General features: G+C 39.1%; 107 protein-coding genes (2 of these 107 cut by a window edge). 54 read left to right on the plus strand and 53 right to left on the minus strand.

The features are described 5' to 3' along the window. The 4 genes from U0R11_RS11190 to U0R11_RS11205 form a co-directional block, all read left to right on the plus strand. A protein-coding gene (locus U0R11_RS11190; protein ID WP_406751767.1) for a response regulator crosses the window boundary here: on the plus strand, positions 1-145 show its final stretch. It extends 215 nt beyond the left edge of the window; the window shows 145 of its 360 coding nt (coding positions 216-360); its start codon lies beyond the left edge, outside the window; its stop codon occupies positions 143-145. Between the two features lie 17 nt (positions 146-162). After that, on the plus strand, positions 163-1,005 hold the full coding sequence (locus tag U0R11_RS11195) for a hypothetical protein (RefSeq protein ID WP_406751768.1): 843 nt from the start codon (positions 163-165) through the stop codon (positions 1,003-1,005). Position 1,006: 1 nt separating this feature from the next. After that, a complete protein-coding gene (locus U0R11_RS11200; protein ID WP_406751769.1) occupies positions 1,007-2,431 on the plus strand; it encodes a glycosyltransferase family 2 protein in 1,425 nt (474 codons plus the stop codon). 189 nt (positions 2,432-2,620) lie between these two features. Next, complete coding sequence (locus U0R11_RS11205; protein ID WP_406751770.1) at positions 2,621-5,005, plus strand: zinc-dependent metalloprotease; 2,385 nt, start codon at positions 2,621-2,623, stop codon at positions 5,003-5,005. A 120-nt stretch (positions 5,006-5,125) separates the two neighbouring features. Here the strand turns inward: U0R11_RS11205 and U0R11_RS11210 are convergent, their stop codons facing one another. From U0R11_RS11210 to U0R11_RS11290, 17 genes are all read right to left on the minus strand, one after another. Continuing rightward, the gene (locus tag U0R11_RS11210; protein WP_406751771.1) at positions 5,126-5,647 is read right to left on the minus strand and encodes a hypothetical protein; all 522 of its coding nucleotides are present in this window, start codon (positions 5,645-5,647) and stop codon (positions 5,126-5,128) included. Positions 5,648-5,660: 13 nt separating this feature from the next. After that, complete coding sequence (locus U0R11_RS11215) at positions 5,661-7,088, minus strand: amidohydrolase (protein ID WP_406751772.1); 1,428 nt, start codon at positions 7,086-7,088, stop codon at positions 5,661-5,663. 19 nt (positions 7,089-7,107) lie between these two features. Further along, positions 7,108-7,995: a hypothetical protein gene (locus tag U0R11_RS11220; RefSeq protein ID WP_406751773.1), complete on the minus strand. Its 888-nt coding sequence runs from the start codon at positions 7,993-7,995 to the stop codon at positions 7,108-7,110. 104 nt (positions 7,996-8,099) lie between these two features. Beyond that, entirely contained in the window at positions 8,100-8,399 is a 300-nt protein-coding gene (locus tag U0R11_RS11225; RefSeq protein WP_406751774.1) for a hypothetical protein, read from the minus strand. Between the two features lie 180 nt (positions 8,400-8,579). Then, positions 8,580-9,824 carry a glucuronyl esterase domain-containing protein gene (locus U0R11_RS11230; RefSeq protein ID WP_406751775.1) on the minus strand — a complete coding sequence of 415 codons (1,245 nt, stop codon included), beginning with the start codon at positions 9,822-9,824 and terminating at the stop codon, positions 8,580-8,582. Between the two features lie 27 nt (positions 9,825-9,851). Next, positions 9,852-10,760, minus strand: coding sequence for a substrate-binding domain-containing protein (locus tag U0R11_RS11235; RefSeq protein ID WP_406751776.1), 909 nt, complete (start codon positions 10,758-10,760; stop codon positions 9,852-9,854). A 1-nt stretch (position 10,761) separates the two neighbouring features. Further along, positions 10,762-11,709, minus strand: a complete 948-nt coding sequence (locus U0R11_RS11240; protein WP_406751777.1) for an ABC transporter permease — start codon at positions 11,707-11,709, stop codon at positions 10,762-10,764. 7 nt (positions 11,710-11,716) lie between these two features. After that, entirely contained in the window at positions 11,717-13,210 is a 1,494-nt protein-coding gene (locus U0R11_RS11245; protein ID WP_406751778.1) for a sugar ABC transporter ATP-binding protein, read from the minus strand. Positions 13,211-13,230: 20 nt separating this feature from the next. Continuing rightward, complete coding sequence (locus tag U0R11_RS11250) at positions 13,231-14,388, minus strand: Gfo/Idh/MocA family protein (protein ID WP_166375654.1); 1,158 nt, start codon at positions 14,386-14,388, stop codon at positions 13,231-13,233. 21 nt (positions 14,389-14,409) lie between these two features. Further along, positions 14,410-15,441, minus strand: a complete 1,032-nt coding sequence (locus tag U0R11_RS11255) for a sugar phosphate isomerase/epimerase family protein (protein ID WP_166375655.1) — start codon at positions 15,439-15,441, stop codon at positions 14,410-14,412. Positions 15,442-15,463: 22 nt separating this feature from the next. Beyond that, on the minus strand, positions 15,464-16,672 hold the full coding sequence (locus U0R11_RS11260; protein ID WP_269003445.1) for a class I mannose-6-phosphate isomerase: 1,209 nt from the start codon (positions 16,670-16,672) through the stop codon (positions 15,464-15,466). Positions 16,673-16,688: 16 nt separating this feature from the next. Beyond that, positions 16,689-17,750, minus strand: a complete 1,062-nt coding sequence (locus U0R11_RS11265) for an aldose 1-epimerase family protein (protein ID WP_406751779.1) — start codon at positions 17,748-17,750, stop codon at positions 16,689-16,691. Positions 17,751-17,764: 14 nt separating this feature from the next. Beyond that, complete coding sequence (locus U0R11_RS11270) at positions 17,765-20,503, minus strand: c-type cytochrome (RefSeq protein ID WP_406751780.1); 2,739 nt, start codon at positions 20,501-20,503, stop codon at positions 17,765-17,767. A gap of 14 nt (positions 20,504-20,517) precedes the next feature. Further along, a complete protein-coding gene (locus U0R11_RS11275; protein ID WP_235927515.1) occupies positions 20,518-21,261 on the minus strand; it encodes a 3-keto-disaccharide hydrolase in 744 nt (247 codons plus the stop codon). Positions 21,262-21,366: 105 nt separating this feature from the next. Then, complete coding sequence (locus U0R11_RS11280) at positions 21,367-22,572, minus strand: FG-GAP repeat domain-containing protein (RefSeq protein WP_406751781.1); 1,206 nt, start codon at positions 22,570-22,572, stop codon at positions 21,367-21,369. Positions 22,573-22,635: 63 nt separating this feature from the next. Then, positions 22,636-24,147: a RagB/SusD family nutrient uptake outer membrane protein gene (locus tag U0R11_RS11285; RefSeq protein WP_406751782.1), complete on the minus strand. Its 1,512-nt coding sequence runs from the start codon at positions 24,145-24,147 to the stop codon at positions 22,636-22,638. Positions 24,148-24,180: 33 nt separating this feature from the next. After that, on the minus strand, positions 24,181-27,288 hold the full coding sequence (locus tag U0R11_RS11290) for a SusC/RagA family TonB-linked outer membrane protein (RefSeq protein ID WP_406751783.1): 3,108 nt from the start codon (positions 27,286-27,288) through the stop codon (positions 24,181-24,183). A 350-nt stretch (positions 27,289-27,638) separates the two neighbouring features. Here U0R11_RS11290 and U0R11_RS11295 point away from each other — a divergent pair, with 350 nt between their 5' ends. After that, entirely contained in the window at positions 27,639-28,868 is a 1,230-nt protein-coding gene (locus U0R11_RS11295; protein WP_406751784.1) for a M24 family metallopeptidase, read from the plus strand. Positions 28,869-29,220: 352 nt separating this feature from the next. Here the strand turns inward: U0R11_RS11295 and U0R11_RS11300 are convergent, their stop codons facing one another. From U0R11_RS11300 to U0R11_RS11315, 4 genes are read right to left on the minus strand one after another with little or no spacing between them, the layout of a single operon-like run. Continuing rightward, the gene (locus tag U0R11_RS11300; RefSeq protein ID WP_406751785.1) at positions 29,221-30,648 is read right to left on the minus strand and encodes an ATP-binding cassette domain-containing protein; all 1,428 of its coding nucleotides are present in this window, start codon (positions 30,646-30,648) and stop codon (positions 29,221-29,223) included. A 1-nt stretch (position 30,649) separates the two neighbouring features. Beyond that, complete coding sequence (gene acs / locus U0R11_RS11305) at positions 30,650-32,557, minus strand: acetate--CoA ligase (protein ID WP_406751786.1); 1,908 nt, start codon at positions 32,555-32,557, stop codon at positions 30,650-30,652. 18 nt (positions 32,558-32,575) lie between these two features. Further along, positions 32,576-32,794, minus strand: coding sequence for a DUF6814 family protein (locus U0R11_RS11310; protein ID WP_109322643.1), 219 nt, complete (start codon positions 32,792-32,794; stop codon positions 32,576-32,578). 1 nt (position 32,795) lies between these two features. Continuing rightward, positions 32,796-34,376 (minus strand): MFS transporter, encoded by a 1,581-nt coding sequence (locus U0R11_RS11315; protein ID WP_406751787.1) that lies wholly within the window; start codon positions 34,374-34,376, stop codon positions 32,796-32,798. 144 nt (positions 34,377-34,520) lie between these two features. Here U0R11_RS11315 and U0R11_RS11320 point away from each other — a divergent pair, with 144 nt between their 5' ends. Together U0R11_RS11320 and U0R11_RS11325 are read left to right on the plus strand one after the other, a co-directional pair. Beyond that, positions 34,521-36,065: a serine hydrolase domain-containing protein gene (locus tag U0R11_RS11320; RefSeq protein WP_406751788.1), complete on the plus strand. Its 1,545-nt coding sequence runs from the start codon at positions 34,521-34,523 to the stop codon at positions 36,063-36,065. A gap of 122 nt (positions 36,066-36,187) precedes the next feature. Further along, positions 36,188-37,216, plus strand: a complete 1,029-nt coding sequence (locus tag U0R11_RS11325) for a sugar phosphate isomerase/epimerase family protein (protein WP_406751789.1) — start codon at positions 36,188-36,190, stop codon at positions 37,214-37,216. Positions 37,217-38,088: 872 nt separating this feature from the next. Here the strand turns inward: U0R11_RS11325 and U0R11_RS11330 are convergent. Beyond that, positions 38,089-38,922, minus strand: coding sequence for an NAD(P)H-hydrate dehydratase (locus U0R11_RS11330; protein ID WP_406751791.1), 834 nt, complete (start codon positions 38,920-38,922; stop codon positions 38,089-38,091). 108 nt (positions 38,923-39,030) lie between these two features. Between U0R11_RS11330 and U0R11_RS11335 the strand changes: the two genes are divergently transcribed. The 17 genes from U0R11_RS11335 (at position 39,031) to U0R11_RS11415 (ending at position 53,991) form a co-directional block, all read left to right on the plus strand. Beyond that, the gene (locus U0R11_RS11335; RefSeq protein ID WP_406751792.1) at positions 39,031-40,677 is read left to right on the plus strand and encodes a carboxylesterase/lipase family protein; all 1,647 of its coding nucleotides are present in this window, start codon (positions 39,031-39,033) and stop codon (positions 40,675-40,677) included. A gap of 38 nt (positions 40,678-40,715) precedes the next feature. Beyond that, positions 40,716-41,762, plus strand: coding sequence for a Gfo/Idh/MocA family oxidoreductase (locus U0R11_RS11340; RefSeq protein ID WP_406751793.1), 1,047 nt, complete (start codon positions 40,716-40,718; stop codon positions 41,760-41,762). Positions 41,763-41,766: 4 nt separating this feature from the next. Continuing rightward, positions 41,767-42,408 (plus strand): Crp/Fnr family transcriptional regulator, encoded by a 642-nt coding sequence (locus U0R11_RS11345; RefSeq protein ID WP_406751794.1) that lies wholly within the window; start codon positions 41,767-41,769, stop codon positions 42,406-42,408. 197 nt (positions 42,409-42,605) lie between these two features. Continuing rightward, a complete protein-coding gene (locus tag U0R11_RS11350) occupies positions 42,606-44,000 on the plus strand; it encodes an OprD family outer membrane porin (RefSeq protein WP_406751795.1) in 1,395 nt (464 codons plus the stop codon). A 744-nt stretch (positions 44,001-44,744) separates the two neighbouring features. Further along, positions 44,745-45,566 (plus strand): sulfite exporter TauE/SafE family protein, encoded by an 822-nt coding sequence (locus tag U0R11_RS11355; protein WP_406751796.1) that lies wholly within the window; start codon positions 44,745-44,747, stop codon positions 45,564-45,566. A 48-nt stretch (positions 45,567-45,614) separates the two neighbouring features. Continuing rightward, positions 45,615-47,033, plus strand: coding sequence for an MBL fold metallo-hydrolase (locus tag U0R11_RS11360; RefSeq protein WP_406751797.1), 1,419 nt, complete (start codon positions 45,615-45,617; stop codon positions 47,031-47,033). Between the two features lie 2 nt (positions 47,034-47,035). Continuing rightward, positions 47,036-47,317 carry a rhodanese-like domain-containing protein gene (locus tag U0R11_RS11365; RefSeq protein ID WP_406751798.1) on the plus strand — a complete coding sequence of 94 codons (282 nt, stop codon included), beginning with the start codon at positions 47,036-47,038 and terminating at the stop codon, positions 47,315-47,317. Between the two features lie 4 nt (positions 47,318-47,321). Then, positions 47,322-47,573 carry a hypothetical protein gene (locus U0R11_RS11370; RefSeq protein WP_406751799.1) on the plus strand — a complete coding sequence of 84 codons (252 nt, stop codon included), beginning with the start codon at positions 47,322-47,324 and terminating at the stop codon, positions 47,571-47,573. Further along, positions 47,548-47,757 carry a DUF6132 family protein gene (locus tag U0R11_RS11375; protein WP_166375677.1) on the plus strand — a complete coding sequence of 70 codons (210 nt, stop codon included), beginning with the start codon at positions 47,548-47,550 and terminating at the stop codon, positions 47,755-47,757. The genes U0R11_RS11370 and U0R11_RS11375 overlap by 26 nt, the downstream gene beginning before the upstream one ends. 125 nt (positions 47,758-47,882) lie before the next feature. Further along, positions 47,883-48,446, plus strand: a complete 564-nt coding sequence (locus U0R11_RS11380) for a YeeE/YedE family protein (RefSeq protein WP_406751800.1) — start codon at positions 47,883-47,885, stop codon at positions 48,444-48,446. Between the two features lie 68 nt (positions 48,447-48,514). After that, positions 48,515-48,961: a DUF6691 family protein gene (locus U0R11_RS11385; RefSeq protein WP_406751869.1), complete on the plus strand. Its 447-nt coding sequence runs from the start codon at positions 48,515-48,517 to the stop codon at positions 48,959-48,961. A gap of 285 nt (positions 48,962-49,246) precedes the next feature. Beyond that, positions 49,247-49,978 (plus strand): hypothetical protein, encoded by a 732-nt coding sequence (locus U0R11_RS11390; protein WP_406751801.1) that lies wholly within the window; start codon positions 49,247-49,249, stop codon positions 49,976-49,978. An 18-nt stretch (positions 49,979-49,996) separates the two neighbouring features. After that, the gene (locus U0R11_RS11395; RefSeq protein ID WP_406751802.1) at positions 49,997-50,584 is read left to right on the plus strand and encodes a hypothetical protein; all 588 of its coding nucleotides are present in this window, start codon (positions 49,997-49,999) and stop codon (positions 50,582-50,584) included. A 1,146-nt stretch (positions 50,585-51,730) separates the two neighbouring features. Continuing rightward, a complete protein-coding gene (locus U0R11_RS11400; protein ID WP_406751803.1) occupies positions 51,731-52,339 on the plus strand; it encodes a transcriptional regulator in 609 nt (202 codons plus the stop codon). Positions 52,340-52,344: 5 nt separating this feature from the next. Beyond that, the gene (locus U0R11_RS11405) at positions 52,345-53,034 is read left to right on the plus strand and encodes a DUF3307 domain-containing protein (protein WP_406751804.1); all 690 of its coding nucleotides are present in this window, start codon (positions 52,345-52,347) and stop codon (positions 53,032-53,034) included. Positions 53,035-53,135: 101 nt separating this feature from the next. Beyond that, positions 53,136-53,378, plus strand: a complete 243-nt coding sequence (locus U0R11_RS11410) for a type I restriction enzyme endonuclease domain-containing protein (RefSeq protein WP_406751805.1) — start codon at positions 53,136-53,138, stop codon at positions 53,376-53,378. 25 nt (positions 53,379-53,403) lie between these two features. Then, positions 53,404-53,991, plus strand: a complete 588-nt coding sequence (locus tag U0R11_RS11415) for a hypothetical protein (protein WP_406751806.1) — start codon at positions 53,404-53,406, stop codon at positions 53,989-53,991. A 117-nt stretch (positions 53,992-54,108) separates the two neighbouring features. Here the strand turns inward: U0R11_RS11415 and U0R11_RS11420 are convergent, their stop codons facing one another. After that, the gene (locus tag U0R11_RS11420; RefSeq protein WP_406751807.1) at positions 54,109-55,122 is read right to left on the minus strand and encodes a c-type cytochrome; all 1,014 of its coding nucleotides are present in this window, start codon (positions 55,120-55,122) and stop codon (positions 54,109-54,111) included. Positions 55,123-55,243: 121 nt separating this feature from the next. On the opposite strand from U0R11_RS11420, the gene U0R11_RS11425 reads away from it, so the two are divergent. Next, entirely contained in the window at positions 55,244-56,437 is a 1,194-nt protein-coding gene (locus U0R11_RS11425) for an NAD(P)/FAD-dependent oxidoreductase (protein WP_406751808.1), read from the plus strand. A 49-nt stretch (positions 56,438-56,486) separates the two neighbouring features. Here U0R11_RS11425 and U0R11_RS11430 read toward each other — a convergent pair whose 3' ends face one another. Next, positions 56,487-56,897 (minus strand): DsrE family protein, encoded by a 411-nt coding sequence (locus tag U0R11_RS11430; protein WP_406751809.1) that lies wholly within the window; start codon positions 56,895-56,897, stop codon positions 56,487-56,489. Between the two features lie 34 nt (positions 56,898-56,931). On the opposite strand from U0R11_RS11430, the gene U0R11_RS11435 reads away from it, so the two are divergent. The 4 genes from U0R11_RS11435 (at position 56,932) to U0R11_RS11450 (ending at position 59,074) form a co-directional block, all read left to right on the plus strand. Further along, positions 56,932-57,534: a class I SAM-dependent methyltransferase gene (locus U0R11_RS11435; protein WP_406751810.1), complete on the plus strand. Its 603-nt coding sequence runs from the start codon at positions 56,932-56,934 to the stop codon at positions 57,532-57,534. A 74-nt stretch (positions 57,535-57,608) separates the two neighbouring features. Beyond that, positions 57,609-57,911, plus strand: coding sequence for a rhodanese-like domain-containing protein (locus tag U0R11_RS11440; RefSeq protein WP_406751812.1), 303 nt, complete (start codon positions 57,609-57,611; stop codon positions 57,909-57,911). A gap of 26 nt (positions 57,912-57,937) precedes the next feature. Next, positions 57,938-58,249, plus strand: coding sequence for a thioredoxin (gene trxA / locus U0R11_RS11445; RefSeq protein WP_406751813.1), 312 nt, complete (start codon positions 57,938-57,940; stop codon positions 58,247-58,249). Positions 58,250-58,369: 120 nt separating this feature from the next. After that, entirely contained in the window at positions 58,370-59,074 is a 705-nt protein-coding gene (locus U0R11_RS11450; protein ID WP_406751814.1) for a thioredoxin domain-containing protein, read from the plus strand. Between the two features lie 112 nt (positions 59,075-59,186). Here the strand turns inward: U0R11_RS11450 and msrB are convergent, their stop codons facing one another. Continuing rightward, positions 59,187-59,672, minus strand: a complete 486-nt coding sequence (gene msrB / locus U0R11_RS11455; RefSeq protein WP_406751815.1) for a peptide-methionine (R)-S-oxide reductase MsrB — start codon at positions 59,670-59,672, stop codon at positions 59,187-59,189. Between the two features lie 201 nt (positions 59,673-59,873). On the opposite strand from msrB, the gene U0R11_RS11460 reads away from it, so the two are divergent. The 4 genes from U0R11_RS11460 (at position 59,874) to U0R11_RS11475 (ending at position 62,748) form a co-directional block, all read left to right on the plus strand. Beyond that, the gene (locus U0R11_RS11460; protein WP_406751816.1) at positions 59,874-60,539 is read left to right on the plus strand and encodes an SOS response-associated peptidase; all 666 of its coding nucleotides are present in this window, start codon (positions 59,874-59,876) and stop codon (positions 60,537-60,539) included. A gap of 87 nt (positions 60,540-60,626) precedes the next feature. Continuing rightward, entirely contained in the window at positions 60,627-60,992 is a 366-nt protein-coding gene (locus U0R11_RS11465; RefSeq protein ID WP_406751817.1) for a bleomycin resistance protein, read from the plus strand. Between the two features lie 115 nt (positions 60,993-61,107). Beyond that, a complete protein-coding gene (locus U0R11_RS11470; RefSeq protein ID WP_406751818.1) occupies positions 61,108-61,809 on the plus strand; it encodes an SIMPL domain-containing protein in 702 nt (233 codons plus the stop codon). A 126-nt stretch (positions 61,810-61,935) separates the two neighbouring features. Continuing rightward, positions 61,936-62,748: an SMP-30/gluconolactonase/LRE family protein gene (locus U0R11_RS11475; protein WP_406751819.1), complete on the plus strand. Its 813-nt coding sequence runs from the start codon at positions 61,936-61,938 to the stop codon at positions 62,746-62,748. Between the two features lie 86 nt (positions 62,749-62,834). Here the strand turns inward: U0R11_RS11475 and U0R11_RS11480 are convergent, their stop codons facing one another. Further along, positions 62,835-65,753, minus strand: coding sequence for a DNA polymerase III subunit alpha (locus U0R11_RS11480; RefSeq protein ID WP_406751820.1), 2,919 nt, complete (start codon positions 65,751-65,753; stop codon positions 62,835-62,837). Then, a complete protein-coding gene (gene dinB / locus U0R11_RS11485; protein ID WP_406751821.1) occupies positions 65,753-66,940 on the minus strand; it encodes a DNA polymerase IV in 1,188 nt (395 codons plus the stop codon). Before dinB ends, U0R11_RS11480 begins: the two co-directional genes overlap by 1 nt. Before the next feature lie 108 nt (positions 66,941-67,048). Between dinB and U0R11_RS11490 the strand changes: the two genes are divergently transcribed. Both U0R11_RS11490 and U0R11_RS11495 read left to right on the plus strand, forming a co-directional pair. Next, complete coding sequence (locus U0R11_RS11490; RefSeq protein ID WP_166375770.1) at positions 67,049-67,753, plus strand: XRE family transcriptional regulator; 705 nt, start codon at positions 67,049-67,051, stop codon at positions 67,751-67,753. Positions 67,754-67,779: 26 nt separating this feature from the next. Next, complete coding sequence (locus U0R11_RS11495) at positions 67,780-69,906, plus strand: Tex family protein (protein ID WP_406751822.1); 2,127 nt, start codon at positions 67,780-67,782, stop codon at positions 69,904-69,906. 126 nt (positions 69,907-70,032) lie between these two features. On the opposite strand, the gene U0R11_RS11500 is transcribed toward U0R11_RS11495, so the two are convergent. From U0R11_RS11500 to U0R11_RS11515, 4 genes are read right to left on the minus strand one after another with little or no spacing between them, the layout of a single operon-like run. Further along, positions 70,033-70,371, minus strand: coding sequence for a heavy-metal-associated domain-containing protein (locus tag U0R11_RS11500; RefSeq protein ID WP_166375772.1), 339 nt, complete (start codon positions 70,369-70,371; stop codon positions 70,033-70,035). Beyond that, positions 70,371-70,589 carry a heavy metal-binding domain-containing protein gene (locus tag U0R11_RS11505; RefSeq protein WP_166232825.1) on the minus strand — a complete coding sequence of 73 codons (219 nt, stop codon included), beginning with the start codon at positions 70,587-70,589 and terminating at the stop codon, positions 70,371-70,373. The genes U0R11_RS11500 and U0R11_RS11505 overlap by 1 nt, the downstream gene beginning before the upstream one ends. Positions 70,590-70,600: 11 nt before the next feature. Further along, positions 70,601-72,835: a TonB-dependent receptor plug domain-containing protein gene (locus U0R11_RS11510; RefSeq protein ID WP_406751823.1), complete on the minus strand. Its 2,235-nt coding sequence runs from the start codon at positions 72,833-72,835 to the stop codon at positions 70,601-70,603. Positions 72,836-72,883: 48 nt separating this feature from the next. Further along, positions 72,884-73,294 (minus strand): hypothetical protein, encoded by a 411-nt coding sequence (locus U0R11_RS11515; protein WP_406751824.1) that lies wholly within the window; start codon positions 73,292-73,294, stop codon positions 72,884-72,886. A 53-nt stretch (positions 73,295-73,347) separates the two neighbouring features. Between U0R11_RS11515 and U0R11_RS11520 the strand changes: the two genes are divergently transcribed. From U0R11_RS11520 to U0R11_RS11535, 4 genes are all read left to right on the plus strand, one after another. Next, positions 73,348-75,009, plus strand: a complete 1,662-nt coding sequence (locus tag U0R11_RS11520) for a S8 family serine peptidase (protein ID WP_406751825.1) — start codon at positions 73,348-73,350, stop codon at positions 75,007-75,009. Positions 75,010-75,015: 6 nt separating this feature from the next. Next, positions 75,016-76,122: an acyltransferase family protein gene (locus U0R11_RS11525; protein ID WP_406751826.1), complete on the plus strand. Its 1,107-nt coding sequence runs from the start codon at positions 75,016-75,018 to the stop codon at positions 76,120-76,122. A 260-nt stretch (positions 76,123-76,382) separates the two neighbouring features. Then, positions 76,383-76,709, plus strand: a complete 327-nt coding sequence (locus U0R11_RS11530; RefSeq protein WP_406751827.1) for a type II toxin-antitoxin system HigB family toxin — start codon at positions 76,383-76,385, stop codon at positions 76,707-76,709. 8 nt (positions 76,710-76,717) lie between these two features. Then, positions 76,718-77,074 (plus strand): helix-turn-helix domain-containing protein, encoded by a 357-nt coding sequence (locus tag U0R11_RS11535; protein ID WP_269003507.1) that lies wholly within the window; start codon positions 76,718-76,720, stop codon positions 77,072-77,074. 162 nt (positions 77,075-77,236) lie between these two features. Here U0R11_RS11535 and U0R11_RS11540 read toward each other — a convergent pair whose 3' ends face one another. The 6 genes from U0R11_RS11540 to U0R11_RS11565 all read right to left on the minus strand — a co-directional run bounded on the left by U0R11_RS11540 (position 77,237) and on the right by U0R11_RS11565 (position 83,790). Continuing rightward, on the minus strand, positions 77,237-79,120 hold the full coding sequence (locus U0R11_RS11540; RefSeq protein WP_406751828.1) for a DUF4365 domain-containing protein: 1,884 nt from the start codon (positions 79,118-79,120) through the stop codon (positions 77,237-77,239). Positions 79,121-79,266: 146 nt separating this feature from the next. Further along, positions 79,267-79,722: a hypothetical protein gene (locus U0R11_RS11545; RefSeq protein ID WP_406751829.1), complete on the minus strand. Its 456-nt coding sequence runs from the start codon at positions 79,720-79,722 to the stop codon at positions 79,267-79,269. A 37-nt stretch (positions 79,723-79,759) separates the two neighbouring features. Then, positions 79,760-80,494, minus strand: coding sequence for a hypothetical protein (locus U0R11_RS11550; RefSeq protein ID WP_406751830.1), 735 nt, complete (start codon positions 80,492-80,494; stop codon positions 79,760-79,762). Between the two features lie 241 nt (positions 80,495-80,735). After that, positions 80,736-81,653, minus strand: coding sequence for an ROK family protein (locus tag U0R11_RS11555; RefSeq protein ID WP_406751831.1), 918 nt, complete (start codon positions 81,651-81,653; stop codon positions 80,736-80,738). Between the two features lie 12 nt (positions 81,654-81,665). Then, complete coding sequence (rsgA, locus tag U0R11_RS11560; protein ID WP_166232844.1) at positions 81,666-82,604, minus strand: ribosome small subunit-dependent GTPase A; 939 nt, start codon at positions 82,602-82,604, stop codon at positions 81,666-81,668. Then, positions 82,597-83,790: a 3-deoxy-D-manno-octulosonic acid transferase gene (locus U0R11_RS11565; RefSeq protein ID WP_166232846.1), complete on the minus strand. Its 1,194-nt coding sequence runs from the start codon at positions 83,788-83,790 to the stop codon at positions 82,597-82,599. The genes rsgA and U0R11_RS11565 overlap by 8 nt, the downstream gene beginning before the upstream one ends. A gap of 124 nt (positions 83,791-83,914) precedes the next feature. On the opposite strand from U0R11_RS11565, the gene ytxJ reads away from it, so the two are divergent. The 5 genes from ytxJ to metK all read left to right on the plus strand — a co-directional run bounded on the left by ytxJ (position 83,915) and on the right by metK (position 88,498). Beyond that, on the plus strand, positions 83,915-84,247 hold the full coding sequence (ytxJ, locus tag U0R11_RS11570; RefSeq protein ID WP_166232848.1) for a bacillithiol system redox-active protein YtxJ: 333 nt from the start codon (positions 83,915-83,917) through the stop codon (positions 84,245-84,247). 1 nt (position 84,248) lies between these two features. Further along, positions 84,249-85,085, plus strand: coding sequence for a hypothetical protein (locus U0R11_RS11575; RefSeq protein ID WP_406751832.1), 837 nt, complete (start codon positions 84,249-84,251; stop codon positions 85,083-85,085). A gap of 6 nt (positions 85,086-85,091) precedes the next feature. After that, positions 85,092-85,961, plus strand: coding sequence for a lipoyl synthase (gene lipA / locus U0R11_RS11580; RefSeq protein ID WP_406751833.1), 870 nt, complete (start codon positions 85,092-85,094; stop codon positions 85,959-85,961). A gap of 6 nt (positions 85,962-85,967) precedes the next feature. After that, positions 85,968-87,149, plus strand: a complete 1,182-nt coding sequence (locus tag U0R11_RS11585) for a lycopene cyclase family protein (protein ID WP_406751834.1) — start codon at positions 85,968-85,970, stop codon at positions 87,147-87,149. A 92-nt stretch (positions 87,150-87,241) separates the two neighbouring features. Continuing rightward, positions 87,242-88,498: a methionine adenosyltransferase gene (metK, locus tag U0R11_RS11590; RefSeq protein ID WP_406751835.1), complete on the plus strand. Its 1,257-nt coding sequence runs from the start codon at positions 87,242-87,244 to the stop codon at positions 88,496-88,498. A gap of 66 nt (positions 88,499-88,564) precedes the next feature. Here the strand turns inward: metK and U0R11_RS11595 are convergent, their stop codons facing one another. Together U0R11_RS11595 and U0R11_RS11600 are read right to left on the minus strand one after the other, a co-directional pair. Next, a complete protein-coding gene (locus U0R11_RS11595) occupies positions 88,565-88,900 on the minus strand; it encodes an HPF/RaiA family ribosome-associated protein (RefSeq protein ID WP_166232858.1) in 336 nt (111 codons plus the stop codon). Between the two features lie 198 nt (positions 88,901-89,098). Then, a complete protein-coding gene (locus tag U0R11_RS11600; protein WP_406751836.1) occupies positions 89,099-90,775 on the minus strand; it encodes a VRR-NUC domain-containing protein in 1,677 nt (558 codons plus the stop codon). 162 nt (positions 90,776-90,937) lie between these two features. On the opposite strand from U0R11_RS11600, the gene U0R11_RS11605 reads away from it, so the two are divergent. From U0R11_RS11605 to U0R11_RS11620, 4 genes are all read left to right on the plus strand, one after another. Next, positions 90,938-92,128 carry a phosphoglycerate kinase gene (locus tag U0R11_RS11605; RefSeq protein WP_406751837.1) on the plus strand — a complete coding sequence of 397 codons (1,191 nt, stop codon included), beginning with the start codon at positions 90,938-90,940 and terminating at the stop codon, positions 92,126-92,128. Positions 92,129-92,220: 92 nt separating this feature from the next. Beyond that, a complete protein-coding gene (locus U0R11_RS11610; protein WP_406751838.1) occupies positions 92,221-94,677 on the plus strand; it encodes a bifunctional UDP-N-acetylmuramoyl-tripeptide:D-alanyl-D-alanine ligase/alanine racemase in 2,457 nt (818 codons plus the stop codon). Between the two features lie 383 nt (positions 94,678-95,060). Further along, entirely contained in the window at positions 95,061-95,420 is a 360-nt protein-coding gene (locus U0R11_RS11615; protein ID WP_406751839.1) for an ArsR/SmtB family transcription factor, read from the plus strand. Positions 95,421-95,441: 21 nt separating this feature from the next. Further along, positions 95,442-95,777, plus strand: coding sequence for a hypothetical protein (locus U0R11_RS11620; RefSeq protein WP_406751840.1), 336 nt, complete (start codon positions 95,442-95,444; stop codon positions 95,775-95,777). Between the two features lie 79 nt (positions 95,778-95,856). On the opposite strand, the gene fumC is transcribed toward U0R11_RS11620, so the two are convergent. Continuing rightward, positions 95,857-97,260: a class II fumarate hydratase gene (gene fumC / locus U0R11_RS11625; protein WP_406751841.1), complete on the minus strand. Its 1,404-nt coding sequence runs from the start codon at positions 97,258-97,260 to the stop codon at positions 95,857-95,859. Positions 97,261-97,349: 89 nt separating this feature from the next. Between fumC and U0R11_RS11630 the strand changes: the two genes are divergently transcribed. Continuing rightward, positions 97,350-97,700, plus strand: coding sequence for a Spx/MgsR family RNA polymerase-binding regulatory protein (locus U0R11_RS11630; RefSeq protein ID WP_406751842.1), 351 nt, complete (start codon positions 97,350-97,352; stop codon positions 97,698-97,700). Positions 97,701-97,748: 48 nt separating this feature from the next. Here the strand turns inward: U0R11_RS11630 and U0R11_RS11635 are convergent, their stop codons facing one another. The 11 genes from U0R11_RS11635 to rsfS form a co-directional block, all read right to left on the minus strand. Continuing rightward, a complete protein-coding gene (locus U0R11_RS11635) occupies positions 97,749-98,369 on the minus strand; it encodes a trimeric intracellular cation channel family protein (RefSeq protein ID WP_406751843.1) in 621 nt (206 codons plus the stop codon). Between the two features lie 138 nt (positions 98,370-98,507). Continuing rightward, positions 98,508-98,780 (minus strand): DUF4242 domain-containing protein, encoded by a 273-nt coding sequence (locus U0R11_RS11640; RefSeq protein WP_406751844.1) that lies wholly within the window; start codon positions 98,778-98,780, stop codon positions 98,508-98,510. Between the two features lie 396 nt (positions 98,781-99,176). Continuing rightward, positions 99,177-100,499 carry an ABC transporter permease gene (locus U0R11_RS11645; protein ID WP_406751846.1) on the minus strand — a complete coding sequence of 441 codons (1,323 nt, stop codon included), beginning with the start codon at positions 100,497-100,499 and terminating at the stop codon, positions 99,177-99,179. Positions 100,500-100,509: 10 nt separating this feature from the next. Continuing rightward, complete coding sequence (locus tag U0R11_RS11650) at positions 100,510-101,418, minus strand: ABC transporter ATP-binding protein (protein WP_406751847.1); 909 nt, start codon at positions 101,416-101,418, stop codon at positions 100,510-100,512. 98 nt (positions 101,419-101,516) lie between these two features. Further along, entirely contained in the window at positions 101,517-101,909 is a 393-nt protein-coding gene (locus U0R11_RS11655; RefSeq protein WP_406751848.1) for a hypothetical protein, read from the minus strand. Between the two features lie 123 nt (positions 101,910-102,032). Beyond that, complete coding sequence (locus U0R11_RS11660) at positions 102,033-102,569, minus strand: TrmH family RNA methyltransferase (protein WP_406751849.1); 537 nt, start codon at positions 102,567-102,569, stop codon at positions 102,033-102,035. Positions 102,570-102,586: 17 nt separating this feature from the next. Continuing rightward, positions 102,587-103,567, minus strand: a complete 981-nt coding sequence (locus tag U0R11_RS11665) for an acyl-ACP desaturase (protein WP_406751850.1) — start codon at positions 103,565-103,567, stop codon at positions 102,587-102,589. Between the two features lie 65 nt (positions 103,568-103,632). Continuing rightward, positions 103,633-105,036, minus strand: coding sequence for a glycoside hydrolase family 32 protein (locus U0R11_RS11670; protein ID WP_406751851.1), 1,404 nt, complete (start codon positions 105,034-105,036; stop codon positions 103,633-103,635). Positions 105,037-105,112: 76 nt separating this feature from the next. Then, entirely contained in the window at positions 105,113-105,925 is an 813-nt protein-coding gene (locus U0R11_RS11675) for a UDP-2,3-diacylglucosamine diphosphatase (protein WP_406751852.1), read from the minus strand. Positions 105,926-105,959: 34 nt separating this feature from the next. Then, positions 105,960-108,095, minus strand: coding sequence for an ATP-dependent zinc metalloprotease FtsH (gene ftsH / locus U0R11_RS11680; RefSeq protein ID WP_406751854.1), 2,136 nt, complete (start codon positions 108,093-108,095; stop codon positions 105,960-105,962). Between the two features lie 81 nt (positions 108,096-108,176). After that, on the minus strand, positions 108,177-108,560 hold the full coding sequence (gene rsfS / locus U0R11_RS11685) for a ribosome silencing factor (protein WP_406751856.1): 384 nt from the start codon (positions 108,558-108,560) through the stop codon (positions 108,177-108,179). A 129-nt stretch (positions 108,561-108,689) separates the two neighbouring features. Here rsfS and U0R11_RS11690 point away from each other — a divergent pair, with 129 nt between their 5' ends. The 4 genes from U0R11_RS11690 to U0R11_RS11705 all read left to right on the plus strand — a co-directional run bounded on the left by U0R11_RS11690 (position 108,690) and on the right by U0R11_RS11705 (position 113,356). Continuing rightward, positions 108,690-109,439, plus strand: a complete 750-nt coding sequence (locus U0R11_RS11690; RefSeq protein ID WP_406751857.1) for a biotin--[acetyl-CoA-carboxylase] ligase — start codon at positions 108,690-108,692, stop codon at positions 109,437-109,439. Positions 109,440-109,460: 21 nt separating this feature from the next. Then, positions 109,461-111,122: an AMP-binding protein gene (locus U0R11_RS11695; protein WP_406751859.1), complete on the plus strand. Its 1,662-nt coding sequence runs from the start codon at positions 109,461-109,463 to the stop codon at positions 111,120-111,122. A 49-nt stretch (positions 111,123-111,171) separates the two neighbouring features. Next, positions 111,172-112,578: a BamA/TamA family outer membrane protein gene (locus U0R11_RS11700; protein ID WP_406751860.1), complete on the plus strand. Its 1,407-nt coding sequence runs from the start codon at positions 111,172-111,174 to the stop codon at positions 112,576-112,578. A 196-nt stretch (positions 112,579-112,774) separates the two neighbouring features. Next, on the plus strand, positions 112,775-113,356 hold the full coding sequence (locus U0R11_RS11705) for a hypothetical protein (protein ID WP_406751861.1): 582 nt from the start codon (positions 112,775-112,777) through the stop codon (positions 113,354-113,356). Here U0R11_RS11705 and U0R11_RS11710 read toward each other — a convergent pair. Together U0R11_RS11710 and U0R11_RS11715 are read right to left on the minus strand one after the other, a co-directional pair. After that, the gene (locus tag U0R11_RS11710) at positions 113,353-114,408 is read right to left on the minus strand and encodes a branched-chain amino acid aminotransferase (RefSeq protein ID WP_406751862.1); all 1,056 of its coding nucleotides are present in this window, start codon (positions 114,406-114,408) and stop codon (positions 113,353-113,355) included. The genes U0R11_RS11705 and U0R11_RS11710 overlap by 4 nt on opposite strands. A gap of 15 nt (positions 114,409-114,423) precedes the next feature. Beyond that, positions 114,424-114,978: a cob(I)yrinic acid a,c-diamide adenosyltransferase gene (locus tag U0R11_RS11715; protein WP_406751863.1), complete on the minus strand. Its 555-nt coding sequence runs from the start codon at positions 114,976-114,978 to the stop codon at positions 114,424-114,426. A 146-nt stretch (positions 114,979-115,124) separates the two neighbouring features. Here U0R11_RS11715 and U0R11_RS11720 point away from each other — a divergent pair, with 146 nt between their 5' ends. After that, positions 115,125-115,343, plus strand: the start of a protein-coding gene (locus U0R11_RS11720) for an SdpI family protein (protein ID WP_406751864.1). Its footprint extends 288 nt past the window's final position; the window shows 219 of its 507 coding nt (coding positions 1-219); the start codon lies at positions 115,125-115,127; its stop codon lies beyond the right edge, outside the window.

Raw genomic sequence — 115,343 nt, forward strand, 5'->3', positions numbered from 1 at the left:
AGAAACTCCAATCATCATATTTACTTCATCTACGGTAGAACAAACAGAATTAGATTCTTTTAGAATTGGCGCTAATGAATTCATTGCCAAACCTGTTAGTCCGGCTATTTTATTAATTAGAATGAATAAATTATTGAATAAATAAGTCAAAGCTACTTACGGATGTTAGAATACGGTAAACAGATTATTTCAGGATTAGACCCTACCGACTTTTTCATTGTAGGCGCTATTACTTTGTTTTCTTTGGTTTCCATCATCTTATTCATCGCCATTGTATTAAGTCGCTTGTACCACATACAACAAGCCATACATTTTGAAAAGAATACGGAAACGATCAATAATCTGTTGTTAGAAATTCTATTTAACGACAAGAGCTATTTTGATTTAATGGAAGACAAAAAGCTACAACGATTATTATCTATTCCTCAATTTAGGGCTCAATTGATGGAATCAGTCATCAATTTACACCAAAATTACGATGGAGAATACGCAGAAAGTCTGAAGAAATTTTATGTGGAATCTCAATTAATGGCAGATTCATTTGCTAAGTTGAAGCACAAGAATTGGGAAATTAAATGCAAGGGAATCAAGGAATTAACGGAGATGAATATCAAAAGAGCCTATGGTCAATTGGTCGAAATATCCAAATCCAATCATCCTATTTTGAAAATCAATGCCTTAAATGGCTGCATTAAAATCAATGGGCCTCAAGGCATCATTCACTTGGCTAACCATAAATATACGATTGATTTATGGACACAATTAAACATCATTGATGCTTTGAAAAAAACGTCTTTATTAGATACTCAAAACATTGAACTATTACTTCAGGCTAAAAATAATTCAGTGATAAGTTTAGGTTTAAAAATCATTCGAACATTTAGAATATTTGAAAAACAAAGTCATGTCGAAGCCTTATTGCAACAAAAACATGATAAACATATTATTAAGGAAGCTGAAAATCTATTAGCTACGTTTGGCACTTATGGTAAAGAGATAAACTGACATGGGACCTTCTAATTTACCCTTTCTGGTTGAATGGTATTTAAACATAGCATTGGGCTATGCCGTCACCATCATGACTTCTTACATCTATTTGGCCTATTTGTCGGTTAAAGAATTAAAAGCTTATCTCAAGAGAAACAGTTTTGAAAATTACGAAGTTTTACTTTCGAGTGAATACGCCCCTTACTTATCGATCATTGCACCAGCCTATAATGAAGGATTTACCATTGAAGAGAATGTCAAATCACTCTTATCATTGAATTACAATCACTATGAGGTCATTATCGTCAATGATGGTAGTAAGGATAATTCCATGGAAATACTACAATCAACTTATGATTTGGTTCCTTTGGAAATAGAAAAAATGGGCTCAATACCTACGAAAACCATTAAGGCCGTATATCAATCTAAAAATCCAGCTTTCAATAAATTGATTGTGGTGGATAAAGCAAATGGGGGGAAAGCGGATGCCTTAAATGTAGGGATCAATATATCCAAACATCCTTATGTAGTTTGCATCGATGTCGACTGTATTTTGGATAAAGATGCTTTATTAAAATTGGTAAAACCCTTTATGGAAACCAACCACAAAAGGGTCATCGCTACGGGAGGTGTTGTACGAATTGCAAATCAATGCATCATTCAAGACGGTAGATTGATTGAAGTGAATATTCCCGACAAATTAATGCCTCGAGTTCAAGTATTGGAATATTTACGTGCCTTTTTATTGGGACGTATGGCCTGGGAAAGGCTAGATGGGCTTTTGCTTATCAGTGGGGCATTTGGAGCATTTGACAAGGAAATTGTGATTGCGGCAGGTGGATACAATACTCAAACAGTAGGTGAAGATATGGAGTTGGTGGTAAGAATGCGCCGTTATATGCATGAAAGAAAATTAGCCTATACAGTAAGCTACATCCCCGATCCACTGTGCTGGACCGAAGCACCAGAATCAATGGATATATTCATGAAACAGAGGAGTCGATGGATGCGTGGTACGATAGAAACCTTATGGTCGCATCGAATTATGTTTTTGAATCCCAAATACAAATTATTGGGCTTAGTTAGTGTCCCATATTGGACATTTTTTGAGTTTTTTGCACCACTAGCAGAAGTGATAGGTATTGTAGCCACCTTATATTTTATTTTGGTCGGTATGATGAATTGGCACTATTTCTTCTTGCTCATGATTTTTGTGTATGCATTTGCGATTCTATTTTCCATCCTTACTTTATTTACGGAGGAACGCACTTACCATAAATACGATAAAATAAGTGATTTTTTAAAGTTGGTTGGCGCCGCCTTCATTGAGCCTTTTTATTTTCATCCTTTGAGTGTCATTTCGGCATTTAAGGGCTATATCGATAAGATCAAAGGCACACATTCCTGGGGAGAAATGACGAGGAAAGGCTTTAATAAGAAATGATAAATTATAAATTATAAGTTATAAATGGTGAATGGCAAATTATGAATGCCTGAAATAAATTTTATGTTTAAACTTTCCCTTTTAAAACGGTCAACATCATTCAGGCATTCACATCTAAACACTTATAACTAAACACTAATAACTAATCCCTACTAATTAATTCTTCATTCTACATTCTACATTTTTACCATGAAAGCATATAAACTACTCTTACTCGTTATTTTACTAAGTTATCAGGCATCAGGTCAGGTGATAGAAAAATTGAAATCCATGAAAGCCTACACTGGATTTGTTAATTTCTATTACGATGAAAGCACGGACAAAATCTATTTGTCGGTAGATAAGCTAAATCAAGAATTTCTATATGTGTATTCATTAAGTCAGGGAGTAGGAAATAATGATTTAGGTTTGGATAGAGGCCAGTTAGGAAATGAGCAAGTCGTCTATTTTGAGAAGCAAGGAAATAAACTATTTCTTATTCAACCAAACTATCAATATAGGGCCAATACTACGAATCCTTTGGAAAAGATTTCGGTGCAACAAGCATTTGCTAAATCCATTCTATTTGGATTTAAAATTGAAGGCCAAGAAAATGGAAAATACCTCATTGATGCTACTGAATTTTTATTGCAGGACGCGCATGGTGTGTTAAAAACATTAACTAGAGCAAAGCAGGGATCTTATCAATTGGATAAATCAAGAAGTTCATTATTACTTGAAAGGACCAAATCTTTCCCCAAAAATGCTGAATTTGAGGCTCGACTTACCTTTTCTGGAAATGCGACTGGTTCAGAGATTCGCTCAGTAACTCCAAATCCAGATTATGTGACGGTGGTGGAACACCATTCGTTCATAGAACTACCTGATAATCAATATAAACCCAGGGTATATGACCCAAGATCAGGTTCTAATGCCATCTCCTTCATGGATTATGCCACGCCCGTAACAGAAGCTATTGAAAAGAAATGGATAACACGCCATCGATTAGAAAAGAAAGATCCTAGTGCAGCCATCAGTGAAGCCATTAAACCCATTGTTTATTACCTAGACAATGGTACGCCTGAGCCTATCCGATCCGCCTTATTAGAAGGGGGCAAGTGGTGGAACCAAGCGTTTGAAGCTATTGGATACAAAGATGCGTTTCAAGTAAAAATTTTACCTGATGATGCTGATCCTATGGATGTCAGGTATCATGTGATCCAGTGGGTTCATCGCTCTACTAGAGGATGGAGCTATGGCGCTAGTATTGCTGATCCAAGGACAGGTGAAATTATCAAAGGGCATGTGAGTTTGGGAAGTTTACGGATCCGACAAGATTTCATGATTGCCCAATCACTGATGAATGCACCTTATGCTAGCAATAATCAAAATAACCAGCCCATGCTGGAAATGGCCTTAGCTCGTATTCGTCAATTGGCGGCCCATGAAATAGGCCATACCCTTGGTTTTGCGCATAATTATGCTGCAAGTGCCAAAGGGAATTCGAGTGTGATGGATTATCCTCATCCACGTGTAGGGTTTCAAGGAAATGAAATTGATTTATCGAAAGCCTATGATCGAAATATAGGGGAATGGGACAAAGTCTCGGTAGATTATGCTTATGGACAACATCAGGAGGAGGAACTTCCAGCTATTTTAAATAATGCCTATGAAAAAGGCATGAGATTCATTACGGATTTTGATGCCCGCAATCCAGGAGGTGCGCATATTTATGCGCATTTATGGGACAATGGAAATACTGTTGTGGATGAATTACATCGTTTGCTAGGAGTTAGAAAACAAGCCATCAAACAGTTCTCGGTTGACAACATGCGCCAAGGGGAAAGCTACTCAAAATTAGAAGACATGTTTGTCCCATTATATTTTATGCACCGCTACCAAACAGAAGCCGTTAGTAAAATAATAGGTGGTTATGAGTATAATTATGCGGTCAAAGGTGGAAAAGAATTGGTACTCAAGCCAGCCTCCAAAAATCTTCAGTTAGCAGCTTTACAGCAATTAATGAAAACTTTACAAGCCGATGAACTGGCCATTCCAAAAGAAAAACTGAGTTTATTTCCTCCCCGTGCCTTTGGCTTTCCTAGAACAAGAGAATCCTTTAAAAGCAAAACAGGTTTAACTTTTGATGCCTTGGGAGCAGTAGAAACCGCGGCTGAATTCACGTTAGATTTTTTACTACATCCTGATAGAATTTCTAGAATTCAACAAAACCATGCGATAGATGTCTCCAATTTGGGACTAAATGAACTGTTACAAAAAATAAGCCAACAAACCCTCGAAAAAAGCTGGTCGGACTCGTATTTAAATGCAGCTCAAGAAACCATCAACTTTAAAGTATGTGAAGCAGTAATTAATACCTTACATGCGCCCACGTTGGCACCTTTGGCAAAGGTAGAACTATACGCTAGTATCAAAAAGTGGCAGCAATTCTTTGCCCAAAAAGGAAAAACAAGTTCATTTGCTCTTTACATGCATCAATTCATTCAAGAATCACTTGACCATCCCAATGAATGGAAAGCTTTGGCTAGTCCCAGTATTCCTGATGGCGCTCCGATTGGAATGGATTGCTATTAATCAATAAAACTCGATTTCCTGAAGATTAAGAAAAAAAGAATAGGAAATAAATCATTTAATTATAGAACACAGGAATGCAATTAGCTCTTATTTTTCAAATAGGAGCTTTTTTGTTTTCTATCAATTCAGGGAAAAAATGACCGCAGTGGACCAAATAGTCCAAGTTCTTCCTAGTCGATCTTCTGAATCTGATTCCAATTTGATCCCTACACGAAGGTCATTTGAGGATTTCAAATTTTGAGAAGGTATTTTATACCAAGTCATACCCACTTGATCTTTTGATATGATTGCTTTTCTAGCAATTAGTGCTTGTTCCAACTGTTGGATCAAATGGAGTTTAGTCGGTGAAAATAAAAATTGAACTTGGTTATTTTCTTTTCTAATCAACCGCATTTGATTAACACGACTGCTTGGCGCTAAATATTCTAGTTCATAGCCGCGATGAAATTCTTGATACTGGAATTGTTTCATCAATTCTTGAAACCTCTCTTTATTGGCCTCCAATAAAATTAATCCAGTTTCTAAATTGGGAGTTAAATAGGTGGAATAATCATCTGATTCGCGCTGCAAAGGCGGAACTGTCTGTGCCCAAATGGATTGATAATAACAAAAAATCAATAAGAAACCTGCCCAATATTTCATATACCTTCAAGCATTAATCACGGTAGTTCAATGCAGGGGGCCTATTTCCTAAAAGTGATTTATATACAAAATTAGGCCCTCTTCTTTGATCAAATTCGGTTTTTGCCTCTTTTATCCACTCGGGGTGCTTGAATAAATCGATGGCGGTAGAAGCTAAGGTTTTTGCAGCTACCATCATGCCTTTCCGACCAATGGAAGTACCTCCTGCAGCTACTGCTTGCCAGCTATGAGCACTGGTTCCTGGAACCCAAGCGGCTGTTCCTAAACCAATGGTGGGAACAGTCCAGCTGACATCAGCCACATCCGTAGAGCCTGTAGCTAAATTATCACCTTCATTCAATCCCTTAATTTGATTGGTCGTAGCCAAATCCACTATTTCCATACCCTCCGACTGCTGGATTTGCTTGGCAAAAGCCAATTCGCTGGGATTCAATGTATAACCTCCCACTGCTTGCAAGTTGCCATGCATGATTTTAGCTAATCGATCATTCGGTAGCATTTCATATACCCCACCAATGACTTCTGCTTCATATTTAGTACCTGTTCCCAATGCTGCTCCCTTCGCAGCATTTTCTAAACGATCCCAAACGTCCAACACTATATCTCGTTTAGGAGAACGAACATAGTAATAGACTTCCGCAAAATCGGGTACAATATTGGGGGCTTTTCCACCATGGGTAATAACATAATGCAAACGGGTAGTCGAAGGAATATGTTCACGCATCATATTAGCCATGTAATTCATGGCTTCAACAGCATCTAAGGCTGATCTGCCTCTTTCTGGTGAGGCGGCAGCATGTGAGGATAAACCGTAAAACCGAAATTTCCCAGCTTTATTAGCCAAGGAATTACTCATAGAAATTACATGCTGATTGTTGGGATGCCAGTGTAACATCACATCTGCTTGAGAAAACAAACCTTCCCGTACCATATACACTTTACCAGAGCCCCCTTCTTCGGCCGGACAACCATAGAACTTAATTGTTCCTTTTTGACCTGTTTCTTGCATCCATTCTTTCACGGCAATGGCAGCTGCAACGGAACCCGTTCCAAATAAATGGTGACCACAGGCATGCCCTGCCAAATTACCCAAACTTCTTTTAGTAGGAATGGAATCTTGTGACATCCCAGGTAATGCATCGTATTCGCCCATGATGCCAATGACCGGTTTTCCTTGTCCAAAAGTGGCCACAAAAGCCGTCGGAATATCGGCCACGCCAGATTCAATGGTAAATCCCGCTTTTCTTAATGTTTCTTGCAAAAGCGTGGAACTTTGTTTTTCCTTATAGCCTACTTCTGCAAATCGCCAAATTTGATTGGCCAATTGTCCGTATTGATGCTCTTTTTGTTGTATCCTTTGAATAACTTTTTTCTTATCCGCCTCTTGGGCTACCAAAGTAAAACAGAAACAAAACAAGACACATGTAAAAATAGGTTTCATAGGATTGTTATTGATGTTGTTAATTTCTCCATTTTGCTAACTCAAATTTCGCCATTTCCTCTTCCCTATCATACATATTTTTATCAAATAAGGAAGCATGGCCACAATCTGTATCATTGGTCCAAGCATGTTTGGCAAATGGCAAATATGATTCATTCACCATTTTATAACCCCTCAAAGACATGCCTTGAAACCACAAAATCCCATTGTCCATACTATTTTTCAGTCCAAAGGGTGCCACAGGTCCAAAAGGACTTGTTAATGGGCGGGCCTTGACTAAATTTATTAACGCAGCATGTTCATTGAGGCGACATTCTGGTAGAGGCCAACTCAGTTGACCATCTTCTACCAATCCATGCTTAACAGCCCTACCTTCAGGTCTAGATTGGTATAGGGTATTTAATTCATCCATAGATGGACGGTAATCCCAATATCGATTCCCATCACAAAGCTCACCCAATGCCGGGCAATTCCAGCACTGGCCCACTTGACCTATTCCAATTGAATCACCAATTTTAGATAAATAATGACCTATCAAATCATCCGTAAAAAGCATGTCATTGTGCATTAAAAATAACCACTTAGCCTGGCTTTTTTCCCAAGTATACTGACTCCGAATGGAATAGCGGTAATCTTTTAAATTCAACAATATCCGATTGAATAAACCTTTTCTTCTACCTTCCCACCAGCCAAAGAAAAACTTAGGCTTAAAATATATGATAGGCAAGCCTTCCAAAAGTGACCTTAATAAAGCTTCATCAAAACCCTCAGGTTGGCTTTTTTCTAATGTGACATATATTTGTTGGATATGCTGCCCAGAATTTTTCACTAATGACCATATGCTTACCGCAGTTTGATAAGGCTTTCCATACACATTAATGGCAACATCTACTTTTTGAACTATCATAGGCTTTTAATTACTCTAAAATTAATGGTAAATGGCGAATGGTGAATGGTGAATTAAATATGAAATGAGTTGAGTGATTCAATTTATAATTCATCATTTAAAATTTAAAAAGGTTCATATTTAGCCTGAATGATATAATAATTTCCATTTTTACCCTGAATAATGGAATTCCCTAAATCATCTATATCATTGATTTCCAGTGTCTCTTGAAGGAATTTAGAGCCTTTGGGAAAACGAATACCTATTACAAAACAGCCTTCTATTTCCACGGCAATTCGTTCAAATACAGTAGAATCTTTCGTGATTGAATTCCTTTGAATTACTGTTGCCGGATATGCTCCATCCTCAAAAATACAGGCATAAGGCAAATGAGCATTTTTTTTCTCCTGCGCCTTTTTTTTCAATTGGGATTTCTGTGAAAAAGCCCAATTAGGAATCAAAAAGAACAATATGAATAATAGACGAATCAAGGGCGCTTGAGAGAAATGAAGAATGAAGAATGTAGAATGTAGAATTAGATATTAAAGGGGAAGCCAAAACGATTAAAATTCACCATTTATAATTCATCATTTATAATTAATAATTTATTTAACTTCTTCTTTCCCAAACTTAATATACTGTTCCCAATCATATTCATTGATATCATGTTTTCCATCACGAATGTGGTATCTAATGAGCTTACCAACAGGTTGATTTAAACCAGGCATGTCGATATTCCCTAATCCTTTTTTACCGTATAAAGCATACACTTTTCCCATTTCTTGGGTACTTAAAAATTCCCCTTTAGGATCAGACCATTGATCTCCGAAAGCGGAAGCTACATAGACCGGTCGAGGAGCTAGTAAGCTTAATAAAATATGTTGGTCAAAAGGTAATTCATTTTCACGGTCAGCATAAGTGGCATATTTGGGCAGAAACCAATGTGGGAAGCTATTAGTAATGCGCCAAATGGTTTCCCCATAGATTCTTCTACTTAAAGCAGCTCCGCCTTCTCCTGATTCATTGGAAATAATGGCGGCAAATCGACGGTCATTAGCACCTGCCCATAAAGCAGCTTTCCCTAATCGAGAATGTCCGTGCAATATCACTTTCTCTCCATCAATTTCTTGGACACTTTGTGCCAAATCTAACATACGACTCAAACCCCAAGCCCAGGCTCCATTGGCAGTCCATTCTTCTGGCTTAAGGCCTAATTCGCTTGCCAACTTTGTTCTAAGGCTATTTTTATAACCCGTAGCAAAATCTTCTTCAAAATCACCACAGGCAGCCGTAATGGTTCCAAAACCAGCATCAATGACTTTTTCGATCTGCCAGCGACTAGCCCATTCTCCTCTGGAAGCTGTTTGAGAGATATTATTAATAAAATCAGGTGCATTATTACAAACTACATATTTATCAAAGATTGGAATACCCTCATCAGTACTGATGGTTTGATTTCCACAAAAATTCAAGCCCATAAATACGGGCACTTTCTTGCTCGATTTAGGCAATATGACCACCACCGTAACTTGAACTTTTCCAGCAAAATCCATTTTCCAGATCGACTGCACTGCTTTTCCTCCCAAAATTTCTTTCTGAGAAATTAAGGTATTAGTCTGCTTAACGGATTTTTTAGGCATTTGACCATACATATGGTCTGCAAACAGAGTTAACCAGGTAGTCCTATTCTTTTCCCAATCAGCTTGACTATTAATTTTCTTAGAACCAATAAGTAAAGGATCCGGTAAGGTATATTGACCGACTTTACTTTCATCATAATTCGCTACAAAAGGTTTTTGTTGAGCCATCATCGTAGTACTTATCAAACAAAAAAAGAGAAACTTTTTCATCGTGTAGATTTATTAAAAAGCTGTAAACTATTTTGATTTAACCTGAAAAGGAATCAAGACCTGTGTTTCTTTGATCGGCTTTTTGTGAATTAAATCCAAAGCCAGAGCAATCGCTTGGGCTCCTTGTTGTTCCGCATTTTGTAAAATTGTCGCATCTAGTGTCCCAGCATCTACGGCTTTTAAGGCATCTCCTATTCCGTCCACACTGACCACCACCACTTGACCTTTTTTCTTGGCATCCAACAATGCCTGCATGGCTCCAAGCCCCATTTCATCATTGTGCGCAAATACTCCTTGAATTTGATCACCATAAGATTGAATCCAATTCTCCATCAAAGACATCGATTTGGCACGATCCCATTCTCCCGTTTGCGTAGCTAATAATTTCAAGTTAGGATAAGCTTTCAAAGCCTCAACTGCTCCGCGCTCGCGATCTATCTGAGCGGCTTGGCCCATATAGCCTTGAATGATCAATATATTGCCTTTGCCATTCAATTTCTTCGCCAAAAAGTCGATAGCCATTTTAGCTGATTCAGCATCATCTGATCCAACCCAAGCATCCGGCTTTTCTTTGGTGGAAGAATTGACATTGACAATTGGAATACCAGCTTTTTTGGCGCGCAATATCGCTGGAGAGCTAGCCTCAAATTCGGCTGGATTTAAGATAATTGCATCCACTTGTTGACTAATAAAATTCTCAACTTGTTCTACTTGCTTCAATGCTGAGCGTTCCGCATCCACCACAATTAATTCCACATCGGCATCCTTGGCATGTTTTTCTAAAGATGCACTTACTTGCTGAATAAACTCATTTTGTAAACTCAACATAGATACCCCTATGACAATTTTCTTCTTTCCCCCAGATTCTTTGCTTCCACAAGCCCAGACCATCGCTACCACCAAAACTGCCCATAAAATGCGTAAACTAATTTTCATATCAACGTTTCATTTTTTGATAAACACTATCCAATACTACTGCTAATATAATGATTCCACCCATGACAACTTGTTGCCAATAGGCAGAAACATTTAATAAATCCAGTCCATTATTAATTACTCCAATGAATAACACACCCAAAAGCGTTCCAGTCATACTTCCTTTTCCTCCTCGAGTACTAGTTCCTCCAATGATTACCGCAGCTATGGCGTCTAATTCAAAGCCTAATCCGGCATTGGGCTGACCTGTGTTAATCCTGGCTGATAGTAATATGCCACCTAGCGCAGCGAATATTCCACTAAGGGTATAAACCCACCATTTAACTTTCGCTACAGGAATACCAGCCACCCAGGCGGCTGTTTCATTACCACCAATGGCTGTGACATAACGTCCAAATACCGTTTGTGTCAATACGAAATGACAAACGACATAGGTACCTAGCAAGAACAAAATAGGGATAGGTACACCAAACAAATCACCGTTCCCCAAATAATTAAAGGAATCGGATAAATCAGACACGGGTCTACCTGAAGATATGATCAATGCTGCACCCCGAGCGATGGTCATGGTACCTAAGGTCACGATAAAAGGCGGAACCTTGGATAATATGACCGTAAAGCCATTCATGGCACCCATGAAAGCCCCAACTCCTAAAGCCATCAATAAGGCTACATACACATTTCCTCCATCTGATTTGGCAAATAGTGCTGCCACCACACCCGCTACTGCTAACATGGAACCCAAAGACAAATCGATCCCACCTGAAATAATCACAAAAGTGACACCAAAAGCTAGAATGGCATTAACAGAAACTTGATTCAAGATGACCAAAAGATTGGTATCCGTTAAAAATCGAGGTGTCAAACTAGTGATTAACACGCACATTAAAATCAAGGCGAGGAAGATTCCTCCCGACTGACTCCCAATAAGTATTTTTTTCAAATTCATGTGCTTACTATTTCATAGCATAAGACATAATCTCTGCTGGATTGGTCTCTTCCTTATTCAAAATCGCAGTTTGTTTTCCCTTAGAAACAACTAAAATACGGTCACTCATGTGCATCAACTCAGGTAGATCAGATGATATTAAAATGATGGATTTCCCCTGTCGACTTAATTCCGCCATCAAGGAATATATTTCAAACTTGGCCTGTACATCAATTCCTCGTGTAGGTTCATCTAATATTAATACTTCCGGAAGATGTTGTAATACACGTCCAAAAACCACTTTTTGTTGGTTCCCGCCACTCAAATTCATCACCTGATGATCTGCTCCTTTGGACTTAATCTTAAGTCGGGATATATGACCAACAGCTATTTCTTTTTCTTTAGATTTGTCCAAAATCCCCCAGCGTTGAAATTCCAATAAGGAGGACAAAGTCAAATTATTCTGAATAGAAAATTCGGGAATAAACCCCATTTCTTTCCTATCTTCACTCACATAGCCTATTCCATGTGCGATCGCATCTTGTGGGCTTTTAAACTTGACCGATTGATTCTTCCAAAAGATCTCTCCTACTTGAGGAATTAATAAGCCTGATAAAGCCTTACCTATATCTGTCCTTCCTGCACCTACTAGTCCGCCAAAACCTAAAATCTCTCCTTGATGTAAATCAAACTCAATATCTTGAAATAAGCCAGGAATCCCTAATCCTTTAACTTGTAGGCAAACGTCACCCTTCATCACTTCGCGGTGAGGAAAAAACTGATTCATTTCGCGACCAACCATTTGTTGGACTACCTCCTGTTCTGTACATTCATCCCGAGATTTGGATGAAATCAAATAACCATCTCGTAAAACAGAGATTCGATCGGAGAAGCCAAATATCTCCTCCATTTTATGAGAAGTAAATAAAATACTAACTCCTTCATTTTTTAATTTATTAATCAGACGCCTAAACAGGGTTATTTCCCTTTCTGATAAAGATGATGTGGGTTCATCCATCAAAATCAAATGCGCACGTTGGGAAATGGCACGTAAAATTTCTACTAATTGTTGTTCGGCAATCGACAAATTCTTGATCAAAGTGTTTGGATCTAGGGGGATTTCGCAATCCGCCAATAATTCCAAGGTTTGTAATTGGGCATTTTTCTTCCTTTCCCAAGGCCAGAATCCCAATTCGTTCTCTCTACCTAAAAATATATTTTCTGCTACGCTTAATTCGGGAATCAGCATCAATTCTTGATGGATCATGGAGATTCCCGCATCCATGATTTGTTTCAAACTTGGCTGTTCGCGTTTTTGACCAAAAAAAATCACCTCCCCCTGGTCGGGAGAGATGATTCCTAACATAGTCTTCATTAAGGTCGATTTACCCGCTCCATTTTCCCCCACTAAAGCGTGGATTTCACCCGGAAACAAGGTTAAATCAATGGAATGCAAAATGGGAGTTCCCGAATAAGCAATAGATACTTGTTTGAGTTCTAAAACTGGTTTCTCTCCTTCCACCCTACATTCCTTTTAAAATATTAACAAGGCCACTCAACGTTGGTGTCCTTCCACTGCTTTTGCTTCGCTGAATCAATCACGGCCTCACATACTTTTTGTGTTTGCAATGCTTCACGGAAAGTAGGTGAACAAGGCTCTCCTGTCTCCAATGATTTCAAGAAATCAGCAGCTTGATGGACAAAGCTATGCTCATAACCGATGGATAATCCTGGAACCCACCATTTGTCCATGTAAGGTTGATCACCATCTGTTACTAAAATAGATTTCCAACCACGTACAATCGACTCATCAGCATGATCATACATTTCTAAGCGGTTCAGATCATGTAAATCCCAACGAAGTGAAGCATGCTCACCATTGATTTCAAAAGTATAAAGGGCCTTGTGTCCACGTGCATAGCGAGTCGACTCAAATAAACCTAATGAACCGTTTTCAAAGTGGCAGTGAAACAAACATGCATCATCGATACCTACTTTTTGTACTTGTCCAGATTCAGTATGTACACGCTCTTTAATGAAAGTCTCCGTCATAGCAGAAACATCCGTGATTCCTCCATTGATCCATAAGGCTGTATCAATGCAGTGTGCAAGCAAGTCGCCCGTAACACCAGAACCAGCAGCTTCCACATCTAAGCGCCATGTACCTGCTCCACCTTGAGGTAAATCAGGACTAATAGTCCAGTCTTGTAAGAAGTTAGCTCGGTAATGGAAAATACGTCCTAATTTACCTGAATCAACAATTTGCTTCGCTAAAGTAACGGCAGGTAAGCGACGGTAGTTATACCAAGTCGTGTTTTTCACACCAGCGGCTTCAATTTCCTTCACCATTTCTTCCCCTTCAGCCAATGTTCTAGATAAAGGTTTTTCACAAAGAATCATTTTTCCAGCTTTAGCAGCTGCAATGGAGATTTCCGCGTGTGTATCGTTAGGCGTACAAATATCTACCGCATCGATATCGTCACGGGCGATTAATTTACGCCAATCTGTTTCGTAAGAAGCATAGCCCCATTGTTCAGCAAATGCTTTCACTTTTTCCTCATTACGAGAGCAAACGGCCTGCATCACAGGCTCATAAGCTAGGTTAGGGAAAAAGTTTGTAATTCGGTTAAAACCGTTGGAGTGGGTTCTTCCCATGAAGCCAGTTCCGATCAATCCTATTCTTAATTTCTTCTTTTCCATTGTCAAATTTATTTCAAAATTTTAAGACCAACCATGGGCATTACGCACCTTAATCATGGTAGCTAAAATATCGTTCCAGGTTTTTTGTTGTAACATCACTTCATTGCTGAACATGCAGCCATCCCAACAAATGTGTTTGAATGCTTTGGTCAATTCACCTTTTTCATCACGTAGCCAGAATCCAGCGTCTTCAGCCACCACTAATTTCCCATTAGGATCAGTAGCTTGGCAGTGTCTACCTGTTTTATCGTGGCTACCTGTTCCGTGAACAGTACCATCATTTTGTGCTACGTGGAAGTCGATCGTCCAAGGGCGAAGCGCTGCGGTAATTTGACGTAATGCATCTTTCAATACTTCACGATCAGACCAATCATAGCCTTCTGGTAAAATACGATCTTCAGGAGCATTGTAACCCATGGTGTACAATAGAGTATGTGACATATCCGCTTGGAAACCGATGTTTTTACGATCTACCGCTTCTAATGTGGCAACCATGTGACGCCAAGAGTGCATGCCACCCCAGCAAATTTCACCTTCGGCAGCTAGGCTTTCGCCATAATCAGCCGCAACATCACAAGCACGTTGGAAAGTCTCAACGATTTTTTTTGAATTAGCCACTGGATCTTTGGCCCAATCAGACACGCCGCTAGCCGAGTCAATACGAACGATACCGTTCGGACGAATGCCCATTTCCCGTAATGTTTGACCAATTTCACATGATTTTTTAACCATGTCAACGAAAGTATCTTGATCAGCTTTAGAACCTATAGCTGGTCCACCCCAGATAGGAGCCACCAAACTACCAATTTCTAAACCATGAGCAGCTACTTTTTCAGCCAATCTTTTCGCTCCTTCTTTACCTGAATTAATGTCAAAATGTGGATCAAACAAACCCACGTCAACTCCATCAAATTTCACACCATCCACTTCTGCCGCAGCAGTCATTTCAAGCATTTGATCTAAAGAAATAACGGGCTCGGAATCTGGACCCTTACCCACGATGCCAGGCCAAGTGGCATTGTGCAATTTTGGATAATGATGTATTTGTGTCATTTGTTCAAATGGTTTATATCAATTATAATTTTAAATCTGGGTTGTTAGGACCAAAGTGCTTCAACATCACGATTGGGTCAGTAGAAGAGTGGTTTGTAATTACTACACCTTCCTGCGCTGCTTTTTCAGTCACGAAGAATTCATCATTGGTCAATTGTCCGTAACGAATCATGGCAGGAGTTTCTACATTCCAAACACCCATTTTACCATGACCTTGCATCATGATTAGGCCATAAGCTGCTGCATCTTTGATGGTTACAGTTTGACCTGGGAATACGGTTAATTCTTTGGCAGAGAATGCTTCTGAACGGTAGCAAACCCACTTCTCTGAATATCCTTCTTGAGCCATTTCAGCCTCATCTTTCACAGGAATTGGCGCCATAAAACGTGTTTCCAATAAATTTGGATTAGTGTTCAAATCCCAGTCAATCACTTCCATCAATTGGTCATAATTTCCAATCTCCTCTTTAGGAGTACCATTCCACAATAATTCTTCTGGAATGATTGCCTCGTTCACTAAAGATTGATACATCGCAAAAACGTCAGAAGCTTTCTGAGGCTCATAAGTACAAAGACTACCTGGTGCATGCAACATCCCCGGAGGCACATCCCAACCTGTTCCTGGAATTAATGGGAACGCTTGAGAGAACATAGTGATTTTATTATCTCCCTTGGTGAAATTCTGCAAACATTCTTTGATTTGCTCTTTGGTAGTACCAGGAGCTATTCCAAAGAAAGTATAAGGGAAATCTCCACCATGGTTATTCAATTGAGGAGGAAAATAATAGGCTTCAGGCTTACCCAATTGACCTATTTTAGCTGCATGCTCATCATTGTGGTGAATGTGATGAGGTAAAGGACCCATGTTATCAAAAAACTTGGAATACATAGGCCACGACTTATATTCATTCCAAAGACGATCTCCAATAATTTGGCCACCTAATTCTTCAATGACATCCTTTAATAGGATTTGTTCTTCCTTTCCTCCTTCAGAATAAACGACAGCACTAAGACCTTCATTTTCGCCTGTTAATGGGCCATTTTTAGCAGGGGTTGTAGATGATAACCAACGCTCATCAATTCCACCTCGTACTCCACCGAGTACATAATAATCATCTGGATGCAATTTAATACGACGACCTGGAACACAAAATGATCTTGGTACCCAAGTTGGCGCTAAACGCAATATGCCCTTTCCTTGCTCCAGGGCTTTTTCTGCTTTGTTTTTCATAAGAATAGGCAATCTTTTATTGTATAAAATTAGTTAATTTCTCTCTTTGTTTTTGTTGATCTAAGACTTCTAAAGTCACAGAAAAACGCTTCTTGGCTCTAGGGGCTAAAAATAATAATGAGCCTTCTTCCCGAGCTGCTTTTTGACCAATGGGTGGATTTGTTCCAGGTTCAATTCCTGTTACATATTCATCTTTCCCCCAATGTTGCCAATTGGTTAAGCTAGGCAATTCTCTTTTGTCGTAAGTCATCCTCACGCCTAATCCCAACTGTTCATTATAAAGTCCGCAAGCTACTTGATGCTGGGCATCGGTGGCAGCATCGATAAAGGCAACTTCTTCTCCCCCTCCCAAATGGATATCCAATGGGGCTGGGCAAGTCTTATACTCATTTCCTTCCTTGAAAATCAAGGCATCTTGAGTTCCCTCAAAACGGTATTTCCAAGTTCCATTCGCTACAATCTTGGTTCCTTCGTCAACAAAGGGCCAGCCAAAATTAAAGTGATATAATAACATCAAAGGGGCATCTGTATTGCCTTCATTGATAATTTCATCTTCAATTTTCAAAAAAGCCTCCCCTAATCTACCAGAAATCGTTCTTTTTAATGTCAAACATGGTCCAAAAATAACATGCTGACGAATAATACCTGAAATACTCATGTCTAATTGACCCGAATGAATATCAGGTTGTACAATGGAAGTAATTTCAGCGATTTGATTACTGATTTTTCCATGAATACCGCGACTACCGAACTCATCTTGTTCCGGGCCACCTACGTGGTCTAAACCACAAGTGGTCAGCAGTCCTCCTCCAAAGGTGCGTAACCAGTGCAGCCCCTGATCTGACAGGGGCTGTGGACTGGTAATGCCTGCATGGGAAATCCATGCTAAACTTTTCTCTTGGTAGAAGGCCTCGGCAATATCCATGCCGCGATCTAGTACAATTTTGTAGCGAAATCCCGCTCCCGTATCCATCCAAGCAATTCGAACGCCTCTACCAGCTCCGTTATCTAAAGTGGAGGTTTCAATGCCTCCGAGTTGCTTGTGATTGGATATTTTGTCTTTCCAAGGATACGTCATCTTTTTCTATTCAATTATTTCGCAGCTGGTTTAGCAAACATCGCATTGCTTTCACTACCACCTGACATTAAATATGCCATTAAATCTTTCAATTCTTCAGCATTCATGCTATTAATTAAGCCTGGCAACATGCTTGAAAGCGCTGAATATTTCATTGAAATTACATTTTTCTTCAAGATCTTTTCAACTTGATCTGGATCATACGGATTTTGAGAAATATAATAAGCTGTTTTATCCTGATTTACTAAACGGCCAACAATGGAAGTTCTGTTACGTAACATCAATTGAGTAGCTGCATATTGGTCAGAAATAGTTTTACTTGGATCAATGATAGACTCCAACATATCCTTTTTAGAGAATCTAGTTCCCAAATTAGTCAAGTCTGGTCCGACGCTTCCGCCACCTTCACTACCTAATGCATGGCAACGAACACAAGTAGCAGCTGCGAACATTGACTTCCCATTTTGGAAATCACGATTAACTAATGGAGCATCTAAAATAGCAACCGCATCTTCCAATTTCCAGTTTTTACCCGGTCCTTTTGGATAATTGAATTTAGCAATATCATTACCATTAGAGGTAAGCAAATCTGCACCTCCCAATTTATCATAATATGCACGTTTTGCATCAGGTACATTTTTCAATGCCAATTTACGTGCACGGTCAATAAATCCTACATAACTACGCCCCCCTGAGAATTCCAACGCATTTTTGATCCACTTGAAATAACGCTCATGTTGTTCTGGAGTCCAGTTAGTCTTAGCAGCAGTTAACATGATCGCCATGTACGTTTGTTGTGCTGGCGGAATTTTCTCCAACATTTTCGCAATATCCGTACCGTATTGTGGATTACGCATAATTAAGTCCGCAGAGGCTGTAGCTGTTTCCTGACGGTAGACATTAACCGCTGCTGTATCCTTCGTATCCATGATTTTCAAGGTACGTTCAATCACATTAGGTGCTTCTAAAGGAATCAATAAACGGCTCAAGGCACGGTCTAAATTTCTTTTATTTGATGGATATAGAGGATTGTAATTAGCCACCAATTTAGCCGAAACTGCCGCATCTGGCATACCTAAACGTAACATCGCTAATTCAATGGTACGCAAAATATCCAATTGTTGAGATTCATTGAATTTTTTATTATCAATAGCTAATAAAGCAGCATAAATTGGCGCTTTCAACTCTGGCTTACTTTGACGAATTAGAGCTAACAATGCATGAGTAGCAGCGATAGGATCTTTTTCAGTCAATGCTTTGTCTTTCCACTCATTGATTGGCTGATGCTCTAAAGCCATACGCGCCGCATAACGAATGAAACGATCTGGGTGTTTCAAATAAGGCCATACAAAAGCTACTGCAGCAGGATTTGGTCCTTGATGGAAAGTCTCAATTTTACGACGAGTTTCATTCAAGGCATTAATTGGAGTTACAATAGGTTTGACAGAAGCTTCTTCTGGACCTGCATAGTACACACGGTACACATCTGACTCTAAGCGACGACCACCTATCATGAAATATAAAGCACCATCGGGGCCAACAGTCCCATCCGTTAAAGGCAATGGAATACCTGATAAAAACTCCTCATGATCAGCTACATAAGATGATCCCTGTGGTTTCAATTTAATCAGATGAGCAATACCAAAAGTCCAATCAAACCCAATCAGAGATTTCTTGTATTTTGCTGGAAACTTAGCATCTTTCAACGACAGTAAACTGGTAGGAGAGCCTTGACCAATATTCAATACTGGAGGTAAATTATCCGGATGTGTAACTGGCCATTTACTATCTGCTTGTCGCCATCCAAACTCACTACCACTAGTTACGTGACAAATACGTGTAGGACGGTACCAAGGTAAACCAAATTCCCACTCCATGTCCGAATCATAAGCGAACAAATCACCATTTTCATTAAATGTGATATCATATGTATTACGGTATCCTGCACTTACTAATTCCCATTTTTTACCTTCTGGATCAATGTTAGCAATCCAACCACCTGGAGCATAACGGTCATTAGCATGCCCGCGTGGATCTTTAATCAATGGATAGATACTGTCTTCAAACCAGTTTTTAGGCAAACGATACGCATCCATTGGAGGAACATCTGTATGGTTACCAGCAACTAAGTATAGCGATTTCTTATCTGGTGATAATACAATTGAATGTGGACCATGCTCTCCTTCTCCTTTGAATTCTTTCAATAAAGTAATTTTATCGAAATGATCATCTCCATCCAAATCCTGCACACGGTACAAACCACTTCCACGTGGCGCATAGCTTGGTGCAAAGTTAGCATTACGTCCTGCTTGCTGTGCTGGAGGATTCACTGGAGCAACACGTGCATTCACCATGACGTACAAACTGTTGAACGCGTAAAGCAAACCATGTGCATTACCAATACCTAAGGTATCTACGCCTTTTCCAAACTTCAATTTCTCGATTTTGGGAGTAGTATCTTTAGAACCAATAGCTGGGATAGTCAATCTGAACAATCCACCATATTGATCAGAACAGATCATACGACCCTTATCATCAAATGTCATAGCTACCCAAGATCCCATTTTGGCATCAGAAGGACTAAATAAATGTTCAATTTTAAATCCTGGTTGTAAGCGAATCTTGTCCGTTTTAGGATTAGCCCCTTCTGCCAGGGCGGGTTGTACTTTGTGGAGTGAATTGTAGCCAAAACTGCCCAAAGCAATTACGGCTGCAAACACCATTCCAAGTTTAACTAGAGGTCTCATTTTCATATAATTAACAGTGTTTATTTAAGAGTTTTCAATCGAATGTTTTTGTATTCTACTTTCATAGGAGGCCCTACGTGTACTTGCATACCTAACCAACCAGCAGCTTTTCCATTAATTTTATCTAAATCGGTTACATCACTCATCAAAACACCATTGATGTAATGCAACAAATGATTGCCTTTGGCTACAATATGTAGCTCATTCCAATCTTCCGATTTAATCGAAGTTTTCAAAGAATCAGAATGCCCTAATGAACCTTTTACCTGACGAGCTGTCCAGTTATTTCTTTGAGCCAACGTGCGCAAATTATTCTTCAATTCTGGGTCAGTTTGCTCGTTTATCACCGAAACTTCTCCACGGTATGCCAAAGTAGTACGCGCACGTTCTTCGTAATTTTGACCTGTATAGCGGTTGTTACCATCGATATCTGCTTGATAGCCCTTTAAAGCAAAGGGTAAATCAGGCAATAATTCTTCTGAACGGTAGTTTACACCTGTGTTTCCTGCTTTTGTAATTTTAACATCAGCTTTAAACTCAAAATCAGCAGGTTGCCCGCCTCTCCAAATTAAGAAATGGTTTCTTTTCAATACGGTTGCTGGAGTAATTTCTCCGACAATCGATCCATTTTCAACACGCCAATAGGCTGGATCTCCCTCCCATCCTTTTAAGCTCTTTCCATCAAAGATTTTCTTGAATCCTTTTTCCTTAGGCTTGTCCTGTAGGCCTACCGAGGGATTGCGAAATGCAAAGAAAGGAAGCATCAGCCCGACGAGGCCTAGGTACAATAATTGTTTTTTCATAGGTAATAATAGATTTATGTAAAAATTAGTGAAAAAATCTGCATTTATATAATGTTTTATAGGGTTTTAAGCCTTTTTCTTCGTTTGATGGAAAAAGACAAAAACACCTTTTTTATTCGAAATGACAATATCTTTTAGCCCATCTTGATTCATATCTTCGATCACGATATGGATACCCGCTCCTGAATCTTCATCAATATCATGGCTAATCCAAGTAGGGTTTTTACTAGGTTTAAATTCATACCAACGCAATAGTGATTTTTCAAATTCTCCCGGGTCTTTGCCATTATGCGCCATAAAGCGCTTACCAACGACAAAATCAGGATGTTTATCTCCATTTAAATCGGCCATCGCCATAGCATGTGTTTGAGATAGATCTTTTTGAATAACTTGTGTTTCCACACCGGTAGCTGTTCTGCGGTGCCACCAAATGCCATAATCATGTGCGGAGGAATTGAGCAAATCCACTAATCCATCACCATCCAAATCCAATACCATAATGTGCGCACTATCAAAACTTAAAGAGAGTGGATGATAAGTCCATTCGTTAGCCAACACATCTTGTGGACATTCCCACCAACCTTCTTTGAAAATGATGTCTTTTCGACCATCACCGTTCATGTCGCCATGACCTAAACCATGCGTGTATTTATGTGTCCCTAAGCTTGGAATGGAGGAAATCACATGTGCTTTCCAAACTGTATCTTTTTTAGCGGTAGGTGCTTGTAGCCAAACCATTTGTTTTGATTTGGAATCATTGCCAATGATATCTTTTAAACCATCACCATTGACATCTTCAAATAGTGGTGATTCATTCCCGATAGAGGCATATAAAAAATGTCTTTTCCAAAGCACAGCTTTGTTTTTGGGATTCTCAAACCAAAAAACAGCTTCACCCGGCAATCCCACTTTTATCAAATCAACCCAGCCGTCGTGGTTTACATCCTGAGCAAAATTTAAAAATGAATTACTATAACCCTCATCCACTTTAAATACGTGGTCTTTCGGGAATACTTTTAATGATTTATCGTAACGAATGTCATCGTCACTGATCACATGTTTCGTCCATTTCGGTGCTTCAAACCAAAAAGCTCCTGTTAAAACGTCCTTTTTCCCATCATGATTTACATCTCCTACACATACGCCCTCAGAAAGAAAGGTAGAACTCAAAGTAACTTTCTTAAAATCTGGAGTATGAGAAGCAGCCATGCTTTGCCCGATAATCATCAAGCTCAACAATATTGCCTTAGAATAAAATGTAAACGTTTTCATGACATTTAGAGAAAAAAATAGCTGTCCTGATAACCTAGGACAGCTATTTTACTAATTAAAAAATTACTTAATATTAGGATTCAATGCTGCTTCATCAGCTGGCATTGGGTAATATTTCTCAATCACAGAGAAAGAGTTACTACGAAGTGTATATCCTCTTTGGTAATAATAAGAGAATGGATCCTTTTTGATAGCTTCTCCACGAGCCGTGATAACAGCTTTGTACGTATCTGTACGCACTAAGTCATGCCAACGCTTGTTTTCAAACGCCAATTCTACACGACGCTCTTGCATTAAAGCCGTACGGAAGTCAGCTTGAGAAGTAGCAGTAGAATTCGCTAAACCTGCACGCTTACGTACCATGTTTAAGTACGTTGCAGCTTCAGCCGTTTTTCCTTGCTCATTCAAAGCTTCAGCTAAGAACAATAAAACTTCAGAATAACGATATACAGGCCAGTTCATACCATGGTTACCATTCAATGAGTGTGTTTTCATGTACTTCTTGATGATTGGATAAGTTTTTCCTTCCCATAAAGTGGATGAACATAAAATGTAACCAATGGAAGCATCCTTACGTAAATCACCTGCTTCATATGCAGCAATCACATCTGGAGTTGGAATGTTATTACCTTCACCTGTTTGTGGCTGTGGATTTGAAGTTCCAGACAATGTTTTCAACTCAGTCTCTAACATTGGACGAGGTAAGAAGTTATACATAAACGTACCATTGAAACCATTCGAACCTTCTTGGAACTGAACTTCAAACACGCTTTCTGCATTGTTTTTGTTCGCAGTTGAAGTAGAGAATACATTGTTGTAATCAGGAATCAAGGTATAATTTCCTTCTGCAACAACCTCCTTCATTAACTTCTCTGCCTCAGCCCATTTCTTCTGGATGATGTACAAGTTAGCCAATACAGTTTTGGCTGCACCAGAAGTAGCACGTCCAGCTTCTTGAGTAGACTTTGGCTTTAAATTCGCCGCAGCTCCAATTAAATCATCCATGATAATTTTCTCTAAATCAGCTGCAGTACCCATTTTGGCAGCAGCTGCCTCACGCGTAGTTACTGGAGTTAATTGTAAAGGCGCTTTGTTGAAATAACGGTACAACTCAAAGTAAGCAAATCCACGCATGAATTGAGCCTGACCTTTCAAGTTTGCTTTAGCTGTGGCATCAAAATCCGCTTTATCAATTAATGCCAAAACTTGATTAGCACGAGCAATGATCAAATAATCTTGACGATATTGGTTCAATACGTGCGTATTGGTTGTTAAACCATTCGAAACTGGAATGGAGAAATCCGCCAAATCCTCTTGCTGCTCTGTAGCACCAAATGCTGTATTACGCGCATAATAGGTGTTATCTGAGTGCTGCTCTGACAATAACCAAGAACGGTCATTGTAGATAGTTCTCAATGGAACGTAACATGCGTTTACCGCTTGTTCAAAATCGGCCTGCGTCTTAAAAAACGTTACCGAACTTAAACTTGTTTCCGGAGTAATATCCAAGAAACTCTCTGTGCAACCTGTCAATCCGACAGCCAGCAAACAGCTTAATATTATTTTATTTTTCATTGTTTCTAAAAATAAACGTGATTATCTGGCTAATTAAAAGTTAAAGTTGGCTCCCAATGTGAAAGTACGTGGAACGGGATAACTAGAGAAGTCGATACCCTGACTTAAGTTACCACCATCACCTTGGCCGTTTCCTTGTGAACTAACCTCTGGATTTGGTCCACCCCAATAATTAGTGAATACAAATGCTTGCTGACAAGAAGCATACACACGAAGAGATTTGTACACCTTAGAAGGTTTAGCAAAAGTATAACCCAATGTGATGTTACGAATCGTGAAGTAAGAAGCATCAGCGATAAAACGAGAGTTAATCCAGTCACGCTCAATACCCGTTACGTTACCACCACCAACGGTTGTACCATATTTACCTAAACCAGGGTTAGACTCTGATCTCCAACGATTAGCTACTTCTTCCAATAAGTTGAAAGGACCATCTAAGTTAGCTGTAGAATAAATGTGACGAACCATCACTTGGTTTCCATAAGAACCTGATCCAATGATATTGAAATCCCAGTTCTTGTAAGCTACGTTGTTGGTAATACCATAAACGAAATCAGGGAATGGATTACCCATAATCACACGGTCGTCATTGTTACCACCATAGGTAATGACACCATCACCATTAGCATCCCAAATTTTGATGGTACCAGGGAATGAACGACCTGGAACTTTAGGGCTATTATCTACATCAGCTTGGTTTTTGTACATTCCTTGAGAAATTAAACCATAAAACTGACCGAAAGGTTGACCTACTTTAGTGATGTGGAAAGTTCCATACACACGGTCAATGCCTGGAGCTAAAGCTACCACTACGTTACGGTTAAACGAGATGTTGGCATTAGTAGTCCATTTAACTGCACCTGTTGTGTTTTTAGTATTTACACCAAATTCATGTCCCCAGAATTTAATCTCACCAATGTTATCATTGAAGTTTCCAAATCCTGATTCCTGAGCAATTTGAACTGAATACAACAAGTTTGATGTATTCTTCAAGTAATAATCATAGGTAAAGCTTACACGATCATTCCAAAGATTCAAGTCCAAACCTAAGTCTAGTTGACGAGTTTTTTCCCATCCTAAGTTAGGGTTAGCCAAAGAACTTACAGAAGCTCCAGGAGATACGGTATTACCAAATACACCATTGACCGTATTATTGATCAAAGCATATTGCGTATAGTTACCAATGTTGTTGTTACCAATTTCACCGAAACTACCTCTGATCTTCATGAAAGATACAGCTGGGATGTCTTGCATAAATGCTTCATCAGACACAACCCATCCTAAACCTACAGATGGGAATGTACCCCAACGGTTATTCAAACCGAAACGAGATGAACCATCACGACGAATCGCTGCATTTAATAAGTACTTACCTTTGTAGTTATAAGTAGCACGCGCTAAGAATGAAGTCAATGCCCACTCTTGTACTCCAGAAACTGTTGCACCACGGTTGATGTTGATAGCTCCTTGGATTGTTGGAAGACGGTCATCAGAATAGGTATCTGCTTGAATCTGAGTTGACTCTTGACGGAAATATTGGTTGGTATAACCTCCTAATAATTCAACTTTATGATCTTCGTTGATCGTTTTATTGAAAGTAACTGTATTTTCATTCAACCAAGACAAGTTTTCAAAGTTTTGACGAATAGAAACAGCAGTTGTTGGTATTGGCGTGTTAATCGCACTTGTAGCTGTTGATGGGTTAAAGAAGAAGAATTTCGTTCTTAAAATTTCACCATTGATACTCGACTTCAATTTCAAACCTTTGATTGGCTCATACTCCATGAAAGCATTTGTCAATAAGTTAGTAGTAGTAGTCTCATTGATCAATTCTTGAGCTGAACGTACCCAGTTCGCATAAGCAAAGATATTACCAGTACTAGCAGGGAAACGGTTGAACTTTGTCAATGTTTTGCCATCTGCTTCATAAATTGGCATGATTGGCCAAGTGTGCAAAGCATTGAATAAAATACCAGTACCACGGTCACCGTCAGTTCTTGGTGTATTATCATATGTCAACTGTGGTGCTACGTTAAAACCGATAGTTACTTTATCCGAAATATCATAAGCTGAGTTCAAACGTAATGAATAACGCTTATAATCCGTATTGATAACCACACCTTTTTGATCCAAAACTCCAGCTACTAATGACGTTCTGGATTTCTCCTTGTTAGAAGTGATGGATAAGTTATAACTTGTGATTGGTGCATTTTTATTAATTAATGCATCAAACCAATCGTTATTTTTACCTGCATATTGTGAAGGATTTTGGAATTCAGCTGGAACGGGTTGCTTTGCATCTTCGTAGAATTCTTTCTTAAATTGAGCAAACTGAACTGCATCCATCATTTTAACACGTCCCTTCATTGGAACTTGCTGAACACCTGTGTAAACGTTAAAGCTTACGTTTGTTCCACTTCCCTTACCTTTTTTTGTTGTAATCAAAACCACACCATTAGCAGCACGAGAACCGTATAATGAAGTAGAAGCCGCATCTTTCAATACAGAAATATCTTCAATCTCATCTGGGTTCATCGCTCCAATTGTACCTGTGATAGGGAAACCATCTACCACGTATAATGGATCGGAACCAGCTGAAACTGATAATTGACCACGAATACGTATGGCCATACCTTTTCCTGGTTGACCCGTAGTTTGGTTAATTTGAACACCTGCTAATTGACCTTGTAATTTTTGACCAATTTGAGTAACAGGTAAATCCTTCAATTCTTTGTAACCAATGGTTTGAACAGCACCTGTGATTTCTTTTTTCACTTGGCTACCGTAACCCACAACTACGATTTCGTTCAAGGTCTTATTATCCGCAGCAAGAGATATATTCAAGGTCTTTTGACCTGAATAAACAACATCTTTGGATATAAAACCGACTGAACTAAAACGCAAAGTTTCATTGTTTTTAACATCGATGGCATAGTTACCTGAACCATCAGTGGAAGCTCCACGAGTGGTACCTACTATAGTAACGGCAGCACCAATCAAAGGCTCCCCGTCGGAACCACTAACTTTACCTCGTAGATTCTGGGCTTGTGCCATTGCTACCGAGGACAAAAAGAAAATCAGCGCTAGAAGCAAGCCTCCAGTCCGATTTCCCATTCGTAGGTCGTAAAATTTGTTTTTCATAGAGAAAAAATTAAAGGTTAAAAATGTGTGATTTTGATTAATTCAGAAGCTGAGTTTTAAAGCAACATGATTAATAACTGTCGAAATTTAGAATATACCCTTACCCTAACCGTCCTTATCTATCCTTATGAAAAAAATAAAAAATTTCTAGATTTCATTAAAAAAGTACCATTTCGTGTATTTAATGGTAATTAAAAATACCTCAAATAGTACTTTAACTGCATTATTTTGAAAATTTTCGACTTTGTCTTTTTTAATGGGCATTACCCTGATAAGCTGATCAAAATCATATCTTCAATTTCTATTTTTAAGAAAAAAGGAAGATATTAGATGTATATCCATTAAATAACATGATTCATCGACGACAATTCCTTCAATCTACTTCATTAGCAATCTTGGCTCCCCATATTTTTACGCAGACCCAACAGACAACAATTCCTCCAACCTTCAATCCCATTAGTTTGGAAGAAAGAAAACAAAGGATCGCAAAGGCTCAAACTTTATTAGTTAAAAATAAAATGAGGGCTTTGATATTGGATGCAGGTACGAGCATGGAATATTTCACTGGAGTTAAATGGTATCCTAGTGAGAGATCCTTGTTGGCCATTATTCCTGACAAAGGAGAGTTGAGTTTTATTTGTCCATCCTTTGAAGAAGACCGCTTTAAGGAAATAAATGTGTTAAGCCAACAAATTCGTACTTGGGAGGAGCATGAAAATCCTTTTGCGATGACGATTCAGTTGTTGAAAGATCAAGGAATTCGCTCTGGAAAACTAGCTATCGAAGAAAGGACACGATTTTTCATCTTTGATGGATTAAGAAAAGCGGGGACAACTTTTCAACTAGTTAGTGGTGATCCTATTAGTATTCCTTGCCGCATCATAAAGTCACCTGCGGAAATTGCTTTAATGCAAAGAGCAAATGACATCACGGTAGAAGCAATCAAAGCTGGAATGGCTAGTTTACATGAAGGAATGACGCCGGCGGAGGTTTCTGCCAAAATTGCACAAGTTCATCGAAATCAAGGGGCGGTTCATGATTTTGCTTTGGTGAATATGGGAGTTGCTACTTCCTATCCACATGGAAGTAATAAACCCCAAATTTTAAAGCAAGGTGATGTCGTATTAATGGATGTGGGTTGTGTGGTGGGAGGTTACAGTGCTGATATCACGCGTACCATGGTTTTCGGGAAACCTACAGATAAACAAAGGAAAATTTGGGATTTAGAGAAAAAATCTCAAGCTGCAGGATTTGCTGCGGCACAATTAGGTCGCCCCTGTGAAGAAGTAGACCAAGCTTCCCGAAAAGTTTTGGAAGATGCAGGGTTTGGTCCGGGATATCGACTACCGGGTTTGCCACATCGAACGGGACATGGAATTGGCATGAATGGACATGAATGGGGAAATATGGTAAAAGGAAATAAAGATCCATTGCAAGTAGGGATGTGTTTCAGTATTGAACCCACGATTGTTATTCCGGGAGAATTTGGGATCCGACTAGAAGACTGTGTGTATATGACTCAAGATGGTCCTCGCTGGTTTTCTCAACCTAGTCCGTCCATTGATGAGCTATTTAAATAATTAAACAACTTTCTATATAATTGTTTTGATAATAATGAGTTTGCTCTTTATTATAACCTGTTAAGTAAAAAAAAGGAGTAGCATGATGGGATTAATGAATTGAGAGATAGGTAGTTTGGGTTGGGTAGGAATTAGGGGTGAGGTGAGGTGAGGTGAGGTGAGGTGAGGTGGGTGAGGTGAGGTGAGGTGAGGTGAGGTGAGGTGAGGCTAGATTTGACAACTTTTAAAAAGTTGTCAAATCTAAGTGTCAAATCTAAGTGTCAAACCTAATTGTCAATGTCAAATCTAATCCTCAACCACCAAAATCCCCATGAATATCTTGATAATCCAAATCAATTTACTGATAAATAGACTAAACCATTCTCTTTCTTTGGGTGACACAGCTAGGTACATCATGCTCATAATGAGAAACATATAGTAAGGTGAATTCGTCTTGTTCTGACATAAAGTCCAACAATTCTTTGACATGCTGTATTTGATTTTGATCCAAGCCCTGACACGGTTCATCCAATATCAATAAGGGAGGATTCTTCACTAAGGCCCGGGTCAATAATACCAATCGCTGTTCTCCAGTCGAGATCTGTTGGAAATTCCTTTCACACAAATGCGCCAATCCCATCACTTCCATCCATGCCTCCACCCTTCCGCTTTGGTCCACACTCATTCTCTTACCCAAACCCATGATGTCAAATAATCCAGATGATATGACCTCCCTCACAGTACCCGGTGCTCGAAAATACAAATGCAATTCCGGACTTACATAACCTATGCGTTTCTTGATATCCCAAATACTTTCGCCACTGCCTCGTTTCTTATCAAATAAGACCAAGTTTTGAGCATAAGCCTGTGGATTATCCGCCGAAATCAAACTTAACATAGTGGATTTTCCTGCTCCATTTGGTCCAGAAATCAACCATTTATCACCTTGCTTTACTTCCCAATTAAATCCTGTCAAAACTACCTTTTCTCCGTACTTAACCTGTACATCCTTCATTTGAATGACCCATTGGAATGGAGGGAATTCTTCTTTGCTGCGAATTAATACCTTCAATTTATCTTTCCAATCATCTATGCTAGTTTTGAAAAACTGCATTTTCTGATGCTCATAAGCTTGCTTGTCTCCTTGCCAAATAGATTGCCCAGCCTCTAATACCATGACATGAGTCACCGTTTCAGGTAATTCCATGGCTGAACTAATCAAAATAAAATGAATGCCTAATGGGGCTAATTTGGTCAAGCAATGACTTAAAATAGCACGACCTTCCACATCCAAACCCAAAAATGGATTGTCTAATATCAGCCAATCGGGTTGTTTTAATAAGGCCTTCACCAATTGCAATCGCTTATTTTCACCATTAGACAGTTGAATCAAGGGCTTGTTGGCCAATTCTGTTAAATGAAAGACATCTAACCACACATTAATTGCATCAGAATCTTCTTCTGCCAGCTCTTCCAAAATGGTATAAGCATCATCTGAATCTTGTGAATTAAAGCGCTGCTGTAGATAAAAATCAGAAACATTGCTACGGTTCTTAAAGCGATGCTGCTGCTCAATCCAGTACACTTTTGAGCTAGGTGCTCCATCTTGGAAAAAGCTAACTGTTCCTTTACGAAACAATCTCCCAGTCAAGGCTTTCGCTAAAGTCGTTTTTCCTGCACCCATCGAACCAACAATAGCCCAATGTTGCCCCTCCAATACTTGAAAGCTAATATCACTCAACACTTGAGCACTCCCGTAAGAAGCACTCAAATATTGAATATCGGCTAAAATCTTTGACATACTAAAGCCTCTCCTCCTTGATTTTGTCCACAACTGAAGGATCTAATAAAGTGGACGTATCACCCAAATTATTGATATCTCCTTCCGCTATTTTTCGCAAAATCCGGCGCATGATTTTTCCTGAACGTGTCTTAGGTAAACCCGTCACAAATTGAATTTTATCGGGTCTGGCAATGGCTCCAATAATCTGACTAACAGTAGCCGCGATGTCTTTACGTGCCATCACAGGATCTTTGGGCGTTGAAGCCATTATGACATAAGCATAAATTCCTTGCCCTTTGATATCGTGAGGGTATCCCACCACGGCTGATTCAATGACATCCGTAAACATATTGATGGCATTTTCTACTTCAGCCGTCCCAATGCGATGGCCAGAAATATTCATGACATCATCTACTCGACCGGTAATGCGGTAATACCCACCCTCGTCGCGCATACAACCATCACCCGTAAAATACAGGTTCTCATAAGTAGCAAAATAGTTGGTCCGACAACGCTCGTGATCTCCATAAGTCGTGCGTAAAATTCCAGGCCAAGGGAACTTGATACAAAGATTTCCTGAAACACCATTACCTATTATTTCCTCCCCTTTTTCATCGACCAAAATGGGCTGCACTCCCGGTAATGGTAATGTCGCATAACATGGTTTAGTCGGAGTAATATTCGCTAATGGAGAAATCAAAATACCTCCCGTTTCGGTTTGCCACCAAGTATCCACGATCGGACAATTGCCTTTTCCAATATGTTCATTATACCAATTCCAAGCCTCCTCATTAATCGGTTCTCCTACCGATCCCAATACGCGTAAACTACTTAAATCTTTGTCTTTGACATAATCCAAGCCAAATTGCATTAAGGAACGAATTGCTGTAGGAGCTGTATATAAAATATTGACATCATGTTTATCTACAATATCCCAAAAACGACCCGCATCTGGGTAAGTCGGAATACCTTCAAAAATCAAACTAGTTGCTCCCTGAATCAATGGTCCATAAACGATGTAAGAATGACCTGTAATCCAACCAATATCTGCGGTACAGAAATACATTTCCCCTGGCTGATATTGAAAAATATTTTGAAAAGTATATGCCGTAAAGACCATATAGCCTCCACATGTATGCACCACACCCTTGGGCTTACCTGTTGAACCTGAAGTATATAGGATAAACAAAGGATCTTCAGCATCCATTTCTTCGGCTGTACAATCCGTCAATCCTAAGCTACGCATACGATCCATTTCTGAGTTCCAAAAAAGATCGCGGCCTTTGATCATGCTTACGGGTGACATAGACCTCTCCAATACAATCACCTTTTTCACACATGGACAAGAGATAATGGCCTCGTCCATGATATGTTTTAGGAAAATCTCTTTATTGCCCCGATGTGAACCATCGGCAGTAATGACCATGGAACATTGTGCATCTTGAATACGGTCGGCAATAGACTGTGCCGAAAATCCTCCAAAAACCACCGAATGAATCGCACCAATACGCGCACAAGCTAAAACCGCTATGGCCAATTCAGGCACCATAGGCATGTACAAACAAATCCTATCCCCTTTCTTAGCTCCATTTTGTTTCAGTACTTGGGCAAAGGTGCAAACTTCTCGATGCAATTCTCGATAAGTATAAGTTCTATTCGCTTCATTGGGTTCATTGGACTCCCACACGATGGCAGGCTGATCAGCTTTATCGGCTAAATGTCGATCTAAGCAGTTTTCAGTAATGTTCAAAGTAGCACCTTGATACCACGCTATTTTAGGCTCTTTGAAATTCCAATCTAATACTTTATTCCATTTTTTCTTCCAAACAAAATTTTCAGCTATTTCACCCCAAAAACCCTCTGGGTTTTCGACACTATATTGGTACGCTTTTTCGTATTCTTCAAAATTTTCTACTTGTAATTTCATGCGGATTTTGTTTTTAATCTATAATTCATATTCGTTTTGTAAGGCATAGAGACCAAATACACACATCCCACCGGTGATGATGGGTGATAATATAAAGGTGTAGATGATGGCAGGAACTAAACTCTCCATGTCACCTTTCGCAAACAAGGGAATCGCTTGCTCAACAATCAAAAAATAGGCTGCGGCAATTCCCAATAGGATCCAAATGGCTCCAGCTATACGTCTAATGTTATTCATCTCAATCATTGATCTCTCGATCTTTTCCGTTAATGTATAATAATCCAATCACAAAACAGACCCCACCTATGATGATAGGATACCATAAACCTTCTAAATAAGGCTTTGCATAAGGCAGGCTTTGTCCTGCTGCTGCGGCAACTTCATTCGCTGTATTCGCTTTGGCAGCCAAATAAGTAGCTACCGCAGGAAGTAATCCACCAAAGATACCATTCCCTATGTGGTATGGTAAAGACATAGATGTATATCGAATGGCCGTAGGAAACATTTCAACCAAGAAAGCGGCGATAGGTCCATACACCATGGTAACATACAATACTTGTATAAAAACAAGCAATATCAACATCCAAAATGCATGCTGACCCACGTGTACTGTTTTTTTCAATACTGCTTTTTCTCTTTGAATGGATGGCAAATGAGACACTTTTTCTGTCTTTTCCTCCAATAATTGGGTTCCATCCGTATAACTATAAATGGTGCGCGTCACCTTAGATAAGGTTACGGTTCCATCAATCATGTGATAATCCGTATGAACTTGACGTGAATTCACTTTCTCGGTCTTTAAATTGACATCGGCTAGCTCATACATGGCCTGATATATAGGGCGATAGGTACAAATAGCAATGAGCATACCTGCCAACATGATACCTTTACGACCAATCTTATCGGATAACCATCCAAAAAATATAAAGAATCCCGTACCTGCTGCTAAAGAAATAGCAATAATGTAATTGCTTTGTTCAAACTCAATATTCGCTACTTTTTGAAGAAATGAAAGGGCATAAAATTGGCCCGTATACCAAACAACTCCTTGCCCCATGGTAGCCCCAAAGAGAGCTAAAAGCACAAACTTGAAATTCAATTTCTTTCCAAAAGATTCTTTCAAGGGATTCGCTACAATCTTGCCCTCTTGTTTAGCTTGGGCAAACAAGGGAGATTCATCCATGTTTTTACGGATGAAATACGAAATCCCAACCATCACAATAGAAATCAAAAAAGGAATTCGCCAGCCCCAATCATTGAATGATTCTAGACTCATCGACTTCTTGGTGGCTAAAATCACTAACAAAGAAATGAATAAACCCAAGGAAGCGGTCGTTTGAATCCAGGCTGTCCTTAGACCTCGTTTATTAGGTTCTGCATGCTCTGCTACATAGGTAGCTGCCCCTCCATATTCTCCTCCCAAGGCTAATCCTTGTAATAAACGTAAGGTTAACACCAAGATGGGAGCTAAAAAGCCAATACTAGAATAAGAAGGGATTAAACCAATGGCAAACGTGGAAAAACCCATGATTAAAAGGGTTACCAAGAAGGTGTATTTTCGTCCTAATAAATCCCCTAAACGACCAAAGAATAAGGCGCCAAAAGGCCGTACGACAAAACCAGCAGCAAAGGTGGCTAAGGTGGACAAAAAGGCGGCTGTAGGATTATCCGAAGGAAAAAACTTAGTGGCTATGATGACGGACAAACTCCCAAAAATATAGAAATCGTACCATTCAATCAATGTACCTACGGAAGAGGCGGCAATTACTTTACGCAATTTATTTCCATCAAAGCTCTCGCTTTTTTCATGCTGTAACATAGTTGTATTCATAGGTTGATATCCATGTCTTAGCCCCACACCACCTCTCCATAAAACATGAAAGTCTAAATTACTGATAATTTCATTATTTTTAGAAATCTTTAGACAATAGAATTGTAAAAAATCACTCCATACCAATTAACCATGAAAAAATTAACGCTGTTTATTTACATTATCGGGATTTGGTGTCTCAGTATTGGTCAAAACCTAGCACAAAGCTTAGGTAGAAGTACACCCGAGGCTGAGGGCGTTTCTTCTGTGGCCATCGAACAATTCATTGATTCTTTTGATGCCAAAAAACACGAATTACATTCGGTCATGATCCTTCGGCACGGAAAAGTCATTGCAGAAGCTTGGTGGAGTCCTTATGCAGCCAATTTGAAACACAGCATGTATTCCGTATCAAAAAGCTGGACTTCCACAGCTATCGGTTTTGCTGTTTCTGAGAAAAAAATTCAAGTGAGTGATAAAGTCATGAAATATTTCCCTGAATATAGCGAGCTAGCCAATAAGCCCTATATCGCAGATTTGACCATTCAAAACCTATTAACCATGTCAGTTGGGCATGAAGTAGAACCCTTGCGCGGAGTGGTAGCCACACAGAATGATTGGGTAAAAGGATTCCTCTCAGCCAATATTGCACATCAACCCGGCACTAAATTCTTGTACAATACCTTAGCTACTTACATGCTTTCTGCCATCATTCAAAAAGTAAGTGGACAAAAAGTAGTGGATTACTTAGGCCCTCGCCTATTCAAACCCTTGGGTATACAAGGAGTGGATTGGGAAGTGGATCCCAAAGGCATCAATACAGGCGGCTGGGGAATTCGAGTGAAAACAGAAGATATGGCTAAGCTGGGGCAATTATACCTCCAACAAGGTAAATGGAAAGGAAAGCAAATACTTCCTGCTGCTTGGATCACTGAGGCTACTTCCAAACATATCGACCAAGATCCTAGTGCAAGTACTGAGAAAAGAGCCAATTCCGACTGGCTACAAGGATATGGATATCAGTTTTGGCGCTGTAGAAATGGGGCATTTAGAGCTGATGGAGCCTATGGACAATACATCGTGATGATGCCGGAACAGGATGCTGTAGTTATCATCACCTCAGAATCGCATGAATTACAAGATGATCTAAACATGGTTTGGAAGCATTTACTTCCTGCCTTTGAGAAAAAACCTTTAGCTCCAAACATGGCAGCGCAAAGCCATTTAAAAAACAAACTAACTCATTTAGAATTAACTGCTCCCACTCAAGACAAAGCCATTTCATCTTCAACCTGGAGTAATCCGTCGGTTCAGTTAGAAAAGAATGCACTGAATATAGAGCAAATTGGATTTCAGTTTGAGGGAGAAAAATTAAACCTTCAATTAACGGACAACAAGCAACAAAAGCACCTAATCCCAGCTGGACATGGAACTTGGGCAATGACAAGTACAGAAATGCCCGGGCCTTATTTATTAAGAGCTGCTAAGGCGAATTTAGAAGGTCAATCACCTTTTAAAGTAGCATCATCTTACCGCTGGATAAATCAAAACACGCTGGAAATCACCTTGCGTTTTTATGAGAGTCCTCACCATTGGGTTTGGACTTGTCAATTAGACCAGGGTCAATTCAAGATGGACATTAAAAACTCATTCGATCGACTAAATACGATCAAAGTAAGCGGTAATCTGAAACTTTAACCTACGTAATCCCCTACTCGTCGCAAAATAGGGAATGCCGTATAAGAATATTGAAAACTTTTTATAACATTGTACAATAGCAAAATTATTGCAAACAAAGATTCCATTTAAATCGTATATCTATGTCAACTCATTTACCAAAAAACTCATCTCGTCGTCAATTTTTACTTTCGGGATCCTTGGCCACGATGGGCCTATTTTTGGCAGGAAAAGCCAATGCTTCTTCCTTACTCTTAGCCGCTAAACCAGATTCAAAATTTGCTGGTGTACAAATTGGAGCTATTACATATTCCTACCGCAGTTTACCAGGTAGTATCGAGCAAGTATTGCAATATTGCATCGACAGTAACATTTCTGCCATTGAATTAATGGGTGATGCGGCTGAGGATTTTGCAGGAAAGCCTAAAAACCCAAATCCAAGACCCATGATGGGTCCTCCAACTCCTGGCCAAGCACGTCCACAAATGACGGATGAGCAAAGAGCTAAAATGGCAGCTTATCAAAAAGAAGTAGCAGAATGGAGAGCATCTGTTTCTATGGATAAGTTCAAAGAAGTGAAAAAAATGTTTGATAAAGCAGGTATTGATATTTATGCCTTCAAACCGAATGCTTTAGGACCAAACAATACTGACGCAGAAGTAGAATATGCATTAAAAGCGGCAAAGGCTTTAGGAGCAAAATCGGTAACGATTGAATTACCAACAGATCCTGCACAATCGCAGCGTTTAGGTGATTTAGGAGCTAAGCATAAAATGTACATTGGCTATCACTTACACACTACAGCTACTGATACAGCTTGGGATGTTGCCTTAGGCCAGTCGCCATACAACTCCATGAACTTGGATTGCGGTCACTACATCGCAGCAGGAGGAAATAACACAACGGCTAGTTTATTGAAATTAATCGAATCCAAAGCTGATCGTATTACTTCCATGCACATTAAGGATAGAAAGAACAAAGACAATGGTGGTCAAAATCAAGTTTGGGGACAAGGAAATACGCCTTTGAAAGAGATTCTTACCTTGATGAAAGAGAAAAAATACAAATTCCCAGCTACCATCGAATTAGAATATGATATCCCTGCTGGTTCTGATCCAGTTTCAGAAGTTAAAAAATGTGTTGCTTACGCAAAAAACATTTTAGTAGGATAGAATCAACATCTGGAATGATAAATTATAAGTTATAATTTATGAATTAAGGTCGAAGATTTCTATTAGGTTAATCTAAGATTTTGATCATTGTTATTTGAATTTAAAAGGTGAATAAAATGTACGTTTTATTCACCTTTTTTTATTTAAATGATACAGACTATTCGTTTGAAAGATAACTTTGATGCTTTTGTTCCAATCTTTCGTTGGGATTAACCGTTCAATGTAGATTTTAAAATGAAGAATTTTATGAGAACGAAACTAACGTCGTTCAGCACGAGCGAAAGTTGATGAGCGAAGCGGTAGACGAGGTTTTGACCTCAGCATTGGCGATGCGCGTCGGCGTCAAAAATATAGGCGATAGCGTAGTGAATCACGGTTTCGCGAAGCGAAATTCGCCTTTGCTGAACGACATAAAAGAAGTTTTTTTGTTTCTTTTTTTTCAAAAAAAGAAATGCATCGATATAAGCTGAAACGTAGTGTCATTTTGAAAAAGCAAGAGCTCCTCTTGCAGAATAGCTTATCTTAATATCAAATTCTTATGGTCTTTCTTTTTTTTCATAAAAAAAGAAACAAAAAAAAAAAGACGGTTAATCCTAAGTCGAATTCCGCTTTGCGGAACCGATTGTCACTTCAAATACGGATGTTAAAATGTAGAATACTACATCCATTTATAATTTATAATTCATCATTTACAATTTCCTTGCCGCTTCGCTCCAGCTCCGATCCAAACTTTCGTTGGGATTAACCGTTCAATGTAGAATGAAGAATTTTATGAGAACTAGAATAACCAGCTGTTCAACATATTCACCTCACTACTTTTCGGTATAAACCTCAGGGTAATGTCGGACCCCAAAATAAGAAGTGATTTATAATTATAAATTAATTTCCTTCAGCATCTCAATCAAATCACCCGCAATCAAACTGGATTTGGAATGGGTACTAGCGTACAAGTCACCCGCCAATCCATGGTAATAGACTCCTAAGCAAGTCGCCAAACCTGGAGCATAAGATTGCGCTGCCAAAGAAGCAATGATGCCAGCCAGTACATCTCCACTCCCAGCGGTAGCCATTCCATCATTTCCAGTACTATTCATCCATACCTTAGCATCCGAGGTAAAAACATGAGAATTTTTGCCCTTGACCACCAACTGAACTGGATAGTGATGGACAAATTTTTGTGCTTCCTCTAATGCAGATTCAGCATCAACTGTTTTTCCTACAAGTCTACTCAATTCTCCCAAATGAGGGGTTAAAATATGATTCTCACGTAGCAATGCATACCATTCAGGATGTTGTGCTAGTAAGGTTAAGCCATCTGCATCAATCACCGTGGGAGATTTAACATGTTCCAATAAATAATGTAGTTCTTCCGCAGAAGACTCGCTCAAACCTAGCCCTGGTCCAAAAACAATGGCAGAATTCTCTTCCTGCCAAGGCAAATTTGCTAGCACAGATTTACCCCCATTAATTTCGTACATAATTTCCGGACTATTGGCTAACAAGGGTATCACTCCTTCCTGAGGAATAATGGCCGTTACTAAACCACAACCTGCCCTTAAGGCTGCTCGAGAGCATAATATGGAGGCCCCCAAGGTCCCTTCACTCCCGGCAATTACCCAGACATGACCAAAGCTTCGCTTATGGCCATCCAATGCTCTTTCTTTCCGGTGGCTTTGCACCCAATCTTCTTGCAGGATCTTTACCATTTTTATTCTATTTTATCGTCAAATAATAAAATTTATAGCCAAATTTGCAATTCTAACAATCGAGAACTACTATTGTAACAAACCGATACAATAAAGAATTTTATACACATGAAAAGAATCTTACAACTAGCTGCGGGCTGCCTTTTCAGCCTTTCCCTATTAAGTATGCATGCACAAGGACCCAAAAACTCCTATGGTATCGATGTACAAGTAAAAACCAAAAACGGAACTGTAGAAGGTGAACTTGACACTCGTTCAAAAATCGTTAGTTTCAAAGGCATTCCATTTGCTCAAGCTCCAGTAGGAGAATTGCGCTGGAAAGCTCCCCAAGAACCTAAATCTTGGAACGGAGTATTGCAAGCTAAACAATTTGGTCCAAAAGCGGTACAAACTCCCATCTTTGGTGATATGGGATTCCGCAGCAATGGCATGAGCGAAGATTGCTTATACTTAAACGTTTGGACTCCTAAAGTGGAATCAGGAGCTAAATTACCTGTATTGGTATATTTTTATGGTGGCGGTTTTATGGCTGGAGATGGATCTGAGCCTCGCTACGATGGAGAATCCATGGCAAAAAAAGGCGTAGTTTCTGTAACCATCAACTACCGTTTGAACCTTTTTGGTTTCTTTTCTCATCCAGAATTAACGCAAGAGTCTCCCAATAAAGCCTCAGGAAATTATGGGTACGTGGACATGGTGGCTGCATTAAAATGGGTGAAAGCGAACATTGCATATTTCGGAGGTGATCCCAATCACGTAACCATTGCTGGTGAATCAGCTGGCTCCATAGCCGTTTCCGCACAAATGGCCTCTCCTTTAGCGAAAGGCTTATTCCAAGGTGCTATCGGTGAAAGTGGCGCTTGGTTAAGCAATACCTTAGCACCCATGAGCCTAAAAGATTCAGAAAAATATGGAGCAGATTGGGTTAAGAAAATTGGAGCTACTTCCTTGAAAGAATTGAGAGCTTTGTCGACATACGAATTATACCAAAAAATGGTAGATTCTAAGACCTTAAGCTTCCCAGGTAATATTGATGGTTATTTCATGCCAAAGAACGTTCGTGAGATTTTTGAAGCTGGAGAGCAATCCCAAGTGCCTTTATTATTGGGTTGGAATTCCGAAGAAATGAACTACCGTGCCATTACCAAAGGAAAAGCCCCTAGCCCCGAAGTATTCACTGACGTGGTTAAAGAATTGTACAAAGACAAAGCAGAACAAATTTTGCAACTATACCCAGCCAAAACAGCCGAAGAAGCAGAGCAATCTGCTACAGACTTAGCCGGAGATCGTTTCTTAGGTTTCTCAACTTGGAAATGGTTTGATTTACATCGCAGACATAGCCAACAAGCTGTATATCGCTATTATTTCGCTCGTCCTAGACCTGATATGGCTCAAAAAGACGTAGAAGCAGCACTTGCTGGTGGTGTAGTAAAAAGAGATCCCAATGCACCCAAAGCCCCTAAACCAAAAGGTGCCGTTCACTCAGCTGAAATCGAATATGCATTAGGCAATTTATCGACTAATGTAACCTATGCTTGGACTCCAGAAGATTATAAAGTATCCCAAGTTATGCAGGAATACTTTGCCAATTTCATCAAAAATTGGAACCCGAATGGAGGAAATTTAGCGAATTGGCCAGCTGCAAAAATTGAGGCTAAACCAGAATTGATGCTATTTGATGTAGAATCTAAAGTTATTCGTGGCGAAAAAGATGCCCGATATGAATTTTTGGATCAAGATTCAGGTAAAAAATAAATTGCTTATTTTTACTTAATCTAACGTAAACCTATCACATGCAATCGAACATATTTCACACGGCCATACTTTCTTACGGAATGTCTGGTCGTGTTTTTCATGCCCCTTTCTTAGCAACTCATCCTGGATTTCATTTAGTAGGATGCTGGGAAAGATCTCAAAAAAACATTCAATTGAGGTATCCAGCATTGGTTAGTTATGATTCTCTCGAAGAAGTCTTAGCCAATGTTCAAATCCAATTAGTGGTAGTCAATACCCCCATTGCTACGCACTTTGACTATACATTAAAGTGTTTGGAAGCTGGAAAACATGTTTTAGTAGAAAAGTGCTTTACCCGCACCGCAGAAGAAGCCATTCTATTAAAAACGGCTATGGAAAAAGCTGGCAAGCAATTATTTGTCTTTCAAAACCGTCGCTGGGATTCTGATTTTCTGACCGTAAAAAAAGTAAAAGAATCTGGTGTTTTGGGCGAATTAGTCGAAGCAGAATTCCATTATGATCGTTTCGACGGAAATCTTTCTTACAAGGCACACAAAGAAATTGCAGGTGTAGGTGTTGGCGTCGTTACCGATTTAGGTCCACACATCATAGACCAAGCCATTTCCTTATTTGGTATGCCAGAGCGTGTATTTGCGGATTTACGTAAAACGAGAAAAAACACGCAAGTAGATGATTACTTTGAAATTCTACTGTATTACCCAGATTTACGTGTTCGTTTGAAGGCAGGATATTTTGTCAAAATGCCTATTCCTTCTTTTCAATTGCACGGTAAACAAGGTAGTTTTTTAAAGAATCGTTCAGATCGACAAGAAGCTGATTTACAGTTAGCTATACTTCCAAATTCTCCCAATTGGGGACAAGATTCCGAACAGGATTTTGGTCAAATTTGGATAGACGGAGAAGATAAACCACGTGCTATTCCATCAGAAACGGGCAATTACATGGCTTTCTTTGAAAATGTATATCAAACCCTTTTAGGGAACGAAAAACCTGCCGTATCTGTTGAAGATGGAATTCGTAGTATGCGCATCGTAGATGCAGCCTATGAAAGTAATCGTCAACAAGCTATCATCTCGCTTTCTTAATATTATGGCAACAGCTAGCAATACTCAGAGATTATTCCAACAATTTGAGCCTGAATTATTAAAAAAAGTACAGCAGGTAGGATTAGTTCGCAAATTTAAAGCGGAGGATTATTTGATGCAAACGGGTCAACAAATTCGATCAGCTGTTTTGGTATTGGATGGCGTTGTCAAAGTATTTCGAGAAGACGAAGATGGCAATGAAGTTTTCATGTACAATCTTCACCCTGGAGAAGCTTGTGCTATTTCTATGACTTGTGCTGCTCGTCAACTTTCCAGTCAAATCATGGCCAAAGCCTTGGTGGACACGGAGGTTTTGGCTATTCCTATTGAATTAATGGACGAATGGGCCCTCAAATACCGTTCATGGTACCAATTTGTTTTAGAAACCTATCGTGCTCGTTTTGAAGAACTGTTAGATACCCTAGATCACATTGCCTTCCGAAATTTGGATGAACGCTTACTTTGGTATTTGAAACAGCACCAGAAGAGTCTAAAAAGCAATTTCATCAAAACTTCATTTACGGATATCGCATTAGAACTCAATTCTTCCCGGGAAGTCATTTCCCGCTTAATGAAAAAACTTGCCGAAAAAGGCCATGTCAAATTGCATAAGAACGAAGTGGAGATTTTACATTTGAAAATATAATTAATTATTAGGTTTTAGTTATTAGGGATTAGAATTTGGCAAGAGGTATTCAATGCTTAACAACAATACTTATAACTAAACCCTAATAACTATAATACATAAACCCTAAACCCTAATAACTACCCCCCCCCTCCTGTGATGCTTATCACGCCCAAAGCCACGGAAATGCAGGAAATTTGTGTTTTAAATAAACAAAAATGTCTGCAAAAACCATCCATTACTTGATTCTAGTCTGTTCATTATTTGTTTTACGTATTGCTCAAGCAAATTCTACGCCCGCCAGTACTTCAGATTCTAGTTCGATTTGGAATACCTTGACAAATGGGAAAATACGTCCTAACCTTCGTTATTTTTACATGAATACCGATAATGTGGGTGAGGCTTACGATGCCTACGCACATGGAATAGGATTAGGTCTTTCCTATGAAAGTGCTCCTTGGAAACATATTAGCCTAGGTATCAGTGGTCAGTGGATGTACAATATCAATGCTAGCTCTTTTGTCCCTGACGCCAAATTTCCGATACTCAACCGGTATGAAATGGGGTTATTTGATTTAATTCAACCTCAATCCATGAGTATATTAAGTCGATTAGAAAAATTATATATAGCCTATTCCATTCAAAAATCAAGCATCAAAATGGGGCGTCAAGTCATTAATACTCCATTCATCAATCCACAAGATGGAAGATTGAGGCCAACAGCAATCGCTGGAATTTGGGTTGATTGGAACAACATCCCCCAAACTAAAATAGAAGGAGGCTATATTAAGGCCATTTCACCCCGAAGTACGACACAATGGTTTGACATTGGTGAATCCATGGGAATTTATCCACAGGGTCTGAATCCAGACGGGTCTAAATCAAATTATTTGGGTAACATTAAATCACTAGGCATCGGAATGATAGGAATCACCCTAAAGCAATGGAAACCATGGAGTATTCAAGTTTGGAATATGTATGTTGACCAGGTCATGTACACTGGCATGCTACAAGCGGATGCACAATGGCCCACAAATCAAAAAAGTCAGTGGATTGCAGGAGTTCAATACATCGAACAACATGCCCTCCAACATGGAGGCAATTCCGAACCTTCTAAAACTTACATGAGCACAGGGGCCATGTCCAGAACTTTTGGCGCTAAATTAGGCTGGGAAAATAAACAGTGGAAGAGCTCCATCAATTTCAATCGAATAACGGGAGAAGGCCGCTATTTAATGCCCAGAGAATGGGGAAAAGATCCTTTCTATACGTTTATGCCTAGAGAAAGAAATGAAGGATTTGGTGATGTACAAGCTTATGTGGCCAAAATCGCCTATCAATGGAAAAAAATCCCAGTAAAAACCCAAGTAGCTCATGGTTATTTTCTCCTACCTCAAGTAAATGAATTTGCCTTAAATAAATATGCCATGCCATCTTATTCACAAAGTAATATAGAAGTAACTTTTGAGCCTAAAGGAAAATGGAAAGGATCGAGCTTTTCTCTTATCTATGTATACAAAAACGGAATGGAAAACGGAATTCTGGCCGATAAGTTCATCATCAATAAAGTGAATATGAGCCAGGTAAACTTCATTGTAAATTATAATTTATAAATGATGAATTATAAATTGTGAATGCCTGAATGACGTTGACCGTTTTATCAATTTTTGAATTCTATATTCTTCATTTTACATTCTACATTGAGAGGTTAGCTGAAGGGTCATGTTTCATAATAAGAAATGATTAAGCATAGAACTCTAAGGCATTTCTTTTTTTTCATAAAAAAAGAAACAAAAAAAACAGAAGAAAGGCGGTTAATCCTAAGACGAATTCTGCTACGCAGAACCGATTTTCTCTCCGCTTACGGCTTTAATATTTGACGCTTTAGCACATGGCCTATGCGCTGGGTCAAATATCCGCCTGCCGCTTCGCTCAAGCTACGTTCCAATCTTTCGTTGGGATTAACCGTTCAATGTAGAATGTGAAATGTAGAATTTTTGATAAAACATACCGTCGTACAGCCCTGCGAAATGTGATGAACGCAGCGGTAGACGAGGTTTTGACCTCAGCATAGGTGATGTGCGTCGGCGTCAAAAATATAGGCGATAGCGAAGTGAATCACGGTTCCGCAAAGCGGAATTCGCCTTGGCTGAACGACAAAAAAAGGAGGTTTTGGTGCAGATTTTATAATATTTAAAATGAGTTTTTAATAAGCTCAATTGTCAACCTAGTTAAGGACAAGACATTACCCCACTAATAAAAAACCCTACAAACTATTTTTCCCTCTTGTGATAAAAATCACGAATTAGGCCAAAATATTGCTTGACATTTGTATCAACAAAAAAGAAAAACACGTCATGGAAATTATTGGATACTTTGCCTCATTACTGATAGGAATCTCTCTGGGACTCATAGGTGGTGGTGGATCCATTTTGACCGTACCAGTATTGGTTTATTTATTTGGCATCAATCCTATTTTAGCCACAGCTTATTCCCTATTCATTGTGGGAGCAAGTAGTTTAGTGGGTGCGTTTCCCAAATACCAGCAAGGTTTAGTCAATTTAAAAACGGCCATCATTTTTGGTATTCCATCCATCATTTCTGTATATGCCACACGTAAGTTTATCGTTCCTTTAATTCCCACAGAAATATTCCAAATAGGGGATTTAGTAATCACCAAGTCCATATTAATGATGGTATTATTTGCCATCCTAATGGTAGCCGCCTCCATCTCCATGATTCGGGGAACCTGCGAAAATTGTGGAAAAGAAGGAACAGAGGAACTAGAAGTGAGTAAACAATCGTTTAATTACCCAATCATCTTACTAGAGGGTTCCGTGGTAGGTTTATTAACTGGATTAGTAGGTGCAGGAGGAGGATTTTTGATTATCCCGGCCTTGGTTATTTTATCCAAACTTCCGATGAAACAAGCTGTAGGAACTTCCCTACTCATCATCGCCATGAAATCTTTGATTGGTTTCACCGGTGATCTGGGTCATCAAACCATTGATTGGACATTATTATTAACCATTACAGCATTGGCCATCGGTGGAATTTTTATTGGAGATAAATTCAGTAAAAAGGTCGATAGCGATAAATTAAAAAAAGGTTTTGGTTGGTTTGTACTCATCATGGGCCTTTATATCTTAATTCAACAACTAGCATTCCCTTTAAAATAAGCAATAACTACCTTAAAACAACACATTAACAACATACTATCTAAGAAAATGAAAGTAGAACAAATTTATACCGGATGTTTAGCACAAGGTGCCTATTACATTGAAAACAATGGCGAAGCAGCCATCATCGACCCATTGCGTGAGGTAGAACCTTATATCCAAAAGGCAGAGCGTAATGGTGCCAAAATCAAGTACGTGTTTGAAACACACTTTCATGCCGACTTCGTTTCAGGACACATTGATTTATCCGCTAAAACAGGTGCACCGATCGTTTATGGACCCAATGCTGCTTGTGCCTTTGATTGTATATCTGCAACAGACGGACAAGAATTCCCTTTAGGCAATGCCACGATTCGTGTGATTCATACACCGGGTCATACCATGGAAAGTACTTGTTTTTTGTTGATCGATGAGCATGGAAAAGAAACCAGTTTATTCTCAGGAGACACTTTATTCATCGGAGATGTTGGTCGTCCGGATTTGGCTCAAAAAGTAAAGGCAGATTTAACGGAGGATATATTGGCGGGTCATTTGTTTGATTCCCTACGTAATAAAATCATGCCATTAGCAGATGATATCATCGTTTATCCAGCACATGGAGCAGGTTCAGCATGTGGAAAGAACATGAGTAAGGAAACCACGGATACTTTGGGCAATCAGAAGAAAACCAATTATGCTTTGAATCTGAATTTGACCAAAGAAGAATTCAAAAAAGAAGTATTAACCGGTTTGGTCGCTCCTCCTTCCTACTTCCCTTTAAACGTTTTGATGAACATTCAAGGATACGATAGCATTGATAAAGTATTGGAAAGAGGCCAGCATGCCCTATCACCAGAAGCCTTTGAAGTGGCTGCCAATGAAACAGGTGCCTTGGTTTTAGATACCCGTGACCCTCAGACATTCACGAAAGGATTTGTACCTAATTCCATCAACATTGGCATTGACGGATCCTTTGCTCCTTGGGTGGGTGCCATGATTCCAGACATCAAACAAGAAATCTTGTTACTCACCGATGAAGGACGTGAAGAAGAAGTGATTACACGTTTAGCCCGTGTGGGTTACGATTTTACTATCGGATTTTTAAAAGGAGGATTTGACGCGTGGAAAGCTGCTGGAAAAGAAGTGGACAGCATTGAATCCATCTCAGCCGAAGAAGTAGCGCAGCGAATTGAAGCAGGAGAAGGTGAAATTTTGGACGTGCGTAAGCATTCCGAATATTTGAGTGAGCACGTAAAAGAAGCAGAAAATGCACCATTGGACTTCATCAACGACAGCATGTTGAAGATCGACAAGAACAAAACCTATTTTGTACACTGTGCAGGAGGTTACCGTTCCATGATTTTCAACTCAACATTGAGAGCCCGTGGATACCATAACTTAATTGATGTCAATGGAGGTTTCAAAGCCATCAAAGAATCAGAGAAATTTCACATCACGGACTATGTTTGTCCATCAACTTTATTGTAATCATGAATCTACAAGAATTAATTAATAATAAGAAAACCAGTATTGTGGATGTGCGAGAAGTCGGAGAATTCATGCAAGGCCACTACGATGGAGCCATCAACATCCCCTTGGGAACCATTCCCAACCAATTGGATAAATTCAAAACGATGGACGGCCCCATCATTGTGTATTGTCGCAGTGGTAATCGCTCTGGCCTAGCCCAAACCATGTTAAAGCAAATGGGCTATCAAGAGGTTTACAATGGTGGTGCTTTGCAGGATATGTTGGTCTATGCAAACAACTAATCTAATGTGGAACACACTCAGACAACCATGGGATCTAATGCGCTTAGCTCGCCTATTAATGGGCGGCTATGCGCTATATGAGGCCATTAAAACGCAGGAAGTTTTTTTAGGACTTTTAGCTGGAATTTTATTGATCCAAGCTTTGTTTAATATTGGCTGTGGAGCACAGGGATGCGGCATCCCAACGAGTACGAAGAAATCATCCTCCAAAAACATAGAAGAACCGGAATATGAAGAAGTTCATTCAAAACCATAAATTAGCACTGATTGGCACCTTTTTGGGTGGAATTGCGGGCTATTTTTATTGGCAACAAATTGGATGTAGTACGGGCACTTGCCCACTCACTTCCAAGCCACTGAATAGTACCTTGTATTTTGCTTTTCTGGGTTATATTTTTAGTGGATTTTTCAATAATAAAAAAACAGTAAATAGTGATTAGGGTTTAGTTATTAGGGATTAGGGTTTAGGGTTTAGATATTAATTAAAGTCAAAGCTTTACTGTTCCAATATTTCAAGAACGTTCCTAATCACTAATAACTAAAAAAAGCTTACCATACTAAAACAATGATAGAAACAATTTCACAACCTTGGCCATGGTACGTGGCGGGGGCCTTAATCGGTTTTATAGTACCTGCTTTATTGCTATTGGGCAATAAGCATTTTGGCATATCGTCTAATTTAAGACATATTTGCGCGGCTTGTTTTCCAAGTAACATCCCCTTTTTCAAGTATGACTGGAAGAAAGAATCCTGGAATTTATTCTTTGTAGGAGGAATTTTATTGGGTGGATTTTTATCCGCCCAGTACCTAGGTTCCAATGAACCTATCCAAATTCATCCCGATTTAGCTCAGGAATTAGCGGCCTATGGCATCACTGATTTTTCTGGCTTAGTTCCCGTTCAGCTTTTCTCTTTTGAAGCCTTGTTTTCAGCCAAAGGATTGATCATGATGATCGGCGGAGGATTCTTAGTAGGTTTCGGTACGCGATATGCAGGTGGATGTACTTCTGGACATGCCATCATGGGTTTGAGCAATTTGCAATGGCCTTCTTTGGTAGCTACTATCTGTTTTATGGTCGGAGGATTTATCATGGCCAATTTCATTTTACCTTACATCCTTAGCCTTTAAACAACATGGAAAATAAGACAATCGTACATAGCAATCCGGCCGATTATGAAGCAAGATCATTGGATACTATGTGTATCAATGAATCGGAATTAAAGCACCCATGGTGGTATAACTTCAAGTACTTGGCTGTAGGTTTGGTTTTTGGCGTGGTATTCGTCAAAGCAGAGATCATTTCTTGGTTCAGAATACAGGAAATGTTCCGTTTACAAAGTTTTCACATGTATGGCGTGATAGGTACAGCAGTAGTCGTGGGAGCTATTTCGGTATTTTTGATCAAAAAATGGAAAGTCAAAACCATTCACGGGGAAGAGATCACTTTTGCGGATAAGAAATTCAACAAAGGTCAGATTTACGGAGGCTTGATGTTCGGCTTTGGCTGGGCGATTACTGGAGCCTGCCCAGGACCACTCTTTGCTCAATTGGGCACGGGAGTATTGTCCATCGCTGTCGTGATCTTAAGCGCCATAGCAGGTACCTGGACCTACGGATATTTCCGTGATAAACTACCGCATTAATACCCAATATATGTAAGATGATACGAAGACCATCACCGAGAGGTGGTGGTTTTTTTGTGGTATTTCACTAAAATAGTATCTAATCAATATCTTATAAAACATTTTTTCTTAGAAATAAGTAAATAGCTGATTGTATCTGTTAATGCTTACTTGATATAAATACGAAATCAAATTTTCAATGTTAAATACTGTTTGTACTCATTCTAATTATTAATTTACAAATCACCTTTATTCAGTTTTATTTTGAAAAGTGATATTTGTCTACCTTCATATTAAAAACAAGTAATGAAAAAAGTATCAATTATTACTCAGTGTGAACAACTCATTAGAGATGTCATTAATGGATTCGCCCTTAAGGACATTAAAAGACCTTTCCATGAGTATATTGTAAAGGCTTTGAAATTTAAAAAATCAAATGACTGGAATCAAATATGCAGTTTATTAGACCTATTAGGTGATACAGAAGATGCAAAAGAAAATTTCGAAAAATACGGTATAACTGGACCGACCAAATTTAAAGATAATGGAGAAATGTACTTAAGACTTTATGGAATTTTAAATTCAATTTATCTTCAAAAATCAGCTGTTATTGAATTTTTAGAATTAGTAAATATTAAAGAAAAAAAAGAATTTAAAATCATATTAAACCAAACTAAAATACTCCAAATTAGACATATTGCTGGAGCTCACACTTTAGATTTCATCTCCAATGGCATAATAACCTCTCATCAAATCGCTCAACATAGTTTAGAAAGTGGAATTATTAAGACGTTAGATTCTCTAGGGAATTTTCAAGAATTTGATTTAATTTCTCTTATTAGCGATTTTAACAAAATTGCCAATGAAATACTTATAAAGGCTACCGAAAAATTCATTTCTACAGTTTTCAAATCATCAAAAGAGAAAAAATCTTCCTTTTCAAATAAATTGAATTTGATAAAATTGCAATTTGAAGGACATTGGGTTATTGAAACAGAAGATATTATGAATCCTATTGTAGTTAAATTCTCAAAATGAAATTAATACTTATCTCATATGCTAAAAAAACACAGCTTTTTAGTAGGCATTATTGCTGCCACCGTCTTGTTAATCATGGCAACCCAATTTTATCCGGGGGGGTCTATGGCCGACAAAAATTCGGTTGGTTTTGATTGGACCCAGAATTTCATTTCCAATCTCTTTGGGGAAAAAGCCATCAATGGCCAAGATAATCCTGCTCGTTATTGGGCTTATTTAGGTATGATCTTTCTATCACTTAGTTTGACAGTATTCTTTGTTCAATTCTCCGTCAAAATACCCCATAAAGGATCAGGATTGGTAGTCCGATACCTAGGCGCTTTAGGAATGTTATTCACCTTCTTAATTGTAACATCTTACCATGATCTCATGGTGGTTTTATCCAGCACACTATTTCTAGTTTGTCTCTTCTACATCACCGTATTTATCTTTAAAACAAAGCAGCACTTTTTAAAACTCCTGTGCGTCATTTGTTTACTCATTTTCTATACTACCTTATTCCTCTACGGCGCAGGGGCATTTGACATACTACCCATCATGCAGAAATTAACTTTTGTAAGCGTCATTAGCTTAGTATTAACGCTGCAATATCGATGTACGCTTTAATCCCCTTAATACTTAATTACATTAATTCAAGCCTACATTTTTCCATTCTACATTCTTCATTTTACATTCTAAATTCCCTCTAAACCCTAATCACTAAAATTACCGTTTCGTTCATCACCTTTCGCTCGTGCTGTACGAAGGTATTTTCTATCTAAAATTCTAAATTCGAATACCTAAAACCTAATAACTAAAAGGTTAATCCCAACGAAAGATTGGAACGCAGCTTGAGCGAAGCGACAGGCGGATATTTGACCTTGCGCATAGGGCATGAGCGAAAGCGTCAAATATTAAAGCCATAAGCGGAGAGACAATCGGTTCTGCGCAGCAGAATTCGTCTTAGGATTAACCGTCTTTCTTCTGTTTTTTTGTTTCTTTTTTTATGAAAAAAAAGAAATGCCACAGAAAGTTAAGCTCCAGAAAAAGTGATGAATTCAAAAAATATATCATACTTGTCATTTAAAATCAAGCACTTTTTCGTTTCATAAATTCACATGGATTTTCTTTTTTTGAAAAAAAAGAAACAAAAAAACTTCTTTTTTTGTCGTTCAGCCAAGGCGAATTCCGCTTTGCGGAACCGTGATTCACTTCGCTATCGCCTATATTTTTGACGCCGACGCACATCGCCTATGCTGAGGTCAAAACCTCGTCTATCGCTGCGTTCATCACCTTTCGCAGGGCTGCACGACGTAATTCTCGTCCCCATAAATTCTACATTTTTCATTCTACATTCTCCCCATCTAATCCCTAAACCCTAATAACTCTTTTTGCGGGAATGCTCAACGAACTGTGTCAATGTTTAATAATCTATCTGCGAAGTTTTCTGCACCAAAGAATTTAACAATTTTCAAAATTGTCCAGTTTTTTACTAATAAACTGGACATTTGGAAAACAACATATACTTGTAATCACCTCAATTATAGTATTTTACATCGATGAAATAAAAATTACCTGTTAAGATTTTGCAATCTTGGTGATAAAATTTTAGAGTATGAGTGAATCTCAGAACATCGAATACAAACAATCTTGGCACTCAGACCATAGCCATGTTACTTATATGTCAAAAAGCATATAATCTATTTTATATGATAAAAAGCATATATTTTCTTTTATATGATAAAAAGCATATATTTCCATAAAAAATGAAAAATGGAAGCAGTAATAACAGCTGATATAATCAATTCAAGGGGTGTATCTCCAGATATATGGTTGCCCACCCTGAAAAATGTATTAAACACGCTTGGGGAGGAATACACAACCTGGGAATTGTATAGAGGAGACAGTATTCAGTTGATTAGTACTCCCATACAAGCATTAGATTGGGCTATCTTATTAAAATCAACGCTTAAGCAGGTTCCAAACTTAGACATTAGAATAGCGATAGGTATTGGAACCATCACTTACCGTTCGGAGAAGGTTTCTGAATCAAATGGTTTGGCTTTTATTCATTCCGGGGAAGTATTCGATGCACTGGGGAAAAACACCTTAGCCATAAAAACACCTTGGGAAGAATTGAATAAAGTCATTACCATAATGCTTGATTTAGCCACGCTAACGATGAATGATTGGAAGCCTGCCATGGCAGAAATTTTTAAACAGCAATGGGAAAATCCTGAAACAAAGCAAATTGACATCGCTAAAGCACTAAATAAAAAACAAAGTAATATTAGCTATAGTCTTAAAAAAGCTGGCTATGAAGAAATTTTACATACGGTTACCTATTATAAAAATGAAATTGAGAAATTATGCTATTCATAAAATTGATGTTAGCACATTTTATCGGTGATTTTGTTCTTCAATCCAATCAATGGGTGAAACACAAAGAAGAACACCTATTTAAATCTCCATACTTGTATTTACATGTATGTTTACATACCATGTTGATGTTTATGGTAGTAGGATTTGAATATGTATATATCCCAGCCATCGTTTTCTTAAGTATAACGCATTTGATCGTTGATGGTATCAAACTAATGAAACCCATAAAGAACCATCGGCTATTATTTTTTTTAGATCAAAGCGTACATATTATACTCTTGTATTGGGTCTCTCAAGATTGGAGTACTCATTTTGAAATTCAAACTTATGTAACAGAACGAAATTTACTTTTGGTACTTGCTATCATTCTTTTAACCTCGGTTACTTCTATCGTGTTAAAAGTTGTTTTTAGTATTTGGGATAAAGATTTAGAAAAAATAAGTGAAAAAGATAGTTCTTTGAAAGATGCTGGACGCTATATAGGAATGTTAGAGCGCTTGTTTGTTTTTGCATTTATTTTGTTAGACCAATGGGATGCAATTGGCTTTCTTTTGGCTGCAAAATCAGTCTTTAGATTTGGAGATTTAACAAAGGCTGGTGATCGAAAATTGACTGAATATATATTAATTGGAACCTTGCTAAGTTTTGGAATTGCAATGATCATTGGTGTTGCTTTTTTAACTCTCACAAAATAAATTTTAAATTTCAAAATGGACAACATTAATCATTTGTCATTATAAATGAAATTCACTGAAGGAAAATTAGAAAAAGTATTTTACGATATTTTAAAAGAACTTTGTATAAAGATTTCAAATATCCTGAAGACAAATTGATTCTATTATCAAAAGCAGTGAAAGATTTAGTTGACGGTCAAGCTAAATTCCCAGATTGGAATAAGCGCGACGACATTAAATCAGCTTTAAAAGTTGGACTTATTCTCTTATTAGATGAATTGGGTTATCCACTTGTAGAAAGAGATGAAGTATATGTAGAGATATTTGAACAAGCAGAAAACTTCAAAAAATACAGTAATTTGTAAGGGTTTCAATCATTACTACTACTACATGCTAAATAAACACGTCGTTCTAATAGGCCTCATCGTTGCGAGCATCTTGTTAATCATGGCAACCCTATTTTATCCGGGGGGGGCTATGGCCGACAAAAATTCGGTTGGTTTTGATTGGACCCAGAATTTCATTTCCAATCTCTTTGGAGAAAAAGCCATCAATGGCCAAGATAATCCTGCTCGTTATTGGGCTTATTTAGGTATGATCTTTCTATCACTTAGTTTGACAGTATTCTTTGTTCAATTCTCCGTCAAAATACCCCATAAAGGATCAGGATTGGTAGTCCGATACCTAGGCGCTTTAGGAATGTTATTCACCTTCTTAATTGTAACATCTTACCATGATCTCATGGTGGTTTTATCCAGCACACTATTTCTAGTTTGTCTCTTCTACATCACCGTATTTATCTTTAAAACAAAGCAGCACTTTTTAAAACTCCTGTGCGTCATTTGTTTACTCATTTTCTATACTACCTTATTCCTCTACGGCGCAGGGGCATTTGACATACTACCCATTATGCAAAAATTAACTTTTGTAAGCGTCATTAGCTTGGTATTAACGCTGCAATATCGGTGTACGCTATAATCCCCTTAATACCCAATAACATTAATTCAAGGCTACATTTTTCCATTCTACATTCTTCATTTTACATTCTAATTCCCACTAAACCCTAATCACTAACATCTAAAACCAGATAACTAATCACTTTTTATAAGGTCCATACTTATGTCTAGCTTCCGAAAAATTATCGGCATAAGGCCCAAAAGGATGATCAAAAGGCTTTTTGGCAATCTTAGGCCAATCCTTACTTAAATCCATACTCGGTCTAGGCATAGAATTAATATAGGCGGCTACATCCCAGGCTTCCTCATCTGTCAATTGTGCGTTTTCATAAGTAGCTCCCAAAGGCATATTGTATTTCACAAAACCCGCCAAATTGGAAATGCGGAATAAACCAGCTCCTTGGTTATAACTATGTATTCCCCAAAGCGGAGGATAGGTATAAGACTTCCCTCCTTCCGCCAAGACCCCTTCCCCAGTAGGCTGATGACAAGACTGACATTGGGTATCATAGACCAATTTTCCTTTGCCTGGATCACTGGCACATTTCAAGTATTTCAATTTAAATATCCCAGAACCCTTGGGCTTCACATCCTTGGCCACATCCTTTCCTAGCCATGCGATATAGGCCAATATGGCCCGCATTTCCTTGCTCGTAGAGTCCAGCTTCTCTCCATTCAAACTCCTTTCAAAACAATCATTGACCCTTTTAACTTGATTTTCTACGGTTCCCGAACGTGCTCTAAACTTAGGATAGGTGGATTCTACCGCAAAATAATTATTGCCCCAAGGCTGAGAACCCGCCTTTACATGACAATTTTGGCAATTCATGCCATTTGACATAGCCTTAACTGAGCCATTGGGCCCCAAATAATCCGATGTATGCGCGATCAATTCTCGCCCATACAAGACTAATTCCTTTTGATCAGAACTCAAATACATCATGCGCCAGTCGGACGGTGCCGTCCAAACATGCGTAAAATTGGAATCTGGCTGTATATAAACGGCTGACGAATCAACTTGGGCTTCGGCATTTTTGGGCGAATAAATCTGTCCAAAAAACAAATATGCCATCAGTCCAAGCAACAGGACGACTAGGCCATACAATAATCGAATAAAACTATCAAAGGTACGCTTAGGGGATTGAGGTTTCATATCTAATAATGCTGGTAAATCATTCAAAATTAGTCGCTCTATTTACCTATTGTAGTGACAAATATCACGATATACTAAACTTGAATGCTATAATATTACATATAATTAAAACAAAAACCACATGAGAATTCATCATCAAATCATCATCATCGGTGGAGGAAATGCCGGAATTTCTGTTGCGAATCAGCTATTACGCAAAAATCCCTCTTTGGATATTGCCATAGTAGATGCTGCCGACAAACATTACTATCAACCTGCGTGGACTCTGGTAGGTGGAGGTGTTTTTGATATACAAAAAACCGTTCGAGATGAAGCTTCGGTTATGCCCGATAAAGTTCGATGGATAAAAGCCATGGTGGCAGAAGTGCAAGCCGACAAAAATAAATTAGAACTGAGCATTGGGGAATCCATCTATTATGATTACCTCGTGGTAAGTCCAGGTATCCAATTGAATTGGTCTGCTATCAAAGGTCTCCAAGAAAGCTTAGGGAAAAATGGGGTTTGTTCCAATTACAGTTTTGAAACAGCACCCTATACTTGGGAATGTGTACAAGCGCTACCTCAAGGAGGAAAAGCTATTTTTACCAATCCTCCTACGCCTGTTAAATGTGGAGGTGCTCCTCAAAAGGCCATGTACCTCTCCGCTGATTATTTCAAAAAACATCACAAAGCTGCCGATGTTCAATTTTGGAGTGGAGGAACTCGGGTATTTGGTGTGGAGAAATATGAAAAAACATTAAAACAAGTTATACATCGCTATGGCATCCAAACCCAGTTTTTTGTCCAATTGGTGGAAATTGATGGTCCTGCCAAAAAAGCTAAATTCATGGGAATAGGAGAAGCCAATAAAGGCCAAGAATATTGGGTAGAATATGACATGATCCATGTTACTCCTCCCCAAACAGCCCCTGATTTTATTCAAAAAAGTAGTTTAGCCAATGCAACAGGCTGGGTAGAAGTGGATAAACATAGCTTACAACATGTGCGTTTCCCCAATGTATTTTCATGTGGCGACGTGGCTGGCTTACCCGTCTCTAGAACGGGAGCGGCTATACGTAAGCAAGCGCCTGTCTTGGTGGCCAACTTATTATCGCTGTTGAAAGGTGAAACAATGCAGGCATCATACAACGGCTATTCATCCTGCCCCATTGTGACAGGATATGGTAAATTAATTTTAGCGGAGTTTGATTATGATAACGTACCGACGGAAACTTTTCCTTTTGACCAATCCCAAGAACGGTGGTCTATGTACCAATTAAAAACCAAAATATTGCCTTGGTTGTATTGGAATGAGATTTTACCTGGTAAAATGTAAAAAAGCTGGAAGCATGTTGTTGCCCCCAGCTCTACCAAAAATGTTAGGACTATGGCTTTAAATAAGACCAACCCGCTTCTTGCTTTAAAACAACTTCTGCAACTCCAGAAGGTACAAAGCCCGATTGCGGTAATAAAGTAGCTTTATCAATTTTATTCATACGAATGGTATTTTCACAAGCCACAAAAGAAACCCCTTTAGCCGCTAATTCAGCGATTTTAGCCTTTTGAGTTGTTTTTGAATCAATTAATAAACCTATACCTGATCCATGCGCTACCACTTCAATGGAAGTATTTGGCCCTAGGGCAGATTGAAGATTACCGATATTACGAACCACACCATGCCATGCCGTGGTATCAGAAGTATTCACCTGAATCACAATTTTATGTGCAGGCGACTGCGCTAAGGCATGAAAGCTCAATAGTAGCGCAAAGACAGAAGTAAAAAGTATTTTTTTCATTTTCAAAATTTTTCCCAAAGTACGCAATCTATACATGAAAGCAAATTGGAATACTCGATATGATTCAAAAGAATATCAATACGGTACAGAGCCCAATGATTTCTTTAAAAAGACATTAAGCAAATTGGCAGTTGGTAGACTCCTGGTTCCAGCAGCTGGTGAAGGTAGGGACGCTATTTTTGCAGCACAAGCTGCTTGGGAAGTCTATGCTTTTGATAGCAGTGACACAGCTCAAGGAAAAGCCAATAAACTAGCAGGAGAAAGATCCGTCAATTTGCACTATGAATGCATCGAAGCAGGCAGTGTGCGCTTTCCATTTGAATCCTTTGATGCCATCGCTTTGATCTTTTTCCACCAAATGCCCGAAGAAAGACGTAAATTTCATCAACAATGCATCAAATGGTTAAAACCAGGAGGTAAAATTATCCTGGAAGGATTTCATAAAGACCAGTTGGGACGAGATTCAGGCGGACCTAAGGAACTTGACATGCTGTTTAACAAAGATGAACTAACCCAGGATTTCAAAGGATTACAGATCGACTATGTAAAGGAAAAAGAATACGTTTTAAATGAAGGACCATTACATCAAGGAAAGGCTTTTTTGATTGATTTAGTGGCAACAAAATCCATCATTTAATCTGAAATTGGGAGACAATTGTCACGCCTTCAGAGATAAATCAATACTACCTTTGTACTATAAAAATCAAAAATATGTTTGAATTTATTAAAAATTTATTGGGCATTGGTCCTAGCGTAGACGTGAAAGCGCTTATACAAGCTGGAGCAAAAGTTATTGATGTTCGTACACCCTCAGAATACAAACAAGGGCATGTCAAAGGTTCCATAAATCTACCTTTACAAACCTTGGCTAGCAACGTGAGTAAATTGAAAAAAGAGGATGTAATCATCACCTGTTGTGCCTCCGGTATGCGTAGTGGCGCTGCTAAAAGATTGTTAAAATCGCATGGATTTCAACAAGTTCACAACGGTGGAACTTGGATGTCTTTAGTATAGTTTATTCTTTATAAAAATCCAATATTATGAGCAATTTTTCAGAATTATTGAAATCAGAACAGCCCGTTCTCGTCGACTTTTCGGCAGAGTGGTGCGGCCCTTGTAAGCAATTGAAGCCCATTTTGGAACAGGTAAAAGCCAAAATTGGAGATACCGCGAAAATCATCAAAGTCGATGTGGACAAAAACCGTAAAACGGCTGAAAAATTTCAGATTCGCTCTGTACCTACCATGATTTTATTCAAAAATGGTAAATCCGTCTGGCGACAATCGGGTGTTATTCCTGCTCATACCTTGGTGGGAATTATTCAGCAGTATAGCAAAGTCAATGTAGAATGAAGAATGTAGAATGAAAAATAGCTCGTTATTTTTATATTTCAAGTGACCAAATAGAAAGACAAAAATTCTTCATTCTACATTTTCCATTCTACATTCTTCATTCTTCATTCTACATTAAATATGAAAGCTTTTCTCTTCTCTTTACTGATCGCACTGACAATCTCTTCTTGCTCCAAGCCTGCTGAGAATGGATTACAAGATTTGAGTGCTACTGAATTCCAGCAGTCGATACAAACGAATGCAAGCAGTCAAGTTTTGGATGTCAGAACTCCTGATGAATTTACGGGAGGACATCTAGCTGGGGCTATTTCAGCGGATATCAGTTCAGAAGCATTCCAACAAGCAGCTGAGGCATTGGATAAAAACAAAGCGGTATTTGTCTATTGTTTGTCGGGAGGGAGATCCTCTCAAGCAGCCCAGCAACTCGTTGCCATGGGCTTCAAAGAAGTCTATAATTTAGGCGGAGGAATCTTAGCTTGGAATGCAGCCAACTTACTATTATCAACGGAAGAGGGAGCTACTAGCCAACATGCTGGCATGACCTTGGCTACATTTGAAACCCAAATAAAGGGCAAGAAAAAGGTCATTATTGATTATAATGCCACTTGGTGTGGTCCTTGCAAAACATTAAGCCCGATCTTAGAAGCTTATGTAAAAGATCAAAAAGGTGCCGTTGAATTGATTAAAATTGACGTTGATGCGAATCCTGAATTGGCTAAGGCTAAAAATATTGAAGCTATTCCCTATTTGGAACTTTACCATGACGGCAAACTAAGCTGGAAAAATGTAGGTTTGATTGGAAGAGCAGAGCTAAACAAATTATAGATTATAAATTATGAATTATAAATCATGGATCATAAATGAGTAGTCGGTTATGTCCAATTCTAAACAAATAACATCAATAATCTATAATTTATAATCCATAATTTATAATTCTTTATTTGCTTGCTTCAAAGCTCAAAGAAACGGAATTGACGCAATAACGCAGACCTGTTTCTGTGGGACCATCGTCGAAAACGTGGCCTAAATGACCTCCACATTTTCCACAGGTAATTTCAATGCGGCGCATACCTAAGGTATTATCGACGGTTTCTTTGATCACACCTGCCTTAATTTCTTTATCAAAACTAGGCCATCCACAATGCGCATCGAATTTTGAATTGGATGAAAACAAATGAGCGCCACAGCCTCTACAAGTATATACTCCTTTTTCGCTGTGCATCACAAATTTTCCCGTAAAAGGTCTTTCTGTCCCTTTTTGACGCAAAATATAATACTCATCTGGAGTTAATTTGGCCTTCCATTCAGCCTCTGACTTAGGTAAATCTTTCATAGGTATATTTGCTTGAGCAGCATCCTTGGGTCTTTGACCACAAGCTTGAAAACATAAAAAAACGATACAAGAAATAAATAGAGATTTCATAAATATTCTTTTTACAAATAACGAGAAAAAAAAGAGAATGTTTTAAAAAAGGAATTGTCCTTTTTTAAATTATGAATGATAAATTATAGATGATAAATTTAGGAGGACAAATTAAATTGCAATCAGCAACGAGTTCTTAATCATCTCGATCGTACTGATTACGAAATCAAAATAATTTATAAATTATAATCTATAATTTCCATGTGTTACTACACCGACCAAACCAGCTCCAATAAAGCCTTGGAAAACAGGTTTAAAGCACAAGCGAAATACGATGAATCCATGGCTAAAAAGGGTAAAATATCTGGTTTTACACGAGCTGCATTACCGATCATCACGCAAGCTAAACCAGAACTCATCCAATTAATTCCATGGGGCCTGATTCCCGCCTGGGCCAGTGAAGAACAAGCCCAAGATTTACCCAAAAATACCCTAAACGCTAAATCAGAAAGCATTTTTGAAAAAGCCTCGTTTGAGCCTTCCATCGTAAAACAACGCTGCCTTGTATTGGTAGATGGCTTTTATGAATGGCAACATGTGGGTAAAGAAAAAATCGAATACCACATACATCTTCAACAAAATGGTCCTTTCGCCTTGGCCGGCATTTATGCCATTTGGCAGAATCCTAAAACAAGAATTCTTGAACCCTCCTTTTCCATCATTACTACTCCAGCCAATGAGCTCATGGAGACCATACATAATACCAAAAAGCGAATGCCACTCATTCTTTCTGCTGATCAAGAAAGGAATTGGTTAGCTCCCATGTCGAGTGAAGAGATTAAATCCTTTTTTAAGCCTTTTGACAGTGCAAACATGCAGGCGCAAAAGGTCAAAAATGTGGGAGAACAAACCCAACTTTTTGCATAAAATCCTCTCATCATACATCCCCATTTTGATGAATGGTTCATGGTTTTCTAGCAAAAAAAACTACCTTTTGAAATAAATACATTTCTTATGCTCATCGACATCCATCCAAAATTACCCATGCGAAATAAAACAGCTACAAGGGACTATTACATTCTCCAACTAGGATTTCAAGAAGTGGGTCAAACAGATTATGAGGGCTATTTGATGATACAAAAAGATCGCATTCAAATCCATTTTTTTGAGTTCAAGGACTTGAAGCCACATGAAAATGATGGACAGGTATACATTAGAACCCAAGGTATAGCTGATTTTTATCAATCCCTTCTAGACAAACAAGTGAAGATTCATCCCAATGGCCCTTTAGAAACAAAACCTTGGGGGCAAAGAGAATTTTCATTGCTTGACCCAGATCATAATTTATTAACATTCGGAGAAGCAATATTTTCCAAATAAAGGAGTTAAAGTTTTCCCTTCCTGGCTCTATGACATAGGATATAAATACATATCACTCGGTCAAAAACAGGAATCTTTCAATCATTTATCCAGCGCCTAATTACATCTTATACACATGGAAAAACTTCCCTTATTTTTGCTTCCTTTCATCCCTTTTTTGGGCATGTCGCAAACGAAAAACTTCATTGATCAAGCCCATATAGAGACTACTGCCAAAGTAGATACGCTTGTTAGTCCAGACAGAATTTACCTGAACATCACCATTTCAGAAAAAGATACGAAGGGTAAAGTATCACTGGAGGAATTGGAAAATAATATGAATAATAAATTAAAATCCTTGGGCATATCCACCGATAAGCAACTGGTTTTAAAAGACTTATCAAGCAATTTTGAAAAATATTTTTTAAAACAACAAGAGATCCAAAAAAGTAAAAATTATACCCTATTAGTATATAGCGCGCCCATGGCTGGTAAAGTGATGGTGGGTTTGGAACAAATAAACATTTCCAATATCAGCGTAGAAAAAACCGAATATGCTAACATGGAATCATTACTTTTAACATTGAAAAGTAGAGCCATCAAAAAGGCCAGCATGCAAGCGCAGGCTATGACAAAACCGCTGAATCAATCATTTGGTAAGGCCCTATATATTTCCGACAATTCCAATGTCATGAGTCCATACAATAACCGTATGCTAGGCATACAAATGAAAGCTTCCAAAAACCCCTTAGAAAGTGATAGTCTGGCACCTATTGACATTGAATTTGAGAAGATTACTGTTGAAACAGAAGTACGGGTCGTATTTAAATTAGATTAAGCATTTGAATTAATCACCTAGTGAATTTTGAGGATTTTGCCAATTAGCTGATCATTTCATGTAGCAAAATTTTGTATATTGAAAATCTAATTAGCATCAATATCTATTCTACTTATCCATTTTATTATGAAAAACCTACTTCTTTTACTCCTCACGTTACTCTCTTGGACAAGTCTAGCCCAACATACCTTAGAAAAAGTTTGGGAAAGTGATACAACACTCGCGGTACCTGAGTCGGTTTTATACCATCAAGGTGGTCTGTATGCTGCACTCATTGATGGTCAACCTTGGGACGTAGATGGCAAAGGTGAAATTGCCAAACTAGATCAAAATGGTAAAATTCTAAACGCCTCTTGGGTCACTGGCTTAAATGCTCCCAAAGGAATGGGGATTTGGAAACAGCAAATGTATGTGGCTGATGTCTCAGAAGTGGTCCTTATCCAATTAGCTACTGGAAAAATTACGTCTAAAATACCTGTAGAAGGAGCTACTGGCTTAAACGACATCACGGTTGACAAGCAGGGGATTATATATGTCTCTGATTCCAAATTGGGGAAAGTTCACCGCATTGAAAATGGTAAAGCAGCCCTCTATTTAAGTGATCTCAAAGGAGTTAATGGACTTAAAGCGGTAGGAGATGATTTGTATATGCTGACAGCCAATGTTGTCTTCAAAGCTGGTGCCGACAAAAAACTAGTACCTGTCGCTACGACGGAGATTGGTGGAGATGGCATTGAGCCAGTTGGCAATGGAGATTTCGTGGTTTCTTGTTGGCCAGGCTTAATTTACTACATGGACCAAGCGGGTAAATTAACCTCGATGCTGGATACGCGTGAAAAAAAATATAATACTGCCGACATTGGTTATAACCCCGAGCAGCGCATGGTCTATGTCCCTACTTTTTTCAAAAAATCGATTGTGGCGTATAAGCTGAGGTAATGAAGAATGAAGAATGTAGAATGAAGAATGTAGAATTATCAATAATTAGACTTGAATATCAATTCTACATTCTTCATTCTACATTCCTAATACCTCGGATCCGCTTTCCAGCCTAGTTTGCGCATTTGTAAGACCCGCAAGGAGCGTTGACCAAACTCCTCCATGACTTGCCCCTGCATCCAGTAAACGCCTCCGCCCTTAAAAGCATATTTCTTTAAATCTGAAGGAAAATGCACCGTATCAAAAAAGGCACCTTGCGCATCCAAAAAATAACCAAAATACATCCGATCCCCCTTTTTCGTCCAAGTGGGTTTTAAGGTCACCAAATAACCCAAGATATCGCCTCGGTCAGCCAACAAGCGAGCATCCAAACTCGTGACAGGCCATTCTTCTAATAAATCGAAAGGCGAACAGAGGGGAAAACCCAAGATTTCCCACTCGTCAAAAGCATCTTCCAACGGCTCATGTAGCAGCGTGGGCAAAACCCCAATCTCCGTACTATCTTCAAACATTTCCATGGCCACCACCTCGGACACTTTCCCTTGAAAACGAGCATGAGCCTCCCACATCAGATTTTTTTTCCCGGTTCCAAATCGCCGAAAAGCCCCTATCCGAATCAGAATGAGGGCTTGTTCCAAACCCAAGCTCACCCTCCGACAAAAATCTTCCCAAGATAGAAAAGGGCCTAGCTTCCTCGCCTCAAGCATATCGTATACCAAACCTTTCTCCAAGCCTTTGACATGCACCCAACCCAAATACAGCACTTGACCATCCAAACGTGTCAAATAGTTACTTTCATTAATCTCAGGTGCCTCCACCCATCCTCCCGCCCTGCGTGCCTCATGCACGTAAAACTCCGTCCGATAAAAACCCCCAAAATTATTAATCACTGCCACCATAAACTCCAAAGGAAAATAGGCCTTCAAATACAAACTTTGGTAGCTCTCCACCGCAAAACTGGCCGAATGCGCCTTACTGAACGAATAACCACTGAAACTCTCCATTTGTCGCCATACCTCCTTCGCCACCGCCTCCTCATAACCTTTTTCAGCACAGTTCAGAAAAAACTGCTCCCTAATACGTTCAAATTCTCCTCTGGAACGGTATTTGCCCGACATCCCTCGGCGTAAAACATCCGCCTCCGCCAAGCTTAAACCCGCAAAATAATGCGCCACTTTAATGACATCTTCTTGATAGACCATCACCCCATAAGTTTCCTGCATCAAGTCCCCCATCAACGGGTGCACGGGCTGATACGAATGAGGTGCATGATGCCTTTCAATATAAGCCTTCATCATACCCGAGCTAGCCACCCCTGGACGAATGATGGAGCTAGCTGCCACTAAAGTCAGGTAATCCGAACAATGCAACTTCTTGATTAACTGCTGCATGGCTGGAGATTCGACATAAAAACAGCCCATCGTTTCATGACTTTCCAACTGCATTTTGATCTGCTCATCCTGCTTAAAATCCGCCACCCGATGGATATCGATGTCGATCCCACGGTTTTGACGAATAATCTCCACCGCCTCTTTGATATGCCCTAAACCTCGTTGAGATAAAATATCAAACTTCGCAAAACCAATTTCCTCGGCTACATACATATCAAATTGACAAATAGGAAAACCCTTGGGCATAGGCTCCAAGGCGGTATATTCCGACAATGGTCGATCCGAAATCAATATGCCACCGGCATGAATGCTCAGGTAATTGGGGAAATCAATCAATAAATTACCGTATTTGATAATCCATTGATGAATCTGGGAATTCGACTGCCGTAACTCGGCCGTTGGGGCTATCCAAGCATCGATCTCCGCTTTGGGCAAACCAAAGACCTTGGCCAATTCCCGGTAAATGGAACGATCGCGAAAGGTCACATAGGTAGCCAACAGGCAAACATATTGCGACCCATATCGCTTGAAAATGTAATCAATAATCTCATCGCGCTCATCCCAGGAAAAATCAATGTCAAAATCAGGGGGACTCGTTCGCTGAGGATTAATGAAGCGCTCAAAATACAAATCCAGCTCAATGGGATCCACATCCGTAATTCCCAAACAATAGGCCACAATGGAATTTGCACCGCTACCCCGTCCCACATGAAAATAACCCCTCGAGCGAGCATAGCGAATGATGTCCCAAGTAATCAGAAAATATGACTCAAAAGAGAGGTCATGAATCACCTGAAGCTCTTTTTTGATCCGATCTTTTGCCTCTTTGGGGGAATGAGGATAACGGTATAGCATCCCCTCATAGGCTAGTTTAGCCAGTAAAGCCTGATCGTCATCCTGACTAGCACTAAATAATTTCCGGTTTTTGCTAACCTTAAACTCAAAAGAAAACTCACAACTCTCCAAGATACGCTCAGCTTCTTCCAACAAGCTCGGGAAGTCGGCACAAAAACCCGCCAATTCCGCTGGGCTATACAAACGTTCATCGTCTTGGGCTTGTGCCTCCAGCGGTAGCTTGCTCAATAACACATTGTGGTCGATCGCCCGCAACAAACGGTGCATAGAAAATGCTCGTTTATCCAAAAAGGTAAAAGGATGACACCAAACCAAAGAAGCCCAATCTTGCTCTTTCCACAATTTGTTTCGATCACTGGCTCTGACTCCCCAACGCTCCTGAGGACCTAAGCTTTTTATTTGTTCTCGACGTGCCAAAGGAAAGATGGTCCACACATCCGGTGAACTAGGCGGCCTGTCTGGCCAAGGCTTAGAAGACAAAAGATGTCGACTCGCAAAAGCGTTAATTTGAGCCAATCCAGAAGCATTTTTGGCTAAACAAATATAATAACAAGCATCTCCCTGCCGAAACTCCATACCCACCACGGGCTTGATATTGGCCACTCGGCAAGCCTGAAGAAAATCATAGATTCCTGATACTCGGTGTATGTCGGTCAATGCCAAAGCCTTAATACCCTGCGCCGCAGCCGCCTCCACCAAAGCCTCGGGAGACAGCGTTCCATAACGCAAGCTATAATAGGAATGGCAGTTGAGATACATTAATTCTCCGATTTAGGTAAGATATTACGGCGTTCATGACGCCCCATCAAACCACTGGCTCGTACGATAGAAGATTCTCCAAATCGATTTTTCAAACCATCCATGGCATGGTAGAGAGGTGCCAAACGAGCACCATCATCAAATAGATTTAACTGCTCTTGCCCTTGCAATAATTTCGAGAAACGCACCCCAATCAAACGTATCAGCAAGCGGCGATCATAGAGTTTCTCAAACAGCTCCACTACCGCCGGAATCAAGCGATGATCACTGGCCGCAGCAGGCAAGGTGATTTGTCGGGTATGTGTATCAAAATTGGAATAGCGCAACTTTACCGTCACACAAGAAGTACATTGTCCCAAACCCCGTAAATCATAGGCTAACTGTTCCGTCAATGAACCTAATATCCGTCTCAACAAAACCACGTCAGTACTGTCTTGATCAAAGGTCATTTCCTTCGACAAAGACTTTTGTTCTGAATAAGGTACCACAGGTCGCAGATCGATCCCATTGGCACGCTCCCAAAGCATCACGCCCGACTTACCAAAACTACGCTCCAGCACTTTCAAGGGCATTTGACTCAAAGTTCCTACATGTACGATTCCCATATTCCGCAATGTTTGAGCCGTCACCGACCCGATCATTGGGATTTTTCCCACGGGCATAGGTGCCAAGAAAGCCTTTTCTTCTCCCGCCAACACCTGGTATTGACCCGCAGGTTTCACATAGTTGGTGGCCACTTTAGATACGGTTTTATTGACCGACAAACCAAAAGAAATCTGTAAACCTGTTTGTTTCTGAATACGTTCTCGTAAATCGGTCGCAAAACGATAGGCGCCAAAAAAGCGCTCCATACCTGTCATATCCAAATAAAACTCATCGATGGAAGCCTTTTCTACCAAAGGCGCGCGATCCATAATCAAGGAGGTCACCGCTTCGGAGTATTGGGAATAAGCTTCTAGGTCGCCTCGTAACACGATAGCATCAGGACAAAGTCGCATGGCCATCCGCATCGGCATAGCAGAGCGTACGCCAAAAGCACGAGTTTCATAACTACAAGCCGCCACGACACCTCGATCAGATAAGCCCCCGACAATCACGGGCTTACCCACCAAGGCACTGTCTCGTAGTCTTTCGACAGAGACAAAGAAACTGTCCAAATCCATATGAACAATGGCGCGCTCTTGCATAAAATTGATAGATATTTGGGTATTCTGAATACCTTTTGTAATTTCGATACAAATGATCTCCAAAATTGGATACGAATTTTATTCATTTTACATTAATAAGCAACATACATGAGCACTTTTTTTAGCCAGAATTTACGATTCTTACGCAGCAAAATGTCGGAGAAAACTTCCCAAGAAAAACTGGCTGAAATCTTACAAATAAAAAAACCTACTTTGGGCTCTTATGAGTCAGGAAGAGCAGAGCCCAAATATGCAGATTTGATCTTATTGGCGAACTTTTTCGAGGTTGAAGTGGACGAATTACTCAAGGAAGATTTAGCCAAAAGAATCCCAGGCTTATCCAATAAACCTAAGCTACGTATTTTAGCCACCACGGTTAACGGCGATAATGAGGAAAATATTGAGATGGTACCTGTGAAAGCTTTGGCAGGATATACTACCTCCTATGACGACCTAGAGTTTATCAAAGAATTACCGACTTTTCAAGTTCCTTTTTTAACCAAAGACCGTAAATACCGTGTATTTCCGATCAAAGGGGATTCCATGCTACCTTTACAATCTGGTTCTTTGGTATTTGCCGAATACGTAGAAGATTGGAAAGACATCAAAGATGGCACCATCTGTATCGTAGTGACTCGCGAAGACGGGGTAGTGTTGAAAAAAGTCATCAACCACTTACAAGAGAAAAATGTGTTGATCTTAAAGTCGACCAACAAACTCTACGACCCCTATCCTATCCTAGGCACTGAAATCCAGGAAATCTGGAAGTTCGCTGGGTATTTCTACAATGAATTCCCTGAAACTAACGAATAAATCAAGGCCTGTTTCTTATTTCTCTTATGTCCATTCCTTTTCAAAAAATAGCCGCTAGCTTGCAGCTAAGCGAAAATGCCGTTCGTAAAACCATTGCCCTGTTAGAAGAAGGTGCTACCATCCCCTTTATTGCCCGTTATCGAAAAGAGATGACGGGGAGTTTGGATGAGGTTCAAATCCGTGATATTCGGGACGCCATGGAACTTTCTGTCGAATTAGAAAAGCGCGGAGAAGCAATTTTAAAGTCTTTAAAAGAGCTGGATAAACTTAGCCCTGAACTAGAAAGAGCTGTTCGTGCCGCCGAAACCTTGGCTAAACTAGAAGACTTGTACCTACCGTATAAACCTAAACGCAAGACCCGTGCGATGGCCGCTCGAGAAAAAGGTCTACAGGAATTAGCCAATGCTTTATTTCAACAAAGGAATCTTTCGCCTGAGAATCTAGCAGAGAAATTTTTAGATGAAGAAAAAGGCGTAATTGCTTTGGATATCGCCCTAGCGGGTGCGCGGGATATTTTGGCAGAAGAAATGATGGAAAAAGCAGAAGCCCGAGAAGATGCGCGTCAGCTTTTTGCTCGAAAAACTCAGGTAAAATCCAAAGTCAGCAAAGGCAAACAAGAAGCCGGCATTAAATACAAAGATTATTTTGATTGGTCAGAGTCCTTAGCCCTAGCACCTTCCCACCGAGTATTAGCCTTATTTCGCGGAGAAAATGAGGGTATTTTGGCGCTATCTTTGGAAGGACCTGACAAAGATGTTTTAGACCGATTGGGTCGCCGATTCCTAACGGGTCGTAATGCTTGTGCTGATCAGGTGGAATTAGCCATACAAGATGGCTACAAAAGGCTCTTACAACCAGCCATGGAAACAGAAATGCGAGCAGAGGCCAAAAAACGAGCCGATGAAGAAGCGATTCGGGTATTTGCCGAAAATGTTCGCCAATTACTGTTGGCCGCTCCATTGGGACAAAAGCGCATCCTTTCCTTAGATCCAGGATTTAGAACAGGTTGCAAATTGGTCTATTTAGACGAACAAGGCAATCTGATTGAGAATACCACCATTTACCCACATACAGGCCCAGGTCAGGCACAAGAAGCCGAGCAAACGCTACGTTCTTGGGTAAAGAAATACCACATAGAAGCCATCGCCATTGGTAATGGTACAGCAGGTAGAGAGAGTGAAAGTTTTGTGAAAAATCTCCGACTAGAAGGCATCAGCATCATCATGGTGAATGAAAGTGGAGCCTCCATCTATTCTGCTTCGGATGTGGCTCGAGAAGAGTTTCCAGATAAAGACATTACCGTTCGTGGAGCGGTGTCCATTGGTCGCCGACTCATGGATCCTTTAGCTGAATTAGTGAAGATTGACCCTAAGTCGATCGGGGTGGGACAATACCAGCATGATGTAGACCAGAAGAAATTACAAGCATCCTTGGACGATACCGTCATTTCATGTGTTAACTCGGTAGGCGTTGAATTGAATACTGCTTCCAAACAAATCCTATCTTATATTTCTGGCTTAGGACCGCAGTTAGCCCAAAATATCATGGATTACCGACAAAAAAATGGCCCTTTCTTACGTCGATCTGATCTAAAGAAAGTTCCTCGTTTAGGGGAAAAAGCCTTTGAACAAGCCGCCGCATTTTTACGTATTCGCAAAGCGAGTAATCCTTTGGATGCCAGTGCTGTGCATCCAGAACGTTATGCCATTGTAGAGCAAATGGCCAAGGATTTACAATGTAAAGTGGCTGATCTTCTTCAAAATGAAGCCTTACGAAAGCAAATACAAATAAGTAAATACGTAAGTGCTGAAGTAGGAATCCCTACCCTGACCGATATCGTTCAGGAATTGGCTAAACCCGGTCGTGATCCTAGAGAGCAGTTTGAGGCTTTTGAATTTACGGAGGGGGTAAACTCCATTAAGGATTTACGTGTAGGAATGAAGCTAGCAGGTATTGTGACCAACATCACCAATTTTGGTGCTTTTGTGGATATTGGAGTACATCAAGATGGCTTAGTGCATGTAAGCCAACTGGCCGACAAATTCGTTAAAGACCCGAATGAAGTGGTGAAAGTCCAGCAAAAAGTACTAGTCACTGTCACTGAAGTAGATGAAGCTCGCAAGCGAATAGCCCTAAGCATGAAAGCTCACTAATCCAACGTTATCAAGTTATTGGACAACAAAATTGTGTTGAAAAACGTTACAACGCTCAACGCTGTCAAGGTTTGGAACCTTGCCAGCGTTAGAAAAAGAGCGTTGATGTTGAGTTTTTCTCTACTATTAATGAGCCATAGTAGCTGCACCTTTCTTGCAGCAAGAAGGTAGTTTCTCGTAACTCTTGCTATCAGCCACAACTTCATCGGCATCATATCCCACTTCAGCAATGGCGCGCTTGATGGCTGCAACATCTGTCTTTTTAGGATTGTATTCTACCGAAATAGTCTTGTCTTTCAAGTCCAAGTCTGATTTTGAAATTCCCTTGCTCAAAGCTAAATTCTTCTCGATGCGCTCTTTGCACATTTCACATATGGCCGAGGTTTTGATTTTAACCGTTTGTTTTGGCCCCGCCAAGGTAGCAAAAGGCAAAGCCAATAAGGCCGCTAAAACTAGTTTTTTCATTAGGCTGCTTTTTTAACTGCTTTTAATTCCATGGTGCAAGCTGGACATTTCCCTTTTTTAGCGTAGGTCTTGTTTCCTTCACATTTCATCGGACATTGATATACTTCTTTCTTATCCGCACCCGCTTTGCTGGTGTCGTGCTTATGCTCTTGCTTTTCTTGTGCCATCAAGCCATATGTTCCCAACATAAGACCTGCCATCATGATTACATTTTTCATTGTTTTTCTATTTATTGAATTTTATAACGCATTCCTGTATAAATCATCCGACCTACAATAGGCCCCCACACCATGGTGGCATCAAATCCCCGACTAAAAGGATCTTTGGCCGACATAATCGGATTAGCTTGAGTAAAATTAAACAGATTTTCAGCACCTACATACATTTCCCACTTTTTGAATTGGCGAGTGACTTGTGCATATACCGTGGAAAAAGCTGTCGCCGTTAATATTGGACTACCCACATCATGTATATGAGCTAAACTTCCATTCGGAATTCTTCGGCTACCATTCCATTGCCAAGTCAAATCGTACTTCCACTTCTCATAAGGCGTGGAATAGGCTATATTGACCAATACCCGATCCTTATTCAAATAGGCCTTAGATAAGCGATTTAAGGTCCCTTTCAAAGTCAAATAATCTGCCTGAACATCTTGGTAGCGGTAAGCTGCCTTCAACTCCAAACGTTTCGCAGGACTATAATTTAATTCTGCCTGCCAACTGTTTGCAAATGATACTCCTGGATTACTATACATGCGAATCTCACCCCCATTCTCCATATCCACCATCCATTGCTTTTCAAAATCCGTACGGAAAGCATCCAATACTAGACTTCCTTTTCTTGTCCCAATTTGAAAATTCTTCGTCAAAGTAGCCCCAAAATTCCATGCTTTTTCCATAGGATTCTGGTCTCCTAAAACGAGCAATCGCCTACCATTAGCTAGAAAACCCATATTTTCTGCCAATGGATTCACCCGTCGCCAGCCCTTTCCTGCTGATAATCGCACGATCCAATCTTCTGCCGCATCCCACTTCAAATGCCATCTTGGAACCCATTGCGCACCAAATTGATTGTGCCAATCAATCCGATTACCCAACACCATCGTTAGGTGATTAGGTACCGTCCACGTGTATTCGAAAAATGCACCCGGTACTATCTCCGTTCGAGCAAATGATGAGTCAATGTAACGCTCTTGGTAGGAATCATATAAAAAACTAGCTCCTGCTTTCCAGCTATGATTGGTATTATCAAAAATGGATTGATAAATCAAATTGGCATACATGCTTTGCTCTCTGCCCACATAATTTTTGAAGGCAAAATATGAGTCATTTTGATGCTGAGCCGTATTCAAAATCAAACCTAAACCTTGATAAGGTTTATCCGGGAATAAACGGGCAATCTTGGCAAAGGTTTCAAAACGTGAAGTCTTACTGCCAAATCCATATACTAAAAAGCGATTAGACGTATTTTCATCAAAGTTATTTTGACCTGCCAAACGGTTTTCATGTAAATACGAAGCACCCCATTGAACCATCCAACGATCCGTAGAATACTTCCAGCGATTCAGTACATTCCATAAGTCGAAAAGCGGCAAATCCATAAACCCATCTTTATTCCCATCCAAACGAGCTGCTTGCTTCGAATAATGTGTAAAAAGTCCAGTGGACAATCTCGAGTTGAATTTATGTGCCCCCTGTTGATTGATCTCAAATCGACCTTGTGAATTTGTATATACATTCAAAAAATACTTTTCTGATGTATCTGGCTTGGCTAATTCCACATTAATTCCTCCGGTAATCGACTCATAGCCATTAACTACGGAGCTTTGACCTTTCGCCAAATCGATGGATTTAATCCAAGTACCCGGTAAATAATTCAAGCCATAGGTGGTTTTTAATCCGCGAATGGAGGGAATATTTTCCACATTCGTTTGCACGTAAGTACCAGATAATCCTAGCAATTGAATCTGCTTGGCACCAGTTACAGCATCCGCAAAGCTGACGGATACAGACGCATTGGTTTCAAAGCTTTCCGATAAATTACAACAGGCAGCTTTGGCCAATGTCTTCATCGTTAAGATTTCTGTATGAAGCGTCGCTACATCATCATGATTTCCTGGTGCGGCAACAACGCGTACTTCACTCAACTCTTTGTTGGCCGCTTTTAAATGAACATGTAAAAATTGATTGCTCTCCACAAAAATGGAATCACTAATAAAACCTGTTGAGCTAAAAAGCATCCAACCTGTTTTTCCTTGCACATCCAAGGAAAAGGCCCCTTTAACATCGGTTAAAGTTCCTTTTTTAATAGGTCTAAAATACACGGAAGCGCCCACAAGGTCCTCCATATTTCCTTGAGCATCTAAGCTCATAACTCGGCCTTGAACCACTTGTCCAAAGCTATAGGGCAATGCTACCGTGAAGGTAAAAAGCAATCCCAACAATATAATTCGGTGAATTGACATAAGATTACAATAAGAATGAGAAAAAAATTCAATCTGAATTTTTTCCCATCAAATATTGTAACGCTGTATAAAAGCCAGTCGCTCCTGCAATGGCTTCAGATATATAGATGCCTGAATGGGTTTTTCCGAATCAATGGCTATTAAAATAGCTTGACTAGGTAATTTAGGGACGAACACCTCCGAACAAAGCTGCGTTTGATCTAGGGTATTTTGAACCTTTTTGATTTGCTGATCAAAACTAAATTTGACCTGAATATGGGCATATTCATAACAAGCTGCCCGAGAAATACTTGTTTCTTTGGATGAGGAAGAAGATTGGGGAGACGACGGTGCGGACCAAGTCAGCTTCTTTTTTCCTGTAATCAAACAATCTGAGATACGGTAAGCAAAGCCCACATGACCTATCAAAAGCCATGCCGACAAGAGCACCAAGAAAAAACGTTGACTAGCGCTTTTCATCAAATTCTGTTTGAAACAACCAAATTTACACATTAATTAAATATATTAGCTTAATGTCTTGCATTAAACCGCTGTATCTCCTTGTTTTTATCAGTTTACTGTTAACCTGCACCCAGACTTTGGCTCAGAATGACAGCTACCGATACCTCATTTTATTTAAAGACAAAGCTAACTCTCCATATTCTTTATCTCAAGCAGATAAATTCCTTAGCACTCGATCGATAGAACGTAGAAAGAAATTTAAGATTGCCTTACAAGAACAAGACCTACCTGTAAACCCCGAATATCTCATAAACGTTCAAAAAAGCGGAGCCAAAATAGTATTTCCATTAAAATGGATCAATGGTGCTCTTATTCAACAAAAGCCCAAAGATTTGGCCAAAACCCTAAGCCAGGCTGGCGTCAAAGGTTTATATTATGCTTACCCCATTGATTCCAGTTCGAGTTTTCAGATTTTAAAGAAAAAACCTAAACTCCCCGAATTAGCCCAAGCATCCATGACCTTAGCTGATAGTTTAGATTATGGGAATTCAAGCACACAGATTAGTCAATTGGGGGTTAATAACATGCATCTGAAGGGTTTTCATGGTGAGGGCGTCCTAATTACCTTGTTGGACGAAGGCTTCTTAAATGCCAATAATACCCCTTATCTTCAAAAAGCTTTTACCGAAAAAAGAATCATCGCCACCCTAACGACAACGCCTGGTTTGACCGACGTATATAGTCGAGGTTCACATGGAACGCATGTCTTGAGTACTATTGCTGCATATACTCCCGGCAAACTGATTGGCACTGCTTATCAAGCCCAGTTGGCACTAGCCCAAACCGAAGAAGGAGGTACAGAAAAAATAGTGGAAGAGGTCAACTGGCTTCGAGGAGCTGAATGGGCGGATAGTTTAGGAACCGACATCCTTAGTTCCTCTTTAGGCTATACGGTATTTGACCTTAAATTAAGCAATCATACCTACGCTGAAATGAATGGCAAAACGGCTTTAAGTAGTAAAGCAGCGGCTTGGGCTGCGCAAAGAGGTATTATTTGTACTATTTCAGCAGGAAATGAGGGGGCGGCAGCTTGGAAATACATCGCCTCTCCCGCCGATGCCGACTCCATTTTAGCCGTGGCTGCGGTAGACAAATCCATGCTTCGAGCCAATTTTAGCTCTTGGGGACCGAGTTCCGATGGACGAATCAAACCCGATGTGGCCGCCATGGGTCAATCTACCGTAATTGGTACATACCTAGGAACGTTTAGCACCTCCAATGGAACATCTTTTGCGGCTCCCCTCATCGCAGGATTAGTTGCAGGAACCTTACAAGCAAACCCCACCAAATCTCCGTGGCAAGTGATGAATGCCATAAGGCAGTCGGGCCATCAAAGTAACAATCCCGACAATTCTTTGGGATACGGAGTTCCCAATTTTAACCGAATCGATAAACTATTAAATCCCATTCTAAGTACTGCTGCTTTGGAAAAGCCGAAGATTCGAATCTATCCCAATGTGCTGTCCTTAGGAGAAGCTATTCATTTAGATCGAGAACTAGCTACGGAGATCAAAGTGGAGCTAATTAGTAATTGGGGCGTTGTTATTCATGAATTTTTATGGACCAATACCCAACAAGATTTTTATCCCCCTCCCCTCGTTTCTGGCAAATATTATTTTAGATTTACGGACAAAATCACCCAACAAGTGATTCCTTTTTATTTTTCAAACTAAACCTACATGAAAACACGCTTTCTCTCTTTAGACATTTTTCGGGGTATCACCTTAGCCATGATGATTTTGGTAAATACCTCTGGAAATGGGGAGTTTACCTACGCTCCATTAAAACATGCTAGTTGGCATGGATTCACTCCTACCGACCTAGTTTTCCCTTCCTTCTTATTTATGGTGGGAGTAGCGATGCGCTTTGCATTCAAGTCGTTTCAATTCCAATTGACACCGGCATTAAGAAATAAGATTTTAAAAAGAACGGTCTTATTATTCCTGATCAATTACCTGATTTTCTACTTTCCATTCCTCGATTTTTCTTTTGAAAACATGCGTTTCCTCAACGTATTGCCTAGGATAGCACTGTCATATTGTGCCATTTCATTCATTGTTTTGCTTGTCAAAGAGAAGTGGCTTACTGCAGTGAATGTAGCCATTCTATTGCTGTACTGGATTTTAATGCTCGTTTTTGGCGACCATGGGGCGGCCTTTGATTTAGGTACCAATGCTGTCCGTAAACTTGATTTATTCTTATTTGGTCCTTCACATTTATATCACGGAGATGGTATTGCTTTTGACCCAGAAGGACTTTTAAGTACGCTACCGGCCTTTTCTACCTGTTTATTTGGTTATCAGGTAAGCCTATTTTTAGAGAAAAGAAGGTTAGATGGCAAAGAAGTAACTTTCCCATTGGTAATTGCTGGAGCAGGTCTTATTGTCTTGGCTTTGATTTGGGATTTAGCCTTTCCGATCAACAAAAAGCTATGGTCGAGTTCTTTTGTATTACTATGTGCTGGCATCGACTTCCTGTTAATTGCATTGATCTATTGGTGGATTGAAATCAAAGAAAGGAAATTTGCCAATACATTTTTCTTGGTCTTTGGTACCAATTCTATTTTAGCCTATGGTATTTCAGAACTCTTAGCTATCCAATTAAACAAATGGCAAATAGCTGAAGGTGATGGTACTACTTCAGCCAGCAATTGGATGTATTGGCACATTTTTGAACCTGTATTAGGCAAATACAACGGCTCTTTGGCCTATGCCATCAGCTTTGTACTGCTTTGTTGGATCATTTGCTATGTCTTTTACCGAAAAAAATGGTTCTTAAAAGTCTAGAACATGATTTGAAGTTCATAAAAAAAGCTCATTAGTGATTCTAATGAGCTTTTTTTGTGGAGTGGCATTCACTTAACGGTGCGGGGCTTGGCGAAGTGGTGAATTTTATCATCAAACTTGATACGAAGCAAAAAGCTTCATCTAAGCACTGAATCGCCAATTTCTTGTAGGTGCTGTTAGCGGATGTGTCAATTTCTTACATGAATTTCAATTTAAACAAAATAGTTTGCAAATTGCAAACTATTAATTAGGTTTGTAACATGAAAATTCTGGTAAGGAAAACAATTTTATTTTACACCGAAAAATACTCCATTGCCAAAACGCCATTACTCATTTGGTACAATGAATTTTCAAAATTAGATTTTCAAAACTTTAATGAGCTCAAACAAATTTATGGAAATGCAAGTGTTGTAAATAATGAAAGAGTTGTCTTCAATATTAAAGGAAATGATTTCCGTTTAGTGGTTTCCATAAATTTTACTCAGAAAGCTTGCTATGTAATTTGGTTTGGACCGCATAAAGATTACGATAAAATTAATGTAGAAACTGTTGATTTTGATACCTCAATCTTGAACTATAAAAAATGATGATGATGATGAACTGGAAAGTATTAAAAACCGAAGAGGATTACAATAAAGCTTCCATGAGATTGATGGAAATATTTCATGCTGAGCCAAACACGCCTGAAGGTGATGAGTTGGATTTGTTGATTGTTCTTGTAAAGGATTTCGATGAAAAACAGTATGAATTACCTGAGCTCGATGCTTTGGAGGTTATTAAGTATAAGATGCAGGAAATGGGAATGAAAGCAAAAGATCTTGAGCCAATAATTGGAAGCAAAGGACACGTTTCAGCAATTCTTTCCGGAAAGCGTGAAATCACGTTAAAGATGGCTCAAAAACTTAAAAATTATTTCAGTATTCCAGCAGAAGTTTTTCTCCACAGCGCATAGAAAACGTCCAATTTCCACGCGATTTTCAAGGCATTTGCGCTAACGGTTGCAGCTACAAGAAGTTGGCAATTTCGGAGACGAAAACTGTCTGCCATAACTGAACTTGATACGAAGCACAAAGCTTCATTTAACCACTGAACCGCCAATTTCTTGTAGGTGCTGTTATGTGCTGGCTTTCTTGTCATCGCTTTGTTTTCTTGTTGTAGCTAAGTCCGAAAATGCCTTTATCAATTCTATTTTTGTTTCACTTTCAAGGTTTGGGTCTTTAAGAAGGTGTTCTGCAATATAATTCACCGATTCTATTCCAAATTTATTTAGAATAACATTGTATATCAAAAGTAGTCCGTCTTGTTTGTTTAGATTAAGGGATATTAAAAAGCAATTTTTCCAGGCTTCTTTGTCCCAGTCTTGAATACAAGCTGCTGTTAAAAAGGCTGTAAAGGCATTTTCATTGTCATTATTGTCCGTTAGGAATACACCGTAATTGAACCAAGCTAAACCATTTAATGGGAAAGAAGCAATTGCTTCTGTTAACATTTCAGGATTCTTGTCTTTAAATGCCTGCTCGGTTAATTCTCTCGATTTTTCAAAGTCAAATGATATTTTGTCAAGTTTGGCTAGAATAAAATTTTCGCAGACTTGTCGCTTTAAGAATATTTCCTCAAAAGAAAATTCGGATTCAACGTTAAGAAATTTGTCGAATTCATCTTTTGCTTCACTAAATTTTCCTTGAAAAAATAGTGAATCTCCCAGAAGTGAAAAAATTAATGGAGCAAAATGCTCACTATTTAATTCATAACTCCTTTTGTAGAACTTTTCAGAAAAATAATAGTGCGATGAGAGAAACAAAACTCCTGCATATTCAAACCACCAATAGAATTTGTCCAAATATTCCGGTTTATTTTTTCTTGCATTTTGATAAAACTTGCTTGCTAAAAACAATTCGTGAGTTGAACGATAAGAATTTGCAAGGTTATAACTAAACGTCCCAATCAAAGATTTGTCTTTTAGTTTCTCGATTGCATTCAACAAATTGCTTTGATACAAATCAGTTAATCTTCCTTCAGTATTAAAAGTGAGAATTGAAAAGTTCACCAACTGGAAAATATCAAGTCGATTTTGTTCAATTGTTGCCTTTGATAAATTTTGAATTTCAAGAATAGAATTTGATTCAATTCCTTTTTTTATTATTTCAAATAGAAATATAGGGTTCAATAACTGCCCTTCATATTGCCCAATATTTTTGATAAGAAGCTCTATAGAATTTCTAATATTATACTTATGAAGTAAAAATGAAACTAAAATCAAAACCTCATTAAATTGCTTTGGGCAATGATTAATGTCTAAAATAGGTAAATAAAAGAATGTGTCATCTGAAATGTCAATAGCAGCCAAGTCAAAAGATTTTCTTGAGCCAGTGACCGAAATTGATAATGAGTTTTCAGGGTTTTCTTTGTATTCAAATTTGAGTGTTGAAGGAAGTTGACTATTGTCAATTTCTACATATTCACCGTAATAATATTGAATCCATTTTATTAATTGTTGATGATACAAAGTTCCTTTGTCACTTGTCGTAATGATTGAAATGTTTACTTTTTTGGGTAATTCAGTGCTAAAGGATTTTTCTAACACCACAAAAAAACTCTTGTCGATTAAATGACCTTTGTCTAAGTTTAGCTTGAAGGTCTTTTGTTTAGAGCCTTCTGCAATTAGAACGTCTTTAAGCAAGTTTGACCAAAGCCCCCAAAATTGTTTTGTCGTGGTGCTAAAAAGCACGAATAAAACAGGACTGGGAATCGAACTGTAATATTCAATATGTTCTTTTTTGAGTTGATATGAAATTACATTGTCTTCAATAATTTGGTCACTTCCCTTTAGCTGTAAATAAAAAATACTACCTGTTGAGCTTTCGCCTTTGAATATCTCAACCATAAAATCAAGCCCATAGTCAGAAGCCAATTCTCTTGCTACCCAATGGTCAGGAATTATTGAATTAAGATGCTTCTTAGATTCTGTTTCAATTATATGTTGTCTTGGTCTTTTCACTGTGTCATTTTAAGCTTGCCGATAACGTTCCGCGGCCTTGCGCTGTTGCCGACTACGTAACGTTAATTTGTCCTGCTAAGATAAAAATAAATGCGAAACGAAATGCTGAATTTAAGGATGATAACGGCAATGGCGCAAGGCCGCTGTTATGCGCTGCCTTGTCTGTGCAGTCTAGTATAACTGGGGAAAAAATCTGCGACACCTTGGTTTAATTTCCAGTGTAACGTCTTTTTCTTCAGTTTAATAATAGCGGTTCCATAAAGTAATTGTTCTCCATGTCTCACATGAGTAAGTTTGATAACAGCTGATTTAAATTTGAGTTTACCGTTTATTGAACAAAGTGGACTTATGGTTTCTGAATTGACATTACGAGACCTAACTGTTCCGGTTATCTCTCCATCATCAATGTCGAGGTCTATTTCTAACTCAACAAAATGTGTTTCAAATTTACTCTTGATTATATCGCCTTCGTTTCCCCATTGTCCACATATTCTATTTCTTAATTTTCTGCGACTTTCTTTAAAGTTTTTGGTAATAAAAAAAATTCCTGTGCAGATTGCAGAGAGAATTCCTGTCAGTATTCCAATTTGTTCTAGTGTCATTATTAGGCATTTCTTATAGTATTTTACACGTGCGGCTTTATTTTGTTTTACTTTCTGTTATCCTTATAATTTCCGAAAGAAGTAGGTCAATCGGTGCAATAAACTCAACCTGGTTTGCGACAGGTAAGACCTCGCTACTCCTAATTGAAGTATGAAGAAATGAATCAGAAATCTTTCTCATTGATTTTTCAAGTTGCTGCATAGCTTCTTTGAAACTTTTTCCTCCGTTATAATTGTTTGTAACTTCACCAAAATTAGTATAACCAAAGATAGGTGCAACATGGTCGATTAGTGACCGTAACATGCCTCCAACAGCGTAAAAGCAGTCAAGATTATATGTAATATTTATTTCCTCGCAGATTCTAATGAGTTTTCTAAAATCATGTTTCTCACTCTTTACTGTCTTTAGATACTCAATTCTTTCATGGCTGATATATTGTTTTTTTAGCATAAAAATATTTTCACTATCAGATTTCTTTTTCCATCCATAATCACGATTAAAATAATCCTTGGTTACATCAGTGCCTTTCATTGCAAGTGCAGGTATTCCAATTGCAATTTTTCCAGTCAACGAACTGAATTCATAATAAGGCTTAACTTCAACAGAATTTACAAATGCATTCCAAGTGTCCCAAGAATCGTTATAAGTAAAAACCTTAATCTTTACTAATTCGTAGAGCGATCGCCTTTCTCCATTAATAAAAACACTTCCTTCTCCATTATCATAGGCAGTTACAATTTTTTGCAAATCGTCTTCAGGTACTTGAGACATTGAATAAGTATCTAGTCCGTTCTTTATGTATATATTAAAAGATTCCATCTTCTGTATTATTTAAAATTGAGATTATCCTAATTGAGCGGTAATTAGGTTGCGCATAACTAGTTTATAGATCTGACAAAATCAGACCTATCACTCCAATTTGGATGTATAAGTCTGACAGCAATCAGACTTTATCATGATCCCCATGTACTGGCGTCCGAGACATATGTAGGTGGTGTCCCAAAGGTAGCCACTAACTATACAACATCGCCGCTCCAAATACCCCTGCACTATCCCCCAATTTAGGTTTAACTACCGGTGTATGAACTTCTCTGGAATTAAAAATATACTTTTTAATGCGCTCATAGCCTTCAGAATACAATAAATCGACATTGCCAACGCCTCCACCAATCACAATGACATCTGGGTCCATTACATTGATTAAGGTAGAAATAGCCCTTCCGAAATAATCCACCATACGCTCCACGGTCGCTTCAGCAGCTGAATCCGAATGATCCTTGGCAGCCTGTAAAATCTCCTTTAACTTCATTTTTTTACCCGAATGCTTTTCGTAATATTTCTCTAAAGCAGGACCTGAAATGACCGTTTCTACACAACCCGATTTACCACAATAACAGGCATCTCCATCATCCTCTAAAATATTATGTCCCCATTCACCGCCAATGCCATGTAGGCCATTGATGATTTTACCATGAACCACCAAGCCTCCTCCTACTCCTGTTCCCATAATAACACCAAAAGCGACTTCTGCATTTGGGTTAACATCTTGTACTGCTCCCAATAGTGTCTCTGCTAAAGCAAAGCAATTCGCATCATTGGCTAGTTTTACCTCGCAGCCTAAGGTATTGGCTAAATCCGTCGCTAAGGCTTGCCCATTCAAACAAACGGTATTGCAATTTTTCATGGTATTGGTCAAGGGATTTAAAACACCCGGTGTAGCAAATCCAATGGCCTTAGGCTTTTCGCCGATGATGCCTGACACTCGATCAACCAAAATCTTAATCTGTGCAATGATGTGATCATAACCTTTAGCAGATTCTGTATCAATTCGCTCTCTTAGTACTACTTGGCTTGGATTCTTCTTTTCCAAAACCGCGCATTCAATCTTTGTCCCCCCCAAATCAATCCCCCATAATAATTCTTTGTTCATCGTTTTTTAGGTTTAGCGTCTATTATCATTATTTTCAAGCATACTCAAATAACTAAAATACCGAGACTCGGCAATATCCCCCTGCTCCAAAGCTTCCCGCACCACACAGCCCGGTTCCGACAAATGCATGCAATTATTAAACTTACATTGGCCAAGTAGTTCACGCATTTCTGGGAAATAATGCGCCAATTCTTCTTTCTCAATTTCCAAAATCCCCAATTCCTTGATCCCAGGGCTATCGATCAAATAGGTATCTTTTCCCAATTCCCACATCGTAGAATAGGTAGTCGTATGAACTCCTTTTTCCGCAAAATCGGATACTTCTTTGGTTTTGATATGTAAATCGGGAGCTACGATATTCATCAAACTGGATTTACCTACTCCAGAATGGCCAGACATTAGAGATACTTTTCCTTGAAACATCTCGGTAAACTCTTCTATCCCTTGTTCCTTCGGAATGGAGGTAAACAAAATTCCATATCCCAATGATTGATATAATCCTGCCCATTCAAAAACCTGATCTTGTTCTTCCTCATTCAGTAAATCCATTTTATTGAACACGATTTGTACCGGAATACGAAATGCCTCAGCTGTGACTAAAAATCGATCTAAAAAGCCCAAGGATGTTTTAGGCATTTTATAGGTCATAATAAAAATGGCTTGATCGATGTTGGCTGCCAGCAATTGCCCTTGTCCTGTTTTATGGACCGATTTACGAATCAAATAGTTTTGTCGAGGTAATATCTCCACAATTAAAACCGTTTGATGCACCTCATCTTCCATTTCATACATGACCCAATCACCCACAGCTATGGGATTCGAGGTTTGAGGACCTTTCAATTTAAATTTACCTTTCAATCGCCCATTATATACCTTTCCTTCTTCCGAACGAACTTCATACCAAGAACCCGTGGAGCGCACAATCAATCCTTTTTTCTTAGACTCAGTCATGTTGTAAGTTCATTAAAATGTGCATGATGGCATCCGTAGCACCCATATTTTTTGCAATGAAAGCTTCTGATCTAGCCTTAATTTGCGCTCTTTGATCGGGCTTTTCCCACAAGTCTAACCAGTATTTATCTAAGTCTTCGGTAGTAGAAATAGTTTTAGCGATACCCTCTTCCAATAAGGCACAAGCTTCTCTAAATTTCAAATAATTCTGATCTCCAAAAGCGATAACGGGACCAAACACGGCGGCTTCCAAGGTATTGTGTAATCCAGCACCATAAGCCCCACCAATAAAAGCAAAATCGGCACCTTGGTAAATCGAAGATAGGCGACCGACTTCATTGACTAATACTACTTGATGATTAGCTAAGCCTTCTGTTGAACTACCTTTAGAATAAACAGATGGTAAAGTAATAGCACTTTTCCATTGTTCCAATTCAGCTTGATGAATTTCATGTGGGACAATGACCCATTTGATGGGTAACGATTGTTTATTGATCAAAGGTATTATTCGATCCATGTCGGCTTGCCAAACAGAACCTAAAACAGCAAAGGCTTGTCCATCTAAAAATTCATCTAATAAATCCCAAGAACTCACCTGTTTGGACTGAGCATAAACCCGATCAAATCGAGTATCACCTGCCACATGAACATGCTTAATTCCGATTTGAGTTAATAATTCTTTGGACACTTCATCTTGGACAAACAAATGAGTAAACTGCCTCAATAGCTTACGATAAAAACCACCATACCAAGCAAAAAATACTTGCTTGGGTCGAAATATCGCAGATACAAGCAATAAGGGAATCTGTCGTTTGGCTAATCCTGTAAGGTAGAAATGCCAAAATTCGTATTTGACAAAAATGGCTAAAGATGGTTTTACAAGGTCTAAAAAACGCTCACTAGTCTTTGCTCCATCCATGGGTAAATAGGAAACGAAATCCACTCCTGAAAAATTCTTCCGAACTTCATAACCAGACGGCGAAAAAAAGGTTACTAAAATAAAATGCGATGGAAACTGCTTTTTATAAGCTTCTATGATGGGCCTTCCCTGTTCAAATTCCCCCAAAGAGGCTGTATGAAACCAAGCAACGGGTTGATCTTGATGAGCAAACGTTTTTTCAAGACCTTGCCAAACTTCCATTTGACCTTGATTCCAAAGTTTCGCCTTGGGATGGAACTTTGACAAGCCTCTCAGGGTTTGACGATACAAAAACAAGGCAAAAGAATACAGCCAAACTCTCAAGTTTTTCTTAAATTTGAAGGTGAATCTTTAAAATTACGAAATAAGCAGAAAACCTGCATCATTCTTTATGAACTGGAATACATTAAACGACGCTCAGCAAGTAGCTCAAATCTTAGAAGATTCTCAAAAACAACCTGTTCTTATTTTTAAACATAGCACCCGTTGTTCTATCTCCGCAACTTCCTTAAATAGATTAGAAAGGGCTTGGGATCAAGATAATACCCCAGCATATTTATTAGATTTAATTGCTTTTCGACCTATTTCTAATCAAATTGCTGAAACATTTCAAGTAGAACATCAATCGCCCCAAATTTTAGTCATTGATGGAGGTAAATGTACTTACCATGCCTCTCATTGGGACATATCCAATGAGGATTTGAAACCATATACTAGCCGTTAACATGAAGCAGGCTTTACCTCATTATATTTTGGCTCTTTTATTGATGCCCGCGTTGGTGTGGGCGCAACGAAGTGGTAGTACCAGTACCACAACTAGTCCAAATCAAAGCAGCAGTAAAGCCAATAATGCTTCGAGTAAAACAGGTAATATTCCCGCATCCGCTGGTTCACTGGCAGAACGAGGAACTTGGGCCATTGGATTAACCACCACGACCAATTCTGGAATTTTTGGTGGTATCAATTTGCGGAAATCTTGGAATAAGAATCCGAGTCGCCAACCCATCATTGGTCTAGACATTGTTAATGTAAAGGATTATCGCGAGTTCACTTCCCCTTTTTCTTATAACGGACGAAGCTACATTGAAGGTAAGTTAAACAACCTATTGATCGTTAGACCAGAATTTGGGATGCAATGGATGTTGTTCAAAAAATCCAGTGAAGGAGGAGCCGCTTTACGAGGGATTTTGGCTACAGGACCTAGTCTAGGTGTTAAAATTCCCTACTATGTGGATGTCTCTTTTTTAGATCCTGCCACAGGAAGAACCATCATTAAATCAATTCCTTATACAGAATCCATGACCAACACCACTGGCCGCTCAGTAATCATCGGTGAAGGAGGCTATTTTGTGGGTAGTGCTGATGCTAAAATGGTGCCCGGTTGGCATCTGAAATCTGGCTTTGACATAGAACTAAATACGATTAAGCATAATTATTTAAGTTTGGAAGTAGGCTTTATTGTGGATGTATTCCAAAATCCCGTTGAAATACTTAACCAAACAAGTCCTAGATCAGTTTACACAACTGGTTACTTAACTTTTTTCTTCGGAAGAACATATTGATACAAGATGATTGAATTACCTCAGATAAATCCAGCTGCTAACACGCGTAAACCCGATTGGCTCCGTGTCAAACTACCCATTGGTGAGAAATACACGAATGTTAGGAAGATTGTGGATGAATATAAACTACATACTATTTGTCAATCAGGCAACTGCCCCAACATGGGCGAATGCTGGGGTGAGGGTACTGCTACCTTCATGATATTAGGAAATGTATGTACTCGTTCCTGTACTTTTTGTGCCGTAGCTACTGGCAGACCACCCGAATACGATGAGGATGAACCAAGACGTGTAGCAGAAGCCATAAAGTTGATGCAAGTAAAACATGCCGTTATTACTTCTGTCAACCGTGATGAACTGAAAGACAAAGGAGCCGAAATATGGTATCAAACGGTTCGTGCGGTGAAAGAAAGCACACCGCAAACGACCATTGAAACCTTAATTCCAGATACCAAAGGAAATTGGGATGCCTTGATTCGCATGATTGAAGCTGGACAAGAAGTTGTTTCGCATAACATGGAAACGGTGGCTAGTTTATACCGATATGTACGCCCTCAGGCTAAATATGAGCGTAGTTTGGAACAAATCCAACGAACTAAAGACTTTGGAAAAAGAACAAAATCAGGCATTATGCTGGGTTTAGGTGAAACCAAAGAAGAGGTTTTTAAAGCCATGGATGATTTAGTCGCACATGGTTTAGACGTGTTAACCTTGGGTCAATATTTGCAACCTACCAAAATGCATCATGAGGTGATTGAATGGATTCATCCAGACACCTTTGCTATGTACAAAGAAGAAGGTCTAAAAAGAGGATTAGCCTATGTAGAATCTGGGGCATTGGTTCGTTCTAGTTATCACGCAGAACGCCATATTTAATGCCTCATGCGTATGAATGTCCCTTCCAGTAAAACGTATCGATACATTTTCGCTGGAGGAGGTATGTCTGCTCTATCTTTGGTTTATTTTTTAAGTCAAAGTAAGCGAGCGAAAGAGCCTATGTTAATCATTGACCTTTCCAGCAAATCTGAAAATGATAAAACCTGGTGTTATTGGTCAGATAGGCCCGAAGAGTTTGATGATTTGGCACAAAAAAGCTGGAAAAATTTATGGTTTCATGGTCCACATGGAAAGAGCATCGCTTTAGACATTGCTCCATTTCAATACCATAAAATCCGAAGTATAGACTGGTATACTTACATCAAAAAGCAGCTGAGTCAATTCCCCAACATTGAATTTTTACAAGCCGAGGTTCTACAAATTATTCCAGAAGAAAAAGATACCAAGGTCCAAAGTTCCATGGGCGATTTTTATGCCACGGATAAAGTTTTTGATTCCTTTACAGCTTATCCCTGCGAAATCAATAATCCGAAGCATATCAAGCAACATTTTCTAGGTTGGGAGATTGAATCCCACTTCCCTATCTTTAAATCAGATGCGGTTCACTTATTTGATTTCCGAGTGGCACAAGGAAAAGAATGTGAGTTTATGTACATCCTTCCCACATCATCTAAAAAAGCATTATTCGAATATACATTTTTCTCCGCCCATGTGAGAGAAGCTTCCTTTTATCGAGATAAAATCAAATCTTATTTGCAGGCATTTTATGGATTGGGCGAAGAAGACTATCAAATCAAAGAAGAAGAAAAAGGGATTATTCCAATGTGTTTAGATCAAAGGGCTCGTCAAAGGATATCCGAAAAAATCATCCGAATAGGTACTTCGGGGGGCTTTGTCAAAGCTTCCACGGGTTACAGTTTTTTACGCACCCAGCGCATCAATCAAGCCTTAGTCAAAGAGCTTGAAAAGGATCACCCGCAAGGCTTGATTCTTCCTCAACACATTTTTAAAACCTGGCTGGATAAGGTCTTTTTACAAGTGCTTTTAGAACAATCCATGGCAGGGAGTGAGGTATTTGAAGCTTTATTTCAAAAAAATAAAGGAAGTAAAATGCTGCGCTTTTTGGATGAAAAAACCAGTTTTTGGGAAGATCTCAGCTTGATGGCCAGTGTTCCAATCCTTCCATTTATTCGTGCGGTTTACCATTTAATAATTAGCTCAAAATAAGTGTTTAAAAGCTAAAATAGCATTTGTAGCTTCGTAAGATAAATTGTATTTTTGTCAGAATTATAACATCAAACATATAAACTGTTTCGCCAATGGCATACTTATTCACGTCTGAATCGGTATCTGAAGGACATCCCGATAAGGTGGCCGATCAAATCTCAGATGCACTCATTGACCACTTCATGGCTTTTGATCCTACTTCAAAAGTAGCTTGTGAAACATTGGTTACTACAGGTCAAGTGATTTTAGCTGGAGAAGTTAAAACAAATACCTACCTAGATGTTCAAGCAATTACCCGAGAAGTAATTCGTAAGATTGGTTATACTAAATCAGAATACATGTTTGAAGCCAATTCATGTGGTATTTTATCTGCCATTCATGAACAATCAGCTGACATCAACCAAGGTGTAGAGCGTGCCAATCCAGAGGAGCAAGGCGCAGGTGACCAAGGAATGATGTTTGGTTTTGCTACGAAAGAAACAGATAATTACATGCCTTTGGCATTGGATTTAGCCCATAAAATTCTTCAGGAATTATCCAACATTCGTAACAACGAGTCTGGATTAATTGGCTACTTGCGTCCTGATGCTAAATCTCAAGTAACAATTGAATACTCCGATGATCATGTACCACAACGTATTGATACCATCGTAGTTTCAACCCAGCATGATGATTTTGCAGCAGAACCAGAAATGCTGGCAAAAATCAAAAAAGATATTGTTGAAATCGTTATTCCTCGCGTTAAAGCTAGTTTGAAACCTGAATTACAGGCATTATTCAATGATGCGATTACCTACCACATTAATCCAACAGGGAAATTTGTGATTGGTGGTCCTCACGGTGATACGGGTTTAACAGGTCGTAAGATTATTGTAGATACCTACGGTGGAAAAGGTGCTCACGGTGGTGGGGCATTTTCAGGAAAAGATCCTTCCAAAGTAGACCGTTCAGCAGCCTATGCCACGCGCCATATTGCGAAAAACTTAGTTGCGGCAGGTTTGTGCGATCAAGTCTTGGTTCAAGTTTCTTATGCGATCGGTGTAGCTAAACCATGCGGTTTGTTCATTGATACTTACGGAACAGCGAAAGTGAACTTAACAGACGGCGAAATCGCTAGAAAAGTAGAAGAGATTTTTGACATGCGTCCTTATTTCATCGAACAACGTTTGAAATTAAGAAACCCCATTTACTCTGAAACAGCTGCTTATGGACATATGGGCCGTAAAAACGAAGTAGTTAACAAAACTTTCGTTGGACCTAATGGACAAAAAATCAGTCAAGAAGTAGAATTATTTACTTGGGAGAAATTAGATTATGTCGATGCGGTAAAAGCAGCTTTCCAACTTTAATTATACTTAAAATTGCATAAAAAAAAAAGGGGACAAATTGTCCCCTTTTTCATGTTCATATAAAAACTACTCTGATATATCAAGAGCCGTTTTTGCAGCTTTAACTTGCGTTATTTTAGCCTTAAAGCGTTTAATCTGTTCTGCGATGGCATTCAATGCCAAATCTAAGGCTTCTTCAAAGGATCTTGCTTTCTCTTTGACAAACAAAATAGCCCCAGGTACAGCAATTTTTATTTCAAGTAACTTTTCTCTGACTTTCCCCTCCCCTTGTTCTATTTTAAGAAATACCTCTCCGCTGGTTATTCGATCATAAAAGGTTTCTAATTTGTTCAACTTAGCTTGGATACTCTCGACTAATTTACGATCCGCTGTAAAGTGGATGGCATGAACTTGCACTTTCATAAGCTTGAAATTTAAAGGTGAAATAATGCTTTGGGAATCCGACAAAGCCTACAACATAAAGAACGTTCTAGATTCATCAGAAATGTAGAATATTTTCAAAACGATGTCAAGCATTTCAAGAATAATTTTAAAATTAGTTTTTAGGCAAAAATTTGAATAGTTGTGACATGTTTTGAAAATCATTGAATTAAGAAATGATTAAATCCATTCTATTCGGATAAGTCGAACCGCTATTTCCTGTTGCCTAAAAAAATCATGCCAAAAAAACTGAATGGCAGAAAGATGATCGTTGGGGGATTTTACCTCGATAAAGGCATAATCCTCCCCTTTTTGGATAAATAAATCAGGAAAGCCTTTGGCATGTGTAGCCAAATGATGCCACATAAAGCTCACTACTTCTACTAAAGCTGACTTGGGAATCACTTGCACTAAGCGCTGAATCAGGTCGAAATCCAGATTTTGCCAGTCTACCAAAGGATTCATTTTCCCCTGATTTTGCACGGCATTTTGTTCCAGCAAATCCCACCAACTTTTCTCATCATCGAAGAGTTTCAACAAGACATGAAACTCCGATGCTGAATCAATGGCAAAATTTTCACGGGCATAATGGCTAGGAGCATATTGGAATGGATGGTGAAATCCTGATCTATTCTGTTGAAAGATCAATTCCCAAAACCAAAGCCCCATTAAATTCTTCCAAACTCGGTTTTCTGTAAAAGCGGCATAATAGCCTTGGTTTCTAAAATAATCGACCACACCTTCCTCTACTTGATCTTTCCATTCAATAGAAATAGTCAATTTTTCCGCTTCTTTCAAACTGGCTGTCACTTGTTTAATCTGCTTTTTAGAGGCTTGTTTCAATAAAAAGTCTTCAAAAAAATGCATTTCCTTGGGATTGCTAATCAATTCCAAGCCAGTCCTAGCCCACATCAGGGCCTCATCCATTCGTTTAAGTTTTACTAAAAGTCGGACCCGTCTTTCCAAAGATGCTCCCGTTAAACTTTCTTCATACAAGGATAGCGCCATTTCTAATTCACCTTGACGTTCCAGCCAGCGAGCCACATGAAACAAAGTCCTTTCAAAACTACCGATGCATAATTCCAATAATTCAGGAATCAAAGGCCACATATTCGCTTGCCAACTAGCCATCACTTCATCCACGGCATGGTCTTCCTTTGACTTCTCAAAAAACCATTCTCGCCAAATACTAATACGCCATTTCTGAATAGCTTCCTCGCGGTTGGAAAAATATGGGACTAAATCCGCCTCATCAATATCGATGAATTGACGATGCCCCAAATCTCGAACCACAAAATCTGTTAAATCGTGATTTCGACTTCCAAAGAACAAAAACTGAATGAAATGAAAATAGGCGGTCTGCAAAGGCCGGATTAAGCTAATTTGAAGTTTTTCTAAGCGTCGAACCAGTTCATCTTCAGGCAAATTTTCCACGATATATTGAAATAAAACAGATTTAGCTACAGATTTTGCTAGGGGACTTTTTTGACCCGGAATTTGAATGAGGTCGAAACAAATAGACTTATTTAAATTGTTCAAGCAAGCATACACCGATTGACTTTCAGTTTGGCCAATTCTTTCCAATAGGTTCAGGTGAAATAACTCCGTCATAGCCGCTTCCAAGGATTCAATTTCCGAGTAGTGGAGTTGGTCTTCTTGAAACCAAATAGTTCTACGTGAAGCTAGGCGCAAATACAGACATTGCGCTGAAAAAGAAGCGGTTTCAAATTCATGGATAAAAGCCTTTTCTTTTTCATCCAACAATTCCGCATAATGCTTTGTCACATAACGCAATACATATTGGAAATAATCCCAGTAGTAGGTGGGTGATAAATTAGGAATAGGACGATTATCCATATATGGAGGAAGGATCAAAGGGTAAAAATTGTACTATTCGACTATTAATTTCGAGATTTTCAACAGAAAATTAGATTTTTTCAACAATTAACAAAACTTGGGTATATTTGCCTGCCTTATCTGAGGCATACGTATCCACTTACAATTTGAAACAAAAATAGTATGCAAACAGTCGCCAATTTCAATTTTTCTGGTAAAAAAGCCTTAGTTCGTGTTGATTTTAATGTGCCTTTGAACGAAAGGTACGAAATCACTGACGATACGCGTATAAAAGCCACGGTCCCTACGATTCAGAAAATTCTGAAAGATGGAGGTGCCGTTATTCTGATGTCCCATTTAGGTAGACCTAAAGATGGTCCAACAGAAAAGTATTCTTTGAAACACTTAGTGACTCCCCTTTCCATCGTTTTTGGTATCAAAGTAAAATTTGCACCTGATTGCATTGGTGAGGAGGCTGCTCAATTAGCCAGTGAACTTCAGGCAGGTGAAATTCTTTTATTAGAAAATCTTCGTTTCTATAAAGAGGAAGAAAAAGGTGATGAGGAATTTGCAAAGAAATTAGCCAGTTTAGGAAATGTATGGGTGAATGATGCCTTTGGTACAGCTCACCGTGCACATGCTTCAACAGCTGTGATGGGTAAATTTCTACCAGATCGCGTGAGTGGATATGTGATGCAAGCAGAAATTGACAATGCGAAAAAAATCTTAGAATTTGCTGATAGACCATTTACGGCAATTATGGGCGGTTCTAAAATCACTGATAAAATCTTGATTATTGAGCAACTATTAGATAAGGTTGATAATTTGATCATTGGTGGGGGCATGACCTATACCTTTTCATTGGCAGAAGGTGGGAAAATTGGTAAATCCATCTCAGAGCCAGATAAAGTAGACTTAGCTAAAAGTTTGTTAGAAAAAGCAAAGGCCAAAGGGGTTAATCTTTACATGCCCTTGGACAATGTGGTGGCAGATGATTTTAGTAACTCAGCCAATAGACAAATTGTTGATAGAGGCGAAATTCCTGACGGCTGGGAAGGTTTAGACATTGGTCCAAAGACCATTGAATTATTCCAAAAGGTTGTTTCTGAATCAAAAACCATCCTTTGGAATGGACCTATGGGTGTATTTGAATTCCCTAATTTTGCTAAAGGAACCAACGCCATCGCGGATGCTGTGGTAAAAGCAACAGAAGAAAATGGAGCATTTTCTTTAATTGGAGGTGGAGATTCTGCTTCTGCGATTAATAATGCTGGATATGGTGACCGAGTAAGTTACGTTTCTACCGGTGGTGGAGCTCTTTTAGAATACATGGAAGGTAAAGTATTACCTGGCGTAGCAGCATTAGAAGCTTAATACCAATATAAATATTGAAAATAGCGTGAAAGGCGAGGGAACTATTCCTCGCCTTTTCGTATTTTAGCTAATTGCCAATTTGATCTGCATACATGATTCATTTTTCATCGCCAACACAAGTAAAATCAAGCATCTTAAGCCTTGATAGTCGACAAATCTATTTACCCCAACAAACGGCTTTTTTCGCGGTCAGAGGGGTACATCATGATGGGCATCAATACATTGAACCCTTATATCACTTAGGCATCCGCGAATTTATTGTAGAAAGTGCTGCTTGGTCAGGTTTATTGGCTGAAAAAGCAAAAAAATGGACGCAGGCAGATTTTTGGGTGGTTGAAAGTAGCATCAATTGCTTGCAAGAAATAGCCAGCATTCATCGCAAAAGCTTTTCTATTCCAGTAATTGGCATTACAGGATCCAATGGAAAAACTACTTGTAAAGAATGGTTGGCGACCTTATTGCAAAGTAAATTTTCCATTGTCAAAAGCCCCAAAAGTTTTAATTCTCAAATTGGCGTTCCCTTATCGGTATGGGGTTTAAAAGCTCAACACCAAATAGCCATTTTTGAAGCAGGCATATCCCGGGTTGGTGAAATGCAGCGGATTGAAAAAATCATTCAACCAACTTGGGGGATATTTACCCATTTTGGAGAAGCGCATGGACAAAACTTTGAATCAGATCAACAAAAACTACACGAGAAATTACACTTATTTTCACATGTAGAAAAATTGGTTTACCGTCGAAAAAACACGGATCAGAATTCCATCAAAACAGAGATGCAATCCATTAATCCACAAGCTGAGCTCATTGCTTGGAGTACGGAAGACTTGGCCCATTGCCTGTATGTATATTGGAAAATAAGTTTGAAGGAAACCCATATTCGTATAAAAAAACCAGCCCAAAGTGAAGCATTTTTGGATGTCAAAACCGAGCTAACGGATGAAGCCTATTTAGAAAACCTGTGCCATTGCCTCATTATGGCGCATGTAGCAGGTTTGAGTGTGGAAGAAATACAAGCCAGAACCAAATGGATACGTCCAATATCCATGCGCTTGGAAATCAAAGAAGGGCTTAGAAATAACCAGATCATTGATGATTCGTATAATAATGATTTAGATGGATTGCAATTAGCCTTACCTCTACTCAAAAAATACGAACATAAAAAACGTGTACTCATCATCAGTGATTTCATCGAGGCAGGCATAGCGGCACCTGAGCTATATCCTAAAATAGCCATGCTACTTCAATCTCAAAGAATAGACCAACTGATTGGAGTGGGAGATCAACTCATTAAATACCAAGATTCATTCAAAGAGATCGATGTATTTTACAATACGGAAGACCTAATAAATAGCGGCCTATTAAATCAAATCAGTGATGCTGTCGTACTATTAAAAGGAGCCAGAAAGTTCAATTTTGAACATATCACACAAATCTTAGAGACGAAAACACATTGCACCAAATTAGAAGTCAATTTAGATGCCTTACAGAACAACCTAACCTATTTTAAAGAAACCATAGGGCCTGATACCAAACTGATGGTCATGGTGAAAGCATTCGCTTATGGGGCAGGCGCTGTGGAAATTGCACAGGTACTCCAACAACAAGGAATCGATTACTTAACAGTGGCCTACACAGACGAAGGTGTACAATTACGTAAAAACGGCATTTATTGCCCAATCATGGTGATGAATCCACAAATTGGAGAATTAGATACCTTAAGCAATTTTGCCTTAGAACCAGAAGTATATTCCATGTCCATGTTGGAAGCCATTGATGAATATAGCCATGCACATAATAAAAGCATCAAGATTCACATTAAGCTTGACACAGGCATGAAACGACTAGGTTTTAGTCTTGATCAATGCAAAGAATTAACCCAAAAGATAGCTAGTATGCCGCAAGTATGGGTAGCTAGTATACTTAGCCATTTGGTAGCTTCAGAATCAATGAAACATCAAAAATTCACCGAAAAACAGATGCTGCTATTTGATAAAATGACCCAAAAAATCATTCAAACTTTAGGTTATACGCCATTCCGACATATTGCTAATTCAGCCGCCATCAAAAATTACCCGGCAGCGCGCTATGAAATGGTTCGTTTGGGCATCAGTTTATATGGAATTTCAGAAAATAAAGCAGAAAAAAAATCCTTAGAAAATGTATTAACCTTAAAAACCTATATCTCCCAAATCAAGGACATCAAGAAAAATGAAACCATTGGCTATGGTAGAAAGGGTAAATTAAAGTCGAACGGTCACATTGCTACCCTAGCATTAGGCTATGCCGATGGCTACTCTCGAAGCCTAGGAATGGGTAAAGGGATGTTCGAAATCAATGGTTATTTATGCCCAACGGTGGGGGCCATTTGCATGGACATGTGCATGGTGGATATCACTCATTTACCGGTGGTTAAAGAAGGTGATGAGGCAATAGCATTTGGCGGAAAAATACAATTAACTGATTTGGCTCATCAAGCGAAAACCATCCCGTATGAACTCATGACCAACATCAGTGAGCGCGTAAAAAGGGTCTATGTAAAAAATTAAATATTTCGAATTTTTACTGCATTCTTAACAATCCTCATGCTTACAATATCCCATACCTCAGAAGAAATTCTGGGGGTTTTTTTTGTGCAAAATTGGCTCAATTTTAGAGGAATCTATAAAACTGAGATTCGCGTTGGATCAATCATCATACTAATTTGAAATCCTTGAATAATTAAGTCCTAAACCCTAATATAAACCATTTAGCATAATAGCTAAATATAATTAACAATACAACTAGATATTTAGCAATTTTGTAAATTATAATTAGCCGTATTGACAATCATTTGTTTACTATGCTAAATAAGCTTGCTAAACCTATCCCATAGGCTATTTTTGGATAATACATTGAATTATACTAAATTAGCTAAATAGATAAATTTAATATGCAAGTAGAGTCTATAGCCAAAGCATTGGGTGATGAATCGAGGCGAAAGATTGTAGAACTTTTAAAGGATGGTGAGCTGCCTGCCAGTACCATTTTTGAGCAATTTAACTATGCGGCACCTACTATTTCCAGACACTTATCTGTACTCAAAGAAGCGGGTTTAGTGAGTACCCGTCGGAATGGCGTTTTCATCTATTATTCCTTAGAAAAAGAAGCCTTACAAGTCATACAAAACTGGTTAGCTCCTCTCCTAGGCACGGTGCTAGAAAAGCCAAGATCTGCTCCTAGAGAGCGAAGTCAAAAACCAAAAATCAAAACTGAATCGAATCCCTTTGAGAAATTTCAAAGCGAATTTTAATCTTAGAATAATACTAATTTAATGAAACGATTTGTCATCATCATTCGGGGACCAGTAGCGGGAATTTCAGGTGAAAATTCAATGCCAACAGAAGAAGAATTAGAGCAAATTAGAACCTGGCTAAAGGGTTTAAAATCCAGCTATGAAGACATGTTATATCAGAAATTTTCAGGTCAACAAATCCACTTGACGGCGTCGGGAAATTTGGATTCCAAATTAATCAATCAAATTGATGGTGGAGAAATTTCCCAGATTGTCACCCTAATTTTATCCGACTGGGAAGAAGCGCAACGAATAGCTTCGAGTTTTCCATTTGTCAGTCCATTTTATAGCATAGAACTAAGAGAAATGGCATAATAGCATAAAAAATGCCCTATACGAAACGTATAGGGCATTTTTTATATAAATCGCTGAGAATCGCGTATTTAGGAGCTCATTACAGATTAATTTCTCCTACCATATTCTCAGGGCGAACCCACTCATCAAACTCTTCGGCACTTACATAGCCCAATGAAATCGCCGTTTCCTTCAACGTAGAGCCATTTTTGTGAGCCGTCTGAGCAATTTCAGCTGATTTGTAATACCCAATCTTGGTATTCAAGGCCGTAACCAACATCAAGGAATTATTCACGTGCTTTTGAATGTTCTCTTTTAATGGTTCAATTCCTACCGCACACTTATCGTTGAATGCCACACATACATCTCCAATTAAACGAGCCGAATGTAAGAAATTATAAATCATCATTGGTTTGAATACGTTCAACTCAAAATGACCTGAAGCACCACCAATGTTGATAGCGACATCATTCCCCAATACTTGGGCAGCCACCATGGTCATGGCTTCACATTGAGTCGGATTTACTTTACCTGGCATGATCGATGAACCTGGTTCATTATCGGGAATATAAATCTCCCCAATTCCTGAACGAGGACCTGAAGATAACATACGAACATCGTTTCCAATCTTCATTAAACTTACAGCAACTGTCTTTAAAGCTCCGTGAGCTTCTACAATAGCATCATGTGCCGCCAAGGCTTCAAACTTGTTTTCAGCCGTTCTAAATGGCAAACCTGTTAGCGTAGCAATGTGTTTCGCCACATTCTCTGAATAGCCCGCTGGCGTATTGATACCTGTACCAACGGCTGTTCCACCCAAAGCCAATTCACTCAAGTGATCTAAGGTATTATTGATGGCTTTTAAACCATGATTTAACTGAGATACATATCCTGAAAATTCTTGTCCTAAAGTCAATGGAGTCGCATCCATAAAGTGAGTACGACCAATCTTCACCACATCCTTAAATGCTTTGGCTTTCTCGGCTAAGGTATCACGTAATTTAGAGATACCAGGAATAGTCGTTTCCATCAAGATCTGATAGGCCGCTATGTGCATGGCCGTTGGGAAAGTATCATTGGACGACTGTGATTTATTCACATCGTCGTTTGGATGAACCACTTTCTTCTCATCCATCAAATTTCCACCCTGCAACACATGCGCACGGTAAGCAATCACCTCATTGCAATTCATGTTAGATTGAGTGCCTGAACCAGTTTGCCAAACAACCAAAGGGAATTGGTCTGCCCACTGACCGGCTAAAATTTCATCACATACTTGCGCAATGAGTTCTTTTTTAGATTCATCCAAAACCCCTGCTTCGAAATTCGTGATGGCAGCCGCTTTTTTCAAGAATGCGAATGCCCGAATGATCTCTTTAGGCATTTTATTGATATCTTGAGCAATGGGAAAATTCTCAATGGAACGTTGGGTTTGTGCACCCCAATACACGTGTGCAGGTACTTTCACCTGACCCATCGTATCTTTTTCTATTCTATACTCCATAAGGTAGCTTTGTGTTAAATTTGTAAGGAAAAAACAAAAATACCACCAAAACAAACAAGTCGCACACCTTTTTAAAATAAATAGCCAACATGATCGTCATTTACGGAATACCTGCTTGCAATACCATGAAAAAAGCCTTTGAATTCTTAAAGAATCAAGGTGTCACATACGAATTTCACGATTATAAAAAGAAAGGAATTAGTCCTGAAACCTTAGGCTTATTTTTAGAAAAATTGGGGTCTGCAACCATATTGAACAAAAACGGAAGTACCTACAAGCAATTGGATGATGCGACCAAAAGTGAATTAGACAATGCAGATGCACTTTTTAAGTTTCTTAGTCAAAAAACTTCTGCTATCAAAAGACCGATTCTTGTCGACGGAGATAAAATAATCGCTGGTTTTGATGAGGCAAAATTAGCCGATTGGTTAAGGTCTTAAGTCTAAATCCTTAGGACTAAATTTGCCTGATAGTGCTTATTAAATCCCCTACTTGGGTGGTATGGAATTCAGGACAGGCAGGTGAAGATGAAAACGAAATGCCAAAATCCTAACAGAAATGACCACCGAAGCGGCAATTAGCTCCGTCCAAGTGGTGGATAAATGTCCATATTGACAGGCGAAATAAACTAAACCTCCCGCAACGCAGGCTAGGGCATAAATATCTTTCCTTAACAAAAGAGGCACTTCATTCAACAAAACATCCCTCAGCAAACCTCCAACTGAACCTGTAATTGTTCCCATCACAATACAAACCCAAAAGGGCAATTGGGCATCCATGGATTTACTGATCCCAACGATCGTAACCAAACCCAAACCAATGGCATCAAATAAAAACAACATATTCCACCATTTGACCAGACGCTCTTTCAACAAAAGCATGGCAATCAAAGCTATACCCGTGGTTAAAAAATAGCGACCATCCAACATCCAAAATGGTCGGATACCCAACAATAAATCACGTACTGTCCCGCCTCCAATGGCTGTCACAAGTCCAATGATGTAGGCTCCAAACCAATCGATTTGTTTTCCTGAAGCCAAGCGAATCCCACTGATGGCAAATGCAAATGTCCCAATGAAATCAATCAAGATGGTAAAATAATTTTCCAAAGATTACGATGAATTAATGAGCTAAAGAATGCTCAAATTACATAGGAATCAGGTAAAATAAATACAACATAGGCACATAAATTCACGGCAAATTAGAGATTCTGCTCTCTTGTGAATACAAACTTTCTTTGATGTAACTTATTCTGCCGTAGTTGGATCAATAATAGTAAAGACCTCACTGACCAAATTGGCTGGAAAACCGCCCAAGCGAGCATGTTCCAATATCATTTCTGGATTAGGAGCTTTATAGACACAGTAAATTTTGTCATTGGTGACATAACTCTGAAGCCATTTAATGGCTGGCCCCATATTCTTCAATACGCTACAGGAAGTTTGAGAAATGGATTTTAATTGATCATCAGACAGATTTCCTGCTCCAGGAATCTCTCTCTCTATTAGGTAAGTTGGCATAATAAATGATTATAGAACATGTTTGCCTACGCGAGTCGGTTTTCAGCATACCCGGTAATCTCCATTTGCCCTTTAATTTTAAAGGTCAAATATTTTGAAATAGTAACATATATACCTCAAAAACAAGACATTACGTGCAAAAGGTAGAACTCTTTTGCAAAATAAACAAGAGCTTGAATGCCGCTAAAAGCAATCTCTTTTAAAAACATTTTAAAAGTAGCCATATGACCCCCATACCAGCATGTTCAATATTACCGTTAGATAAATTATTATTTTTCCACGACACAAAAAAGAGCCAAGGAATTCCTAAGCTCTTTTTAACCATTGAGTCAAATGTTAATGTATTCGAATTAAATAGATGATTTTTATTAATTAAAAATTTGCCTAAATACCTAATTAGTTTTTATAAAACACCCATTTACTGATCTCTTTCCAGGTCATTTTCTTACCATACATTAAGATACCTACTCGGTAAATTCGAGAAGATAACCAGCTGCAAGCTAAGAATCCACCAACCAGTAATACCATAGAAAGGACAATCTCCCAAGTCGGTACCCCATAAGGCAAACGAACCATCATATTAATGGGTGAAGTAAAAGGAATGATGGAGGCCCAAAATGCAATACTACTATCGGGATCTTGCATGGTAAATTGAGCCAAAATAAAGGCTAAAATGATCGGTATCATGACCGGGAAGGTAAATTGCTGAGCTTCAGCAGCACTTTCCACCGCCGAACCAATAGCAGCAAACAGTGAGCTATACAGTAGGTATCCAAACAAAAAGTAGAAGAAGAATGAACCTAAAATTAAAGGGATGTTGGTACTTTCAATCACCTTGTTTAACTCATCCATAGGCTGTGAGCTAGACGTCTCAACCTTGGCTACACTTTTCTTCAATTCATCAGAATTACTGCTATTAGCAACAGTAGCCATTCTGGAGGGAGCTTGGTACAATTTACTAGTGGCCGTAGATAAGCCTATTGTCAATACGATCCAAAGTAAAAACTGGGTTAATCCCACCATACCAACACCTAAAATCTTACCCAACATCAATTGATAAGGCTTAATGGAGGAGATAATTACTTCAATAATCCGACTACTCTTCTCTTCAATAACCCCATTCATCACCTGCGAACCATAGAGTAATAAGCTCAAATACAATAAAAAACCTAAAATTGCCGCTAATATCATGGCTCCTCCCGAACTGGAAGTCGTTTCCGCTCCTTGCTTGGAAACCGTGATGGTATCACTCGAAATATCCACCTGAGTTTCCTTGTATTTCAAGGTTGAAATCCCTGCATTACGTAGCAAAATCTCACGTACTTTATTTTGAACCATCCGCTCGATATCATTCTTCAACGACAAGCTCAAATTCTTTTCTGAATAAATTTTTAAACTTTGAGGATTTGTTAAAATATCTGCTGGAATAGCAGCAAAAGCACTATAACCTTGCTTATCAAAGGTCTTCTTGATATTGGCTACTTCCCCTTTTACTAATTGAAAAGCAATTTCCTTATCAGCCAAATCTTTCTGCTCAAAAAGCCCACTCCCATCCCAAATGGCCACTTGCTTTACTTCTTTATCACGTGTGGCTAACCAGATGGGAACAGCATAAATAGCCGTTAATAACAATGGCGCTACCAAAGAGGCAATCCAAAAGGATTTCTTACTCACTCGAGTCAAATACTCCCTTTTTATAACTAAAAATATCTTGTTCATGTTGATGCGATTAATTGGTTTCTTGGACTACTTGAATGAATATGTCATTGAATGAAGGTATCAATTCCTGAAACTTCTGGATTTGCACTTGTGGGATTAATTGGCCTAGCAAGTGATTCGGACTAACTGCCTCTTGCAATTTAAAAATAGCTTTTTTACTAGTTTGATCACCCGACATTTCGAGACTAATCAGATCCACTCCTTTCAATTCTTGCGTCAAATCACCCTCAAATAACACCTCAAATTGATGTGCCTTAAATCGATTACGCACTTCATCTTTTTCACCTGTCAACACCACACGGGAATGATTGATCAAAGCGATGGAATCACATAATTCCTCCACAGATTCCATTCGGTGCGTAGAAAACAAAATACTTGTTCCTCGGTCTTTTAAAGCCAAAATTTCATCCTTCAACATGTTGGCATTGATGGGATCAAAACCCGAAAATGGCTCATCCAGAATCAACAGTTTAGGCTCATGTACCACCGTAGAGATGAACTGGGTTTTCTGCTGCATTCCTTTCGATAAATCATCGACTTGTTTTTCCCACCATTCCTTGATATCCAAGCGGATAAACCAATCTTTTAGTCGAGTGGTAGCATCCTGCCTAGATAGCCCTTTTAATTGAGCTAAATAAATCAATTGCTCTCCTACTTTCATTTTCTTATACAATCCACGCTCTTCAGGCAAATAACCTATTTGCTCTACATGTTTGGACGATAAGCGCTCACCATCAAAAAGGATTTGCCCTTCATCTGGTGCCGTAATTTGGGTGATAATGCGAATTAAGGACGTTTTTCCTGCACCATTGGGGCCTAATAAACCAAAGATTTTGCCTTTGGGGATTTCGAGACTTACCCGATCTAAGGCCACATGGCTAGAATAACGTTTTACAACGTCTTGAATAGATAATATCATGTTAGGGTATGTTAAATTTCATCTAAAATAAAAAATGCGTTCATCCTTTTTGTCTAAAAACGGATGAACGCAAAATTATAGGGATAAACGAAATAGCTTTATTTAGCTACAACAGTTCTCTTTTTTCTAACAGGACTAGCAGCAGATGCTTTTGATTTAGCTGTTACTTTTTTAGGACTAACAGCGGCCGTAGATGCTGGCTCAGAACCTGCCGTTTTAGTCCCTTTGGTCAACAAGGCTAATTGCTTGTCCTTCGATGCTTTTTTGGCTAATTTATCTTTCTTTTTAGCCTCTTTCTCCATTTGCTTTTTCGCTTTTTTGGCTTCCTTCTCTTTCAATTCCGCCAAGGCTTTTACTTGTTGGTCTTTCAATTTTTGGAATTTCTTCACTATTAATTCAATAGCTTTATCCGCGGTATTGACCATTTTTTTAGCATTCTTATCATTCAAGCCACTCAATTTTGGCAAAATAGATAATGCTAGTTGTTCCATTAATGATTTGTCAGCTTTGCTCATACATGTTTATAACGATAGACCTAAATCTAGAAAAGATTTACAGGAATAAAAATTTATTTGTGTTAAGTTTTTCTCCAAAAAGAAAAATAAGAATAAATCTTAGTTAAACTGGGTTTTTGAGACAAAATCCCAAACCACAATTCCTAAGCTCACTGATACATTGAGCGAATGTTTGGTGCCAAATTGAGGAATCTCTAGACAAATGTCGCTAGCAGCAATCCACTCATCTTGAACTCCAAATACTTCATTCCCAAAAACAAAGGCATACTTCACACCAGTTTCAGGTTTGAAATCTTGAAGCGATTGAGAAGCTTCCACCTGTTCCACAGAAACAATCTTATAGCCTTGAGCTTGTAATAGCGCGATACAATCAGATGCTGTTGAACAATATTCCCAGTTGACCGATTCATCGGCACCTAAGGCAGTTTTGGTGATTTCTCGATGCGGAGGCTGCGCACTGATGCCACACAAATAAATCTTCTCACATCGAAACGCATCTGCCGTTCGAAAGGCAGAGCCAATATTATTCATACTACGAATGTCATCCATGATAAGCACATAGGGGAATTTTCCCAATGCTTTAAAAGCAGGAACATCGAGCCGATTAAGCTCGTCCATGGATAACTTCTTTGACATGTTTTATTTCGAATTATTTAGGCAATCCAAGTAAATGGATAAGCCAATTCTGGAATTTTGATACGATCCGCCAAACGCTCTAGTCGAGCCGGTAAAGCAGCTACATAATCCCTAGCCTTTTCAGCCGCATCATTCAAGCCTGTGATTTTTTCTACTTCCCAATCTTGAATCAAACCTTGCATGATGGTCACGTAATCTTGTGTGGTATACACGCCGATTCGCTGTGCCGCGTCCGAAAAATGCTCAAATAAAGAACTTTTTTGGCCATTAATTTCACGTAAGAAATGGGCTGGCATCACAATTTTCTTTTTCATCATGTCAGCAAATGCCAACATCATTTCGGAAGGATCTAATTTGAAAATTTCATTCACAAATCGGCGATATGCTTTGGCATGGCGCAATTCATCCGCAGCAATCTGAGCACACATACGAGACAATTGTGGATTCCCATGCTGCTTAGCTAACGAGGCTGTTCTACGGTGAGAAACATTGGTTGCCATCTCTTGAAAAGAAGTATATACAAAGTTTCTGTATGGATCAGAAGAGGTTCCAATATCAAAACCATCTGCAATTAAATACTGGGTTGAAACTGCCATAGCACGCATATCCACTTTACCAGAAAGGTATAAATAGGTACTAAGCAAATTACCATGACGGTTTTCTTCGGCAGTCCAGCTACGAATCCATTGAACCCAACCTTGACCTTGATCCTCAACTTGGTTCACCGAATCCATCGCCATTAACCACGATTCATAAGTAGGCAAAGCTTCCTCTGTAATCGTATCTCCAATCAATACTGCCCAATAATCATAAGGTAGCTCCTGTGCAGCTTCTTGCAATAATTTTACCTCACTCAAAAAATTTTCTTTCGTTGAATCAGGTAACATATCAGAAGGCTGCCAATTGGATTCAATTGGATTCAAATACTCCTGGACATAAGCGTCCATGTTTTTGGCAAGTTCAGACATGACCTCCACACGATTAGCAAATTGAGACATGAGATGTGTTTAGTTTGAGTTATTAAATTAAACGAAGATACAAAAATAAAATGTGCTAATTAACCTTACTTCACCTCCCAAATCGTAATTTGTTTTAAGTCTAATTTACCCTTGTCCGAAAAAATAGTTAGATTTTCCTTGGCAGATACTGGAAAGCGGAGCGATGAAATGGCTACCGTACCATCTTGAGCCAAAAGCTCTAGCATGGAATGATCAACCCAAACGCGCATATGGCGAGACCTTCCTTCCACCCATGGGGCGGAATCTACCTTGAAAAATCCAGGACTTAAAATCTTCCCAGAATGAGAGCGATCAATGAACCATTGTTTTTTAATTTCATCAAAAGCTACCAAAGTATACTCCTGAGGATTATCCACCGATTGCCACTTCAATCCCCAGCGATCGGCATTGGTCTCCTCTACTTCCACGTCAATCATGTAAGATTTCCCCTGCAGCATTTTAAAGCCATTCACAACTTTTGGTTTTGAAATCGAGATATCTTTTGCCATAAAAGTGGGCTCCATTTGATTGAAATCAGGTTGGAATACCTGTTTTAAGCGTAAACCATCCTGAGTATCCACTAAACTTAGTTTTCGAACAGATGACATTTGCCCTTTCCAAGGATTGGTTGGCTGCTCTTTGGCATATTGCCAACTCAAGGCCCAGGCTAACCACAACACCTCTTTTTCTGGCGTATTGTAGAAGGGAATTGCGGCATAAAAATCCTTTCCAAAATCAACGAATAATTTTGTATCACTCGAATTTTCATTGGTAAAGGTCTTGCCATTAAATTCTCCAACAAAATACTGCATCCCGACAAAACCTTTTTGAACTCCTTGGGATGAATTAAATAAGACCCATTTGCTTTCCTTTTCCCGCCCCTCAATCGGCAGTTCTACCAAGGATGGGCATTCCCAAATCATCTCCAACTCTCCTTGATTACTGAATTCACTGAGTAAATCCCATTTCAATAAATTCTTTGAACCATAAAACTGAACAGATCGCTCTAAGGGTTTAGCAATCGACATCACGTATTGCTTGCTGGCTTCATGCCAAATAATATTGGGATCACGGAAGTTCAATAATTGTATATCCAAAATCGGATTATGATCATATTTCTTCCATGTCAAGCCTTCATCATTGGAATAGGCCAAATGTTGCTCTTGCTTCTTATTAGGATAATCTGCCGTATAAATAGCCACTAATAGCTCTTTCTTGGGGTCTCCTAATCCTGACACGTGGTCTTTATCCCAAACCACACAACCTGAAAAAATGAATTCTTCCCCATGTGGAATAGCCAGGGGCAGTTCCTCCCAATGCAACAAATCTTTAGTGCGAGCATGCCCCCAACTCATGTTTCCCCAGTCGTTCCCTTGGGGGTTATGTTGGAAAAATAAATGATAATAGCCTTTGAAAAAGATCAAACCATTGGGATCATTAGTCCAATTCTTGGTTGGAGAAAAATGCACAGCGGGTCGCCAATGTTCCGTGGAATTTTGAGCGGTTGAGTAGAAAGAAATGCTAAGAAATAAGCATACTAGACAACTAAGAAGCTGAATATTTCTGGAAAGAGTTTTCATGGGCGTCAATACGTAGAAAGTAAGCATTACATAATGCTGGACTAAACCAATCCCCTAAATTATAATAAGTTGCATCATTTCCTAGTTCCCACGCGATGGGATGATGCCGATGTCCGAAAATATAACTAGAAGCTACTTGATGATGATTCAGGTCTTGTTGGTATTGTTCCTTCACAAATTGAAGAATATAATCTGTTTCAGGATGAAAGGGAACTACTCCTTCAGTGATGGCATTCGTCTTTCGGGTATTGGACCAAGCATGCGCCAATCGAATCCCCAAGTTTGGATGTAGCCATTGAAATAAAAACTGAGCAACTTTATTAGTAAACACCCGCTTCAAGGCCTTGTATCCGTAATCTCCTGGCCCTAATCCATCCCCATGACCTACGAATATCGTTTTGTTAGATCCGTCGCTGAATAATAATAGAAAGCGTTCAGGGTGGCGGTATATCTTAGCTGCTAATTCTTCATGGAAATAGTCATACATCCATAAATCGTGATTACCCACAAAAATGTGTAGTTCTATACCTGCATCCGATAATGCAGCCAGTTTACCTAAAAAACGAACAAAACCTTTAGGAACAGCTTTTTGATATTCAAACCAAAAATCGAATAAATCACCCAATAGAAAAATGGCTTGGGCATCCACTTGAACTTGATCCAGCCAGTTTAACAAAAAAGCTTCTCGCTCCCTACTTTCTTTTTCATTCGGGAAACCCAAATGGAAATCAGAGGCGAAATAGACTTTTTTACCCTTTGCTACCTGAATATGTTCCATAAAAAAAGGGGTGGACAAGCCACCCCAACATTAGTTAAACGGCCGTTTCGCTGGCAATATCTTCGGAAGCTGTGCTTTCTTCCTTTTTTACCGCTTTTGCTCTAGGCTTTTTAATCGTTTTTTTGACTTCTTCCAATGGAGGTGCAGATTCTGCTTTTTCAGCTAAATCACGCTCATCCTTGGCTTCCTTACGCTTCTTTTCCGTCTCGCCTTTGATATACTCCTGATAAGAAGTTAATTGTTCAAATGGACGAGGACCGACCAAAGCTTCTAAATCACTTTGAAACAATACCTCTTTTTTCAATAATTGCTCTGCCAAAATAATCAATTTTGACTTCTTAGAACGCAATAAAGCAAGCGTTCTCTTATAAGCTTCCGCGATAATCTTACGTACTTCCTCGTCAATTTCACGGGCTGTAGTTTCAGAATATGGCTTATTAAATTGGTATTCCGTTCCTTTGGAATCGTAATAAGAAATATTACCCAACTTATCGTTCATCCCATAAACAGTCACCATGGAATAAGCTAATTTGGTAATTCGCTCTAAATCATTTTGGGCACCCGTAGATATTTTTCCAAAAATAATTTCTTCGGCTGCTCTACCACCCAACGTTACGCACATTTCATCCATCAACTGCTCCGTACGATACAAGAACTGTTCTTTCGGTAAGTATTGAGCATAACCCAATGCCGCCACGCCACGAGGAACGATAGACACTTTTACTAATGGATTGGCATGTTCCAAGAACCAACCCGCAATAGCGTGTCCAGCTTCATGGTGGGCAACTATGTTCTTCTCTTCTGGAGAAATCAATTTGTTCTTCTTCTCCAAACCACCAATCACACGATCCATAGCCTCTTGGAAATCAGTCATTTCTACCGCTACTTTATTTCTACGTGCTGCAATCAAGGCGGCCTCATTACATACATTGGCAATCTCCGCTCCAGCAAAACCTGGAGTTTGAGCTGCTAATTCTTTTACATCAACTCCATTAGCCAATTTTAGTGGCTTGATGTGTACCTTAAAGATAGCCTCACGACCAATGATATCGGGTTTGTCAATGCTGATGGTACGATCAAAACGACCCGGACGTAATAGTGCTGAATCCAATACATCAGGACGGTTAGTTGCCGCCATGATGATAATTCCTGAATCCGTAGCAAAACCATCCATCTCCACCAATAGGGAGTTCAAGGTATTTTCTCTTTCATCGTTAGCACCTGGCATAGAACCACGTCCACGAGAACGACCTACTGCATCAATTTCATCAATGAAAATGATACATGGTGCTTTTTCTTTGGCTTGCTTAAACAAATCACGTACACGAGCAGCTCCTACCCCAACAAACATTTCTACAAAATCTGAACCTGAAAGGGAGAAAAAAGGAACCCCAGCTTCTCCAGCTACAGCTTTAGCCAATAAGGTTTTACCTGTTCCCGGAGGGCCTACCAATAAGGCGCCTTTTGGAATTTTACCTCCTAAATCCGTGAATTTTTTAGGAAACTTTAAGAATTCGACAATCTCTTGAATCTCTTCTTTCGCTTCATCCAAACCAGCAACATCGTTGAAAGTAACACGTACTTTCGACTCCCCTTCGATCAGCGTAGCTTTACTACGACCAATATTGAAGATTTGTCCACCGGCACCGCCACCTCCTCCCATGCGGAAGAAAAGGAAATAAAAACTTAAACCCATTAGTATAAAGAAGCCCCAAGTACCCAACCAATCCAATGGACCGGTGCGAGTTTCTGGCTTAGCCATGATCTGCTCATTACGAGGAAAGGCCTTTTGTCTATCTTCTAAAAAACGTTCAAAACCTTCTTTTGAAATAATTTCAAACTCAAAATGTGGACCTTGTTTCACCGAAATAAGTCCTTGCGGTGAGTTTTTAAAGTACTTAGTAACAAAATTCGGTTTCAGATTCACTTCCACCAATTTATCATTGACGATGGTCACGCCTTCTACTTCTTTTTGAATCAACATAGACTCAAATTGCTTCTGAGAAATCTCTTGAAGGGTACGTTGTTTGGTAAAGAAAAACATACTTACTACGGCGATCATCAAACCAATGACCATCCAGCTTTGCATGCCTCCAACAGGTTTTTTAGGTAATCGAGGGGGAATTCCTGACCTCTTTGTATTCTTTGAATTGTTTACTTGTTTTGCCATTGGTTATCTATTTGGGCTTGTAACAATGTAGTGGTGTGATTAAGTTTCTTTTATTGGAAAAAATCTACAATTTCCAAATAATCAATCAGGAATGATGGTGAATTTAGCGTCTCCCCACAATTCCTCTAATTTAAAAAAGGATCTTTTGTCCTTTAAAAATACGTGAACGATGACGTCGTAATAATCCATCAATATCCATTCGCGATTCGCTTTTCCTTCAATGGAATGAGCATGCAGTTTACCTGCTTCCCATATTTCTTTATCAACAGAGTCGGCAATGGCATCAATTTGGGTATCTGAAGTACCGGAACATATCACAAAAAAATCCGTAAAGGCATTTTGTACACCGCGTAAGTCCAATACCATGATTTCCTGTGCCTTCTTTTCTTGCATCCCCTTGACTACCCAATTCACAATTTCTTCTGATATATCTTCTTTGGGGGACTTAATGGAACTTTTACGCATATATTATTTTGATCTAAATGTTTATAGAGAACTATCTTAACGATTAAAAATTTAAATTTGTTCTACACAAGCTTAAAATTACAAATAAATTTGAACAATTACCACGCACCAACCCGGTTCATAGGCAAATTGGCGAAATACATTCCCACCTGCCCATCCACCAATTCCATGGCTTTTCAAGAGTCATTGGAAAGCAATATTCCCGAGGGATTTGCGTGGGTAGCTGGGCATCAAAGTGCGGGTAGAGGACAAAGAGGGAACACTTGGCAGGCGGAAGCAGACCAAAACTTGTTGCTGTCTTTTTTGCTTAAGCCACCCCACTCCCTATTGGAAAACCAATTCTACCTGAGCAAGGCGGTAGCGCTAGGTATCCTGAACGGTCTTCAAAATTGGGCCAACGAAAACTATGGCGAAAAACTCCCACTGAGTATTAAATGGCCCAACGATCTGTATTTAGATGGAAAAAAATTGGGGGGTATATTAATCGAAAACAATTTCCAATCGGGCCAGTGGACCTTTTCCATCGTGGGGATTGGGTTAAACATCAACCAAACCAATTTTGCAGATTTACGCGCTTGCTCCCTCAAATCTTGGATGAAATCACCTCAATCCTTTGATTTACTAGACATCTACAAGCACATCTCGGCAGGAATAGAACAAGAATATTTACATTTTTTAGCGCAAAAATTCCATTTTTTAGATGAAGCATACCATCAAAAACTATTTAGATTTCAAGAATGGCATAGCTATCAAGACAACCAACATGAATTTGTTGGTAAGATTCTAAGAGTCAATGCACAAGGCCTTTTAATCATGGAAAAACCCGTTGGTGAACAAGTCTATGAAATAAAGGAATTAAGTTTTATTTTTAAGGACTAACCTTAGAAATAGCCCCTGTTCATGATTGACAACTACCGCAGTAACCTGGAGAATTTTCTTTATTGGGCAGAACATCAGCCAAACGCTGTTTATTTAAAGCAGCCTGTCGGACCCCATTTTCAAGATTATACCTATCAAGAGGTAGCTATCCAAATCAGTAAAATAGCTAACTACCTGCGTCAAAATTTAGATAATCAGCGGCCAAAGCACGTGGGCATTTTGTCGAAAAACTGTGCCCATTGGATTATGGCAGATTTAGCCATTGCTGCCGCAGGGGCAGTTTCGGTTCCCTTTTATCCTACCCTAACTGCCGACCAATTGAATCAGGTATTGGTACATTCCGACTGCCGAATTCTCTTTGTTGGAAAATTAGACCATTGGAAAAGCCTACGAGAAGGCATTCCGGCCAACATGACCTTGATTTTTACTCCTGAACACGAGAGTACAATATCGGAATCTCATTGGACTAGCATAGAAGCCCAAACAGAGCCTATTGAGAGCTACTATCAGGCAGAAGCTGATGAATTGTGTACCATCGTGTATACATCTGGTACAACAGGTTCTCCCAAAGGCGTTATGTTGCAGCATGGAGGTGTAGCCCAAGTCATCAACATAGCCAAAGAAGCGGCATTTTTACAAGAACCTAATAATCGATTTATATCGTATCTTCCTTTATGTCATATTGCTGAACGAAACTTTGTGGAGTTCGCTGGCACTGCATCAGGAGGAAGCATCTATTTTGTGGAAACCTTAGACAGCTTTAAGGATAACTTAGTGGCTTGTCGACCTACCCATTTCTTAGCCGTACCTCGTATTTGGTCCAAATTCAGGGAAGGCATTTTGCAAAAAATAGGAGGGCAAAAACGCTTGCAACTTTTACTGGCAATTCCCATTCTCAATATTTTCATTCAAAAGAAGATCAAAGCTGGTTTGGGTTTAGATCAAACCAAACTGAATGTGACTGGCGCGGCACCCATGCCCACGGAACTATTGATTTGGTTTCAAAAACTTGGATTAAAGATTCAAGAAGCTTATGGCATGACAGAAAATATGGGTTTTAACTCCTTGATGCCAGGAGATCAAATTCGCTTGGGGACCGTTGGGAAACCTTGGCCTACTTGTGAAGTTAAATTAGATCCAGAAACACATGAATTATTGATGAAGGCTCCATACAATACTTCTGGTTATTACAAAGAACCCCAATTAACTCAGGAATTATTTGATGGCCCATGGCTAAAAACTGGCGATATGGCGGCCTTAGATTCGGAAGGATTTATCTCCATCATAGGTCGGGTCAAGGATAATTTCAAAACCAGTAAAGGTCAGTATGTGGCCCCTGCTCCGATTGAAAACATGATTTTATCGCATGAATGGATCGAACAAGCTTGCGTGGTAGGCACCAATTTACCTCAACCTTTGGCTTTAATTATTTTGAATGCAGAAGGCAAAAAAGCAGATAAAAACAGCGTAGAAATGGCTTTGGATGAAATTAAAAGCAGCCTTAAACCTCATTTCAAAAACTATGAACATTTGTCGAAAATGGTCATTTTGAAAGATGATTGGACCATCGAAAACCAATGCATCACACCCACTTTGAAAATCAGAAGACAGGCGATTGAGAAAAAATTTCAAGAAAAAATAGAGGCTTGGAGTCTGCATCCAGCCAGCATACTTTTTGAATAAATCATACCCTGGTAAAATAATAGCTGTGCTTTTTGACTAAATTAGATGCATGAGACGTTTTTTGCCGCCTAATGTTTTCATTTTCAGCATCTTCATTTGCCTTGGACTAGGATTATCTACTGGTTTATGGGGGCAAATGGTTGAAGTGGATAGCATACAATTCAAAGGTAATGAGCGCAGTAAAAGAAGTATCCTGAGTCGTGAATTGGATTTCAAAGAAGGCGACCTACTGGATTTAAATGAAATAGATAAAAAACTGGAATTCAGTCGGAGAAAACTCATGAATACCAATTTATTCATTTGGGTCCGTTCGGAATATCACCTAACCAAAAGCGGAAAATTATCCATCAATTTTGATGTATTAGAACAGTGGTATTTTCTGGCATACCCCGTTTTTCAATTGGCAGACCGGAATTTAAATGAATGGTGGGCCCGAGGGCATCCTTTGGATCGAGCCATTTATGGAGTCCATTTATTGCATACCAACTTTCGAGGGAGGGCTGAAAAAGTGATGTTAAAAGCAGAAACAGGATTTTCTCAGCGATTGGAATTTTCATATAACAATCCCTATGTAGACCGTAAAAAAACATTGGGTATTGGATTTAATCTAGATTATTTAACCAGCAAAAACATCGCTTACAAGACACAAGCAGATACGCTGGTCTATTTAGGTACTGAAAATATTTTACGTGAAAAATGGAGTGGCGGAATTAGCTTCAGAAAGCGATTTCGTTTTTATGATTTCCAAACCTTTGAAGTCAAATACAGCCACAATTTAGTGGCAGATACCATAACGAAACTCAATCCTGTCTATTTTCAGGGAAGATCCAATGAGCAAAACTTCATGCAATTGGGTTATACCTTTTCCTATGATTTCCGAGATTATGTCGTGTATCCTTTGGTAGGTAAAAAGATTGATATTAGTTTTCAAAAATTCGGTGTTCTACCCCAAGATGAAATAAATTTCTGGGAGATGAATGCAGGTCTGTCCTACTATTTTGATTTAGGCAAAAAATTTTATTTCAGCAGTCAATTTAAAGGAAAAATAACGCAAGAAGGCGCTACTGTACCCTATGCCAACCAAAGGGGCTTGGGGTATCGAAATGAGGTCGTGAGAGGTTTCGAACTGAAAGTAGTGGACGGAACCGATTATTTCTTGTCGAGAAACACCTGGAAATACCAATTGTATAAACAGATTATTCCCCTGTCCTTCATACCGTACAAACAATTTAACCAAATGCCCTTATCCATTTATCCTACTGCCTTTTTGGATTTGGCTTATGTAAATCAAGCGAATCGACTTGAGACTAAAAGTCATTATGCCAACAAATGGTTGTTTGGATACGGAGTTGGACTCGATATCGTTACTTATTACAACTTTGTGTTGAAGATGGCGCTGCCCTTTAATAATGGAGGCAAATATGGCTTTGTGGTGGGATTAGGACGTGAATTCTAAAAAAAAAGCCAGTCAAAGACCGGCTCCTTTTTAAAATACCTAACCACTAATAATCTTAAATATTGTTAGTTTGACGTATCAAACATAAAAATCTTTGAACAAAAATAACACTATTTTTCTAAAAACAGAATATATCAAATTTGAATTTTTTTAATTTTAGTAATTCAAATACTTCACCTTGTTGATTCTCCCTCAAATGAACCCTAAATCAAGCGTATTCCTGAACTTTTTAGTATTTACACTCATTATCAGTTTATTGATAATTACAAATGCTTGTCAAACTACCACGGATAAACAGGAGGCAAATCAGCATTCTCAGGAATCAAAAAAGCAAGCCAAGCAGAAAGCATGGGATGAAAGTACCCCATTATTGCAAAGAATCACCTTGGGTTCTGCAGGTATCATCCGGAATGTATCTTGGGGGCAGGATATGTCGACAATTGCTGAAAAAGTAGAATTGTCAGAAACTCAACCCAGCGTGGGAAAATCCTATACTCAATTCTTCGATGACACGGATTTAAACTTTGTGGACATTACCTATTTGCCCGATGAGAACAACCAAGTAAAAGGTATCCTATTGAATATCTTTCTGGAAGAACAAGATGAGGTATTGGATTTGACCGCCAATTTTAAAGAATATTTGGGCAATATATATGGAAATGGCCGAGGAAATGCCAAAAAAATTGTTTGGAAAAATGAAAATACCCAGGTCATTTTGGAAGATGTGGGTACTCCCAAAGACCCAGGTATTCAATTAGTATTTTCTAAAATAAACTAGACTTTCCAAATCCACTGGCGGGTATCAGCTACCTCACCTAAACGGATGTGATTAATTTCATGAAATACTTTGGAAGAAAAGTCACTTTCTTTTCTGGCAGGTAATTCATAATCTATCCCTTCAAAAGCAATGACTTGAATCGGGGCAATCACAGCGGCTGTTCCAGCACCAAATGCTTCTGTCACAGCTCCTGATTGGATTCCTTCCACCAATTCCTTCACAGAAAGAGGTCTTTCTTCTACTTTCACACCCCAGTCTTTGGCTATTTGCAAGACTGACTTTCTGGTGACACCATCTAAAATAGTATCATCCGTAGGAGCAGTCACAAGAGCGCCATTCACCACAAACATCAAGTTCATGGTTCCCGCTTCCTCTACATATTGATGGGTAGCGGCATCTGTCCAAATGATTTGATCGTAACCTGCTTTATTGGCTTCCTGCGTTGGGTATAAAGATCCCCCATAATTTCCAGCGTTTTTAGAGAATCCTACGCCACCCTTAGCTGCGCGAATGTATTCTGTTTCCACACGAACACGCAATGGCTTGGCATAGTAGGAACCTACTGGACAAAGGAAAATGATGAACTTATAGGTATTAGAAGGTGAAACCCCCACATACTCATCCGTAGAAAACATGAAAGGGCGAATGTATAAGGAACAACCTTCTTTAGCTGGAACCCATGCCTTATCCATTTGCAATAATTGCCTCAATCCACCTAAAAAAATCTCTTCAGGGACTTCTGGCATGCACATCCGAAGGGCAGATTTATTGAAACGTTTGAAATTCTCTTCTGGTCTAAAAACCAAAATATCATCTTGCTTGGAGCGATAGGCTTTCATTCCTTCAAAAATAGCCTGTCCATAATGCAAGGACATCATGGCTGGCTGATAGCTCAATGGGCCGTAAGGCTGAATGCTTACTTTTTGCCAAGCGCCATCGGCATAATCCGCTACTAACATGTGGTCAGCAAAACTGCGACCGAAAACTAAGTGATCAAAATCAACCTCATTGATTCGAGATTGGGCTATGGGTTTTATTTCTATTTGCATCATATTAAATCTTATTGGCTACCTACCAGAGTTCCAAGGGATTTCAGGAATTCCTAAAGAATGATGGAGATAACGGCACATCATGAATAAATAATCCGATAATCTATTTAAATAAGCGATGGATATTTGATAAGCTTCTTCTTTTTCTTCCGCTTGAACCCATCTAATAAGGCTGCGTTCTGCACGGCGGCAAACAGTGCGGCAAACTTGTGCCAAGGCAATTGTCTCGTGACCACCGGGCAGAATAAAGACTCGCATGGGTGTTAGTACTTCATCCATCTCATCAATTAATCCTTCCAGCGCTACAATATCATGAAGCTCAATGAGCTTCATATTTCCTAAAAATTCGGTAGAATCACTGGCCACATGAGCCCCGAGAACAAATAAACTCGTTTGAATACCGAGTACTTTGGTATTCAAGGCATCCGACAGCTGTGTATTCAATAAACCTAAATAGGAATTCAACTCATCGATATCACCAATGGCATCAATTCGCAAATCCGATTTAGATACACCATTTCCATCAGCAAGCCGTGTAAAACCCTTATCTCCGTTTTTAGTATAGATTGCCATGGCTCTTTTGTATCAGGTACAAATCTACTTTTTTCAAGCCTGAATAACAAGAATGAGGTATAATTATCATTTTCCCCATGGAAAGAAAACAAAGATTAGGTCAGTTAGATTTTCAGACCTAATTTTGTGGACATTTTAATCAACGTATGTCGATCGATCATTTCTTTTCTCGAGTATGGCGCATCATTTCCATCATTGGATTTGGGGTCTCTCTTCTATTTATATACCGTGGCTTACCCGATCCTACAGCTGTACATTTTGGCGAGACCGGTCGTGGCGATGGATTTCTACCTAAAGAAGAAGTATTTTATTTGACGGCAGGCATCATGACCCTGATTAATATGCTCGCTTTGCTTTTAATCAAA

It is taken from the genome of Aquirufa salirivi, assembly GCF_045310485.1.
GTDB classification, from domain to species: Bacteria; Bacteroidota; Bacteroidia; order Cytophagales; family Spirosomataceae; genus Aquirufa; species Aquirufa salirivi.

Coding starts and splice junctions, on each gene's coding strand:
- U0R11_RS11555 (WP_406751831.1), bottom strand. CDS start 81,653: ATGAACAAAGAATTATTATGGGGGATTGATTTGGGGGGGACAAAGATT.
- U0R11_RS11655 (WP_406751848.1), bottom strand. CDS start 101,909: ATGGAACAACTAGCATTATCTATTTTGCCAAAATTGAGTGGCTTGAAT.
- U0R11_RS11700 (WP_406751860.1), top strand. CDS start 111,172: ATGAGACGTTTTTTGCCGCCTAATGTTTTCATTTTCAGCATCTTCATT.
- rsgA (WP_166232844.1), bottom strand. CDS start 82,604: ATGACTGAGTCTAAGAAAAAAGGATTGATTGTGCGCTCCACGGGTTCT.
- U0R11_RS11340 (WP_406751793.1), top strand. CDS start 40,716: ATGCAATCGAACATATTTCACACGGCCATACTTTCTTACGGAATGTCT.
- U0R11_RS11250 (WP_166375654.1), bottom strand. CDS start 14,388: ATGGAAAAGAAGAAATTAAGAATAGGATTGATCGGAACTGGCTTCATG.
- U0R11_RS11665 (WP_406751850.1), bottom strand. CDS start 103,567: ATGTCTCAATTTGCTAATCGTGTGGAGGTCATGTCTGAACTTGCCAAA.
- U0R11_RS11265 (WP_406751779.1), bottom strand. CDS start 17,750: ATGACGTATCCTTGGAAAGACAAAATATCCAATCACAAGCAACTCGGA.
- U0R11_RS11430 (WP_406751809.1), bottom strand. CDS start 56,897: ATGAAAAAAATACTTTTTACTTCTGTCTTTGCGCTACTATTGAGCTTT.
- msrB (WP_406751815.1), bottom strand. CDS start 59,672: ATGAAATCTCTATTTATTTCTTGTATCGTTTTTTTATGTTTTCAAGCT.
- U0R11_RS11300 (WP_406751785.1), bottom strand. CDS start 30,648: ATGTCAAAGATTTTAGCCGATATTCAATATTTGAGTGCTTCTTACGGG.
- U0R11_RS11600 (WP_406751836.1), bottom strand. CDS start 90,775: ATGGATAATCGTCCTATTCCTAATTTATCACCCACCTACTACTGGGAT.
- U0R11_RS11705 (WP_406751861.1), top strand. CDS start 112,775: ATGAACCCTAAATCAAGCGTATTCCTGAACTTTTTAGTATTTACACTC.
- U0R11_RS11320 (WP_406751788.1), top strand. CDS start 34,521: ATGAAAAAATTAACGCTGTTTATTTACATTATCGGGATTTGGTGTCTC.
- U0R11_RS11255 (WP_166375655.1), bottom strand. CDS start 15,441: ATGACACAAATACATCATTATCCAAAATTGCACAATGCCACTTGGCCT.
- U0R11_RS11630 (WP_406751842.1), top strand. CDS start 97,350: ATGATCGTCATTTACGGAATACCTGCTTGCAATACCATGAAAAAAGCC.
- U0R11_RS11460 (WP_406751816.1), top strand. CDS start 59,874: ATGTGTTACTACACCGACCAAACCAGCTCCAATAAAGCCTTGGAAAAC.
- acs (WP_406751786.1), bottom strand. CDS start 32,557: ATGAAATTACAAGTAGAAAATTTTGAAGAATACGAAAAAGCGTACCAA.
- U0R11_RS11325 (WP_406751789.1), top strand. CDS start 36,188: ATGTCAACTCATTTACCAAAAAACTCATCTCGTCGTCAATTTTTACTT.
- U0R11_RS11605 (WP_406751837.1), top strand. CDS start 90,938: ATGCAAACAGTCGCCAATTTCAATTTTTCTGGTAAAAAAGCCTTAGTT.
- U0R11_RS11535 (WP_269003507.1), top strand. CDS start 76,718: ATGAACTGGAAAGTATTAAAAACCGAAGAGGATTACAATAAAGCTTCC.
- fumC (WP_406751841.1), bottom strand. CDS start 97,260: ATGGAGTATAGAATAGAAAAAGATACGATGGGTCAGGTGAAAGTACCT.
- U0R11_RS11550 (WP_406751830.1), bottom strand. CDS start 80,494: ATGTCTCAAGTACCTGAAGACGATTTGCAAAAAATTGTAACTGCCTAT.
- U0R11_RS11435 (WP_406751810.1), top strand. CDS start 56,932: ATGAAAGCAAATTGGAATACTCGATATGATTCAAAAGAATATCAATAC.
- U0R11_RS11335 (WP_406751792.1), top strand. CDS start 39,031: ATGAAAAGAATCTTACAACTAGCTGCGGGCTGCCTTTTCAGCCTTTCC.
- U0R11_RS11660 (WP_406751849.1), bottom strand. CDS start 102,569: ATGTCAAAGAAGTTATCCATGGACGAGCTTAATCGGCTCGATGTTCCT.
- U0R11_RS11310 (WP_109322643.1), bottom strand. CDS start 32,794: ATGAATAACATTAGACGTATAGCTGGAGCCATTTGGATCCTATTGGGA.
- ftsH (WP_406751854.1), bottom strand. CDS start 108,095: ATGGCAAAACAAGTAAACAATTCAAAGAATACAAAGAGGTCAGGAATT.
- U0R11_RS11210 (WP_406751771.1), bottom strand. CDS start 5,647: ATGAAATATTGGGCAGGTTTCTTATTGATTTTTTGTTATTATCAATCC.
- dinB (WP_406751821.1), bottom strand. CDS start 66,940: ATGCAAGAGCGCGCCATTGTTCATATGGATTTGGACAGTTTCTTTGTC.
- U0R11_RS11425 (WP_406751808.1), top strand. CDS start 55,244: ATGAGAATTCATCATCAAATCATCATCATCGGTGGAGGAAATGCCGGA.
- U0R11_RS11465 (WP_406751817.1), top strand. CDS start 60,627: ATGCTCATCGACATCCATCCAAAATTACCCATGCGAAATAAAACAGCT.
- rsfS (WP_406751856.1), bottom strand. CDS start 108,560: ATGCGTAAAAGTTCCATTAAGTCCCCCAAAGAAGATATATCAGAAGAA.
- U0R11_RS11230 (WP_406751775.1), bottom strand. CDS start 9,824: ATGAAAAAGTTTCTCTTTTTTTGTTTGATAAGTACTACGATGATGGCT.
- U0R11_RS11370 (WP_406751799.1), top strand. CDS start 47,322: ATGTGGAACACACTCAGACAACCATGGGATCTAATGCGCTTAGCTCGC.
- U0R11_RS11205 (WP_406751770.1), top strand. CDS start 2,621: ATGAAAGCATATAAACTACTCTTACTCGTTATTTTACTAAGTTATCAG.
- U0R11_RS11585 (WP_406751834.1), top strand. CDS start 85,968: ATGCGTATGAATGTCCCTTCCAGTAAAACGTATCGATACATTTTCGCT.
- U0R11_RS11615 (WP_406751839.1), top strand. CDS start 95,061: ATGCAAGTAGAGTCTATAGCCAAAGCATTGGGTGATGAATCGAGGCGA.
- U0R11_RS11275 (WP_235927515.1), bottom strand. CDS start 21,261: ATGCTTCCTTTCTTTGCATTTCGCAATCCCTCGGTAGGCCTACAGGAC.
- U0R11_RS11240 (WP_406751777.1), bottom strand. CDS start 11,709: ATGAATTTGAAAAAAATACTTATTGGGAGTCAGTCGGGAGGAATCTTC.
- U0R11_RS11395 (WP_406751802.1), top strand. CDS start 49,997: ATGCTAAAAAAACACAGCTTTTTAGTAGGCATTATTGCTGCCACCGTC.
- U0R11_RS11200 (WP_406751769.1), top strand. CDS start 1,007: ATGGGACCTTCTAATTTACCCTTTCTGGTTGAATGGTATTTAAACATA.
- lipA (WP_406751833.1), top strand. CDS start 85,092: ATGATTGAATTACCTCAGATAAATCCAGCTGCTAACACGCGTAAACCC.
- ytxJ (WP_166232848.1), top strand. CDS start 83,915: ATGAACTGGAATACATTAAACGACGCTCAGCAAGTAGCTCAAATCTTA.
- U0R11_RS11440 (WP_406751812.1), top strand. CDS start 57,609: ATGTTTGAATTTATTAAAAATTTATTGGGCATTGGTCCTAGCGTAGAC.
- U0R11_RS11695 (WP_406751859.1), top strand. CDS start 109,461: ATGATTGACAACTACCGCAGTAACCTGGAGAATTTTCTTTATTGGGCA.
- U0R11_RS11675 (WP_406751852.1), bottom strand. CDS start 105,925: ATGGAACATATTCAGGTAGCAAAGGGTAAAAAAGTCTATTTCGCCTCT.
- U0R11_RS11480 (WP_406751820.1), bottom strand. CDS start 65,753: ATGTATCTCAACTGCCATTCCTATTATAGCTTGCGTTATGGAACGCTG.
- metK (WP_406751835.1), top strand. CDS start 87,242: ATGGCATACTTATTCACGTCTGAATCGGTATCTGAAGGACATCCCGAT.
- U0R11_RS11650 (WP_406751847.1), bottom strand. CDS start 101,418: ATGATATTATCTATTCAAGACGTTGTAAAACGTTATTCTAGCCATGTG.
- U0R11_RS11525 (WP_406751826.1), top strand. CDS start 75,016: ATGAAAACACGCTTTCTCTCTTTAGACATTTTTCGGGGTATCACCTTA.
- U0R11_RS11575 (WP_406751832.1), top strand. CDS start 84,249: ATGAAGCAGGCTTTACCTCATTATATTTTGGCTCTTTTATTGATGCCC.
- U0R11_RS11220 (WP_406751773.1), bottom strand. CDS start 7,995: ATGATAGTTCAAAAAGTAGATGTTGCCATTAATGTGTATGGAAAGCCT.
- U0R11_RS11390 (WP_406751801.1), top strand. CDS start 49,247: ATGAAAAAAGTATCAATTATTACTCAGTGTGAACAACTCATTAGAGAT.
- U0R11_RS11520 (WP_406751825.1), top strand. CDS start 73,348: ATGTCTTGCATTAAACCGCTGTATCTCCTTGTTTTTATCAGTTTACTG.
- U0R11_RS11495 (WP_406751822.1), top strand. CDS start 67,780: ATGTCCATTCCTTTTCAAAAAATAGCCGCTAGCTTGCAGCTAAGCGAA.
- U0R11_RS11375 (WP_166375677.1), top strand. CDS start 47,548: ATGAAGAAGTTCATTCAAAACCATAAATTAGCACTGATTGGCACCTTT.
- U0R11_RS11715 (WP_406751863.1), bottom strand. CDS start 114,978: ATGGCAATCTATACTAAAAACGGAGATAAGGGTTTTACACGGCTTGCT.
- U0R11_RS11285 (WP_406751782.1), bottom strand. CDS start 24,147: ATGAAAAATAAAATAATATTAAGCTGTTTGCTGGCTGTCGGATTGACA.
- U0R11_RS11195 (WP_406751768.1), top strand. CDS start 163: ATGTTAGAATACGGTAAACAGATTATTTCAGGATTAGACCCTACCGAC.
- U0R11_RS11420 (WP_406751807.1), bottom strand. CDS start 55,122: ATGAAACCTCAATCCCCTAAGCGTACCTTTGATAGTTTTATTCGATTA.
- U0R11_RS11640 (WP_406751844.1), bottom strand. CDS start 98,780: ATGCCAACTTACCTAATAGAGAGAGAGATTCCTGGAGCAGGAAATCTG.
- U0R11_RS11215 (WP_406751772.1), bottom strand. CDS start 7,088: ATGAAACCTATTTTTACATGTGTCTTGTTTTGTTTCTGTTTTACTTTG.
- U0R11_RS11330 (WP_406751791.1), bottom strand. CDS start 38,922: ATGGTAAAGATCCTGCAAGAAGATTGGGTGCAAAGCCACCGGAAAGAA.
- U0R11_RS11385 (WP_406751869.1), top strand. CDS start 48,515: ATGTGTATCAATGAATCGGAATTAAAGCACCCATGGTGGTATAACTTC.
- U0R11_RS11595 (WP_166232858.1), bottom strand. CDS start 88,900: ATGAAAGTGCAAGTTCATGCCATCCACTTTACAGCGGATCGTAAATTA.
- U0R11_RS11295 (WP_406751784.1), top strand. CDS start 27,639: ATGATTCATCGACGACAATTCCTTCAATCTACTTCATTAGCAATCTTG.
- U0R11_RS11710 (WP_406751862.1), bottom strand. CDS start 114,408: ATGATGCAAATAGAAATAAAACCCATAGCCCAATCTCGAATCAATGAG.
- U0R11_RS11315 (WP_406751787.1), bottom strand. CDS start 34,376: ATGTTACAGCATGAAAAAAGCGAGAGCTTTGATGGAAATAAATTGCGT.
- U0R11_RS11260 (WP_269003445.1), bottom strand. CDS start 16,672: ATGAAAAACAAAGCAGAAAAAGCCCTGGAGCAAGGAAAGGGCATATTG.
- U0R11_RS11415 (WP_406751806.1), top strand. CDS start 53,404: ATGCTAAATAAACACGTCGTTCTAATAGGCCTCATCGTTGCGAGCATC.
- U0R11_RS11490 (WP_166375770.1), top strand. CDS start 67,049: ATGAGCACTTTTTTTAGCCAGAATTTACGATTCTTACGCAGCAAAATG.
- U0R11_RS11235 (WP_406751776.1), bottom strand. CDS start 10,760: ATGAAAATTAGTTTACGCATTTTATGGGCAGTTTTGGTGGTAGCGATG.
- U0R11_RS11545 (WP_406751829.1), bottom strand. CDS start 79,722: ATGACACTAGAACAAATTGGAATACTGACAGGAATTCTCTCTGCAATC.
- U0R11_RS11345 (WP_406751794.1), top strand. CDS start 41,767: ATGGCAACAGCTAGCAATACTCAGAGATTATTCCAACAATTTGAGCCT.
- U0R11_RS11620 (WP_406751840.1), top strand. CDS start 95,442: ATGAAACGATTTGTCATCATCATTCGGGGACCAGTAGCGGGAATTTCA.
- U0R11_RS11380 (WP_406751800.1), top strand. CDS start 47,883: ATGATAGAAACAATTTCACAACCTTGGCCATGGTACGTGGCGGGGGCC.
- U0R11_RS11365 (WP_406751798.1), top strand. CDS start 47,036: ATGAATCTACAAGAATTAATTAATAATAAGAAAACCAGTATTGTGGAT.
- U0R11_RS11530 (WP_406751827.1), top strand. CDS start 76,383: ATGAAAATTCTGGTAAGGAAAACAATTTTATTTTACACCGAAAAATAC.
- U0R11_RS11405 (WP_406751804.1), top strand. CDS start 52,345: ATGTTAGCACATTTTATCGGTGATTTTGTTCTTCAATCCAATCAATGG.
- U0R11_RS11645 (WP_406751846.1), bottom strand. CDS start 100,499: ATGAACAAGATATTTTTAGTTATAAAAAGGGAGTATTTGACTCGAGTG.
- U0R11_RS11505 (WP_166232825.1), bottom strand. CDS start 70,589: ATGAAAAATGTAATCATGATGGCAGGTCTTATGTTGGGAACATATGGC.
- U0R11_RS11515 (WP_406751824.1), bottom strand. CDS start 73,294: ATGAAAAGCGCTAGTCAACGTTTTTTCTTGGTGCTCTTGTCGGCATGG.
- U0R11_RS11350 (WP_406751795.1), top strand. CDS start 42,606: ATGTCTGCAAAAACCATCCATTACTTGATTCTAGTCTGTTCATTATTT.
- U0R11_RS11355 (WP_406751796.1), top strand. CDS start 44,745: ATGGAAATTATTGGATACTTTGCCTCATTACTGATAGGAATCTCTCTG.
- U0R11_RS11510 (WP_406751823.1), bottom strand. CDS start 72,835: ATGTCAATTCACCGAATTATATTGTTGGGATTGCTTTTTACCTTCACG.
- U0R11_RS11500 (WP_166375772.1), bottom strand. CDS start 70,371: ATGAAAAAACTAGTTTTAGCGGCCTTATTGGCTTTGCCTTTTGCTACC.
- U0R11_RS11290 (WP_406751783.1), bottom strand. CDS start 27,288: ATGAAAAACAAATTTTACGACCTACGAATGGGAAATCGGACTGGAGGC.
- U0R11_RS11360 (WP_406751797.1), top strand. CDS start 45,615: ATGAAAGTAGAACAAATTTATACCGGATGTTTAGCACAAGGTGCCTAT.
- U0R11_RS11400 (WP_406751803.1), top strand. CDS start 51,731: ATGGAAGCAGTAATAACAGCTGATATAATCAATTCAAGGGGTGTATCT.
- U0R11_RS11610 (WP_406751838.1), top strand. CDS start 92,221: ATGATTCATTTTTCATCGCCAACACAAGTAAAATCAAGCATCTTAAGC.
- U0R11_RS11270 (WP_406751780.1), bottom strand. CDS start 20,503: ATGAAAATGAGACCTCTAGTTAAACTTGGAATGGTGTTTGCAGCCGTA.
- U0R11_RS11470 (WP_406751818.1), top strand. CDS start 61,108: ATGGAAAAACTTCCCTTATTTTTGCTTCCTTTCATCCCTTTTTTGGGC.
- U0R11_RS11450 (WP_406751814.1), top strand. CDS start 58,370: ATGAAAGCTTTTCTCTTCTCTTTACTGATCGCACTGACAATCTCTTCT.
- trxA (WP_406751813.1), top strand. CDS start 57,938: ATGAGCAATTTTTCAGAATTATTGAAATCAGAACAGCCCGTTCTCGTC.
- U0R11_RS11475 (WP_406751819.1), top strand. CDS start 61,936: ATGAAAAACCTACTTCTTTTACTCCTCACGTTACTCTCTTGGACAAGT.
- U0R11_RS11280 (WP_406751781.1), bottom strand. CDS start 22,572: ATGAAAACGTTTACATTTTATTCTAAGGCAATATTGTTGAGCTTGATG.